Source organism: Streptomyces alfalfae, from assembly GCF_004127445.1.
Lineage (GTDB): Bacteria > Actinomycetota > Actinomycetes > Streptomycetales > Streptomycetaceae > Streptomyces > Streptomyces alfalfae.
On sequence record NZ_QEXM01000055.1, the window covers coordinates 1 to 90382 of the forward strand.

A 90382-nucleotide genomic window follows, 5' to 3' on the forward strand; every position below is an offset into this window, starting at 1 on the left:
CAACGCCGCCGCCCCTTGCCTGATACCCCGTCAGATACCACCATGGCCGCCAACCCCGAAGTCCCGCCGAGCGGAAGGTGGCGTTGGTCATGGGTGGTGTCCCGCAAGGGCGGCTCGCGTACGGGATGCAGTTGCCCGTGCAGTCGCAGAGCAGCCTCTACGCCGAACCCTGGGAGAGAACCGCAGGCCCGGAAGACCTCGCCGAGATCGCCCGCACAGCGGACCGCACCGGCTTCGCCTACCTCGCGGCATGCGACCACGTGGCCATCCCGCGCCGCCTCGCCGAAGCCATGAGCACCGTCTGGTACGACCCCGTCTCCACCCTCGCCTACCTCGCCGGCATCACACGCCGCGTCCACCTCATGGCCCACGTGGCCGTCGTCGGCCTCCGCCACCCCCTGGCCACCGCCAAGCAGTACGCCACCCTCGACCACCTCAGCCGCGGCCGCCTCATCCTCGGCGTCGGCGCGGGACACGTACGGGAGGAGTTCGAGGCCCTGGGGGTCGACTTCGAGCAGCGGGGCCCGATCCTCGACGAGAGTCTCGACGCCCTGCGGGCGGCACTCGGCCAGGACGAGTACCCCACCCACCACGGCGAGCGCTTCCACTTCGAGGGGCTCGGCCAGCTCCCCCGCCCCGCCCAGCCCCGTGTCCCCCTGTGGATCGGCGGCTCCTCGCCCGCGGCCCTCCGCAGGGCCGCGACCCGCGGCGACGGCTGGCTGCCCCAGGGCGACCCGAGGGAGAAGCTGCCCGCGCAGATCGAAAGGCTGAGGAGCCTGCGCGCACAGGCGGAGATCGACGAGCCGATCACGATCGGCGCGATCACCGAGCCGCTGTACGTCGGCGAAGCCGCCTGGCCCGTGGGCCGCCGCACCCTCACCGGGAAACCGGACGCCCTCGCCGAGTCCCTGCGCGCCTACCGCGCCATGGGCGTCGACCAGATCCAGGTGCGCTTCCGCAGCCGCACCCGCGCCGAACTCACGGACCAGATGGCGGCGTTCGCCACGGACGTGGCCCCACACCTCGGCGACTGACGCCGACACCCCACCCCCCGACCGGCACCCCCCGACCGGCACCCCCCCGACGCGCACCACCCGACGCGCACCACCCGACGCGCACCACCCGACGCGCATCACCGACACGCACCACCCGACACAAGGGAGCACGGCATGGGCAAGCTGGACGGCCGCGTGGTCATCGTCACCGGTGGCGCGCGCGGCCAGGGCGAGCAGGAGGCGCGGCTCTTCGCCGCCGAAGGGGCGAGGGTCGTCGTCGCGGACGTGCTGGACGACCAGGGCGAGGCCCTGGTCGAGGAGATCCAGGAGGAGCGGGGGAAGGAGGCGGCTGCCTACGTCCACCTGGACGTCGGCCGGGAGTCCGATTGGCAGACGGCCGTCACCACCACCAAGGAGACCTACGGAAAGATCGACGGCCTCGTCAACAACGCGGGCATCCTCCGCTTCAACGAACTGCTCAGCACCCCCCTGGCGGAGTTCAAGGAGATCATCCAGGTCAACCAGATCGGCTGCTTCCTCGGCATCCGCACCGTCGCCCCCGAGATGGCCGCCGCCGGCGGCGGCACCATCGTGAACACCGCCTCGTACACGGCCCTGACCGGCATGGCGTACGTGGGCGCTTACGCCGCCACCAAGCACGCGATCCTCGGCCTCACGCGGGTCGCCGCGCTCGAACTGGCCGGGCGGAACATCCGCGTCAACGCCGTGTGCCCGGGGGCCGTCGACACCCCCATGACGAACCCGGCCCAGCTCGACCCCACCGCCGACCCCGAGGAGGCCGGGGCGGCGGTCGCGGCGCTGTACAAGAAGCTGGTGCCGCTCGGGCGGGTCGGCGCGCCCGAGGAGGTCGCGGCGCTCGCGCTGTTCCTGACCGGCGACGACTCCGCGTACATCACGGGCCAGCCCTTCGTCGTCGACGGCGGCTGGCTCGCGGGGGTCAGCGTCATCTGACCCCGCCCCCGGACCGGGCGCGCGGCGGCCGTCCGGGCGACAGCCCTTGACGGTCCACGCCCCCGGTGGAACAGTCGACGCAGCACGATCTGACGGGCCGTCAGAAACCTGTCAGGGCAGACCTCTTGAGGACGGTGAACCTCCTTGGAATTCGGTCTCTTCGTACAGGGATACGTGCCCGCCGCGCGGGCCCAGGTCGACCCCGAAGCCGAGCACAAGGCGCTGATCGAGGAGACCGAGTACGTCATCCAGGCGGACAAGTCCGGCTTCAAGTACGCCTGGGCCTCCGAGCACCACTTCCTGGAGGAGTACTCGCATCTCTCCGCCAACGACGTCTTCCTCGGCTACCTCGCCCACGCCACCGACCGCATCCACCTCGGGTCCGGCATCTTCAACCCGCTCGCGCCCGTCAACCACCCGGTCAAGGTCGCCGAGAAGGTCGCGATGCTGGACCACCTCTCCGAGGGGCGTTTCGAGTTCGGCTCGGGGCGCGGCGCCGGTTCGCACGAGATCCTCGGCTTCATGCCGGGCGTCACCGACATGAACCACACCAAGGAGCTCTGGGAGGAGACGATCGCGGAGTTCCCCAAGATGTGGCTCCAGGACGAGTACGCCGGTTTCCAGGGCAAGCACTGGTCCCTGCCGCCGCGCAAGATCCTGCCCAAACCGTACGGCAGGTCGCACCCGGCGATGTGGTACGCCGCCGGGTCGCCCTCCTCGTACGCGATGGCGGGCAAGAAGGGGCTCGGCGTGCTCGGGTTCAGCGTGCAGAAGGTGTCCGACATGGAGTGGGTCGTCGAGTCGTACAAAACGGCCGTGAAGGAGGCCGAGCCGGTCGGCGCCTTCGTCAACGACAACGTCATGGTGACGTCCACGGCGATCTGCGCCGAGACGCACGCCAAGGCCGTGGAGATCGCGGTCGGAGGCGGACTCAACTACCTCCAGTCGCTGCTGTTCCGCTACCACGACACGTTCCCGCGGCCCGAGGGCATTCCCGAGTGGCCCGAACTGCTCCCGGCCTACAGCGAGGAGATCATCGAGCTGCTCATCGCCGAGGAGCTGATGATCTGCGGCGATCCGGACGAGGTGCTGACGCAGTGCAAGCGGTGGGAGCAGGCGGGGGCCGACCAGCTCAGCTTCGGGCTGCCGATCGGGATCTCGCCCGAGGACACGAAGAACACGATCCGGCTGATCGGGGAGCACGTGATCCCGAAGATCGACACGGATCCCGTCCACCGGACCACGAGGTTCCGCCGGGCGGGTGCGTGAGCGGCCGGGGGTGAACCGTTGATACTCCCCGGCTTCCTCTCCCGGACGGAAGCCGGGGTCTTTGCCAGACGGGAACTGGCCCCCGTGCCGCGGGCCGGGTCCCTTGCTCCGGGGCTTCGTCCCTGCCCCTGGGGGCTGATTCCCCTGGCCGGGGGCTCCGTCCCTGGTCATCGCCCTGCGGGCTCGTCCTCAAACGCCGGACCGGCTTGAGTGTCGGCCTGCGGGCTCGTCCTCACACGCCGGACGGGCTCCGCACCGCTTCGGCCCCCCGGGGCCACCGGGGTTGCCGGGCCCCGGCGTTATCCGTGAGACGCAACGCCGCATCGTTCGTTCTCTGGAAGGGATCGTCCCGTCATGCTCGACCACCTCATCAAGGGCGCGACCGTCGTCGACGGGACCGGCGCCCCCGCCTACGTCGCCGATGTCGGGTTGCGGGACGGGCGGATCGCCGTCATCGCCGAGCCGGGGACCGTCGCCGGGGAGGCGCGGTCCGGGGAGGACGCCCGGGGGCTCGTGCTCGCGCCCGGGTTCGTCGATCCGCACACGCATTACGACGCCCAGCTCTTCTGGGACCCGTACGCCACGCCGTCGCTCAACCACGGCGTGACGACCGTCGCCGGCGGCAACTGCGGGTTCACGCTGGCGCCGCTGCACCCGGGGCGGCCCGAGGACGCCGACTACACGCGGCGGATGATGTCGAAGGTCGAGGGCATGTCGTTGGTCGCCCTCGAAGAGGGGGCGCCCTGGACGTGGAACTCCTTCGGGGAGTACCTGGACGCCCTGGAGGGGCGCGTCGCCGTCAACGCGGGGTTCATGGTCGGGCACTGCGCCCTGCGGCGCTACGTGATGGGCCCCGACGTCGTCGGCGGGCAGCCCGGCCCCGCGCAGCTCGACGCCATGGTGCGGCTGCTGCACGAGGCGATGGACGCGGGGGCCTGGGGGCTGTCCACCACCCAGTCCTCGACGCACTCCGACGGCGACGGGCGGCCCGTGGCCTCCCGGCACGCCGGGCCCGAGGAGCTGCTCGCGCTCTCCCGTGCCGTCGCCGAGCACGAGGGGACGCAGCTCGAAGCGATCGTCTCCGGGTGCCTCGACCAGTTCAGCGACGAGGAGATCGAGCTGTTCGTCGGGATGAGCGTGGCCGCCGGGCGCCCCCTGAACTGGAACGTGCTGACCATCGACGCCGCCGTCCCCGAGCGCGTGCCGCGCCAGTTGTCGGCCAGTGCGCGGGCCAGGGACGCCGGGGGCCGCGTCGTCGCCCTGACGATGCCGATCCTCACCCCGATGAACATGTCGCTCGGCACGTTCTGCGCCCTCAACCTCATCCCCGGCTGGGGCGACGTCCTCGGCCTCCCCGTGCCGGAGCGGATCGCGCGGCTGCGCGACCCGGCGGTCCGCGCGGAGATGCTGCGGCGCGCGGACAGCAAGGAGGCGGGTGTCTTCCGGCGGCTCGCCCGCTTCGACCGGTACGTCATCGGCGACACGTACAGCGAGCGGAACCAGGGACTCACCGGGCGCATCGTCGGGGACATCGCGGCCGAGCGCGGGCAGGAGCCCTTCGCGTGCCTCGTCGAGATCTGCGCCGCCGACGATCTGCGCACCGTGCTCTGGCCGATGCCCACCGACAACGACCCGGACTCCTGGGCCCTGCGCGCCGAGACCTGGCGCCACGAGGACGTGCTGCTCGGCGGCTCGGACGCGGGGGCGCACCTGGACCGCATGTGCGGGGCCCCGTACACGACCCGGTTCATCGGGGACTGCCTGCGCGGCCGGAAGCTGCTCGGTCTCGAGGAGGCGGTCAAGATGCTCACCGATGATCCCGCCCGGCTGTTCGGGCTGCGGGAGCGCGGCCGGATCGTCGAGGGGTTCCACGCCGACCTGGTCCTCTTCGACCCGGAACGGATCGACGCGGGCAAGGCCACGCTCGTCCACGACCTGCCCGGCGACAGCCCCCGGCTGGACTCCAGGGCCATCGGCGTCGACGCGGTCTGGGTCAACGGCGTCGAGGTGATCCGCGAGGACGCCGTCACCGGAGCCGTACCCGGCAGGATTCTGCGCTCCGGCCGCGACACCAGGACGGTGAGCACCAAGTGAGCGTCCGCCCCGGCCCGCAGCGGCTGTTCATCGGCGGTGCGTGGGTGGAGCCCGACCACGGCCACCACGAGGTGGTCGACCCGGCGAGCGAAGAGGTCGTCGGACTCGCGCCCGAGGCGAGCCGGGAGCAGGTGTACGCGGCGGCCGCCGCCGCCCGCGAGGCCTTCGCGAGCTGGTCCCGCACCACTCCCGAGGAGCGGTCCGCCCTCCTGGCCCGCGCCGCCTCGGTCATGCGGCGCGACAGCGAGGCGCACGCCCGGCTGGCCCAGGCCGAGACCGGCGCGACGACCGCGACCGCGCGCGGCATGCAGGTCGCGGTGGCCGTGGCCCGCTTCGAGCGGTACGCGAAGGGCGCGCTCGAACCGCTGGAGCAGGCCCTGCCGCCGCAGATCAACCCGGCGGGCCCCATGGGGAAGGCGGCCGTCCTCGGCGCGCTCGCCGTGCGGCAGCCGGTCGGCGTCGTCACCTGCGTCACGTCGTACAACAACCCCTGGGCGAACGCCGCGGGCAAGGTCGCGCCCGCGCTCGCCATGGGCAACACGGTGGTGGTCAAGCCCGCCCCGCAGGACCCGCTCTCCGTCTACCGGATGGCGGCCGCGCTGGAGGAGGCGGGCATCCCGCCCGGCGTCGTCAACGTCGTCTCCGGCACGGACGTCGCCGTCGGCGAGGCGGCCGTCGGCTCCCCGGACGTCGACATGGTGAGCTTCACCGGGTCGACGGCGGTCGGGCAGCGCATCGGCGAGGTCTGCGGCCGCACGCTGAAGCGCCAGCTCATGGAGTTGGGGGGCAAGGGCGCGGCGATCGTCTTCGACGACGCGGACCTCGACGCGGCGGTGGCCGGCATCGGCACCACCTTCTCCTTCTACAGCGGCCAGATCTGCACCGCCCCGACCCGCGTCATCGCCCAGCGGCCCGTCTACGAGCGGCTGCTGGCCGAGCTGACCGCGTACATCGGGCATCTGCGGGTGGGTGACCCGCGGGAGCACGGCACCGTCGTGGGGCCGCTCATCTCGGCGGCGCACCGCGAGCGGGTCGAGTCGTACGTCGAGTCGGGCCGCAAGGAGGGCGCGCGCGTGGTCACGGGCGGCGAGCGCCCGACGGTGTCCGGTTCCGGCCGTGGCTTCTACGTCGCCCCGACGCTCATCGCGGACTGCGCCAGCGACATGCGGGTGGTCCGCGAGGAGATCTTCGGCCCGGTGGTCGCCGTCGTCCCGTTCGACGGCGACGACCCGAAGGACCCGAGGTCGGCCGAGGAGGCGGCCCTGGCCCTGGCCGACGACAGCGACTACGGCCTGATCGACTACGTCTACTCCGGCGACGTGGCCCGCGCTTTCCGCGTCGCCCGCCGCCTGCGGGCGGGCGGCGTCGGCGTCAACACGGTGGGCCGCAACATGGAGGCGCCGTTCGGCGGCTTCAAGCGGAGCGGCGTGGGCCGCGACGTGGGCTCGTACGCCCTGCACGCGTACAGCGAGACCCAGGCGATCGTCTGGCCGGGGTGAGTGGGCGGGCCGTCGCGGAAAAGTCCTTCCGCGACCGGCCCCCCGGCCTACTCGGCCCGGCCCAGGAACACCGGGTTCGTGAAGGCCGCCAGGGGGCCCGGGAGGCCCGGGGCCGTCGGCGGGTGGCGGACCTCGGCCCGGGCGTAGGCCGCGTACGACGCGGTCGTGCGCCACAGCAGCGTGCCCTCGCCGGAGGCGGGCAGGGCGGGGCCGGTGTGGACGACGCCCTGGTCGCTGACGAAGCGGGGGACGCACCCGGGGGCGCCGCGCACGTCGAGGCGGACGGTCACCGGGGTGTCGCGGTCCACGGACAGGCGCTCGCCGATGCCCGCGTGCTTGCCCTTGCCGCCCGCCGCGGTCAGCGTCAGCGCGACGTCCTTGGACTCGGCCACGTAGGAGTGGCCGCGGCGCAGGCCGTCCAGAATCGCCTCGCGGGTCAGGTCGTCGGCGAGGACCACCGTCTGCGGGCCGCCGACCGGGTCCGGCTCGCGGTGGGCGTCGCTGTTGCCCATCGCCGGGATCCAGGGCCGCCCACCGCGTACGGAGGCGACGAGCCGGCTGTCCCAGTCGGCGAGGGCCACTTCGTCGTCCGGGGTGTACGGGCCGTTCCAGGCCTCGATGACGTCCGCCTCGCCGAAGCCGAACTTCCAGTTGCAGCCGACGCAGGTGGCGTGCGGATGGGCGGGGACGACGAGGCCGCCCGTCTCGCGGATCTTGCGCGCGTACTTGCCGAAGCGGTTGTCGCGGGCACGGTAGCGCCAGTCGACGAACGTGCCGGGGTCGGTGCCGAGGGCGACCACGTGGCCGTTGCGGGTGGTGACCTCCTCGCCGACCATGATCAGCAGGTCGTCGCCCGCGTGCTCGGCCCAGTGGGCGTGCGCGGAGTGGGTGTTGTGCTCGGAGCTGTTGATGAAGTCGAGCCCGGCGGCGCGCGCCGCCGCGGCGACCTCGGCGAGGGTGCGTCTGCCGTCGGAGTGGACGGAGTGCAGATGGCAGTCGCCGCGGTACCAGGCGCGGCCCCGGCCCTTGGCCCGCTCGGGCGGGTACACCGGCCTCGGGGTCGTGCCGGGCGCCCCGTAGGTGAGCGTGATCGTCACCTCGTAGGGGAGGCCGTCGGGGGCGACGGTGTACGGGCCGAGGGCGATGTTCCAGGTGCCGGCGCGGACGCGGCCCGGGATGTAGCCGGGGGTGGCGTCGTCGGCGCGGAGGAAGAACTCCGTGCGGGCCCCGCCGGACCAGCCGCGGAAGCCGCGCCCGCCGAGTTCCGTGCCGCGCTCGTCGAAGACGCCGATGTCGAGCGCGTTGCCCAGGGTGCCCGCGGGCACGGCCGGCTTCTCGTACGTGTAGGCGACGCGGAGCTCGCTGACGCCGTGCGGCACCTCGACGGGCAGGTAGACGAAGTCGGGCGCGCCCGGCGGCAGCGTCCCGCGGACGGTCCTCGTCTCCTTGCCGCCGGCCGGTGCGCGCCGCCCGGCGCCGCTGGCGAAGTTCACGCTGCCCAACGTAAGCGCGGCGGCGGCTCCTGTCACGAACAGTCCTCGCCGGTTCATCGGCCGGTGTACGGCGTCCTGGCACATGCTGCGGCTCCCCGGAGTGTCGGTGGTGACGTGGGTGGTGCGTGCAACCCTGGTATTGAGCCGTGAACGGTGGCGCAAGGGAAGGTGATTGACGGACATGGGCGGCGTGTCGGATCTCCGGCGGGCCCGTGTCCACCGGCTGAAGGGTGCCGCAGGGGCCGCCTGGTGGCGCCGCCGGGCTCGCCCGAGTCGTCGGCTGAAAGGCAATCAGGGCGCGGCCATGGACCAACCGGCCCGGCGGGGATAGGAAGGGCCGAGGACGTGCCCCACCCCCGACGCCTCCGGAGGCGCCCGTGCGCATCTCGGCCACGCTGTACCTGACGGACGGCACGATCGGACCGGCCCGGCTCGGCCGTGAGCTGGAGGAGCGCGGCTTCGACGGCCTCTACGTGCCCGAGCACACGCACATCCCCGTGCCCCGCGAGACCGTCTATCCGGGCGGTGAGCTGCCGCCCGAGTGCGCCCGCATGCTCAGCCCCTTCGTCGCCCTCGCCCAGGCCGCCGCCGTCACGGAACGGCTCACGCTCGGCACCAACATCGCCCTGGTCGCCCAGCACGACCCGATCGACCTGGCCAAGCAGGTCGCGACCCTCGACCACCTCTCGGGCGGCCGCGTCACGTTCGGCGTCGGCTACGGCTGGAACCGCGAGGAGGCCGAGGACCACGGGGTGCCCTGGCCGAGGCGCCGGGCCGTGGTGCGGGACCGGCTGGCGCTGATGCGGGCGCTCTGGTCGGACCGGCCCACCGCGTACGAGGGGGAGTTCGGCTCGGTGCGGTCCAGCGAGGTGCACCCGAAGCCGTCCCTGCCGCCCCGCAAGCGGCTCGGCAAGGCCCCGCTGTACGGGCCGCGCACGCTGATCGGCGGCGCCGCGGGGCCGGGGCTCTTCGCGCACGTCGCGGAGTACGCGGACGGCTGGATGCCGATCGGCGGCAGCGGGCTGCGCGAGGCGCTGCCGGTGCTGCGCACGGCGTGGGCGGAGGCGGGGCGCGAGGCGGACGACCTGTACGTGGCGCTGACCGGCGTGACCCCGGAGCCGGGAAAGCTCGCCCACTACGCGGAGCTGGGCGTCGACGAGGTGATCGTGCAGCTCCCGGCGGCCGGGGAGGACGAGGTCCGCCGGGCCCTGGACGGCATGGGGCGGTACGTGACCCCGGGGAAGGACGTGACCTCACGGAAGCGGACGTGACCCCGCGGAACTGGCGCGGAACTGGCGAACGGCGTCAGAAGTGCCTCTACGGGACGCGTGTGCTCGCTCGTATGCTCGGGGACATGACCAACAGCGCGCAGCCACCCGAGGCCGGACGACCCACCGCGAACGCCATGCGCCGCGCGCTCAGGCGTGCCAGGGACGGGGTGGCGCTCGACGTGACCGAGGCGGCCGTGCTGCTCCAGGCGCGCGGCGAGGACCTGGACGACCTCACGGCCTCCGCGGCGCGGGTGCGGGACGCGGGTCTGGAGGCGGCGGGGCGGCCCGGCGTCATCACGTACTCCAAGAGCGTGTTCATCCCCCTCACCCGGCTCTGCCGCGACAAGTGCCACTACTGCACCTTCGCCACCGTGCCCGGCAAGCTGCGCCGGGACGGCCACGGCATGTTCATGTCCCCGGACGAGGTCCTCGACATCGCCCGGCGCGGCGCCGCACTCGGCTGCAAGGAAGCCCTGATCACCCTCGGCGACAAGCCGGAGGACCGCTGGCCGGAGGCCCGCGAGTGGCTGGAGGCCGAGGGGTACGACGACACCATCGCGTACGTCCGTGCGATCTCCATCCGCATCCTGGAGGAGACCGGGCTGCTGCCCCACCTCAACCCGGGCGTCATGACGTGGACGGACTTCCAGCGGCTCAAGCCCGTCGCGCCCAGCATGGGGATGATGCTGGAGACGACCGCCGAGCGGCTGTGGAGCGAGCCGGGGCAGCCGCACCACGGCTCGCCCGACAAGGAGCCCGCCGTGCGGCTGCGGGTCCTGGAGGACGCGGGGCGCTCGTCGGTGCCGTTCACCAGCGGGCTGCTCATCGGGATCGGCGAGACGTACGAGGAGCGGGCCGACTCGCTGTTCGCGCTGCGGCGGGTGGCGCGGGCGTACCACGGCGTCCAGGAGCTGATCATCCAGAATTTCCGCGCCAAGCCGGACACCGCCATGCGCGGCATGCCCGACGCGGAGATCGACGACCTGGTCGCCACGATCGCCGTCGCCCGGCACATCATGGGGCCCTCGGGGAACATCCAGGCGCCGCCGAACCTCATCGCGGGCGAGTACGAGCGGCTGATCGGGGCGGGCATCGACGACTGGGGCGGCGTCTCACCCGTCACCATCGACCACGTCAATCCCGAGAAGCCGTGGCCGCGGGTGGAGGAGCTCGCCGAGCGGTCGGCGGCGGCCGGGTTCCGGCTCGCCGAACGGCTCTGCGTCTACCCGGAGTTCGTGCGGCGCGGCGAGCCGTGGCTCGACCCGCGGCTCCTGCCGCACCTGCGCGCGCTCGCCGACCCGGAGACCGGCCTCGCACGGCCCGGCGCGGTGGTCGAGGGCCACCCCTGGCAGGAGCCCGACGAGGGGTACGTGGCCTCGTCCGGCCGCACCGACCTGCACCGCACCATCGACACGGACGGCCGCACCAGTGACCGCCGCGACGACTTCGACGAGGTGTACGGCGACTGGGAGGCGCTGCGTGAGCGCGCCGCGCCCGGCATGGCGCCCTCCCGCATCGACGGCGACGTGCGCGCGGCCCTGAAGCGGGCCGCCGACGACCCGACGAAGCTCACCGACGACGAGGCGTTGGCGCTGCTGCACGCCGACGGGCCCGCGCTCGACGCGCTCTGCGGTGTCGCCGACGACATCCGCAGGACGGTCAGCGGCGACGACGTCACGTACATCGTGACCAGGAACATCAACTTCACCAACGTCTGCTACACCGGCTGCCGTTTCTGCGCCTTCGCCCAGCGCAGGACCGACGCCGACGCCTACACCCTCTCCCTCGGCCAGGTCGCCGACCGCGCCGAGCAGGCGTGGGACGTGGGGGCCGTCGAGGTGTGCATGCAGGGCGGCATCCACCCCGATCTGCCGGGCACCGCCTACTTCGACATCGCGCGGGCGGTGAAGGAGCGCGTGCCGGGCATGCACGTGCACGCGTTCTCGCCGATGGAGGTCGTCAACGGCGCGGCCAGGACCGGTCTGTCGATACGGGAGTGGCTCACCGCCGCCAAGGAGGCGGGGCTCGACTCCATCCCGGGGACGGCCGCCGAGATCCTCGACGACGAGGTCCGCTGGGTCCTCACCAAGGGCAAGCTGCCGACGGCCACCTGGATCGAGGTGATCGAGACGGCGCACGAGCTGGGCATCCGGTCCTCGTCCACGATGATGTACGGGCACGTGGACCAGCCCCGGCACTGGCTCGGCCACTTCCGGACGCTGGCGGCCGTGCAGCGCAACGCGCTGGCCAAGGGCGTCGGCGGCTTCACGGAGTTCGTGACGCTGCCCTTCATCCACACGAACGCGCCGGTCTACCTGGCGGGCATCGCCCGGCCGGGGCCGACCACCCGCGACAACCGGGCGGTGACGGCCATGGCGCGCGTGCTGCTGCACCCGCACATCCCCAACATCCAGACGAGCTGGGTGAAGCTGGGGCAGGAGGGCGCCGCCGAGATGCTCCGGTCCGGCGCGAACGACCTGGGCGGGACCCTGATGGAGGAGACCATTTCCCGCATGGCAGGCTCCAGTTACGGCTCCTACCGGTCCATCGAGGACCTCGTCGCCATCGCGGAGGCGGCGGGCCGGCCCGCGAAGCCGCGCACGACGCTGTACGGGGAGGTGCCCGAGGAGCGGCAGCGCGCCGCGGCGGCCTCGGACGGGCACCTGCCGGAGCTGCTGCCGCTGGCGGACTGAGAGGCTCCGGCAACGCGACGGCGGCCGGGGGCGGCTCGAAAGCCGCCCCCGGCCGCCGGGCCGCAGTGGGTCAGAGGGAACCGGTCCTCACGAGGCCGCCGGGCCTCAGTGGCCCAGGAAGACGCCGAACTGCACGCCGCCCTTCTCCCGGGCGCCGATCGCCGCCGGGCCGAACGAGTCGATGCCGGTGGTGGTCAGGCCGCTCGCGGAGCCGCGCAGGTGCCAGACAGCGCCGGAGTCGGCGTAGGCGCCGTCCTCGCCGGGCGCGCCCACCGTGAGGTCGGCCTTGCCGTCCTTGTTCGTGTCCGAGAGCAGGACGGTCGCGCCGAACTTGTCGCCCTTCTCGGAGGCGCCGGGGACGCCGGCCTTGGACTGGTCGAAGGCCTGGGCGCCGGTGCCGGTCAGGCCGGTGCGGGAGCCCTTGAGGATGACGACGCTGCCGGCGTCGGCGGTGGTGCCGATGTCCTCGTTGGGAACGCCCACGGCCACGTCGGCGTAGCCGTCGCCGTTCACGTCGCCCGCGGTGATGGCGGTGCCGAACTCGTCGCCCTCCTCACCGGCCCCGGGCACGCCCGCGGTGTCCTGGGTGATCTTCGTGGTGCGGTCCGAGAGGCCGGACGCCGAGCCGTAGCGGACGCGGACCGTGCCCTTCTGGTACGGCATGTCCTCGAAGTTGCCGCCGATGTCGCGGGTCACGAAGTCGCCGTAGCCGTCGCCGTCGATGTCCGCGACCGCTCCGCCGAGGGAGGGCGCGAGCTTCTGCGGGGTGGTGGCCACCCCGTTCTCGCCGCCCTTCCAGAGCTTGCTGTCGTACGCCGCCTCCTCGAAGCCGTGGCTGGTGACGATGTCGTCGGCGCCGTCACCGGTCACGTCGCCCGCGACGAAGTCGCCGGGGCCGAAGGTCTGGCTGGTGACGACCTGCTGGCTGCTCGCGGCCTTGCCGTCCCGCGTGAACGGCCCGTACGCGATGGTCATGCCCTCGTCGTCGTTCTCCATCGGGTCCTCGGGCTCGGGGTACTCGGCCGTGACCAGGTCCCCCTTGCCGTCGCCGTTGAAGTCACCGGCGGTGATGCCGCCGCCCGACGTGGCCAGCGTGGTGCTGCCCGAGCCGGTGAGGCCCTGGGCGGAGCCCCACAGGACGACGGCCTTCTTGCCGCCGTTGACCGCGAGGTCGGTGTAGCCGTCACCGTCGAGGTCGGCCGCGGCCGTCCGGTTGCCGAAGTGCCCGCCGTCCGACGAGGAGCCGGGCACGCCGGCCGTGGCACGGCTGATGGTGACGGCGTTCGCCTTGTCGGGGCCGGCGGCGGAGCCGTACACGATGGAGACGCTGCCGGGGACGTCGCTGTCATACGCGCCCGGGGCCGAGATGGCGAGGTCGGCGTATCCGTCCTTGTTGAAGTCGACCACCGGGGTCTTGGCGGCCCGTGGGGCGGCGGACGCGCTTCCCGCCGTGGCGGCGATGGCGAGCGGTGCGGTGAGCGAGGCGACCGCGACTGCGGTGATGAGACGACGACGCACGTGCTTGTCCTCCTGTGGGGAAAGTGTGTGGCACAGCTAGAGACGTGCGTCGCGCGAATTCGGTTGTACATTCCAGGGACTTTTATGGTGCAGGCCCCCTTAACTGCCGGTTCACCACAGAGGGGTTGGCCGCCCCGCGGAGGCCGTCCACCGCCTCGTCGAAGGGGTGGCGGGGGCCGTTCGTAGCAGCTGCGAAGCTTCCGTGAACGTCTTCCAAAAGCCGCCTCAAGGGCGACTCTTCGCATACCACTTGACGTCTCAACCGATCGTTCGCAGTCGATTACAGTGCTGCGCAGTCGCACCCGGTCGAGGCACGGAGGGAGGTCCCGGTGGGCACTGCAGCAGCCACCGGTGTCTGGGGCCGCGCCGAGCAGCAGGACTTCCGCAGCCGGGTGCGCGGCACGCTCCTCGGTGCCGCCGTCGGCGACGCGTTCGGGGCGCCCCTCGACGGGCTCTCCCTGGACGGCATACGCGCGGAGCACGGCGCCGACGGCCTGGTCGAGCCGGTGCCCGCTTACGGCAGGCGCGGCGCGGTCACCGCCGCCACCCAGCTCACCCTGTTCACGGTCGACGGGCTGATACGCGCCCAGGTGCGGCGCGACACCGGCGCCTGGCATCCGCCGACCGACCTGCACCGCGCCTACCGCCGCTGGGCCGCCACCCAGAGCGACTGGGGCCCCGACGAGCGGCGCGACGAGGACGGCTGGCTGGCCCGCGAGGAGTGGCTGTACGCGCGGCGCGGCCCGTCCCGCGCCTGCCTCCTCGGGCTCGGCAACGACGTCATGGGCACCCTGGAGACCCCCAAGAACCCGGCTGAGCGGGGCCCCGAGGCCGCCGTCAGGTCCACGCCCTTCGGGCTGCTCGTCGGCTGGGAGCCGCAGCTCGTGCTCCAGCTCGCCGTGGAGTGCGCCGCCCAGACCCACGGCCACCCCTCCGCGACCCTGGCGGCGGGCGCCCACACCGTCATCCTGCACGGCCTCGCGCGCGGGGAGTCCCTGGACGGGGCGATCCAGCGGGCCCTCGCCCTGCTGGCCTCCCGGCCGGGCCGGCAGCCCGTCACGGACGCCCTGCGGCACGCCCTGGGCGCCGTACGCCAGGGGATGCCCACGGCGGCCCGGGTAGAGGAGCTGCTCGGCGACGGGGCCGCCGAGGGGGCGCTCGCCGTCGCGGCGTACTGCGCCCTGGTCGGCGAGGACATCCGCCACGGGGTGCGGCTCGCCGTCAACCACGGCGGGCCCTCGTCGGCGACGGGCGCGCTCACCGGGGCCCTGCTCGGCGCGCTGCACGGGGAGACGGCGCTGCCGCCCGGCTGGCTCACGGAGCTGGAGGGCCGGGCGACGATCCTGGAGCTGGCGGACGACTTCGCGATGGAGATGACCCAGGGCCCCGCCCTGCACGGCCCCGCGGTCTCCTCCCCGGGCTGGCTCGCCCGCTACCCCCGCGCCTGAGTCAGTCCTTCACGGGCGCGCGCGCCGCGTCGTCCCGCGGTTCGGCGGGCGCGGGGACGGCCGCCGCCGCTCCCCGCGAGCCGTCGTCGTCGGTGTTGATGCGCTCGATGAGCGCGTCCCGCTCCGGGGTGTCCTCCGGCTTCACGTACCCGATGGCGACGTAGAGGACCAGCGAGACCGCCAGCGGGATGGACACCTGGAACTGGAGGGCGACGCCGCCGTCGATGGCGTCGTTGATCGGGTAGTTCACCAGATAGAAGGCGAACAGCCCGGCCGCCCAGCTGGTCAGGGCCGCGGTCGGCCCGGACTTGCGGAAGGTGCGCAGCAGGCCCAGCATCATCGGGATCGCGATGGGGCCCATGAGGCCGGCGACCCACTTGATGACGACCGTGATGATGTCCTTGAAGGTCGGCGAGTTCACCTGCGTCGCGACGGCCATCGAGAGGCCGAGGAAGACCACGGTGGTCAGCCGGGCGGCGATCAGGCCCTTGCGCTCGCTCCACACCCGGGCCCGCGCGGAGAGCGCGGGCGCCACGTCGCGGGTGAAGACGGCGGCGATGGCGTTGGCGTCGGAGGAGCACATCGCCATGGTGTGCGAGAAGAAGCCGACGATGACCAGGCCGAGCAGACCGTGCGGCAGGAGCTGCTCCGTCATCAGCGCGTACGCGTCGGAGCCGTCGGGCTTCTTGGCGTCGACGAGCAGCGGCGACATCCACATGGGGAAGAAGAGGACGACGGGCCAGACCAGCCAGAGGATCGCGGACAGCTTCGCGGAGCGCGCGGCCTCCTTGGCGTTGGCGGTCGCCATGTAGCGCTGCGCCTGGTTGAGCATGCCGCCGTTGTACTCGAAGAGCTTGATGAACAGGAAGGCGAGCAGGAAGACCGTGCCGTAGGGGCCGACCAGCGGCTTGCCGTGTCCGGCCAGCTCCGGTTCGTCCCAGACGCCGAAGAAGCCGCCGAACTCGCCGAGTTCGGCGACGACCGCCACGAACATGGCGATTCCGGCCAGGAGCTGGATGATGAACTGGCCGAGTTCGGTCAGCGCGTCGGCCCACAGGCCGCCGATCGTGCAGTAGATCGCGGTGATGACGCCGGTGATCAGGATGCCCTGGTTGAGGGAGACGCCCGTGAACACCGAGAGCAGGGTGGCGATGGCGGCCCACTTGGCGCCGACATCCACGATCTTGAGCAGCATCCCCGACCAGGCGAGGGCCTGCTGGGTCTTCAGGTTGTAGCGGGTCTTGAGGTATTCGAGCGGCGACGCCACGTGCAGCCGTGAGCGCAGCCGGTTGATGCGGGGTGCGAAGAGGCGGGCGCCGATGGCGATGCCGAGCGCGATGGGGAACGACCAGGTGACGAAGGACGTCACGCCGTAGGTGTACGCGATGCCGGCGTAGCCGGTGAACATCACCGCGCTGTAGCCGGACATGTGGTGCGAGATGCCCGACAGCCACCAGGGCATCTTTCCGCCGGCCGTGAAGAAGTCGCTGACGTTGTCGACCCGCTTGTGGGACCACACGCCGATCGCGACCATCACGCCGAAGTAGCCGATGAGCACGGCCCAGTCGAGACTGTTCATATGGCCCTCCAGGGGTCCGCCTGGTGAACTGCGCATATAGGGATCGCACTTCGCCAGTACCGGCCGACGGGAACGCGAACGCCCCGGAAGTGCCCGCTCATCGTGGGTTCGGCCGCGGCTCCCCGACAACCGCGCGGCAGGTCAAGAGCGAGTAAAATCGTTCGGTTAGCTGACTTCTGTTCATGTACGTGACCTGGATCGGCGTCGGCGGTGGAGTGCCCGGAGCATGAGAAAGCGCCCCCGAGGGGGCGCGGTGGGCGAGGGGTGTCAGCGCATCAGTTCACCCGCGTTGACCAGCAGGGACTGCCCCGTGATGGCCCGCGCCCGGTCCGAGGCGAGGAAGGTCACGGCATCGGCGACGTCCCCGTCCGTGGCCGGCTCCGGCAGCGCCATCCGCGAGGCGAGGCGGTCGAGCACCTCCTCCTCCGGCACGCCCTCGGTCACCGCGGTGAACCGCACGTACGCCTCCACCGGCGGCCCCCACATCCACCCCGGCAGCACGGTGTTGACCCGGATGCGCTGCGGCCCCAGTTCCCGTGCCAGGGAGTACATGGCCGAGGTCAGCGCCCCCTTGGACGCCGCGTACGCGGCCTGCCGCACCTGCGAGGGCGCCGCGACGGCGGACTGCGTGCCGATGAAGACCACGGAACCGCCCCGCCGCTGCTTGAGCGCGGGCAGGCACGCCCGCGTCATCCGCAGCGTGCCGAGCAGGTTCACGTCGAGCACACCGTGCCAGGCGTCGAAGTCGGCGTCCTCGACCCCGCCGAAGTGGCTGTCCCAGGCGGCGACGTGCACCACCGCGTCGATCCCCCCGAACCGATCGACCGCCAGCCCCGCCAGGGCCTCGCACTGCCGCTCGTCGGTGATGTCGGTGGCCAGATGCGCGGTGCGCGCCCCCTGGGGGTCGATCTCCGCGGCCGTCCGGGCGAGGCGCGCCGCCGTGCGCGCGCCGAGCACGGTGTTGCCCCCGTCGCGGATGACGGCCGCGGCGACCCGGTGGCCGAGCCCCGCGCCGACGCCCGAGACGACGACGGTCTTTCCCCGGAGGAGCGACGACGGCATGGGTGCCTCCCGGCCCTGGCGGTTTTTCTGACGGGGCGTCAGAGTATGGGCGTGCGCCAGAGGAAGGAAGAGGGAGACAGGGGAGAGGCATGGCCGAGGAGACCCGCAGTGACGACTACGCCCGGCTCGCCGCCGTCGGGCCCTACGGAGTGCGCCCGGGGCACGCCCTGATCACCCTCGTCGAGCCGCACCCGGGGCACGAGTACGCGTACAACCGCTGGTACGAGGACGACCACTACTACGCGGGCGCGATGGCCATGCCCTGGATGTACGCCGGGCGCCGCTGGGTGGCCACGCGCGATCTCCAGCTCCTGCGGCGCCCCGAGAAGTCCGCGGTCGCCGAGCCGGTCACCGCCGGGTGCTACCTCTCCACGTACTGGGTGACGGAAGGGCGCTACGACGAGCACATGAAGTGGACCGTCGGCATCAACAAGCGGCTCAACCGCGACGGCCGCGTCCACCGGCACCGCCGCCACGTCTTCACCGCCTTCCAGGACCACGAGGCGACCGTCTACCGCGACGGCGCGGCGGGCCCGCGCGACGTCCACGCCCTCGACCACCCCTACCGCGGCCTCGTCCTCGAAGTGGTCGACGCCGAGGATGCCGCGGGCCGGGCGGAGCTGCTCGAATGGCTGCGCTCGCGGAACCTGCCGCGCGCCCTGGCCGGCTCGCCCGCCGCGATGGTCACGGTCTTCCGGCCGACACCGCTGCCGGGGGACCGCATGACGTACGTGCAGCAGGTGGAGGGCGTGGACACCCGCCTGACGCTGCTGTGGTTCCTCCAGGACGATCCGCGGGAGTGCTGGGAGGCATGTTTCACGGGGCGGGAGGAGGCCGTGGCCGGGTCGGGGCTGGGGCGCGTCGAACTCCTCGCGCCGTTCGTCCCGACCGTGCCGGGCACCGATCTCTACGTGGACCGGCTGCGCTGACCCGGGGGCCGGGCGGCGCGGGCGGCCGGGCGGTCCAAGGACCGAGCCCCCTCGGCCGGGACGGCGGACCAGTCGAGAGGGCTCATACGATGTTGCCTGTGCGGTGACGCGTACCGCGGATGCCGCCGTGAGCGGGGCCCCGGCGGACGCCGCCGCGTCACGCGAGTTCGGCGGCTCCTCGGCTCACCTCGCTGACGAACGCGTTCCAGGACGCCGCGGGGAAGGCGAGGACCGGCCCCTCGACGACCTTGGAGTCCCGCACGGAGATGCCGGTCTCCACAGGGGACCTGACCTCGACACACGCACCGTTTCCGGTGGAGTGGGAGGACTTTGTCCACGTGCTCGAAGAGCCTCGCTGAATTGCCATGTCTGCTCCGGTTGCCCAGTTGGTGAGTTGCTGTCCACCGCGTGACCGCGGTCGGCGCCGACGTGCCTGCTCGGTGCGGGCTCGATGGCGTGAATGACGCTACTCGCCAACATCGGCGGGTGAAGGGGGCGTTCACTCGACCGGATGGCATATTCCAGGTGGGTCTTCCGCCCCGCCCGGGCGAGGGTGTACCGTGCGGCGATTTCTGGCGGGGCGGCCGTCGGGGGCCTGATTCAGAGGGCGTACTCCTTGGCGATGTCGGCGATGCGCCGGCGCGACTGCTCGACGTTCAGCGCCTGGGCGCGCAGATGCTCGTACATGACGCTGTACTGCTGCACGTCGTTCGCCTTCTCCAGGTACAGGTCGCTCGTGACGCCCTCGATGTAGACCACGCTGGAGTCCGCCGCGTCGGGGAACTCCAGGATCGCGTACTGGCCGTTGAGGCCGGGGTGGGCGCCCATGTCGAAGGGGATCACCTGCACCGTCACGTGCGGCAGCTGGGACTGCTCCACGAGGTGTTCGAGCTGGTCGCGCATGAGGTGGCGGGAGCCGACGACGCGGCGCAGCGCGGACTCGTCGAGGACGGTCCACAGCCGCAGCGGGTTCTCCGGCGCCAAGATGCGCTCCTGGCGGCGCATGCGCACCTGGACGCGCTTCTCGATGTCGGTCGGCGTCGTCTCCGGGAGCGCGCCGGTGATCAGCGCCTCGGCGTACGCGCGGGTCTGGAGCAGGCCCGGCACGACCTGCGGGTCGTACACGCGCAAGGACGCGGCGTCGGTCTCCAGCCCGATGTAGACGCTGTACGGGATGTCACCGAAGGAGTGCCACCAGCCCTGCTGCCGGGAGTCCTTGGCCATCTGCATGAGGGAGTCGACGATGCGGTGGTCGTCGACCTCGTAGACCCCGCACAGGTCGCGCACGTCGCGCTGGCTGATCGAGCGGCGGCCGTTCTCCAGGCGGCTGATCTTCGACTGCGAGACGAGCAGCCGCTCGGCGACCTCCTCGGCCGTCATGCCCTTGAGCTCACGGAGCCTGCGGAGCTCCTGGCCGAGTCGGCGGCGCCTGACGGTGGGATTGACATTGGACGCCACGGGACGTGCACCTCCGGCTTGGCTGCCTCGAATTTACGTATGTACTGCTCAGCAGAGTGCCACCAACGTGTGCGGCACCGCTGGGAAACAGTGGATGTACGGGATCGAGGTCGCTGCCGAGGGGGGCGGTCCTGCCCCGCGGCGCCAACGGGTGTGTGGCCGCGCGGAGGTGGCGCCGACGCCGTCGCCCGGACGGTCCGGCGCCACGCCCCGCGCGGCTCAGCGGCTCCCGAACCGGGCCCGGGGGACTGCGGTGCGGCGCTGATGCGGGTGGTGCGAGCGGTGCTTGGTGCTGAACGGTGCGTGATGCGCGTCGTGCGGCGCGGCGGTCGCCCGGCCGTGCCGAGCGGTCACGCCGTGCTCAGTGGGCCACGGCGCGCGCCATGGACCCGCGGCGCGGCTGCATCGGGATCCGGTCGGGATCCGCCGCCGCCCTGGCCGGCTGCCGCCCGCCGGGGCCCGCTGGGCCCGCCGGTGCGGCGCTGCGGCGCGGCTGAGCCGCCACGCCGTTCTGGACGTCCATCACGGCGTGCGCCACGAGGCCGCCCATGGGGTCGTGCCTGATGAGGTCCCGGAGGCGGGAGCGCGATGAACGCCCCTCGTTCCCGGGGTAGAGGTGCTTGCCGAGACCGACCGCGTGGGCCAGCGCGGCGAGCGCCGCGGTCCGCGGGTCCGGCGGTACACCGGTGCGGATCGCTGAGTCCAGCCGGGCCCTGATGTCCCGGCTGATCGCCGTCTCCGTCGCTTGGTAGCGCGTCGTCGGCAGCACTCCGCACATCTGGCCCGCCACGGCATGCACCATGCCGCACCGCTCCAGATGCGAGAGGTAGATCTGGCGCAGCCCCAGTCGGGGCCCGCCGATCCAGTGGACGGCCCGGACCGGGCTGCCGCGCCTGCGCAGCAGCTCCAGTGCGGAGTCCAGAGTCGGATCTCCGGTCGGCCGTGGCATCACCACGGCGATACGATCCCCGTCAGGGGCTATCCGTCCGGCCAGTGCCAGCTCTACTAGCTGCGCTCCGGCCAGACCCAGGTCGAGCGACTGCGGCTGCGCTGTGGTACCCGTGGCCGGGTCCAAAGCGAGCAGCAGAAGCTCCTCCGGAATTGTTCTGCGGCTCCTGCCCATCCATGCCTCCCCGCGTGGATGAATGACAGGGTGACCCCTCTCACATTGGTCTGTCGAGAGCACGTGGGTGGGATGTACGGGAACCAGTAGGTATGTCGTTCTCGTCTACCACGGGGGTTAAGCCCTCACACAGGACACTGGTACACGGTTCGGACAGTGGGGTCCGGCCGGATTTGGCGCACGGCCAGTACAGGTTCAGCATTCAGCATCGGCATACGGCATGGCGTACGAGGAGGCATCGGTGGCGGGCGAGACCCCCGACAGGTCGAAGCAGCGGAAGTCGTCGGGGAAACCCACTGCGGCGTCTGTGCCGGCAGCGGATGAACGGGACCCGCGGCTCGCGGTGAGCCGGCAGGTCCCCGCGGCGCGGGAGGACCGGGAGACGGCGGTCTTCTCCACGAAGGCCGTCGCCGGCCGGGAGGAGCGGGCCGAGGACGCCCCGGAGCCCGCCGAGCCGTCGAAGGACCCGGAGACCTCCGAGACCGCGGAGTCCCCGGAGGCCGCCTCGGCGGAGCCTGCGGAGGCCTCGGGCTCCCCGGAGGCCGCCGCCGGCGGCGAGGGCGGCGGTGACGCGCGGCTGCGGGACGCCGTGGCGGCGTGGGTGGCCGGCGACGACGACGCGGCCGAAGCGCCCGCGAAGGACGGGGCCGAGGACGCGGCCAAGGGTGGGGCCGAGCCTGCCCCCGGCGCGAAGCCGGACGCGGACGAGAAGGCCACGGCTTCGGCGAAGCCGGACGCGAGGCCCGAGGCGGACGCGAAGCCCGGCGCTGAGCCCGAGGCGGACGCGAAGCCCGCCGCGGACCCGAAGCCGGATGCCGGCGCGGAGTCCGGGGCCCCGGACGAGGCCGCCGACGCGAAGACCCCGGCGCAGCCCGACGCCAAGGCCTCCGAGGACGCCAAGGCCCCCGCCAAGGATGCCGAGGCCCCCGCCAAGGACGCCACTGACGCCGAAGAGGACGCCCCCAAGGCCTCCGGCGTCGATCAGGCGACCGCCGTCTTCAAGGCCCCCGTCCCGCCGAGGTCCGTCGACCAGCCGACGACCATGCTCAAGATCGGCGACCACAAGGACCCCGAGGCCCCCGAGGCGCCCGAGGGCCCGAAGGCCGCCGCGAAGGCTTCCGAGGACTCCAAGGACTCCAAGGACTCCAAGGGCCCCGAGTCCTCCCGGGCCGACAGCGCCTCCCAGAGCGACAAGAACGATTCTGCAAAGGGTGGTGCAAAGGCCGAGCGGGACGCCGAGCGCACCAGCAAGTTCGTCGCGCTGAAGCCGCTCGACGAGCCCGCCGCGCGGCCGGCGAAGCCCGCGGCCCCCGCGACGACCCCCGGGTGGGCCAAGAACCCCGAGGCGGACGCCCCGAAGGCCGGTCGGAAGCCCGCGGCCGGGCCCGAGGTGCCCGCGCCGGGCCCCGCGCCGGTGGAGCGCACGACCCAGCAGCCGCTGCCGCCGCGCCCGCCCATCGACCTGCTCGCCGAGCTGACCAACACCCCGCCGCCCCCGGAGACCCCCGTCCGCACCGCCGTGCGCCGGGTCAAGATCTGGACGCCGCTGGTCCTGCTCCTGGTGATCGTCTTTGCGGTCGTACAGGCCGTGCGCCCGCTGCCGACGCCGACCCTCGCGCTCACCGCCGAGGAGTCCGTCTCCTTCGACGGCGGCAAGCCGTCCATGCCGTGGCCGAGCCAGGGCCAGGCGGCGATGGACGTCAACGGCATCGGCACGTTCGGCACCTCGGGTGACCAGAAGCCCGTGCCGATCGCGAGCATCGCCAAGGTCATGACGGTCTACCTGATCCTGCGCGACCACCCGCTGGAGAAGGGCGAGGACGGCCCGAAGATCCCCGTGGACGCGGCGGCGGAGAAGCACTACGAGACGGGCAAGGCGGACAACGAGTCCGTCGTCCGGGTCTCCGAGGGGCAGCGCATCACCCAGTACGAGGCGCTGCAGGCCGTCATGCTGCCGTCGGCGAACAACATCGCCAAGCTGCTGGCCCGCTGGGACACCAAGAGCGGCTCCGAGGACGCGTTCGTCGCGAAGATGAACGAGACCGCCAAGGAGCTGGGGATGAAGAACACCCACTACACGGACCCCAGCGGCCTGGACAAGACGACCGTCTCCACCGCCGAGGACCTCGTGAAGCTCGGCCGCGCGGCGATGAAGGACCCGGTCTTCAACGAGATCTCCCGCCAGCCCAGCTACATGGACCTCAACGACGAGAAGCAGAAGAACTTCTTCGGGCTCGTCCCGACCGTCGCCATCGGCATCAAGACCGGCACCACCACGGCCGCGGGCGGCAACATCCTCTTCGCCGCGGAGAAGAAGGTCGACGGTGAGACCCAGACGATCATCGGTGCCGCCCTCGGCCAGTACGGCAAGAACGGCGTCGCCAACATCGACGAGGTCACCGGCGTCGTGCGGAAGCTCATCGAGGCCGGGCAGGACGCGCTGACCTCCAAGACCATCGTCAAGAAGGGGGACGTGGTCGGCCAGGTCGACGACGGGCTCGGCGGCACGACACCGGTCGTCGCCACCGAGGACGTCGCCGCCGCGGGCTGGGCGGGCCTCACGGTGAAGCTGCACCTGACGGAGAAGAAGGGCGACCCGGTGCCGCACTCGGCGAAGGCCGGCACGAAGGTCGGCGTGCTGAGCGTCGGCGACGGCAAGGGAGACGCCGTGAAGGTGCCCGTCGCCCTCCAGAAGGACCTCGCGGAACCGGGCTTCGGCGCCAAGCTGCAGCGCGTCGGCTGACCCCGGCGAGAGCCCGCGGAACCCACGCGGGGGGAGGCCCCACCCCGGGCCTCCCCCCGCGTCTGCGTGCTAGCGTCACAAGCTCGGGGGGCAGTACGCCGGGGCCGAGCACGGGGGGACCGGGACCACCCCCCATCGGATCGCACCCGGCAACTCCGGAGACCACGGACGACACGGGGAGAGCCAGCAGTGGCCACAGCGGAGCCGACGCGCGCCGACGACGACGCACAGCCGGACAGCGGCAAGGGCGAGGGCCCCGGCGCCGCCGGGCGAATACCGTCCGCGAAGCCCTCCCGTGCGGCCTCCTGGACCGTCGCCCTGACGGAGCGCGCCCAGCGGCGCCCGGTGATCACCGTGACGCTGCTCGCCGCCGTCCTGCACCTCATCTGGTTCTTCATCTTCGCCAACGGCGGCGGCGACCTCGCGGCGCAGGACGCCTGGGCCGAGTTCGTCGGGCGGCACCCCGACTCCGCATACAACCTCGCCTGGTACGGCGGGATGCACCCGGTGTCGTACAGCGTCATCTCGCCGTATCTGATGTCGGTGCTCGGCGTGCGGACGACGATGATGATCGCCGGGACGCTCTCCGCCGCGCTGCTCACCATGATCCTGATCCGCAGCCGTGCGGTGAAGCAGCCGCTGGCGCCGGCCCTCGCGGGCGTCTTCGCGCTGTTCTGCAACGCCGTCTCGGGCCGTGTCACCTTCGGCCTCGGCCAGATGTTCGCGCTGACGGCGGTGGCCGCGGTCTTCTGCTGGCCCCACCGCTGGCGCTACAAGCGGTGGGCGAAGGCGCTGGTCGCCGCGCCGTTCGCCGCGCTCGCCACGATGGGCAGCCCGGTCGCGGGGCTCTTCGTGGGCCTGGTCGCCGTCGCGCTCTTCCTCAGCAAGCGCTACCCGGGCGCCTACGCGCTCGGCGTCGCGCCCGCGATCGTCGTGGGCCTCTCCGCGTGGCTCTTCCCGTTCTCCGGCACCCAGCCGATGTCGTTCGGTTCGGCGTCGCTGCCGCTGCTGTTCTCCGTGCTCGTCTACTACGCCGTGCCGAAGGACTGGAAGACCGTACGGATCACGACGGCCGTGTACGCGGCCTTCGTGCTCGGCGTCTGGGTGATCAGCTCGCAGATCGGCTCCAACATCACCCGCCTCGCGATGTCGTTCGCGGGCGTCGTCCTCCTGGCCGCGCTGCCGTACACCGTGCCGAAGTCCCGCAAGTGGTACGTCGTCGTCGTGGCGTTCCTGGGCTTCACCGGATGGATCGGCTTCAAGTCCGTCGACGACATCGTGCACACGCACGCCACCGCCTCCTGGACGCGCGAGGTCTCGCCGCTGGTGAACGAGCTGAAGGAGCGGGGCGCCGCCAAGGGCCGCGTCGAGGTCGTCCCGGCCCGCAACCACCGCGAGGCGTCCGCGCTCCCCGCGTACGTGCAGCTCGCGCGCGGCTGGAACCGGCAGGCCGACATGAAGCGCAACCCGATCTTCTACGACGACACCCTCAACTCCGCGAACTACCACGAGTGGCTCCAGCGCTGGTCCGTGCATTACGTGGCGGTCCCCAAGGGCGAGCCCGACGGCGACGGCGGCAAGCGCGAGACGCAGCTCATCACGGACGGCCTGCCGTATCTGAAGCAGGTGTGGGTCGACACCAACTGGCGGCTGTACGAGGTGAAGGACCCGAGGCCGCTCGCCGAGCCGAACGCCGTGGTGGAGCGCGCCGAGCAGGGGGAGATGACCCTGCGCGTGAAGAAGCCGGGCCGCGTCCTGATCCGCATCCCGTACTCGCCGTGGCTGAGCGTCGTCGACGCCGAGGGCAAGGGCGTCGAGCGGCCCAGGGAGACCGAGCAGTCGAAGCGGGACCGGCAGCGCGACGCGTCGCTCCCCAAGAAGTACACCAACGTCAACGGCTGCCTGTTCGAAGCCGAGGAGGACCACCACGGCGACCAGTGGGTCGAGCTGCTGGCCCCGAGGGCGGGCACGTACCGGCTCGGCTCGCCGTACCAGATCCCGCGCGGCACGCCCTGCCCGGAGGAGATGCGCCGCTGACGCCTCAGCCGCCCGGCGGCGCGCAGACCCCGGACGAGGGCGGCCGGCCGGGGCCCGTGTCCTCGGCGGCGTCCTCCCGGACCGTGTCGAGCTGGCCGAGGAGTTCGTCGAGGCGCCGCGGCGCAGGGTCCCTGAAGTACTGCAGGACGGCCCGGTGGAAGGCGTCGCGCAGGCCGGGCGGCATCACGTCCGAGGCGTCGAAGCAGAGCGTGCGCGCCCTGCCCGTGAGGATGCCGGCGATGCGGCGGCCCGTCGGGTCGGTGGGCTGCGGGTCGGTCGCGGCGGGGAAGAACGGGCGCAGTTCCCGTTTCGCCTCCGCGCGCCACAGCGTGCGCGCCCTCGCGCCCGAGAGGCGTTCGACGAGGGTGCGGGCCGCCGGGTCGTCGCCGAACACGGCCGCCATGTCGCCCGCCACCTCGTACGCCCCGTCGTGGGCGGCACGGCCGCGCAGGAACCCCGCCGACGGCCGTACGTCCACGGGGTCGCCGGCGTAGACGTACCGGATGAACGCGCTCTGGTGCTCGTGCGTGCAGCGGGGCGTCAGGGAGTACAGGAGGCCGCGCGGGCCGCCGCCCTTCGCCGGGTCGGGCGTCCCCACGTACGGCGTGGTCAGCGACTGGTCGAGGGAGGCCCGTGAGCGGTCGCCGAGGAGCGCCGCCCAGGTCGTCCAGGCCGCGCGGACCCGGCGGTCGCGCCAGCTCAGCCGCCCGGTGGCCCACTCGGTGTAGACGTCCGGGCCCGCCTGGTGCAGCAGGATGTCCTCGACCCAGTCGGTGCCGGGCCAGCCGGACGTGGCCTGCGAGGCGAGGCCGACGCACCACCGCGGGGACGCGGCCGGCCGGCCGCGGACGCTCCACACCAGGCTCTTGAGGTCGACCTTCAGCGGCACCCAGTAGGTGCGGCGGGCGCCGTCGACGTCCAGGGCCGGGGCCCAGGGCGGGTAGGCGCGGGCGGTGGCCGCGGGGGTGAGGGGCTGGAGGCGCCCGGCGCGGGCGTACTCGGTGAGTTCGCCGACGCTGTTGAGGATCGCCACGTCCGGCGGGGCGTCGGCCTCCAGCTGGGCGACGAGCGTCTCGCGCAGGGAGCGCGTGCCCTGGTAGGTGTACGTCCGTCCGGCGCCGTCGTCGAGCCGGCGCAGCATCGTCTCGAACGCCTCGCCCTCGTCGCCGGTCCAGGGGCCGAGGACGACGAGCGGCTCGCGGCGGTCGTCCGCGCAGGCCCCGGCGGTGACGGCGAGCAGGCACGCGGCGAGGACGGTGCGCAGGGCCGCGTGGGCGCGGCGCGCGGGGCGGCGGAGCAGGGGTCGGCGGCGCAGGGGTCGGCGGCTCATGGGGCGGCTCCGGGGCGGGCGATGTGGACGTACTCGCGGCGGTAGCCGTGCAGCGTGGCGTAGACCAGGGCGGCGCAGAGCAGGCCGGTGGGCGCCACCCAGGGCGCGGCGCCGTCGAGCGCGGGCAGGCGGCCCCTGGCCAGGTCGCGGCGGGCCCGGGACTCCAGGGTGGCGATCAGGCGGGGGTCGGGGCGGGCGTGGGGGTGCGCGTCGGCGCGGGACTCGACCGCGGGGGACGTGCGGTCGGACAGCTCCCGCGCCGCGCCCACGACGCGCTGCTGCGCGCGCTGGGCGAGGACCGCGTCGGCCGTCAGGAACGGCACGGCGAGCAGCGGCAGCGCCGCCGCCGCGAGCGGCAGGCTGACGCGCAGGTGGAAGCGGTGGTGGAGGAAGACCTGGGTGCGCCAGAGGCCGACGGAGAGCAGGACGAGCGCGGCCCCGGCGACGACGGCGGCGGCGCTCACGCCCGCGCCGAGGCAGGCGCGGTCCGCGACCCTGCCGCGCAGGCTCTTCTCCAGGGCGGAGATGCGGTCCACCACGGTGGTGGCGTCGGAGCCGGTCCTCGGCCCGCAGGGCGGGAAGCCGCCGGGCGCGGCCCTCGACGGGGGCGCGGGGGCGGTGCAGAGCATGCTGCGGGCGTAGCCGAGCCCGGCTTCCCGCAGCACCGGGTCGGCGACGTTGTTCTGGGCGAAGGCGATCCAGGTGCCGTAGTCGGCGACGAGACCGGAGACGACGTCGAGTTCCTGGCGTTCGGCGGTGGTCAGGGCGCCGCTGCGGGCCACCTGGTTGAGGCTCTGGGTGGCCCGGGTGGTGCGGGTCAGATAGCGCCTGCCGATGCCGCTGAGCCGCACCGACTCCCCGGCGCCGAGGCTGCGGGCCGCCTCGCGGTCGGCGATGCGCAGGGACATCTCCGCGTCGGCCAGGTCGCCGAGCGCGGGTGTGTGGCTGCCGCGCAGCGCCGCCGAGTCGGCGCGGATCTCCCCGTACGCCCAGCCGAACGCGAGGGAGGCGACGACGGCGAGCAGTGGCAGGGTGATCAAGCGTTCCCGAAGGTAGACGCGGTTGCGGGGGCGTTCGGCGGGCGCGGCGGGCCAGAGGTGGGAGCGCAGCATGCGCAGCGCGCCCGCCGCGGCGGTGCGCGCCGTGCGCCGGGGGGCGGTCACCGGGGGCCCGCCCGCCGGGTGCCGCGCCGTGCGTCGGGCAGGACCGTCACGCTCGACTGGATGCGGGCGGCCTCGACGTCGAAGCGGGGGATGTGGTCGAGGAGTTCGACCCGGCCGCGTTCGGCGTCGGTGACGCGGACCAGGTGCAGCAGATGGTCCCGCATCGCGGTGTCGCCGACCTGCCCGGCGAGCCGCCAGGCGGTGCCGAGGAGGGCCTGTGCGGCGTCCCGCGCGCCGCGTTTCAGCTCGACGCAGGCCTCTTCGAAGGTGCGGTGCAGCTCCTCCTCGTGGCGGTAGTGGGCGACCTGCGGGTCGAGGCGGCTGTAGAGGTCGGCGTCGTCGGTCCAGCGCACCAGGACGGGCCGCGGCTCGGGCAGTTCGAGGTGCTCGGCGGGGCCTTCGGCGTCGACCTCGACCTCGGTGAGCAGGAGTTCCTTGCCGAGCTGCGCGGGGTTATAGGGGGCGCCGACGCAGAGCAGGTAGGCGCGGGTCTCCTCGCCGCAGGGCCCGAGGCCGTACTCCTCGACGGGGCCGCCCGCGCCCGCTTCGACGCCGGTCAGGTCGGTGCGGTCGGGGGTGAGCGTGGCCCGCGTGGGGTGGACCCGCTCGAAGGAGCACGGGCGCACTCCGGCCCGGTGGTGGAGGCGCAGGCGCAGCCCGGTCACATCGCGCTCGGCGGCGCTGCCGGTGAGGGCGGCCAGCTCGTCGGGGAGCCGCGTCAAGTCCGCCACGGCACGCGTACGGCCGCCCAGCGCGCCCGCGATGAGCAGCAGCTCCTCCGTCTCCCAGGCGTCGCCGATGCCGACGACGTCGCAGTCGAAGGCGCGGGCGCACCGCTCCACGCGCTCGCGCAGCTCCGCCGGGGATTCGTAGCCGGGCTCGTTCTTGCCGTCGGTGAGCAGCAGGGCGTGGCGTACGTAGCCGCCGGGCCCGGTGGCGGGCAGGTCGCGGAAGAGCTGCCTCGCGCGCTCCAGCCAGGTGCCCATCGCGGTGCCGCCGCCGGGCGTGCAGTCGCGCAGGGCGGCTTCGGCGGCGGTCCGCGACTCGGCGTGCGCGACGGCGAACCCGGGCCGCCTTGGGTAGATCATGGCGGCCCTGTCGCCCCCGGCGACCAGGGCGAACAGCGCCCCGTCGGGGATGCGGGCCAGCGCGGACGAGGCGGCGGCGCGGGCCGCGGCGAGGCGGCTCGGCGGGATCACCATCGAGGAGGAGTGGTCGATGAGCAGCACCTCGGCGAGCCGGGGCCCGGTGCTCCTGGACGCGTGCGCCTCGCCGGGCGCGGGCGTCCCGCCGGGCGAGGGAGCCGTGCCCGGCCGGTGGACCGTGACGGTGACGACGGCGTACATCCGCGCCGGTTCGCCGTCGCCGGGGGTGCGGGGCCGGGGCAGCTCGACGACCTGGCTGACCTCCAGGCCGACGCGGGCGCGCGCGGACCCGGGCGCCCGGCTCACCCGCGCCTCTGCGCCGAGGTGCCGGCCCTGACCCAGTCCTTGATCTTCTTGCCCAGCCATGGGGTGTCCCTGTGGTGTCGTAGGGCGAAGGGGCGTACCGCGTAGGCGCGGTCGAGGAGCAGCTCGGCGAGCGGCGCCCCGGCCTCCCGCGGCGGTGCGTCGCGCGCGGCCTGATGGGCCAGGCCGCGGTAGAAGCGGGACAGGTCCTTGCGCAGCGTCCGCTCGTCGGCGGGGAACTCCAGGCGCGGATCGGCCTTCGCGGCGACGGCCCGCAGCCCGGCGCCGGTCAGCGGCGGGCCGCCGCCGGGCGGGGCGAGCAGGCGGTGGGCCGCGCCCCACACCTCCGCCTTCATCCGCACGCGGGCCTGCTCGTCGGTCAGGCCGTGCGCGAAGAAGAGCCCGGCGAGGGCGCGCACGGCCGTGCCGAGCCCGTCGGCGTCCCGCGCGTGGTCGGCGCGGATGCGCACGGCGGCGGTACGGGCGGCCGTGCGGTGCCGGGAGTGCTGGGGAACCGCGTCGAGGGCGGCGATGGCGTCGGCGAGGGCGTCGGGCCCGCCGAGCGCGAGCCGTGCGCGGGCCGCGCCGAACGCCGCGCTGCCGAGCGAGGGGTTGCGCAGCCGTACGGCCTCGTAGAACGTCAGGGCCTCGTGCCGGCGCTCCAGGTGCTCGGCGCAGTGGCCGAGGGCGAGCTTGGGCGCGTACTCGCCGGGGATCGCGGCATAGACCCGGTCGAAGTGGTCGCGGGCCGCGCCGACCCGGGAGCGGGCGAGCTCCAGCAGGCCGCGGTGCCAGTCGAGCCGCCAGTCGTGCGGGGCGCGGGCGGGCCCTATGGCGTCCTCGGCCAGGGCGAGCGCGGTCTCGGCCGCCGAGAGCGCTTCGGCGTCGGGCGGCCCGTCGTCGGCGCGCGGCGTGAGCCGCAGCCGCAGGCGGCAGCGGAGCAGATGGACCTCGGGGGAGTCCGGCCAGTCGCCGGTGTGCTGGAGGAGCGCCTCGGGGTCGTCGTCGGCGAGCCTGCTCAGTTCGCCGTGGTGGTCGTCGTCGGGGTCGGGGCGCGGCACCGGCAGACGCCGGGCGACCTGCGCGGGGGTGGGCGCGGGGTGGCGGGCCGCCGCCCGGGGCGCGGCCCAGCGGGAGAGGGCGGGGGCGGAGCCGAGCCCGCCGTCGAGGGCGTGGGCGGACTGGAGGAAGAGCGGGGACGGCTCGAACGTCTCGGCGCCGGTCCGCAGCGACCGCAGCTCCCGGAAGACGCCCCGCAGCTGGTCCTCCATCTCCCTGGCGGTGGCGAAGCGGTCCGCGCGGTGGGTGCGGGTGGCGCGGCGCAGCACCCGGGCCAGGGAGACCAGGCCGAGGCCGCGGTGCCCGGCGGCGGGGTCGTCCAGCGGGCCGAGCGCGGAGAGCGCGGCCAGGTCGTGGCGGTCGGCGCCGAGACCGCACAGGGTGCGCAGCGTCTCGCCGAGGCTGAACAGGTCGTCGCGCGGGTCGGACTCCCCGTGGTCGCCGACGCTCGGGGCGCGGTAGTCGTCGGTGGTCAGGCCCGGCGCCCCCGCGCGGCGCACACTGCCGACGTCGATGAGCTTGATGGTGGAGCCGTCGTGCATGACGTTCGGCGGCTTCAGGTCGCCGTAGACCTTGCCGCGCCCGGGGGCGTGCAGATACGCGAGCCCGGCGAGGATGCGCATGCCGTACGCGAGCGTGAACTCCCGGAACCGCTCGTGCCCGAACTCCTCGGGGTGGGCGCGGGCGCGGGCCCCCACCTCTCTGAGGGTGAGCCCGTCGACGTACTGGAGGACCAGGAAGTCGCCCACGCCCGCGTGGTGCCCGTAGTTGAACACCCGGATGAAACCGTCGTGGTTGAGCTCCACCAGCTCCTTGCGCTCGCCGCGCAGGAGGCTGTACGAGTCCGCCGCCAGCTCCGCGTGGAGCATCTTGATGGCGACGGCGCGGTCGTCGACCTTGGTGTCGTGGGCGAGGCAGACGTCGCCCATCCCGCCGTAGCCGAGGAGCCGCACCAGGCGGTACTGCCCGGCGAGCAGGGTGCCCGGCGGCAGCGGGAGCCCGCCGGGGTCGGCGTGGGCGCCCGCGCTGTCCGCCCGTTCCAGGAGGGTGATCTCGGGCAGGACCGTGGGGTCGGGGCTCTCCGGCGGCAGCGTGACGAGGGCGGGGCGCTCCGGGAGAGCGGCGGGGCCGGGGTGGACGATCCAGAACTGGGAGGACTCGCCCCGGGCATCGCCTTCGGAGGAGTACGAGGCGGTGTACGGGGAGCGCTGCGAAGGGACCGGGGCCGGAGGCGGGGGCAGGGGCGCGGGCGGCGGCGTCTCGGCGGCCGGCGCGGAGTGCCGCCCCGTCGCCGGGTCCACGCGCTCACCGCTGGCCAGGCAGTACCCGGTGGGCGTGACGGCGCCCGAACAGCCGGGGTGCGGGCAGGCCTTGGCGGGCGTCACGCGGCGCCGCCCGCCGCCACGAGGCGCCGCGCCACCCGCGCGAACGCCTCCACCGCCCGCTCCGCGTCGGCCAGCGGACAGGGCCCCGCCATCAGGAGCCGCTGCGCCTCGCGGTACGGGCCGACCGCGTCGGGGTGCTCGGCGAGACCGCGCCCCGCGAGGAGCGCCAGGTGGTCGCGGAGCAGGGCGCGCAGCCGCAGATGCGCGTCGAGGACCGCCCGCAGCTCACTCTCCGCCGCCTCGGCCCGCAACAGGTGCGTCTCCACGGCCTGTTCCGCGTACGACAGCTTCTCCAGGAGGCGTGGCCCGCCCCGCCCGGTCAGCGGTCGCAGCTCGTCGCTGAGCTGCACCGTCCACAGCGCGGCCCGCGCCGCGTACCCAGTGGCCACCGGCGGGTCGACGACATGCGGCTCCACGCGGTGGAACAGCCGCCGGGCGCGCCGCTCGGCGTCGGCCAGCTCGTCGACGCGGGCGCCGATCCGCTGCAGCCACTGCGCGGCACGCCCCGCGGGCAGCAGCCGCTCCGCCATGGCGTACGGGAAGCCGTGCGCGCTGTCCCGCACCACCAGCAGCAACCGCGCCCCCGCCTCGCCCAGTTCCGCGAGGACGCGCGCCGCCGCGGCGGGTTCCGTGGCCGACCGGTCGGCGTGCAGCACGGCCACGGCGGGCCTGCGGCGCGCTGCGGGATGGTGCCCGGCGTGCCGCAGCTCGTGGCGCAGCACGGCCAGCGCCTCGCGCAGCTCCGGCTGGGCGGGATCGTCGAAGGCCACGCCCTCCAGATCCAGGACGAGGCCGATGCTGCCGACGCGGGGCGTGATCCCGGCGCGGGACAGGAGCGGCGCGCCGGTGGCCTCCGGGCCCTGCGGTCCGGCTCCGTCCGCCGGATCGAGCGGGCTCACCGCGAGCTGCGGGGCCTGCTCGCGGTCGGCCATGTTCAGCACCACGTACAGCGCCCGTCGGGCCCGCTCGTCGTCCTGGGCGATGAAGACGACCTCGGTGTCCCAGGCGCCCGGATCGCCGTTGAGCCAGCGCGTGACGGTGCGCTGGAGACCGTGCGGGCGGGCCTTCCGCGCCGCCTCCGCGGAGACCACGCGGTGCCCCGGCACGGCGTGCGGCCCGGTCACGTACCGCTCGGCGAAGCGGCGGAAGTACTTGGCGACGGTCGCCGCGGGGATCATGTACCCGTGCTCGCCGCTCGCGTCGGCCTGTGCCACGATGCCGAGCAGCCGGTCGCCGCCCTCCTCGCGCACCCCCGAACCGCTGAAGCCGCCCCGCAGGCCGCCCGCCCCGGTCACGTCGATCTGCACCCGCTCGTCGCCCTCGCCGCCGGGCCCCATGCAGGCGCCGGTCAGCCACTGGCCGCCCGACCGGTACTCGGGGAAGCCGTCGATCAGCACGGCGGCGCCCCGGTAGTCGAGCGTGCGGTGCAGCGTGACCGGCGACGGCACGGGAGCGGGCTCGTCCAGGACGAGCACCGCCAGGTCGCCCTGCGCCTTGCCGAAGGGCGGCACCCAGTGCCCGGCCTCGACGGTGGCGGTGCGGCACGGGGTGCGGGTCAGGCCCTGGAGGTGCGGGAACTCGACCTGGACGCGGTCGGGGCGCTGGCCCGTGGCGGGATCGCGGACTACATGGGCGCAGGTGAGCACGCGGTCACTGCCGAACAGCACCCCCGCGCCCAGGACGTCACCGCTGCCCGACGCGGCCCACCGCCGCAGCCGGACCCGCCAACTCCCGTGCCCGGCCCGCCCGTCGAGTCCCGTGCCGGCCGCTTCCCGGCCGTCCCCGTCCCCCATGCTTCCCCAGAATAGGCGCGGGGGACGGGGATGACGCCTGGGCTGCATGGGGAGGTGGTGAGAAGGGCCTGCCTCCCCCCCCGGGGCGAGCGGCCCGCTCAGCCCCGCGACACCGGGAAGGCGACGTCGCAGACGGCGTCGTCGGGGCCGGCGGCCTCCCAGTCGGCGAAGTACACCTCACGGCAGGGCCCGGACAGGGACAGGCCCTGCTCGGCGGCCCACGCCTCCACGGCGTCGAAGGCCGCGATGATCTGCGGATAGGCCACCTGCGCCTTGGTGATCCTGGTGTAGGCGAGCCGGTGCGCGGGCTCGACCCGCACCCGGGCGGCCGTCGCGCGGCCCTGCTCGGCCGCCCACACACGGGCCGCCTCCGCGTCCACGACCGGCACGCAGGACTCTGCGGGCCCGTCGCTCTCCTCGGTCACCTCCGCGTGGTAGACGACGAAGTGCGGGGCGGCCATGCCCCCGCACCGCTCCACGGCGGCCCGCTCCAGACGCTCCGCCGAGCCGCCGATCCAGGCGGGCAGCTCCCCGGCGCTCACGTGCCGCGTCTCACTGAGGACGTACGTCTCCGGCACGTCCACGGTCTTCACCTCGAATGTCGCGTACAACTCGGTGTTCCTTCCCGAAAGTCGTCCACGGAGGTACCGCGCGAGCGTCCGCTGTTCGGCGAACCGCTCCTCGGCCCCGGCCCAGTAGGCGTCGAGACGCCGTGCCGCCCGCTCCCCGTCGAGCCGCACCACCTCGGCGATGCCCGCGAGGGGCATGTCCAGGCGGCGCAGCAGCGCCACCGTGCGGGCGCGCTCGACCTGGTCGACCCGGTAGTAGCGGTAGCCGCTGACCTCGTCGACGTGGGCGGGTGCGAGCAGCCCCAGGCGGTCGTAGAGCCGCAGCGCCTTCGGCGACAGCCGCGCACGCGCGGCGAACGCGCCGATGGGGAGCAGTTCCTGACCCGGTTCCTGGTGCACGCGATCATCCTCCGTCACCGGGCCGGTCGGCCCGGTGTCCCGGACTCTGGGGTCTGCCCCAGGGGCAAGGTCAACGGCTCTCCGGACGCCGCTCCTTCGGGCCGAGCCCCGTGTACGCGCCCCAGATCCGCGGCGGCAGCGCGTTCCCCCGCCCGGACTTCTCGCCGCCGACCCCGGAGAGCGGCAGCAGCCGCGGCTCGTCGGGGCGGAGCCGGAACAGCGTGACCGCCGTCGACAGGTCCTTGGTGAACCCCGTGAACCAGGCGGTCCGCAGCCGGTCCTGGTCGCCCGTGCGCCCGGCGGAGACACCGGGCGCGAAGCCCTCGGCGCCCCCGCGCAGGGCGTCGGCGACCTCCCGCGCGACCTCCGGGTCGAGGGCGCGCCCCGCCGCGGGCCGCGCGAGGCCCGGCAGGGACACGCCGTCCTTGACGACCTCGGTCACGGAGTACGGGGCGTGCCGGGTGCCGCCGCTCGCGAACGTCCCGTACGCGGTGGCCATCCGGATCGCGCTGGGCGTCGACGTGCCCACGGGGAACGCGGAGTCCGGCTCGGCCATGCTCTGCGGCAGCAGCCCGGCCGCGACCGCCGTCCCGCGGACCTCGTCGTACCCGACGTCCTTGCCGAGGCGTACGTAGGTGGCGTTGCCGCCGGGGTACAGCGCCTCGCGGAGGGTGGGGCGGTCCGGGTCGGGCGGGCCCACCGCGGGGCGCAGGGAGCCGTCGGCGGCGTAGCGGCTGCCGGCCAGGCCGCTCTGCCGCTGGAGCGCGGCGGCCAGCACGAACGGCTTGAACGCCGAGCCCACCGGCACGCCGGAGGTGTCGGCGTTGTTGGAGAAGTGCTCCGTGGCGTCGGGACCGCCGTACAGCGCCACCACCGCCCCGTCGGACGGCCGCACGGAGGCGGCGCCGACCTGCACGTGCCGGTCGGCGGCCCGCCGCGCGGGGTCGGTGCCGCGGTCGAGGACCCCCCGCACGGCTCGTTCCAGGCGGCGCACCTTGCCCTTGTCGAAGGTGGTGTGGATCTGGTGCCCGCCGCGTGCCAGATCCTCGTCGGTGAGCCCGGTGCGCTGCTTCAGGTACTTGTTGGCGACGTCGACGAGATAACCGGTCTGCCCGCCGAGGCTGGTGGACCGCGACTGCCGCCGGGGCTCGGGGAACGTGCGGTACCGCGCCCGCTCCCGCTCCGACATCAGCCCCACGTCGACCTGCCGGTCCAGGACCCAGGCCCAGCGCTCCACGGCACGCCGGTGGTTGCTCTTGCCGCCCGCCGGGTCGTACAGCTCGGCGCCCTTCAGCAGCGCGGCGAGCAGCGCGCCCTGGCTGGGGTCCAGGTCCTTGGCGGAGATGCCGTAGTAGGCGTGGGCGGCGGCCTCGATGCCGTTGGCGCCCCGCCCGAACCAGCTGCTGTTCAGATACCCCTTGAGGATCTCCTCCTTGCTCTTGACGCGGTCCACCTTCAGGGCGATGACGAACTCCTTGACCTTCCGCGTGACCGTCTGGTCCTGGGAGAGGTAGGTGTTCTTCACGTACTGCTGGGTGATGGTGGAGCCGCCCTGCGTCTCCTCGCCGCTCGCCATGCCGACGACCGCGCGGCCGAGGCCCTTCAGGGAGACGCCGGAGTCGTCGTAGAACGTCTCGTTCTCGGCGGCGATCACCGCGTTCACGGCGGCCGGGGCGATCCGGTCCAGCTCCACGCTCTGCCGGTTGACCTCGCCGGTGCTCACCATCTGGGTGCCGTCGGACCAGTAGTAGACGTTGGCCTCTCGCCGGGCGGCGGCGTTCTCGTCGGGGATGTCCACGCTCACGTACACCGCGACGAAGGCCGCGACGACGGTCAGCACGGAGAGGGAGGCCGCGGCGAGCCACTGACGCCACGAGGGCAGCCAGCGCCACAGCCCCGCCCGCCCCGCACGCGGGTAGTCCACGCGCCGCCGCCGGACCGCACGGCTGCCGGGATGCCGCCGGCCGCGGCGACGCGGCCTCTTCCCCTGAGCATGTGTCCCCATGCCGGGGAGGAGGGCGTCGCTCGCGGCCGGGTTGTCAGAAAGCTGTTTTCCCTGCGTAACAGCCGCCGGAGTCCGTACGCGGGGAGGGCGTCAGCCGGCCTTGCTCAGCGCGCCCTGCTCCTTGAACAGCGCGAAGCCGTTGGCCCAGAGCTGGTTGACCCGCGCCCGCTCCGTGGAGTTGGGCCGCGCGTTGGTGCACGACGGGCCGGGGCCGCCGCCGGACATCAGCTCGCTGCACGGCCCCGAGTAGTGGTCGGGGAGGCCGAGGACGTGCCCGGTCTCGTGGGACGTCACGCGCGTGGAGTTGTACTGCTGGTTCTGCCGGTAGTCCAGGAAGATGTAGCCGCGCCCGTGCCCGTCGGTGGAGGCGTACGAGCCGCGCGAGTCGTTGCCCTCGCGGTACTCGAAGTCGTAGCCGCTGCTGACCTCCTGGAGCCGCACGTTGGTGACCGAGGAGTTCCAGATCGACGTGGACTGGGCTATCTGGCTGCGGAAGCTGGGCGCCCTGCTCGTGCGGTACCGGACGGTGACGGCCTGGATGCCGGGCTCCGCCGCCTGCTTCTTCAGCGCGGACTTCATCACGGCCTCGAAGAACTGCCGGTTCTCGGCCGCGTTCTCCGCGCTCGCGCTCTTCGACGGGGTGTACGCCGAGACGGCCGTGCCCGCCGGGGCGGCAGGGGCGGGGGCCGCGAACGCCGTGGGGGCGGTCAGGGTGGCCACGAGCGCGGCGGTGCCGAGGGCGGCGACGGCGCAGGTTCTGGTCTTGTTCATGGGGGTGTCCCTTCCGGGGGCTGGAGGCCTGCGGGTGCGGCCTCCGGTCGGGACGAGTATCGGGAGCGTGGCGGGAGTTGCCCCGATGCCATTAGGCGATAACGCGATGACATCAACTCCCTTGGTGCGGCGGTTCATTGAACGCGACGAATCCGACGGATGTCCCGTACGCAGAGGTTGAGGCCGGTGGCGGCCAGAATGATCCCCGCACACACGACGAGCACGGCCCGGTCGGCGAAGACACCGGCGAGGAGGGCGACGACGAGGTATCCGAGCGGGATGGCGAGCCGCTCGCCGACCTGGTTGAACGAGCTCATGCGCCCCAGCTCGGCGTCCGGCACGTGCTGCTGGAAGGCGGTGACCCAGGTGACGCCCGCGATGTCGAGGCAGACACCCGCGACGGCGGCGCCGAGCAGCAGCCAGGGCAGCGGCAGGCCGAGGGCGAGCCCGGCCAGGGGCAGCGCGAGGCCGCCGCTCGCGGCGACGGCGACGACCAGCAGCCGCTGCGGCCGCCAGCGCAGGCAGACGACGGCCCCGGCGAGGAGCCCGGAGGAGAAGGCACCCTGGACGAACCCCCAGGTGCGGGCGCCCTCGTAGTGCTCCTCGGCGACGACGGGCCCGAGGAGCTGGTACCCGGCGAGGAAGGCGGCGACGAGCACCGTCCCCGCCGCCGTGTACGTCCACAGCCAGGTCCGCGACCAGAAGCCGCTCCAGCCCGCGCGCAGATCGGCGAGCGCGGAGCCGCGGGACGCGGGGGCGCCGAGGCGGAGCCCGAGGAGCAGCAGGGCGGCGACGGCGAAGGTGAGCGCGTCGAAGCCGAGGGCCCAGGCGGGCCCGCTGAGGGCGACGATCAGGCCACCGGCCACGGGCCCGGCCACTTTGACGGCGTTGACGGGCAGCCGCAGCAGGGCGTTGGCCTGCTGGAGCCGGTCCGGCGCGACGAGCTGCGTGACGACGCCCTGCGCGGCGGGCGTGGTGAAGGCCACGGCCACACCCGAGACGAAGCCGCAGGCCGCGATGGAGGCGGTGCCCGCGTGCCCGGAGGCGACGACCAGGGCGAGCGCGCCCTGCGCGAGGGCGGCGAGCAGATTGCCGCCGAACAGCAGCCGGCTGCGCGAGAGCCGGTCGGCGAGGACACCGCCGACGAGCAGGAAGGCCACGGTCGGCACGGTGTTCGTGGCGAGCACGACCCCCAGCGCGCCGGCCCCGCCACCGGCGCCGATCACGGCGTACGCGAGCGCCAGCGGCGCCATGGCCGACCCGGCGGCGGACACGAACTGGGCGAGCGCGAAACGCCGGAAGGCGGGGATGCGGAGGGGTGGGGGTGTGGGGTGGCTCGGGGGTGCGGGAGAGCCTGGGGGTGCGGGGTGGCTGGGGGGCGCGGAGCGGCTCGGGGGTGCGGGAGGTGCGGCGGGGGCGGCGGGGGCGCCTGAATCGGTGTCGGCCCCGACTCCGCGGTCGATGCCGCTGTAGTCGGCATTGCTGCTACCGCTACCGCTACCGCTGCTGCTGTCGCTCATGCGCCCCTGCCCACGCCCTGTCGGCGATCTGCTGATCCGCTGCTTTCGGGCGGGGACTTGGACCCGGCCCGGCGGGCAGCATAGGGGGTGTGGGGTGTGGCCGGACGTACGGGAACGTCGTGTGGCCGTACGGACTGCAGGGACCGTGACCGTGGGCCGGTCGAGACACCGTGGCATCCTGGTGCCTGCCCCCCAGACCCCGGAGGCGATGTGACGGCATCGGACGAGAACGTGGCACGGCGACAGGACGACCCCGGGCCGTCCGTACATGGCGGAGGGGACCGAGGGGCCGACCAGGCCGAGAAGAAGGCCGACCAGGCCGAGAAGGTCGTGGAGCTGGAGCGCAAGGTGAGCCAGCTGGAGCGGGCGGTCGAGTCCCACGCGGCGGTGGACCAGGCGATCGGCATCGTGGTCGCCGTGGGCAAGCTGACCCCGGACCAGGGCTGGACGGTGCTCCGCGAGACGTCCCAGCACACGAACACGAAGCTGAGCCGCATAGCGGACATGATCGTGGCCTGGGGCTGCGCCGGAGACCTGCCGGAGGAGATCCGCAGGGAGCTGGACGCGAGCCTGGCGAGGGCCCAGGCGAAGTCGAACTGCGCGGAGGCCCCGGGCTGACGGCAGGCCTTGCGGAGGGGCGGCCGGGGGCCCGGGGGTGACCGCCGTGGCGTGGCGGAGCGCGGCCCGGCGGTGGGGCTCGGCACGGCGGGCGCGGCACGGCGGTGGGGCGCAGCACGGCGGTGGGGCGCGGTACGGCGGGCGCGGCGCATCGCAGGAAAGTCCCGGCGACACGCGGAGCGGACGGGCGTGTCACCGGAACGTCCGCGAAGCCGGTCCCCGCACCGGCCCTCCCGGCTACGGGGTGGAGGGCGACGGCTCGGCGAGGGTGTGGGCGACGAGCGCGTTGGCGTGCCCGTGCCCGAGCCCGTGCTCAGTCTTGAGCCAGGCGACGAGCTCCATGTGCCGGGTGAGTGGCGACTCCCGTATCAGCGCCTTCCATTCGGCCACGGGGCGCCCGTACTTCTTCTCGATGGAGGGGAAGTAGCTGGCGGGTCCCTGAACCTTGGCGGCCATGTGAGGCGATCCTTCCGGTCGTACGCGAAGTGTGCGTTCACGGATAGGACGCCGGGAGAGGCCGGATCTCACCGACGACGGGGAGGTGATCTGCGCCACACCCCCTGCTCGGCGGCAGCCGGGCGAGACCACCGGGCAAGGGCGGCGACGCGGCTCAGCCCTGATACTCACTGAGGTCGATGGAGGAGACGCTGAGCGCGTGACCGTGCACGGGGTGGCTGACCTCCCGCTCGGGGACCATGCCGAGCTTGCGGACGACGTTGGCGGAGGCGGTGTTGCCGATCCGGTCGATGTTGATGACACGGTCGAGCCCACGGTCCTGGAGGGCGAACTCCAGGGTGGCCTGCGCGGCCTCGGAGGCGTACCCCTGCCCCCAGAACTGCGATCCGAGCCGCCAGCAGATGGCGACGGCGGGCATCAGGTCGGGCAGATCCTCGGGCACGCAGAGCCCGACGGCCCCGGCGAGCTCCCCCGACCCGAGCAACTCCACGGCGAAGATCCCGAACCCTTCGTCGTCCCACTCCTCCTCCCACCGCTCGATGTCCTCGGCGGTGGTTTCCGGATCCCGGACGCCCCCGTCTCCGATCCACCGCATGACGCGGGGATCAGCATGGATGTCAGAGAGGGCGACGAGATCGTCGTCGTCCCACTGACGCAGGAGAAGGCGTGGGGTACGGATTTCGGTCATGGGGGTCATGGTGTCAAGGGGACGGGCGCGCGGCGAATCGGCCGGCGGCTGGCGCGACCCCCGGTGAACGACGGCCGCCGGCCGGGCTGCGGTCTACTCGGCCACGCCCAGGTCACGGCGCATCACGCGGCGAAGCTCGGCCACGGCGGAATCGAACCGGTCCTCCAGCTCGCGGTAGAGGGTGCTCTCGACGGCGGCACCGTCCAAGAGCGCGTCTCTGGTGTCCCGCAGAACGAGAAAGGCGGCTCGGGAAGCCGCGATGATCTCCTGCGGGGCGATGACGGCGAGCTGATGGCGGATCTCATAGGCCCCGGGGGCGAGGAACACCTCGCGCACTCTCCGCGCCCGCTCCTCCGCGGCGACGTCCGACCGCGCACATTCGTTGAGGGCGGTCCGCATACGCGAGAGGGCGGCGGTGTACTCGCCGTACAGCTGCCGCCGCACATCGAGACTCTGCCCGACCCGCTCCCGGCGCCACCGGACCCGATCGGCGACCAGCGTCGCCCCGACCCCGATCGCCGCCCCGAGCAACGTACTGACCGGCGACATCCACTCCATGGCGGAGCACCCTAAACGGCGTCGGCGCCGACACCACCCGGTCCGTGCCCACAAAGCGGAAGGCCCTGAACCCAGACGCCCCGGGTCCGAGCCCGAGCCCGCAGGCCCCGACCCTGCCGCACGGTTCCTCCGCTGTCACGGCACCCAGGGAGAACCACGCCGCCCACACCCAACGCAGCCTTTCCCTCTCGGAGGAACGACAAGGAACGACAAGGAACGACAAGGACCAACGAAGGGCCGACCCAGGAGAGCCCGGCCCCAGGCCCGGCCACTGCTGCCGTCCAGCAGCGCTCCCCGCGGCTGCCCGGACGCACTCGTGTGCCGGTGGGGCGACGCCCCACCACCAGACCCTGACGACGAGCCCACGCCCCAGACCGCCCTCGACCCGCAGCGACGCCACTACTGACACGGCCCTCACCGCCCGGGGCGGTGGGGTCGTCTCCACTAGGGTCGCCGGATGATCCGCACCATCGCATTCGACGTAGGCGAGACCCTCGTCCGAGATGACCGCTACTGGGCGTCGTGGGCCGACTGGCTGCGCGTGCCCCGCCACACCGTTTCAGCGCTCGTCGGTGCCGTCGTCGCCCAGGGGAAGGACAATGCCGAGGCGCTACGCCTCCTCTGGCCGCACATCGATGTCGACGCCGAGTACCAAGCCCGCGAGGCAGCAGGCCGAGGTGAGCGTCTCGACGAGAGCGACCTCTACGCCGACGTTCGTCCCACACTCACCGCCCTGCGCGACGCGGGCCTCAGCGTCATCATCGCGGGCAACCAGACCACGAAGGCAGGCGGGCTCCTGCGGGCGCTCGGCCTGCCCGCGGACCTGATCGCCACGTCCGGGGAGTGGGGAGTCGCCAAGCCGTCTGCCGCCTTCTTCGAGCGGCTCGTCGCCGAGGCCGGCATCCCGGCGGAGGAGATTCTCTACGTGGGCGATCACCCGCAGAACGACACCCTGCCCGCCGCACGCGCGGGGCTGCGGACAGCACATCTGCGTCGCGGCCCATGGGGGCACCTGTGGGCGGACGACCCGGAGGTGAGAGCAACGGCCACCTACCGCCTCGACTCGCTCACGGACCTCGTAGCCATCACGTCCCCCTGACCATCGCAACAAAGGCCCCACCTGCGGATTACCGACGGGGCCATTCGCTCACCAGCGCGTCACCACGCAGGTACGGTTCGAAGTGGAAGCCCCGAACTGGAGCACTCATGCCCGCATTTGACGAGGGCCACGTAGGGCCACGCATCGCCGCCACCCGGAAGGCGAAACGTCTGCGCCAAGCGGATCTGGCTCGTGAGGCGTTCGTGTCGCTGGCGATGGTCAAAGCGGTCGAGCGCGGGGCCCGGACGCCGAGCGATGCCACTCTCGAAGCGATCGCCGCGGCGCTCGGCGTGGACCCGACGCGGCTCCTGTCCTCCTTCACCGGCACGGAACGGCGGGTGCATGCCGCGCTGCCGGACGTGTCAGCGAGCATCGCCGCGTACGACGTCCCTCTCGGCCCGCCGAGCCGCAGCCCTGCCGAGCTGCGGCGCGCGGTCGACGACGCGGTGCACTGGCGGCTCGCCGCACAGTACAGCCTGATCGCCCAGCACGCTCCGGCCCTTCTCCGCGACGCCCTTGCCGCCTTCCATACGGCTACGGACCAACGTGCCGCCGCGCGCCTCCTGGTGGCCGCCGCTCGGTCTGCGGACGCGGTGGCCTACAAGTTCGGGGCCCGCGACCTCTCCGCTCGGCTCATCGAGCTCATGCGGTGGGCGGCCCCGTATGCGGAAGACCCGCTGCTGACCGCGTCCGTGGCATACGTACGCGGCGAGACGTTCTTCATCGCCCGCGCCCATGCGGCCGGCGCTCTCGCGCTGGAGGCCGCAGTCGACGAGGCCCCCGTCGCCTCCGGCGTCAACGCCATTGCCGCCCGCGGCTCCCTGCACATGCGGGCCGCCGTCATCGCAGGTCGGAACGGCAACGCAGACGCCGCCGACACTCACCTGTCCGAGGCCCGGCGCTTGGCGGAACTCCTGCGCGAGGGCACGTATCTGGGCACCGCGTTCGGGCCGGAGTCCGTTCGCGTGCACGAGGTGTCCGTGGCGGTCGGCCTCGGCCACGACCACATCGACCGCGCCTTCACCATCGCGCGAGAGTGGGCACCGTCCACCGCTCTACCGGCCGAGCGTCGCTCCGGGTTCTGGATCGAGCTGGCCCGTGCGCAGCTGTGGGGTAGCCGCTTTGGCGACGCCTTCGAGTCGCTGAAGGCCGCGCGGCTGACTGCCCCGCAGCACACACGCGAGCACCCGTGGGCGCGGGAGACCGCTGCGACGCTCTTGCGGCTGAAGCGCGCCGACGAGGAGTCCCTCCACCACTTCGCCGACTGGCTGGGGGCCGTCTGACGCAACGCCTTCCGGGGATACAGAGTGTGTCCCTGACTCGCTCGACCAGCGCCCATGATCTGTGCGTCAACAGCGACAGGTCAGGGGTCGAGAATGAGCGAGACGACGTGCGAGGGCCCTTTCCTCGTGCCGTTGGGCGAGGTGAGTACCGCCCGGCCGCATGGGCCGGCGTGCTGGGATCGCGGTGCGGTCACGCGCAGCTGCGATGAGAACGGGATCGTCCGTGACGACGCCGGCCAGATGCGGCCCAAGAAGTCCTCTGGCTGCATCGCCGGCCCCACGGGGCCGCGGCTCTCGACGGAGGCGTCGGGATGATCGTTCCAAGAGCACGGCGGGAATCCGCGGCATGGCTCGCGCACGCTCAGGAGGGCTCTGAGCAGGCGTGGCTGGAGTGGGAGACGCGCGGTGTCGCTCTGCTGCCGCTCGGCCGCCGCTTCGACGCGGTACGCATGCCGGAGCCTCTCGTCTACGCGGCGCTGGACACCACCGAGCCGCAGGAGGTCGCCCGGCTCCTCACGCAGGTACTCGCCGGACCGGTGATCTACGACGGCCGGACCATGGGCGGCACCTACTACGCCCTCGTAAGACCCCGCGAGCAGACCGACGAACCACGTGCCTGGAAGCACGAGGTCGCGGCGCCTCTGCTGAGCGACGGCACCTTCCTGGGGGTGCCGCGCCTCGACCGCACGCAACCGCCGGGCACGCACTGGGTCGTACCTCCGGCGTTCGAGGGCGACCTCTGTCCGGAGCGGTGGGTAGCCGCGTTCGTCGCCAAGGGCCGGCGTGCCAGTGAGGAGAGCACCTGATGGTCACGGCTCCGCGCGCCTGCTGACGAGGTCGGCCTGCGGGGACTGCTGGAAGACCAGCCGTGATCCCCGCCGCTCACAGACTCCCGCCCGGACCCAGCGGGCACACGCAACTCTCATCGAGGAGACCTCATGACGATCACCCCCGAGGCGCCCACCCAGGTCCCGGTCCCGGAGTTTCTCGAGCTGGAGATCACGGGGAAGTGCCAACTCACGTGCCCGTCCCTCTGCTACGCGAAGGCCGGACCGACCGAAGGCCACGGCAGCATGACGGCCGACGATTGGAAGCGCCTCATCCGCGAGGCCGCCACGCTCGGCGTGAAGAAGGTCCAGTTCATCGGCGGCGAGCCGACCATGCACCCGCAGTTCGAGGCCCTCGTGCACCGGGCGCTCGGAGTAGGGCTGGCCGTGCAGGTCTACAGCAACTTGTACCGCGTCCGGCTGGAGCACTGGACGCTGTTCGCGCACCCGCGGGTGTCCCTCGCTACGTCGTACCACAGCGACGTCGCCGAGGAGCACGAGCGAGTCACCGGCCGGACGGGCTCCCACGCGGCGACCCGGGCGAACATCGCCGAGGCTGTCCACAGGAAGATCCCGCTTCAGGTGGGCATCGTCGAGGTGTTCGACGGGCAGCGCACCGCCGAGGCCCGCGAGGAGCTGCTCACGCTCGGCGTCCGCACAGTCAACATCGACCGCGTCCGGTCGGTGGGTCGGGCCGAGGTCCACGTCCCCAGCACCAGTGATCTGTGCGGCCGGTGCGCGGACGGCCGGGCCGCCATCATGACCGACGGCACCGTCACCCCCTGCGTGCTGGGGCGATTCCTGAAGACGGGCAACGCCAAGGCCGAGGGGCTCGGGTCCGTGTTTGCCGGGCAGCAGTGGACGGACACCGCGGCCAGCATCCCGCGCCGAGCCATGCCGTCGGCGGGCTGCACCCCCGCCGACTCCTCCGACTGCGACCCGGCCAACACCGAGGCGTGCGATCCTGCCTACTACGCCCCGGACCCGACACCCCACCTCGGAGGGACCGCGTGACCTGGGAAACAGCAGCCGCGGACCTCGCCACGCGTGTGACTCACCGGTCCTCGCCCTGGCGGGAAGCGGTCGCCCGTATCCCCCGCCACGTCTTCGTGCCCACCTGGTGGGTCGCTGACAGCGGCCGCTGGTCCCTGTACGAGCCGGTCAGTGAGGCGCGGTGGTATCCGGCCGCGTACGCCGACCGGTCACTGGTCACCCGTGTCGGGGACCTGCACGCCGACCAGGCCGGGCCCGACGACCACCCGTCGGGCAAGCCGACGTCCTCGGCGACGCTGCCCAGCCTCGTCGTCTCGATGTTCGAGCACGCGCGGATCGACGACGGAGACACCCTCCTCGACGTCGGCACGGGCAGCGGTTACGGCACGGCGCTCGCCGCATACCGCCTCGGCGATGCTGCGGTGACGAGCGTCGACGTCGACCCCTATCTCGTGGAGGCAGCCCGCGATCGGCTCGCCATGGCCGGCCTGCGCCCCAGGGTCGAGACAGCCGACGCGACCGCGCCTTGGCGGGCGGAGGGCCGGTTCGACCGGATCGTGGCCACCGTCTCCGTCCGCACCGTCCCGGCCGGTTGGCTGTCCGCGCTGCGCACCGGCGGCCGACTGGTCACCACGATCGCCGGGACGTCGCTGATCCTCACCGCGGAGAAGCGGGCCGACGGGGCCGCGGTGGGCAGGGTGGAGTGGGACCGTGCCGGTTTCATGCCCGCCCGGCACGGCGCCAACTACCCGGCGGACGCCTCGCGGTTGCTGGTGACCGCGCAGGAGATCGACGGCGAGGACGTCACCACGAGCCCGTATCCGGCCGTCGATGTCGCCAACGCATGGGACCTCGACTCGATGCTCGGCCTGACCGCGCCTGGCATCGAGCACGCGTACCGCGACGAGGGGGATCGGCGGACCGCGATCATGGCGCATCCGGACGGCTCGTGGGCACGTGCGGTGTCCACGGGCGAGGAGGCGACAGTCGTGCATCAGGGCGGCCCGCGTCGCCTGTGGGACATCCTCGACGAGCTGCGGTCGTACTGGCTGCGGCACGGTGAGCTGCCCGCGCGCGGGGCCCGCGTCCTCATCACCCCCGAAGGGGAGACCCGACTCGCCCGAGGGAAGTGGCGCGCCGTTCTCTGACCCGCAGGCTCGGGCCGTGGCCGCGGATGACGCCCTCTCGTAGTGAGGGGCCGCCTAATTTGGTACCCCCTCGTGACGGGCCCGGCACACAGCCGCCCCCCATGCGGACGCCGCGTGGGGGGCGGTCTTCGTCTGGCGGCCGGCGTGACCTGCGCAGACGGGGGTGATCATTTAGGGGCTGTGTAGGGGCCGCGCTTGCGCAGTGAGGCTGTAGCCCGAGTGCACGGGACCGTAGTAGAACTGCACGCGGACGGCATGCGAAAGGCCCCGGTAGCCGCTTGACCTGCGGTTACCGGGGCCTTTGCCCTGCTCAAACACGTGCCCCCGGCAGGATTCGAACCTGCGACACCCGCTTTAGGAGTTCGATCTACGCCCGTCCCCGGGGCCGTCGGCGGCTGGTCCGGCGGTCGTCCGGGGGTGCTGCCGTATGCCTGCGTGCAGCCCCGTTGATGTCAGCCGTGGATGTCAGGAATGGACGTTGACCCGGCAGCTCTCGTGGCGACACCCGTCGTCCCGCCGGTGGAGCCGTCGGAGATCGTCCAGAACTGCGCCGGGGAAGTCGTGCTGTACCCACTTCTTCCGGTAGCCGGCCTCCCCGTGCAGCCGCAACACCGTCTCGGCGGCCTCCAGCACCACATGGCCTACGGCAGCACGGGGCTGACTGGAACTCCAGCAGAGGGTGCCCTCGTCATCGGGGGCGTTCCAGCTCTGGGACATGTCCGGGAATCGGTAGATGCCGATTTCCACATTCGCCCCCTGGGGTTGGAGTCGCCACCTCACCTCGGCGGGTTCGAGGTCGAAGGAGACGCGCGGGGCATCGGCTGCTCCGTAAAGACTCACCATCGCGCGCAACAAGTCGGACAGTGCATCGGTGCAATAGCTGACGATGTCAGCCCTCTCCGACGTGGCGTCGGCAATCCGATACCTTGCCCACCCAGAGCCGGTCAGCTCCCAGCTGAATCGAAGATCACCCGTCATCCCATGCCCTCCCGTGCCGGTCACGAGACCGTACCGCCAGCGGCGAGGACTCAAGGGCGGATGGGGATCTCATAGACGATCTCGCAGTGAGCCGCGGGCACCACGATGTCCGCCGTTTCGACGGGCCTACCATCGTCGCTGTAGTACGTCCGTCGGATGTGTGTGACCAGTGCGGCCTTGTGGATGCCGAGTAGCGACGCCTCCTCGGCGGTCGCCGGCCTGGGCTCCGGCTGCTCCACTGCATGGCTCACCGTGATGCCGATCGCGGCCATCCGATTCACGACGCCTGCACCGGCGTGCGGCCCTCCCTCGGGGAGAACGACGAGAGTGCCGGCGGTGAGGTCGTACGGCTCCCAACTGGTCGAGAGCTGCACGGGCCTGCCGTCGGCCAGGAACTCGTACGCGGTTCGGACGCACAGCTCGCCCTCGGCGATCCCGAGCCGGGCGGCGATCTCTGCCGGGGCCGGGACCTTGGCGTCGGTCCTGCTCTCCCAGTCGCCCTGCCTGCCGACGGCCTTCATGTCCGCCCGGAACGGCGACCCTTCGGGCTGCTCGCGCGCCGACGACCGCACCACACGTACGCGCTGCCGGGGCTCGGCGACGTAGGTGCCCGAACCGGCTCGGCCTTCCAACACGCCTTGCGAGATCAGCAGCTCTTGAGCCCTGCGGACGACGTTCTCGCCTACGCCGCACTCCTGGCCGATCTGCGCGCGGGAGGGAAGCCGGTCCCCCGGTTCCCATACGTGCTCCGCGATCCGCTGCCGTAGCTCGTCGGCGATGCGGAGATAGGGCGGCTTCTCAGGCATATGGAAAATCTAGTCCACTAGCTTTAATCTAGTTAACTAGCTTCACTCAAAGTGATCGCCGAGTGACGGAGGCTCCCCTGTGCCCGCTTCGCGAGTGAGCGCGGAGGCCATCGCCGCCCGGTTATCGGCGGTCGGGCTCACCACACGCGTGGAGGAGCACGACCGGTGCACGTCGGTCGAGGCGGAGGTACCGGAGTCACTCTCCGCCGAGTCATGGCGGGAGGTCCTGGAAGTCCTGGCGGGAGCCGATCATTTCGGTCTCCACGCCACCAGCTTGAACGGCCGCACCCTTTGGGCGGTCGTACGCAAAGCGGCCCCCACGACGGGCGATGTCGGGGGACCGAGTTATCAGCGATAGGAGCTGAGCAGCGTGCTCAACCGTATCCACCGTGCCGTCACGCTCGCCAGAGCGCGGTACTTCCCCAAGGGCAGGCATCGCCGAGCCTTAACGCCGTCCCGAGCGGCTGTGGCGACGCCTCCCGCGCTCGCCGTAGAGCCGCCAGCCGTCCCGGAATGGATGCCGGACACCGCTGACCGCCTTCACCTGCTCCTGGGCGAGGACAACGTGCTCGTCCGTCCGTACGTGCTGGCCTGGGAGCGGCAGCGTGCACGCCAACGCTCGATGGTCGTGGCGCCGCGACTGTCGGCTGAGGCATTCTCGGCTCTGGCAGGTGCTCGCTAATGCCCCCTCGTCAACAGCTCCATGTATCGGAAACCGGGGCTGCTGCCTACCGGTCGACTGAATGCAGGGTTGGCACTCACGCAGCCTGTGCGGAAGCGTCGCCATCTCCTGCGCCGGTCGACCTGCCGGTGATCTACGAGACGTGCGCCTGCACCTGCCACCCCGCGCCGGACCACTCCACGCGACCGGCGGTGAAGCGGTGAGCAACTGGGCCCCCGGGGGTGCGCTGGCATCCAACGTTGAGATCACGGCGGCCACCGTTCTGCGGGGCGACATCATCCAAGTTGGCGGTCGGGCCTGCCGGGTGAGCGACCTCTTCCAGTTGCCCCAGGGCGCGAAGCAACTCCTGTTCGAGTCGGGAGAGCTGCTGACCATAAACGGGCGGACCCGGCTCGTCGCCGTGCGGATGACGAGAAGGCGGTGACACAGTCCATGACGTCTCGCCGCCTCGTCGTCGCTGACGACCTGAGACGCCAGATCACGACCGGTCGAATCGGACCCGGTGAACGGCTCCCGTCTGAGTCCGCCCTGGCCGACCGGTACAAGGTCAGCACGGCCACACTGCGAAGCGCCCTCGCCGTACTCCAGGGAGAAGGCCTCGTCGAGAAGATCCACGGCAAGGGCAACTTCGTCCGCCGCCCGCTGCGCAAGGTCACGTACGTCGGTGGATGGGGCACGCTGGATCCCCGGACTGCCGCAGACGTGGACCTGCGCGTGACGGTCCGAACTACGGTGCTGCCCGCGCGGGGCCATCTGACAGCGCTGCTGAAGGTGGACGACGGAAGCCCACTGACCGAATCCCTCCGACTCAGCTACGAGGGAGAGTCCCCACACAGCCTGGCCCGCGTCTACGTACCGCGAGACCTGACACCGACCAAGGCGCTCAGTAACCGGTCCTCAAGGACGTGGGCGGAAGCCAGCTTCTCTGTGCCGGACCCGCCGCCGGCCGAAGTCCACGAGACGGTGTCCGCCCGACTCCCAACGCCGGGTGAGGCGTCGACTCTGCGGATCAACACAGCCTTGGCCGTCCTCGCGATCACCCGCGTTGCGGCAGACAACACCGGGCGAGTCATCGAGGCGGCACTACTGGTGTTCCCTGGGGATCGTGTCGACGCCGTCTTCAGCACCCACCACGTGATCGAAGAAAGGCAGGCGCACTGATGCCGCAGAACGAACTACGACTCCTCCCGTGGTCGGGCCCGGACGGTAAGCCCTGCTACCTGAGCACCGATGACAGCGGCGGATACATGTCTCGCCTGGCGGACAACATCGAAGCGGTACAGCTCGGGATGGCAACCGATCTTCTGGAGCGGGCTGCGGGAGTCCTCGGCGACCAGGACGCCGGCCGCGATGACCTGCGGCTCATGCTGACCGAAGTGACCCGAGCCCTACGAGACGTGGTCCGCGTGGCAACCAGCCGCGGTCATCTCCTGGCGGTGAGCGAACTCCAGTCCTAAAGGGCACGGTCAAGGCGGCGTCCCTGGGGTGGCCCTCCTGCCAGCGCTCAGAAGCCCGTCTACTGATCACCGGCTCCGCTGACCAGCGGGACTCAAGAAGCCCACGGCTCTGACTAGCTCAGATGCCGTGGGCTTCTGTCGTTGTTGGTCGGCGTCGGCTGACCTTGGACGGCCCAGGGACGGCCCGGGTGGCCTCGGCCGCCAGGCGCTTAGAAGATGCGGGCAAGCCTTGGTAGAACCACTTGATTGGCCTACGCCTGCACCGTTTTGGACTGCTGAACTCCGCTGCCGCCTGCTGCTGTTGCCGTCAGGATTGCCGTCACCGCAAGGCGAGCGACAGAGCCGGGAGAAATCCGGGGTGGTACGTGCGGTGACCCTGTTCAGGTGGCGTGCGCTCCCTCTGTGCGCTGGTTGCAACCTTGTGTGACCCGCCTGGGCGCAGCACGGTTCAGGTGGAAGCTGCTCGGTGCTGTGCTGCAGGGCTATCGGGGAGGGGCGGTACGTCATGGGTTCAGCCAGTCAATGGGCACGTGAGACCTTTGGGGACATAGCCGGTGAGCTGGCCGACATCATCCCGGCTTGCCTCCTCCGGGCTCACGACCGCGCACGGACCGGGCACGAGGGCGTCCACACTCAAACGCTCGAAGCCTACGGACACGGCCTCTACGCTGTGCAATACGAGGAACTGGCCGCTGGCATCTCCGGGCTCGGGGAACCAGTGCGCCTGCAAGGACGCACGCTGATGCTCGTCCGGGGCCACCTGATTTACCCTCTCCGCTACGCGAAGAAAGACGTACCTGTCACGGCTGCACGTCTCCGTCGGGCCACAGGCTTCCGTGCAGACTTGATCCGGCGCCACGGCCCGCCGGCCATGCAGCAAGCATTCGACTTGGGCCTCGGGGAACTTGAGGCCTCCGAGGTGCACCCAGACTTGGAGCTCCTTCCCGAAGACGTACGGCTCGTCCTTGTCGCCTACGCCTGCTCCATGGAGAAGGGCATCATGCGCATCGAGTGGGGCTCCGCGGAGCTGCGCCGCGAGGACCGGTACCTGATCTGGCACCGTCACGAGCCGCTACCCATCTCAGGTTGACCTGGAGTGGTGAGCGGGCGGACACAAGCCCGGTCGGCTGAGGATGCCAGTTCTCCGGGCTTCGGCATGAAGTTCCCAGTGTCGCAGATCATCTCCGGGTGCCCAGGCCAGAGCGGAGTGGAGGTGGTCAGCCGTGGGTGCCGACTGTCAGCGTTGGTCGGCCTCGGACGGCCCAGGGACGGCCCAGAGGCCCGGAGGCCCGGAGGCCCGGAGTGGAATTATTCGGACCGACCATCGAACGTAGGCCTCCTAGGGCAGGATGACGTGGACCAGCCCTGATAACCCCTGCACTTGAGGATCCGAGCGCATCGAATATATGAACGCCACACTGGAGAAAATTTTCGAACTCTTTACTCAACGCATCAGCTTGAGTCAACATGAGCTTGATGATGCACTGGAGCGTGCCAGGGAAATTTGCCAATTCCTTTCACAGGGCACTGCGGTTCAAGAATGCAAAATAACTGGCTCAATGGCTCGCTCAACAGCGATTCAAGGATTCTCCGATGTAGACATCGTAGCTGCACTGAGCCCGTCCTCATCTGCGCGAACCACTCCTTATTCAATTGCAGCAAGGCTACTGGACACCCTAAGGCCTAGGTATCGGGAAGCGCGCATCTCGGAAAATACGGTTCGCATCAGCTTCACCCAAGGGCCCGACGTTGACGTGATCCCCGCCATTCCCGATACCGTCAACCCCAATGGCGGAGTGATCTACAAGATCCCGTCACCCGATCGATCCCGATGGAACACGTACGCTCCGGAGGAGCGGAATCAGAGAATCAACCGAAAAAGTGCACTACTTGGAAACGAATTCATTCATCTGATCAAAATAATCAAGTGGTGGAGTAAGCAACACGGTCAACCCATCGCATCTTACGAGATCGAAAATATTGCAAGTGCCACCTTCTCCGACCGGATGCCACCGATCACACGCGCGATAGTGGAATTTTTCAAGGATGCGGAACATTCATCCGCGGGACGCCAAGAGGGTGACTGCAACCCAATTTCAGAAGCGCGAGACATTGCAAATAGGGCCCTTCATTGTGAGCAGCAAGGAGACACGCGAGGGGCTCTCGATCATTGGGGGAGTTTGCTAGGTGACCAGTTCTCAAGCGTCGTCCCATGAAATCATCGCACTAGCCAATGCGCAGCTTGAGAAGGCGGCAAGAGGTTACAGGGCGAGTAGATGGCTTCAGGTGGCAACTTTCGGCCTTAGTGTCACATCAGTCTTCATCACGAGTCCGCTAACCTATATTCCTGCCCTCATCGCGCTGGGCGTCCAGGTTTCGTCTTGGGTCACTCGAAACAGGGCGGCGAAATGCCACTCGGCCGGCGAGGAGGGGAGGATCCGTGGGCTCTTGCTTGATGCTCTCGGTACAGTCGAAGAGAGGGTCGACCTCAGTAATTGGTTTGGTCGCGTAACCCCATCCGCAGGAGAAGCGCTCCCCGACCCGGTACCTTCAGACTACTTCGCTAGCGACGCTTCTCTTGGCATGAAACGACTCTGTGACCACCTCCAAGAGAATGCCTTCTGGGGGAAGCAGTTGTATAAGTCGGCTGCAGAGTACTACGGACGCATGCTGTGGGTATTCTCAATAGCCACTGTCGGGGTCATTCTCATCGCCATCCCAATAACCTCTGGCGAGAACAATATTATTCTGGCGCGCCTGATCGTGGTTGCCCTGGCATCTGGAGCTGCCTTCACGCAGCTGACTGAAGTCATGGCTTGGCGATCAGCCGAATCAAAGAGTGAGATTCTTGACCGGCGTCTTGACTCACTCGCAATTTTCACCGATGGAGAACTTTCCTCCTCTCGCATTGGCACAGTTTTGTCAGCCTACGGAGACTACTGCATTGCCACCTCGGGAGCGCCACCGGTACCGACCTGGATCTATACGCGTCAGAGGGATCGCGTGAATTCCCTGTGGGCGAGGAGAGGAACCAACTAGAGGTCGGCAGCGCCTCAATCACCGAGTCAAGCTGACAGCCGATCTATGCGCCGCACGATGCGACCTACAGGCACGAAGGCTGCTGAGGTGTGCCGGGCTGGTAGCCGGCCGTCTGGGGCTGGTGTCGGGCTACCCCGGTTGCGACCGTTGCTGTACGTCGCTGCTGTGCAGCCACAACTGATCACGCGCGGCCGTGACCTGCGGCTGCCTTTCCGATCAACGCCGTGACCTGCTGCTGAGCTGTCGGCACCTGTCGACGTTTGGTCATCGTTGGGCGCCCTTCCACGGCCATAGGACGGCCCGGGAGGGCGCTCGCGTGTTGGGCCCGGTGCATCGAAATCTCTGAAGACCCATCTTCGCCGCCACATCAGATATAGCATCACACCCTGAAGTCACTAAGGGGGATGTTGCGTGATTCTGCGTGAGTTCTTGTACGTGGACACCGACAAGGTGCGAGCCATGCTTGCCCAGCTTGATGGAGGCGTGGCAGAGGAAGAGCGGGAGACAAGTACGCAAGAAAGGAGATCCACGGTCGGACCTCGGAGCTTCGCCCAACATCTGCAAGTGACGGGAAGTGAGAGGTATACCCAAAAGTCACTCGGTGACGCTCTCTTCCCCACGCTGGAGGAGGCCTTGGAGTCAGAGGGCCTACTCAAGGATGTATCGGAAGAGGTTTCGGACCTATCTCAGTGGACCTCGGGGTCCATGAAAGAGATCGCTCCGCCCGGCTCACTCGTTCGTATCACTGCTATGGGATCTCTATTCGATAGTCGATACACGGCAAGTGTATTTTCGGCGTTCGCTTCCGTCGCGCTCGGCCTTCAGGGGATGGGTGTCCTGGTTCCTGATTCAAGTAATGCGCCACCCGGGAAGGGGAAGGGCCGGGGAGGGCAGCAGGGGCCGAAGCCGCCCAGGCCCGGCCAAGTGCCCCCCGATCGGCAGCTAGAAGATGCGATCCCTGACTTCGCTGGAGTCGCAGGCGTGGATGGAAATTCCCTTCGTGCCATCGTCCGCATGGCGAGAGGAATCTTCGCTCCAGGCCTCCACATCAATCTTGCGCCTGTCGATGCCGGGAGCGTGCTAATTGGCTCTCGTTTGCAGGAAGGGCGGCAGTACCTGGACACAGAAGCGGATATTCTCTTCGCGCGGTACGGGACAGAGCCGCAAGAGTGGACGCTTGTGGGTAGCGTCGGAAGTTACGGTCCGGAAGACACGTCTCTGCCTGATTTTAATTTCTTCAGGCCTGATGGAACCGTGGACAGAGCCAATTTCGCCGAAAATATTAATGGCTTTATGAAGACCTTGGGGGGAATGGGGTTCATTGACCTCCCTCAGTATCCGGGGTTTTCGGTTATTCCATTCGCTGTCTATCGAGCGATTCCGCGAACTTCCGCCCTCCTTGCGGTGCGTGACTAGGAGGCCGGCGGAGCGGCTTTGGGCTGGAGCTGCTTTGGGGCGAGTGATCTTGGCCCCGTAAGCTGATGGCGAGTCGGGCAGTCTGTGGACCTGCCCGTTAAAGCACGACGTTGGGGCCAAGATCTTAGAGGCTCGCCCCAAAGTGGCTGCCTAAAGCCGTGGAGCCGACCGCCCCAGCCACAGAGGGGTTCTCCCCACTTCATGCCCGCAGCCGCCGAGCGCGCCGCCGGGCGCGGCCAGCCGGGGCGAAGACAGGAGGCGGGCCGCGCCGTAGAGGCGGCGCGCGCCCGCGCCGTGCGCGGGCCTTGATGAAGTAGGGAAAGTCTTATCCCGCTGGGATGAGGTGCTTGCCGTCGTGGCTTCGTACGTGGGGGCCAGCCCCGTCTAGGGCGTCCAGGAGTCTGATCGCGTAGACCTCGGCCATGCGGTCGCTGACCTCGTCGGGTGTGAGCCAGGAGACGGCTGTGGACTCGCTTGAGGTGCGTTCGGTGCCGCCGGAGGGCTTGCAGCGGAAGACCAGGGCGACGATGCCTCGGGTGGTGTTCTTGTAGACGCCGGTGAGTTCGTCGACCTCGACGTGGATGCCGGTCTCTTCCCAGACTTCGCGGGCTACGCCGGCCTCTGGGGTCTCGTTGAGTTCGAGTACGCCGCCAGGGAGTTCCCAGGTGCCGTTGTCGGCTCGGCGGATGGCCAGGAGGCGGCCGTCTTCGCGCACGACGACTCCGGCTACGGATACGGAGTGGAGGGGCGTCGACGTTGCTTCCTGTGGTTGACTCATGTACAGGAGCATAGGAGGCAGAGAAGGACTATGGGAACTGCGGTAGAGGGGGGCAGGTCCGGGCCTCGGTACGTGCAGATCGCGGACGAGATCGTGCAGCAGATCCGGGCGGGTGTGCTCAAGCCCGGTGACATGGTGCCGAGTGAATCGGAGCTGGTGGACCGCTACGGCGTGTCCGGGGGCACGATCCGCAAGGCCATGGTCGAGGTACGGGCGAGTGGGCTCGTCGAGACCCGGCACGGCAAGGGCTCGATCGTGAAGGACCGGCCGCCGGTGCGGCACCGTTCCTCCGATCGCTTCCGGCGTTCGCTCCGCCAGGGCGGCAAGGCCGCGTACCTCGCGGAGTCCGCCCAGTCCGGAGCCACGGCCAAGGTAAGCGTCCTCTACATCGGGCCCATGGAAGCGCCCGCGGATGCCGCTCAGCGGCTCGGCGTCCCCGCCGGCACCCAGGTGCTTGCCCGGCGGCGTCTCTACTTCCGTAACGGCACCCCGGTCGAGACCGCCTCCTCCTACCTTCCGTGGGACGTCGTCAAGGACATCCCGGAGCTGTTCGCCGAGAATCCCGGCGGCGGTGGCATCTATGCCCGGCTCGAAGACCACGGGCATGAGTTCGCGGAGTTCGTCGAGACGCTGCAAGCGCGGCCGGCCTCCAAGGCGGAAGCCTCCGAGCTGGCGTTGAGTCCGGGTGCGCCGGTGGTTCATCTGATCCGGGAGGCCCGTACGACCGCAGGGGTCGTGGTGGAGGTCTGCGACACGCTCATGGCTGCTGACCAGTTCGTTTTCGAGTACCGGATCCCTGCCGCCGACTGACGCCGGCTCAACTTCCTGCAACCCGTCGTGACTTCGATGTCGCGGCGGGTTGACTCATGTACAGGAGTGATGCACTCTTCTTCATGTCACTCATGTACATGAGTGGCGGAGTTCAGCATCTATAGAGGAGTGTTCTGCTGTGCGTCAGATCCCCGTCGACACCTCCGCCGCGACCGTGATGGTTGCCAAGACCCCGCAGCCCAAGGTGCGTGACCGCCGTACCGGCGAAATCGCCACCGACGCCGAGACCGGCGCGAGGCTGATGACCGTGGACGTGATGTTCGCGGCCAACGACGAAGTCGAGATCCTGTCCGTCACCGTCCCGGAGACCGGCATCTCCGGTGACCTGACCATGGGCACCCCGGCCGCCCTCACGGGGCTGGTCGCCCGGCCGTGGGAGAACGAGTTCAACGGCCAGAAGCGGCACGGCATCGCCTTCCGCGCGGTCGCCGTCACCTCGCTGGCCACCACGGGCACGGGCTCGAAGGCGGCCTGAGCCATGACGTGGCCGACGGTCTTACTGCTGGTGGTCGTCGCCGCTGCGGGTCTCCTGCGGTGGTGGCGTCCCGCCTGGTACTGGATGACTTTCGGGGTCACCTTCGCTGTCGTGCGCGTCCTGGTCCGCTACGTCTCCGTCATGGAGGCATGCGGGCTGACGGTCCCGCCCTCGCGTTGGCGCCTCATGCTGGCCCGGATGACCAACCGCCCGGCGCCGGAGTCCCGCGCGCCGCGCATCCTGCGGCTGCGGCCCACCCACACCGGCCTGGTCCTCCGGCTCAAACTCCGCCCGGGACAAGACGCCTTCGACGTCGCCGCCGCCTCGGACCGGCTGCGCCACTCCTTCGGGATGTACGGCGTCACCTCCCGTGAGCTGCGCTCCGGCGTGGTCGAGATCCGGATGACCGGCTACGACGTGCTCAAGCGGGTGCAGATGCCGGCCAAGACCGACACCCGGCCGATGTGCGTTCCGGTCGCGCTGCGGGAGGACGGCTCGGTGCACTACCGCGACTACCGCGCCGTCCCGCACGGCCTGACCCTCGGCGCCACGGAGTCCGGCAAGTCCGTCTATCAACGCAACCTCGTCGCCGGGCTCGCCCCGCACCACGTCGCGCTGGTCGGCATCGACTGCAAGCAAGGGGTCGAGCTGTTCCCGCTGGCACGCCGGTTCTCCGCGCTCGCCGACAACCCCGACACCGCGCTGGAACTGCTGGAAGCGCTGGTGTCCCACATGCAGGACGTGTACCAGCTCATCCGCGCCGAACAGCGGATCAGCGTCGCCGTGCCGGATGCGGAGATCGCCGCCGACATCTGGGACCTGCCCGAGGACCTGCGGCCGGTGCCGGTCGTAGTCCTGGTCGACGAGGTCGCCGAACTCGCGCTCTTCGCCAGCAAGGAGGAAGAGAAGCGCCGAGACCGGATCATCACCGCCCTCGTCCGCCTCGCCCAGCTCGGCCGCGCGGCCGGCGTCTACCTGGAAATCTGCGGTCAGCGCTTCGGCTCCGAACTCGGCAAGGGCATCACCATGCTCCGCGCCCAGCTCACCGGCCGCACCGCCCACCGCGTCAACGACGAGACGTCCGCGAACATGGCCTTCGGCGACATCGCCCCGGACGCCGTTCTCGCCGCCATCCAGATTCCCGCCGAGACACGCGGAATCGCCATCGCCGGGGACTCCACCGGCGGCTGGCATCGCATCCGCGCCCCGCACACCACGCTGCGCCAGGCCGTGAACGTCTGCAACAAGCACGCCGACCGCACCCCCGAGCTGCCCGCCCTCGCGCCCTTCCGGCCCGCGGTCGCTCCGCTGCACTCGGCCCGCGTGCCGCTGTCCAAGACAGCCCCCGCCACCGCCTGACCCCGCCCCCCTCCCACGGTCGGCGCGACCGTCCTGCGCGCCGGGTCCCTACCCCTGCCATGCCTGATCACAGGAAGGAGCCGTGATGACCCGCCCCGCTCTCCGTATCGACGCCGTACTCGTTCAAGCCGTCATCGCCGGGGCGCTGTCCTTCGCCCACCTCCACGACCTCGCCGCCGCTGCCGGACAGACCGGCTGGAAGGCCTGGGCCTACCCCGTCTCGGTCGACCTGCTCCTGGTCGCCGCCTGGCGACGGCTGCGCGCCGACGGACCGTCCCGGCTGCCCTGGTGCTGGTTCCTCATCGCCCTCGTCGCCTCCCTCGGTGCCAACGTCGCCACTGCCGGGCTCCTCGACCTGGGCGACGTCCCGCCTTGGCTGCGCATCCTCGTCGCGGCCTGGCCCGCCCTGGCCTTCATGGGCGGCACCCTCCTCGCCCACTCGCCCGCGGGCCCCGCCCCGGATCCGCCGGCGCCCTCCGTCCCGGCTCCGGGCTCCGCGCCCGAAACGGCTGCCGCTGAGCCGGGCCCGGCGCCTGAACCCCCCGTCGCCCCGCAGATCGAGGTAGCCCCTGCTCTGCCCACGGCCGTGCCGGTCCCGGCCGCCCTCGTGGACCACGCCCGCAAGGTCGCCGACGACCACCACGCCCGTACCGGCGCCCCGATCGACACCGACACCCTCCGCGCCCGCCTCGGCGTCCCGCCTCACCTCGCCGACGCCATCGCCGCCCAACTCACCTGACCCGACCGCACCCCGACAGGAGACCGGCTGACATGCCTGCCCGCGACTTCTTCCACTCCGTCATGCGGATCGGCCCAGTGCAGATCGGCACCCACCGCGATCGCCGGGGCCAGACCAAACACGCCGCTGTGTGCACCAACGACCGCTGCGGCTGGTCCGCCGACTACTCCAGCCAGTCCGCCGCACAGCTCGCCGCCCGCACCCACCGCTGCCGCGTCAGCTAGGAGGCCACCCGATGGACGTCCCACTCTGGCTCGCGCTCCTCGCCGTCGGCTACCTCGGCGTCAAGCTCATCCGCCCGCCCTGGTGGCTCATCGCCGTACTGCTCCTCGGCGGCTTCCTCATCGCCGACAGCGTGCTGGCCCCCGTCGTCAACGGCTTCGTCAAGTAGCACACCCGAAGGGAGAACACCGATGCTCCGCCCGAAGATCCCGACCAACCCCACGCCCGCCGGCCACCTCACGCCGCCCGTGGTCGTCGCGCCGACCGCCGTCGTACCGAGTGCGCAGGTTCCGCCTCCTGCTCCGGTCGCTCCTGCGCCGTCCCGGCCTACGGTGCAGCTCACCCCCGGCACCGCCCTCGCTCTCGTCGGCGGCGGAACGGCCGTCGTCCTGGTCGTCGGCGCCGTTCTCGTCTCGATGCTCCTGGCCGTCGCCATCACCGGCGCCTCGGTCGCCGTCTGCGCCCTGGTGATCCGCTCCCTCGTCCACGCCGACGCCAAACGACGCTGACCGGCACCCGGGCGGCCTCGATACCGCCAAGCATCCGCCGCCCGGGCGCCGTCCCCAACCGATCTCACAACCGGAAGGAAGCACCCAGCATGGCGCACCGCGCCCCGACCGCGCATGCCCCGCTGCTCGACCCGACCACCCTCGGTGACCTCCTCCGCGTCGCCTCCGCCCCCGACTACACCCGCTGGGAAGACCAGGTCCGCCGCACCGGCGGTTGCTCCGACCCCGTCCACCTCACCGGCTGGACCCTCCACAAGGACAAGACCACCGGCGAGACCCTGCACCACTACACGACCGCCGTTGAGCCCGGTGGACGCCTCCGCCTCGCCTGCGGCAACCGCCGCGCCTCCCGCTGCCCCTCCTGCGCCTGGACCTACGCCGGAGACACCTATCACCTCATCCGCGCGGGCCTGGCCGGAGACGACCGCCGAGATGTCCCCGCCACGGTCCGGGATCACCCGCGCGTGTTCGCCACGCTCACCGCTCCCTCCTTCGGCCCGGTCCACAACCGGCCCGACCACGGCACCTGCCGCTGCGGCACCCAGCACGCCCCGGACGCCTCAGAATTGGGCACGGCCCTGGATCCGGCGACGTACGACTATGCGGGCGCCGTCCTGTTCAACAACCACGCCGGACAGCTCTGGCAGCGCTTCACCACCCGCCTGCGTCGCGAACTCGCCGCCCGCGCCGGCCTCACCCGCCGGGAACTCGCCGACTGCCTCCGCGTCTCCTACGGCAAGGTCGCCGAATTCCAGAAGCGCGGCGCCCTGCACTTCCACGCGGTGATCCGGCTCGACGGACCGGACGGACCCGGAACGCCCCCGCCTGCCTGGGTAACGGTTGGCCTCCTCGCCGACGCCATCCATGCCGCTGCGGAGCACTCCTACACGTCCGTCTCCGTCCCGGCCGCCGGGGACCAGCCGGCCCGGTCCTTCCGGTGGGGCACACAGCTCGACGTCCGGCCGGTAAAGGCGTTCGGCGACGGCTCGGACATCACCGAACAGGCCGTCGCCTCCTACGTCGCCAAGTACTCCACCAAAGCCGCCGAGAACACCGGCACCCTTGACCGCCGTATCGGCGAACTCGCCGAACTCGACCGGCACCAGGTCCCGGACCACACCCGCCGACTCATCACCGCATGCCGCGACCTGGACCGCCTCTACCCGGACCGGCGGCTGTGGGCCTGGGCCCACATGCTCGGCTTCCGCGGTCACTTCTCCTCCAAGTCCCGCCGCTACTCCACCACCCTCGGCGCCCTGCGCCAGACACGCGCCGACTACCGCGCCGCCCAGGAACAAACCGCCCTCGCCCTGGACGACCGCGAGCCGGACACCGTCCTCGTCCTCACCGACTGGCAGTACGCCGGACACGGCCACACCCCCGGCGAATCCGCTCTCGCCGCCACCATCGCCCGGGACCTCCAGCTCAACCGAGAAACCGCACGCGAAGCACTGCAAGACCAACTGGCCCTGGAAGGAGCCGCAGCATGACCGCCGCCACTGCCACCGCCGAGCTGCTGACCGTGCCGGAAGTCATGGTGCGTCTCAAGGTCGGGCGCTCGAAGGTCTATGACCTGATCCGCTCGCGTCGACTCGTCTCGATCAAGATCGATGGGGCGCGTCGTATCCCCGCTACCGCTGTGCGGGACTTCGTCCTCGGCCAGATCGAGGAGGCTGCCTGATGGCTGCTCCGCGCAAGCGCAATCCGAACGGCGCCGGCACCATCACCAAGCGCAAGGACGGCCGGTACCAGTGCGCCGTGTACGTCCTCCAGCCGGACGGAACCCGCGCTCGCAAGTTCGCCTACGGCAAGACCTGGGCCGAGTGCGACGTCAAGCGCCGGGAGCTGCTCACCAAGGTGGACCAGGGCGTGCCCGTGCCCACCAAGTCGGCCAAGCTCTCCGAGTGGCTGCCGTACTGGCTGGACAACGTCATCAAGCCTCGGCGGAAGCTCAGCACGTACGACAAGTACGAGGCACACGTCCGGCTCTACCTCGTGCCGCTGCTCGGCGCCAAGCGGCTCGAATCCCTCGGCGTCGCCGACGTACGCCGCTTCCTCGTCCGCCTGGAGAAGGAGACGACTGCGGCGACCGCCAAGGAATCCCACCGCGTCCTTCGGTCGGCACTGTCCTCCGCCTGTCGCGAGGAGCTGATCACGCGCAACGTGGCCAAGCTGGTCGAGCCGCCTCGCACCGACAACCGCGAATTGAAGCCCTGGACCCTCCACGAGACTCTGGACTTCCTCGCGGCCTCCCGTAAGGACCCGCTGTACGCGGCCTTCGTGCTTGCCATCGCCATGGGGCTGCGCCGGGGAGAGATCATCGGCCTGCGCTGGTCAGACCTCGACCTCGACAACCGTGTTCTCTACGTCCGCCAGCAGACGCAACGGCGTCGGGGTGTCCTGTACGACGACGATCCGAAGAGCCGCCGTCGCCGGGCCGTCCCGCTGCCCGGCCTCTGCATCGCGCCCCTGCGCTGGCACCGGATGCGGCAGGCGGCTGCACGGGTCAAGGCGGGGGAACAGTGGCAGGAGTCCGGGTACGTCTTCACCACCCGTACCGGCCGCCAGGTCGAGCCGCGGAACGTCTACCGCTCCTTCACCCGCGTCGCCGAGTCCGCCGGCCTCCGCGTGATCCGGCTGCACGACGCTCGGCACGGCACCGCCACGCTCCTCACGGCGGCTGGAGTCGCGCCCCGTGTCGTGATGGAGATCCTCGGGCACTCGCAGATCAGCATCACCATGGATGTCTACACGCACGTCGTGCAGGACACGCAGCGCGAGGCCATGAGTCACATGGACCGGCTGCTCAGGAAGCGGCGCCCTGGTCGTGGGTGATCGCCCGCGTTGATGTCATAAGTGGATGTCAAAGGCCCCGGACCATGATCGGTCCGGGGCCTTTTGCCTGGTGCCCCCGGCAGGATTCGAACCTGCGACACCCGCTTTAGGAGAGCGGTGCTCTATCCCCTGAGCTACGAAGGCGGGGCGGCGCGAGTCTGGAGACTGCGTCGTCCGCCGTCAGTGTAGCGGGTGGCCCGGGGGAGGTCCGGGGTGATCCGCAGGGACGGGCGGTGCGGCTATTCGATGATCAGGTCGACCTGGATGTTGCCGCGCGTGGCCTTGGAGTAGGGGCAGAAGGCGTGGGTCTTCTTCAGGAGGGCTTCGCCCGCGGGGCCCTGGAGGTGGTCGGGGAGTTCCGCGCGCATGACCACCGAGAGGCCGAAGCCGCCGTCCGTCTCGTCCTTGCCGATGCTGACCTCCGCCGTCACGGAGACGTCCGTCACGTCGATCTTCTCCTGGCGCGCGACGTTGCTCATCGCGCTGGCGAAGCAGGCCGCGTAGCCGGCGGCGAAGAGCTGCTCCGGGTTCGTGCCCTTGCCGTTGCCGCCCAGGGCCTCGGGGAAGGCGAGCGTCAGGTCGATCTGGCCGTCCGAGCTGACGGTGCGGCCCTCGCGGCCGTTCGCGGTGGCGACTGCGGTGTACAGAGCGTCCATGGGTCTCGTTCTCCTGGTGGTAGGGGTCGAGCGGGGGTCTCGGTCGGTTCGGACCGAGGGCCTTGCCCTTCCGGTGGCATAAGTAGAGCACCCAATTTAGTTGTGTGCAACTTAATTGGGTGACTGGTTGTACGATGGGGGCATGGAGCAAGCACAGGACGGGGCCGGGCCCGAAGCCCTCCGCGGGAGTGGAGCCCTCCGTGAGGGTGGGGCCCTCGGGGAGCGCGAAGCCTTCCGTGGCGTATCCGACGATGACTTTCTGCGGCTCGACGAGCAGGTCTGCTTCTCGTTGCACGCCGCCGCCCGCGCCTTCAACGGGGTCTACCGCACCGCGCTGAAGGACCTCGGGATCACCTACCCCCAGTACCTCGTCATGCTCGTCCTCTGGGAACACGGCGAGCTCCCCGTCAAGAAGATCGGGGAGCGGCTCCGGCTCGACTCCGGGACGTTGTCTCCGCTGCTCAAGCGGCTCGAAGCCGCCGGCCACGTCGAGCGGCGGCGCAGCGTGGAGGATGAGCGGTCCGTCAGTGTCCGGGTCACCGGGGCGGGGCTCGCGCTGCGCGAGAAGGCGCGGGCCGTGCCGCGTGCCATCAGCGCCGCCACCGGGCTCTCGCTGGGTGAGGTGCGGGACCTCCGAGCGCGGCTCGACAGCCTCACCGCCGCCCTCGACGGGAAACCGGCCCTCCTCGACGGGAAGCCGGCCCTCCTCGACGGGAAGCAGGCACCCCTCAACGGGAAGCCCGCCGCCGCGCTCGACGGGGAGCCCGCCGCGCTCGACGGCGAGCCCGCCGCCCTCGACCGTGAATCCGGCGAGGGCGCGGGCGACTGCTTCCGGTAGGCCCGGGAGCCGGGAGGGGGCTCTACGCTCCCTCCCCGAACACCCCCTGCGTCGTCGTCACGACCGCGCACCTGCCCACCGCCCAGCGCAGCGCCATCGCGTGGTCCTCGGGGGAGAAGTCGGCCACCGCGTCGGCCACCACGAAGGCCTGGATGTCCTGCATCCACGCGTCGCACGCCGTCATCAGGACGCCGATGTGGGCGTAGACGCCGGTGATCACCAACTGGTCGCGGCCCTCCTCGCGCAGGCGCTCCAGGAGGTCCGTGCGGACGAAACCGCTGTACTTCCACTTCGTGAGGACCGTCTCCGCCGGCGCCGGGCCGATCTCCGGGGCGATCGCCGCCGCCTCGGCGTCGTCCGGCAGGCCCGGGCCCCAGAAGTCCTGCTGGAGGCCCCGCTCCTCGGGGGTCTGCCCGCCGGGCTGCGCGGTGTGCACCACCGGCACGCCGATGCGGGACGCGGTCTCCTTCAACGTCCGGACATTCGAGAGAAGTTGGGGGATCGGAGCCGCCTTCCCGTCGTACGCCGACAGGAAGTAGTTCTGCAGGTCGTGGACGAGGAGGACCGCGCGGGACGGGTCCACCTTCCAGTCGACACGGTTCGCGGGGAGCTCGTCCGCCGACGGCATGGGGTACGGGGCGATCGCGGGCAGCGCCATGGGTTGGACAGTTCCGTTCAGGGAGAGGGGAGGGGAGAGGCGAGGGGGGCTGAGGTGAGGCGCGGCTACTGAGGGATGCGGTGCGGCCTCGCCGACGTCGCCCGCAGGTCCTTCTTCGAGATCTTGCCGACCCCCGTCTGCGGGAAGCTCGCCACGAACTCGACGCGGTCCGGGACCTTGTACGCGGCCAGGCCCCGTTCCCGTACGAACTTCTTCACGGCGGCCGGCTTCAGCGGGTCGGCGCCCGCGCGCAGGATCACGTACGCGCAGGTGCGTTCGCCCAGGTAGGGGTCGGGTTCGGCGACCACGTTCGCGTCGTGCACCGACGGGTGGGCCAGGATGTGGTTCTCGACCTCCTCGGCGGCGATCTTCTCGCCGCCGCGGTTGATCTGGTCCTTGGCGCGGCCCTCGACGACCAGGTGGCCGGTCACGGTGAGGCGGACGATGTCGCCGGTGCGGTAGAAGCCGTCGGGCGTGAAGGAGCGGGCGTTGTGCTCGGGGGCCCGCCAGTAGCCGCGGATCGTGTACGGGCCGCGGGTCAGCAGGTGGCCGCTCGCGCCGAGCGGCAGGTCCTCGTCCTCGTCGTCGACGATCCGGATCTCGTCGTCGGGGGAGATCGGGCGGCCCTGCGTGGTGACGATCGTCTCGTACGGGTCGTCCAGGCGCGTGTAGTTGACCAGACCCTCCGCCATGCCGAAGACCTGCTGCAACGTGCAGCCGAGGGCCGGCTTCACGCGCCGCGCCGCCTCCTCGCTGAACTTCGCGCCGCCGACCAGGAGGACCTCCAGGCTGCTCAGGTCGTACGGGGTCGAAGGGGCCGCCTCGGTCCAGACCAGGGCCAGCGGCGGGACCAGGCCGGTGATCGTGACGCCCTCCGCCTCGATGAGCGGGAACGCCGCGTCGGGGCTCGGCTGCGGGGCGAGGACGACGCGGGCGCCCGCGTAGAGCGCGCCGAGCGAACCGGGGGAGGAGAGCGGGAAGTTGTGGGCCGCGGGCAGGGCCACCAGGTAGACGGACGTCTCGTCCACCGCGCAGAGCTCGTTGGAGCCGCGCAGGGAGTAGATGTAGTCGTCGTGGGTGCGCGGGATCAGCTTCGGTACGCCCGTCGAGCCTCCGGAGAGCTGGAGGAACGCCAGGTCGGAGGGGGTCGGCGGGTCCGGGATCGGTACCGGGTCGGCCTCCACGTCCGCCAGGGCCTCGAACGGGACCGGCCGCGCCTCCGTGTCCGCCAGGGCCTCAAAGCGGACCGGTCGCGCCTCCGCGTCCGGCAGGGTCTCGGGGAGAACCAGCGAGGCGTTCGCTTCCGCCGGGGCCGGGACGGCGTCCGCCACGAACACGTGGCGCAGCGTCGGCACCTGGGCCCGCACGCTCGCCGCGAGGTCGCGGTAGTCGAAGCCGCCGTGCCGGCCGGGGACGACGTAGGCGACCGCCTGCGTGAACTCGCAGAAGTAGCGGATCTCCGTCTCGCGGTGCGCGGGCAGCGCGAAGACCGGCAGGGCGCCGATCCGGAAGAGCGCGAAGATCGTCGAGAAGAACTCCGCCGTGTTGGGGAGCTGGACGACGACCCGGTCGCCCTTCTCGATGCCGCGCGCCAGCAGGCCCGCCGCCAGGCGGTCGGCGAGCAGGTCCAGCTCCCCGTACGTCCAGCGGCGCCCTCCCGCCGGGTCGACGATCGCGATCCGGTCGGGGTGCTCTGCCGCGCGGTCGCGCAGCATTCCGCCGAACGTCTCGCCGCGCCACCACCCGGCGGCCCGGTAGCGCTCGGCGAACTCCTCGGGGTACGGGGGCGCGTCCGGGATGCTCACAGCTCGGCCCCCACGGCGTCGAGGAACGTACGGAACTTCGCGCCGGTCTCCGCGGTCTCCGCCGCCGGGTCAGAGGCGGCGACGACACCCGCGCCCGCGTAGAGCCGCAGGGAGCGCTCCTCCGCCTCGGCGCAGCGGATCGTCACGACCCACTCGCCGTCGCCGTCGGCGTCACCCCAGCCGACCATGCCGGTGAAGAAGCCGCGGTCGAACGGCTCGGTCTCGCGGATCACCTCACGAGCCGTCGCCGTCGGGGTGCCGCAGACCGCGGGGGTCGGGTGCAGGGCGCAGGCCAGTTCGAGCGCGGAGGCGTCGGGGGAGATGAGGGCGCCGGTGACCGTCGTGGAGAGGTGCCACATCGTGGCCGTGCGGATCAGGGTGGGACGGGCCGGGATCGTCAGATCCGTGCAGAACGGGGCGAGCGCCTGGTGCACGGCGTCGACCACGACGGCGTGCTCGTGCAGGTCCTTGGCGGACTCCAGGAGCGCGGCGGCGCGGCGGACGTCCTCGGCCAGGTCGGAGCTGCGCGGCGTCGAGCCCGCGAGGGGGTTGGCGACGACCTGGTGGCCGCGGCGCGAGACGAGCAGTTCCGGGCTGGCGCCGACGAGGGTGCGGCCGGGAGCCGTCGGGAGCGCGAAGGTGTAGCCCGAGGGGTCGCGGCGGGCCAGGCGCTGGAGCATCAGGGGGATGTCCAGCGGGGCGGGCGCGGTGAGTTCGAGGGTGCGGGCGAGGACGACCTTGCTGAACTCGCCGCGCCACATGCGCTCCACAGCCCCCGCGACGCCCTCGCCGTACTCCTCGGGGGAGGGAACGGGCCGGATCCGCCAGTCCGTCGCCTCCGGCGTCTCGGCCGGCAGCGCGATCAGCGGGTCCGCGGTCAGCGGCGGCGCGGTGCGCAGGGTCTCCGGCACGGCGAGGGCGGCGGGCGCGGACTGGTCGAACGCGACGGCGCCGATGACGTGCGGCCGGTCCGTCCCCGCCGCGCGCGCGGCGGCCAGCGCGGCGGCGACACGCTGCGGCAGCGGCCTGTCGTCGTGCGGTACGTGGGCGTGGACGCCCTCGGCGAGCAGGGTACGGGTCGGCGTCGCGAGGAAACGCCGACCGGGGGTGTAGTCGTCGAGGAGAGCGGTGGCCGCTCCCACGGCGGGATGGGCCGGCTCGGCCGTCGTGACGTGTGTGGCGACCTCGGGTGCCGTCGACACGGGTGCTCCATTTCTCGTGGGGGCGCTGGGTGTTACGGGGGAGAGGGACGGGGCGTTGCGGCGGGCGGGGCCTCAGCGCAACGTGGCGCCGCCGTCCACGTACAGCTCCTGGAGAGTGATGTGCCGGGCGCGGTCGGAGGCGAGGAAGACGACCGCTTCGGCGATGTCCTCGGGGGCGGCGATGCGGCCCAGCGGGATGCCGGTGCGGTACGTGGCGGGGTCGCCCGCGATGACGCTGGACGGCGCCTCCGCCTGGCCGTCGGGCCACAGGGCGCGCTGCATGGCGGTGTCGGTGGAGCCCGGCGCCACCACGTTGCAGCGCACGCCGCTGCGCGCGGTCTCCAGGCCGAGGCACTTGGTGAACATCGTGGCCGCCGCCTTCGACGCGGCGTACGCGGCCATGCCGGTGCGCGGGATGCCGGCGGCGTTGGAGGCGACGGTGACGATGCAGCCGGAGCCGCGTGCCGTCATGTGGGAGGCGGCGGCGCGGGAGGCGTGGAAGACGCCGGTGGTGTTCACGGCGAAGGTGTCGGCCCAGTCGGCGTCGGTGAGTTCGGCGACGGGGGCGGTGCGCAGGATGCCGGCGACGTTCACGAGGATGTCGAGGGCGCCCAGGTCGCGGACGGTCTCGTCGATGACCCGGGACACGGCGGCGGGGTCGGTGACGTCCATGGTGCGGGGGGTGATCGTGCCCGGCGCGGGGGCGGCCCTGCCCGGCTCGTGCGCCGCAATTTTGCCCGGCTCACGCCCCGCAGCCTTGCCCGGCTCACGCCCCGCAGCGCCGGACCCGTCGCGCCCAGGCTTGCCGTCCGCGTCACGTGCGGGCTCACGCCCAGGCTCGCGGTCCGCGTCACGTGCGGGCTCACGCCCCGGCTCGGGGTCCGCGTCACGCCTCGGCCCGCGCCCCATGGCGCCGTCGGCGGCACGCCCAGGCTCGCGGTCCGTGGCGATGACGTGCGCCCCCCGGGCGGCGAGCGCGGCGGCCACCGCGGCGCCGATGCCCTGGCCCGCGCCGGTCACCAGAGCCGTGCGCCCGGCGAACTCGCCCTCGGCGTACGGCCCGTTCGGTATGTGCTCAGGCATGTGTGAGCGACCTCCCAGCTTTTTAGGTAAGGCTAACCTAACGTACGATCACTGCCCGCGGGGCGCCGCGTCGTCAATTCGTCCGGGTGCCCCTCCCGGTCGGCGCCATGGCCCACTGCCGTGCGGTGTGCTACCTTGCGAACAGCACGTGTGTTGCCCCGTCCGGGGTGCCGGTGCCGATTTCCTCTCCTCCCGGTTCACGGGTCCCTCCTGGCTCACCTTCACGGGAATCTCCCGGTCCTTCGAGTCCAGAAACCCGTTCCGTCGGCCCCACCGGGCCGGGTCCGGCGCCGCCGGGCCTGTTCTGCCAGGCCGTTCCGGTCTTCTTCCAGCGCTTTCGCAGCGCTTCCCTCCCCGCCGCACGAGGCGTGAACGAACGCCGCCTCCGGCCGGGCCCCTCATTCGCATGTCCGCGAAAGGAACCCTTCCCATGACAGCCACAGCCACAGCTACAACCACATCCACAGTCACATCCACAGGTGCTGGCGCAGCCACGTCCACAGCCGCAGGCATGGTGGATCGGGAAGCGGCCGACTCAACCGCCCACCACGTCAAGGGCGTTCTGGACATCGCGAGGGACGGGCGCGGCTACGTCCGGGGCCCCGACTGCCTGCCGGGCCCCGCGGACGTGCAGGTTCCCGCGCCCCTCGTACGGCAGTCGGGCCTGCGCACCGGCGACTTCGTCGAAGGGGTCTGCGGTCGCCCCCGGGTGCTGGCCGGGGTCGAACGCCTCAACGGGCGTGATCCCCGGGAGCCCCGGCCGCGCCGCCGCTTCGGGGACCTCACGCCGCTGCACCCCCGCGAGAGGCTCCGCCTGGAGACCGCGGGCGGGCCCGCCGCGACGCGGCTCGTCGATCTCGTCGCGCCCGTCGGCAAGGGGCAGCGCGGCCTGCTCGTCGCGCCGCCCAAGACCGGCAAGACCGTGCTGCTCCAGCAGATCGCCGCGGCGATCGCGGAGAACCACCCCGAGTGCCACCTCATGGTCGTCCTGCTCGACGAACGGCCCGAGGAGGTCACCGACATGCGGCGCTCTGTCCGCGGTGAAGTGCTCGCCTCGACCTTCGACCGGCCCGCCAAGCAGCACATCGCCCTCGCCGAACTCGCCGTGGAGCGCGCCAAGCGCATGGTCGAGGACGGGCGCGACGTCGTCATGCTCTTCGACTCGCTGACCCGGCTGTGCCGCGCGTACAACACCGCGGCGGCGAGCGGCGGGCGCACGCTCAGCGGCGGCGTGGACGCGTCCGCCGTGCAGGGCCCGAAGCGACTCTTCGGCGCCGCGCGCCTCGCCGAGGAGGGCGGCTCCCTGACGATGCTCGCGACCGCTCTGGTGGAGACCGGGTCGCGCGCCGACGACTACTACTTCGAGGAGCTGAAGGGCACGGGGAACATGGAGCTGCGGCTGGACCGCACCCTCGCGGGACAGCGCCTCTTCCCCGCCATCGACGTCATTCCCTCCGGCACCCGCCGCGAGGAACTGCTGCCGCGCGCGGAGTTGACGGCCATGCACGGGCTGCGGCGAGCCCTGCAGGGGCGTGAGGGGCAGAGCGCGCTCGAAGCGCTGCTCGACCGGGTCAAGAAGACGCCGAGCAATGCCGCGTTCCTGCGGCAGGTCCAGCAGACCGTGCCGGGGGCCGGGTCGCCGGGGGCCGGGCCGGTCACTGGCGCGTGACGGTCACCCGGTAGTCGCCCTCGTCCGTCACGTCCCGCACCGTCACCCGCAGCCCGGTCCTGCCGTCCGAGAACGTCTCGCCGGGGCCGTAGGGCGCGTCGGAGAGCTCGGCGTGCACGTTGGGGCGCAGGGTGCAGCCGCCGCTGTCGGCCCTGGAGTCGACGACCTGGACCGGGCCGTGGCCCGTGTCGACGTCCGCGTCCACGCGGTAGATGAGGACGCCTGGCTTGCAGACCTCCTCGTCGTTGCCGCCGGGCGTGCGCACCTCGACCGCGTACCCCGTCCGCTCGCTCAACGGGACGAACGCGAGCTTCATGCCGCCCGCGCGGGAGAGCGGGGTCAAGGTGTGCTCGGAGGTGCCGGGCCGCGCGGCGCAGCCGACCTGTTCGTCGTCGAGCCAGCCCAGCTTCCACTTGTGCCAGGCGAGCAGGTCGTTGTTGGCGCCCCAGTCCTCGCTCATGATGTCCCAGTGGCCGACCGCGCCGCCGCCCTCCTGCGTATAGAGGTCGGGCAGGCCGAAGACGTGGCCGTTCTCGTGGGGCAGGACGCGGTAGCCGGTCTCGTGGTAGGTGCCCGAGCCGTCGTCCTGGCGGCTGTAGACGAAGGACGTGTTGGCGACGGGGACGCCGTCGGCGACCGGCGCCTCGTGGTTGCCCGCGAAGGTCACCGACAGGACCGTGTCGAGGGCCGAGGGGCCGGCGTTCGGGGTGACGAGGACGTTGACGAGGTCGTACTCCCGGAAGTCGACGTCGGGGTCGGCGGCCTCCACGATGTCCTCGACCAGCTCGCGGTAGCCGGGGTCGAAGGGGGCGCCGCGCTCTATCCCGTAGTCGGCGAACGTCCTGGGCATGCGCAGCCAGTGCCGTATCGGCGATCCGGGGCGGTACTCCAGGCGCCCGTAGGAGCTGGTGCGGAACCACTCCTCGGTCTGCGGGAAGAACTCCGCGAGGCGGTCCATCGCCCTGCCCTGGCCGGGCGCGTCGGAGAAGTCGACCATGAGGTTCAGGGCGCGGACGGCGCCGGTGGCGCGGGCGTAGCCGGGCGGAGTGGGCACGCCCTCCGACATCTGGACGCCCAGCGTGCCGCTGATCATGCACGGGCCGTGGGTGTCGCCGCGGGCCAGGGAGGCCGGGCCCGCCGAACTGGGCGCCTCGTCCATCAGGCGGCCGGCGCCCGCCGAGGTGGTGACCGCGAGGGTGAGCGCCGTGACCGCGGCGAGGGCGACTCCGCGGCGGGCGGAGGATATCCGTCGCCAGGTCGGCTGCTGCATGCGTGAGCCTCCACTCCGCGGCAGCCGCCGGTCCCGGCTGCACCCTGTCCGATCACCCTCTGTCGAGGGGCGCGCGGACGCTCGTCGGGTGCGACCGACCGGGGGGTTTTCCGCTCAACAGGTGTGACTCACGTCACGGGAGATGAGGGCAGGGGGCGGAAATAACCGGGGAGCGCTTCCCCGTTTAGACCTGTGTCCGCGCGAAACGGGGAGCCAGTCCCCGTATCGGCCCCGACGGGTACGCGGTGAGCCTCCACGGTTCACAGCGGCCCTGGGGCCCGCGAGGGCCCGAGACGACTTCAGAGGAGGAACTGTGGACACGGCCACCGCCACCGCCGCCGCCCCCCGGCGCCGGCCCGTCCGCCCGCGGGCGGACGCCCTGCGCAACCGGGAGCGGATCGTCGCCGCGGCACGCGAGATGTTCGTGGAGCACGGCTCCGACGTCCCCCTCGACGAGGTCGCGCGCCGCGCGGGCGTGGGCAACGCCACGGTCTACCGCCACTTCGCCGACCGCGACGAACTGGTGCGGCAGGTCGTCCTCTCGGTGACGGGCCGCGTCGCGGTCCTCGCCGAGGAGGGCATCGCCGCCGCGGACGCCGACGCCGACGCCGCCTTCGGGGCGCTGCGCACCTTCGTGCACGCCGCGGCCGACGAGCGGATCGGCGCCCTGTGCCCGATGCTCCAGGCCGGCTTCGACCCCAACCACCCCGACCTGCTCGATGCCCGCGAGCGCCTCGAACGGTCCATCGAAGGCCTGATGGGAAGGGCGCGCGCGGCCGGGCAGCTGCGCGCCGACATCGCCGTCGGCGACCTGATGGTCGCCCTGTCCCAGCTCACCCGGCCCCTGCCGGGCACGGCCTGCCCCAGCATGGACCGCTTCGTCCACCGCCATCTGCAGCTGTTCATGGACGGCCTGATGGCGCCCGCCCGCTCCGAACTCCCCGGAGAGGCGGCGACCCTGCGGGATCTCAGGGAGCACTGACCCCGCCCCCTCCTTCGCACGCCCCTTACGTCCTTACATCCTTACTCACGTCGCACGCATCGCCTGCTTCGCGCGCATCGCTCACGGCACGCGCACCCCTTACGTCACGTCACACGCATCCTTTTTTCGCCCATATGCACCGCTACGTACCGCTAGGTGGCCACACCCATGTCTGAAACAGATCCGAGACGCTGGAAAGCGCTCGTCTTCATCGCCCTCGCGCAGCTGATGGTCGTCCTCGACGCCACCATCGTGAACATCGCGCTTCCCTCCGCCCAGGAGGACCTCGGCATATCCGACGGCAACCGCCAGTGGGTCATCACGGCCTACGCGCTCGCCTTCGGCGGTCTGCTGCTCTTCGGCGGCCGCATCGCCGACCTGTGGGGCCGCAAGCGCACCTTCGTGACCGGCCTGATCGGCTTCGCCGCGGCCTCCGCGCTCGGCGGCGCCGCGACCGGCGAGGCCATGATGCTGGGCGCCCGCGCCCTCCAGGGCGTGTTCGGCGCGCTGCTCGCGCCCGCCGCCCTCTCGCTGCTCGCGGTGATGTTCACCGACGCCAAGGAGCGCGCCAAGGCCTTCGGCATCTACGGCGCGATCGCCGGTGGCGGCGGCGCCGTCGGCCTGATCCTCGGCGGTTTCCTCACCGAGTACCTGAACTGGCGCTGGACCTTCTTCGTGAACATCCCGTTCGCGGTGATCGCCGCCCTGGGCGCGTACTTCGTCATCCGTGAGCCGGCCGGCACCCGCAACCGCTCGCCGCTCGACATCCCCGGCGTGGTCCTGTCCACCCTCGGCCTGGTCGCGCTGGTCTACGGCTTCACGCGGGCCGAGTCCGAGGGCTGGTCCGACGCCGTGACGGTGACGATGTTCGTCGCCTCCGTCGTGCTGCTCGCCGCGTTCGTCCTCACCGAGGCCAAGGTCAAGTCGCCGCTGCTCCCGCTGCGCGTCCTGATGGAGCGCAACCGCGGCGGCGTCTACCTCTCGCTCGGACTCGCCGTCATCGCGATGTTCGGCCTGTTCCTCTTCCTCACGTACTACCTGCAGATCGTGAAGGGCTACACGCCGGTCAAGACCGGCTTCGCGTTCCTGCCGATGATCGTCGGCATGATCACGGGCTCCACGCAGATCGGCGCCCGTCTGATGACCCGCGTCCCGCCGCGGCTGCTGATGGCCCCGGGCTTCCTGCTCGCCGCGGTCGGCATGCTGCTCCTGACGCAGCTGGAGATCGGCACGTCCTACGCCGGTCTGATCATGCCCGCGCAGCTGATGCTGGGCCTCGGCATGGGCACGGCGTTCATGCCGGCCATGTCGCTCGCCACGCACGGCGTCGAGGCCCGTGACGCCGGTGTCGCCTCCGCGATGGTCAACACCTCGCAGCAGGTCGGCGGCGCCATCGGCACGGCCCTGCTGAACACCATCGCGGCCTCGGCGACCACCGCGTACCTCACGGACCACGCGTCCCTGGGCGCCACGAACCCGAAGCTGCTCCAGGCGCAGGCCATGGTCGAGGGCTACACCAGCGCCATCTGGTGGGCGGTCGGCATCCTCGCGGTCTCCGCGCTGATCGCGGCGACCTTCGTCAACACCGGCCACCAGGGCGGTTCCTCGTCCTCCGCCGGCTCGGACCCGGCGGACGGCGCCGAGGACGAGGTGAAGATCCCGGTGATGGCCCACTGATCCGGGCGGCACACCGGGGCGGCCACCCCGCCGCTCCGGGCCCCTAGCGGAGCCAGGGGAGGTCCGCACCGGCCTCCTTGGGCTGAAGTCCCTCGGCGACGATCGTCATGATCTCGCCGAGGGACTTCTGCTGTTCCGGGGTGAGCCGGTCGAAGAGCGCCTGGCGTACGGCGCTGACGTGGCCGGGGGCGGTCCCGCGCAGCACCTCGTACCCGTCGTCGGTGAGGATCGCGAGCTGGCCGCGCTTGTCGGAGGGGCAGTCCTCGCGGCGCACCCAGCCGCTCTTCTCCAGGCGGGCGACGGCGTGCGACAGACGCGACCGGGTGATCTTCATGTTCTTGGCCAGTTCGGTCATCCGCAGCCGCCTCCTGGGGGCGTCGGACAACTGGACCAATAGGCCGTAGTACATGTGCGGCATGCCCGCGTCGCGCTGGAGCTGCCGGTCGAGGTAGTCGTCGAGGAGGGTGGTCGCCTGGAGGTAGGCCCGCCAAACGCGCTGCTCGTCGCCGTCCAGCCAGCGGGGCTCACCGGCCGGGGAAGGGGTGGGTGGCATATCCATGTACTCCATCGTACGAGGCCCTTCCTTGAACTTTGAACAAACCATGCGTACCGTCGACCATAGAGCTTGAGTCTTCAAGTACCCAGTGCTCCGCACGGCGTATTCCGCCTACGCGACCGCCCGATCGCCGCCGATCCGCCCCGGAGGTGCGCCATGACCCGTATGCCCGCCCTGTACCTCAGTCACGGCGCTCCGCCGCTCGCCGACGACCCCGTCTGGCCCGGCGAACTGGCGGCCTGGTCCGCCGGGCTGCCGCGCCCCCGTGCGATCCTCATGGTCTCCGCGCACTGGGAGGAGGCGCCGCTCGCTCTCGGCGCCACCCGGACACTGCCGCTCGTCCACGACTTCTGGGGCTTCCCCGAGCACTACTACGAGGTGACCTACGACGCGCCGGGCGCGCCGGAACTCGCCGCGTCCGTACGGGCGCTCCTGCGGGCGCCGGGCCTGCCCGTGCAGGACGTGCCGGACCGCGGGCTCGACCACGGGGCGTACGTGCCGCTGGTCGAGATGTACCCCGACGCCGACATACCCGTCCTCCAGGTCTCCCTGCCGACCCTCGAACCGCGCCGCCTCATGGACATCGGCCGCAGGCTCGCACCGCTGCGGGACGAGGGCGTCCTGATCGTCGGCAGCGGCTTCTTCACGCACAACCTGGCGGCCCTGCGGCAGTCCGGCGTCCCGTCCTGGTCGGCGGAGTTCGACGCCTGGGGGCACGAGGCGCTGGAGCGCACCGACGTGGACGCGCTCCTCGACTTCACGGCGAAGTCCCCGGCGGGCCATCTGGCCCACCCCCGCACGGAACACTTCGCCCCGCTCTTCGTCACCCTGGGCGCGGCGGACGCGACGGGCGACCTGGCGGCCCAGCGCAGCGTGATCGACGGCTTCTGGCTGGGCCTGGCGAAGAGGTCGGTGCAGTTCGGCTGAGCCTGGGGGAGGGGCGTCGCGTCACGGCGGGCCTCCGGGGTCCGCGGCTCTCAGGCGGGCTCGCTCAGCTCCATGGAGCGCAGCGCCGCCGCCAGGGCCCACTCGTCGCCGACGTCGAGCGCCGTGTCCGTCAGCTTGATCACGTGCTCGTCCCCGTGCGCCAGGGCCCGCTCGAAGACCTCCTCGGCGGTGAACGTGCCCCGCGGCCGGCAGGCCACCGGGGCGTCCGGCGCGTACATGGCGGTGACGGCCGCCGAAGCCGTCCACGCGGCCCGCAGACTCGGCGCCCACAGGTCACGCGGCAGGACGGGCAGCACCCGCAGCACCGCGTTGGGCGCCGTCGCCGCGTGCACCAGCATGGTCGCCTCGCCGTGCCCGTGCGTGACGTACCGGTGGGTGGCGGCGCGCACCAGCTCCGCGAGACGGCGCCGGGCCTCGTCGGGGCCGTCCACGGAGTCCGCCCACACCGGCAGCCCCCGCACGCGCGCGAGCCGCGCGGGGAAACCGCCGTCCCGCCGCTCGGAGATGGGCGGCACCGCGTCGAGGGCGTCCTCCGCGCGGTCGGCGCCGGGCAGCGGGAGCACTCCCGTCACGGGATGATGCCGCGCGGCCCAGTAGCCGAGGCCGTGCGCGAGCTCGGCGACGCGCGGCCCGGTTTCGGGGCCCGCCCGAAGGGTGCGCACGGCGTGCCCGACCCGGATCACCGGGTGCGTCGCACCCCCGTACATGCCGGGCAGGAGCCGCGGCCACCACTCGGCGAGGACGTCGCGCCACGGGCGGGCTTCCACCTCGCGGCGGAAGTACGCGATCCAGTCCGCCGCCCGGCGCGGGTCGCCCAGGGCCGCCCGCAGGCCGCCCTCCGTGATCGGCTCCACGGGGGCGGGGAAATCCTCCAGTCTCGGGGCGTAGAGATCGAGCCACCGGTGGACGGCCGCGCCCTGCCCCCGCGCGGCGAGCGCCTCGACGGCCATGGGCGCGTGGTTGGTGAGCCGCCCCAGCCGCTCGGGCCCGGACGCGTGCAGCCGCTGGAGGGCTTCGTCGAGGGTGCCTGTGGTGTCGTCCATGGAGGGGACGGTAGGCCGCGGACCCGTGCGCCGGTAACGGCCCGCGGTCCCGGGCGGGGCGGGGCCGGAGACCTAGTCCGCGAGGCCGAGGGGCAGCTCGTACCAGGCCACGTCCCAGTAGCGCCCGAACTTCCTGCCCACCTCGCGGTAGGTCCCCACGTGCCGGAAGCCGAAGCGCTCGTGGAGGCGGACGGAGGCCGCGTTCGGCTGGGCGATGCCCGCGTACGCGCGGTGCACGTCCTCCTGCCGCAGCGCCTCGAAGAGCGTGCGGTAGAGCAGCGTGCCGATGCCGCGCCCCGCGGCGTCCGGTGCGCAGTAGACGCTGACTTCCACGGAGGTCGCATAAGCCGGCTTGACGCGGAAAGGGCTACTGGTGACGTACCCGAGGACGCGGCCCCCGCCGGAGCCCGCATGCCGCTCCTGGGCAACCAAGAGGCGGTGCGGGCCGTCTTCGGGGTGGGAGAGCAGCCAAGGGCGGCGCTCTTCCGGCGAGAAGGCGACCGTGTCGAATGTGATCGCCGTCTCACGTACGTAGTGGTTGTAGAGGTCCGTGAGGGCTTCGAGGTCCGCCTCGGCCCCCGCCCTGACCTGCACCTCTGTACGCCCTGTCAACACGCTGCCTCCCGGAGTGGCGGCACAGGGTACTGCACCGCCGACCAAAAAGATGCGCGCCTTGGGAATTCTGTCCGGATTCCAGGCGTTGTTTCCTTCGGATGGTGGGCACTCGAGGGTGTGCCATCCACCACAGAGGCCCCAGTGGGGCCGACCAGGACCACCACACGCAAGGGAGCACGCATGGCAACCCGTGCCGTCGCCCGTCGCACGTCCGCCGCCTCCGGCGGGACCGACGCGGCACGCAGTGTTCGCGCCGTAGGCGGGGAGATCGCCGACCGCGACCTGGTCGGCATGTACCTCGACGAGATCGCGCGTACACCGCTGCTGGACGCCGCCAAGGAAGTGGAGCTGTCCCAGGTCATCGAAGCGGGCGTCTATGCCCGCAAGATCCTGGACGGAGAGGTCGAGGACAGCGGCGTCACCGCGGACCGCGAGGAGCTCGAAGCCCTCGTCGCCGACGGTGAGCGCGCCAAGGACGTCTTCATCCGCTCGAACCTCCGCCTCGTCGTCGCCGTCGCCCGCCGCTATCCGCGCAGCGGCCTGCCGCTCCTGGACCTGATCCAGGAGGGGAACGCGGGCCTGGTGCGAGCGGTCGAGAAGTTCGACTACGCCAAGGGCTTCAAGTTCTCCACGTACGCCACGTGGTGGATCCGCCAGGCCATCACCCGCTCGATAGCCGACCAGTCCCGCACCATCCGCCTCCCCGTCCACCTGGTGGAGGAGCTGGGCCGCATCCGCCGCGTGCAGCGCGAGTTCAACCGCGAGCACGGCCGGGAGCCGGAGCCCGCGGAGATCGCCGCCGAGCTCTCCTCGACGCCCGAGCGCGTCGTCGACGTCCTGGACTGGGCGCGCGACCCCGTCTCGCTGAACATGGGAGTGGACGACGAAGGCGACACCCAGTTCGGCGACCTCCTTGAGGACACCTCCGCCGTCTCGCCCGAGCAGTCCGTCCTTTCGCTGCTGCGCAGCGAGGAGCTGGACGATCTGATCGGCCGCCTCGACCAGCGCACCGCCTCCATCATCAAGATGCGGTACGGCATCGACGACGGACGCGAGCGGACGCTCACCGAGGTCGGCAAGGAGCACGGCCTCACGCGCGAGCGGATCCGGCAGATAGAGAAGCACGCCCTGCTGGAGCTGAAGAGGCTGGCGCGCGACACGGGGTTCGACGCGGTGGCCTAGCCGGCCGGGCCCGGACGGTTCCCCGCGGCGCGCATCGCGTGCAGCGCTACCGGTGCGCATCGCTTCCGGACCGACCGGCTGCCGACCGACCGACTGGCTGCCGACCTACCGGCTGCCGATCGACTGGCCGCCCGCCGGCCGGCCGTCACTCCGCGGCGCCCGCCGCCGCGGTCAGGCGGGAGCCCATGTCGCGCAGGCACGTGAGCAGGTCCGGGGGGCCGTGCGCCGTGAAGTCGCAGTCCGCCACCGCCAGGCGGACCGCCACCCACTCGACGGAGTCCGTCGCCGTGCCGCGCAGCCGGCAGCGGTGCTCACCCAGCGGCTCCACCGCGCCGAGCGACGACGGCATCCTGGCCGCCACGAACTCCGCGGGCGCCTCGAACGTCACGTCGATGTCGTACGACGCGATCCCCCGGTAGACCGACTGCCGCAGGAACTCCGCGGCGCCCCCCTTCGGCAGCTCCCGCGGCGTGAACCGCGCCCCGGTGGCGAACGGCTCTGCCACGCGGTCCACCCGGAAGGTCCGCCAGTCCTCGCGGTCCAGGTCGTACGCCACGAGGTACCACCGCCGCCCCGTCGACACCAGGCGGTACGGCTCGGTCAGGCGGCGCGACCGCGTGCCGTCGCCCGCGCGGTAGGAGAACCGCAGCCGCTCCTGGCCCGCCGCGGCCGACGCCATCACCGTCAGCGTCTCCGGAGCGATGGTCGCCCCGTCCCCGCTGACCAGCGGCATCGTCGCGATCTGCAACGCCGTCACCCGGTGCCGCAGCCGGGCGGGCAGGACCTGTTCCAGCTTGGTGAGCGCCCTGACCGACGCCTCCTCCACGCCCTCCACGGCGTGCCCCGCCCCGGCCCGCAGGCCGACCGCGATGGCCACCGCCTCCTCGTCGTCCAGGACGAGCGGCGGCATGGCCTTGCCCGCGACGAGGCGGTAGCCGCCGAGGGCGCCCTGCGTGGCCTGCACCGGATAGCCCAGCTCCCGCAGCCGGTCCACGTCGCGCCGCACGGTCCGACGGCTCACCCCGAGCCGGTCGGCCAGCTCGCCGCCCGGCCACTCGCGGGGCGTCTGGAGGAGCGAGAGCAGTTGCAGCAGCCGGACGGGCGTCTGGGCCCCGGTCGCCCCGGTCACGGCCGCGCCCCCCGTATCCCCGGCAGCGCGCCCCGCGCGCCGGCCGTCCCCGGCTCCGGGGCCGTGCCCACCCTTGCCCCCGGCTCTGTCCTCGGGTCCTGTTCCGCGGCCGTCTCCGGCTCCTTCTTCGTGTCCACGGACACAGGATGCCGGGGATCTAGGAACTCTTATGACCTATATGGCTCCTAGCCTCCCGGCATGAGTTCTCCCGGCATCAGTTCTTCCAGCAGCACCCTTCCCGAAACGCCGCCCGCGACGGACCGGCGGCGGTGGTTCGCCCTGGCCATCGTGATGACCGCCGCCTTCATGGACCTGGTCGACGTCACGATCGTCAACATCGCGATCCCGTCGATCCAGCGGGACGCCGGCGCCTCGTTCAGCCAGATCCAGTGGATCACCGCGGGCTACAGCCTCGCGTTCGCCGCCGGGCTCATCACAGGCGGGCGGCTCGGTGACATCCACGGACGCAAGCGGCTCTTCCTGATCGGCATCACCGGCTTCACCGTCGCCTCGGCGCTCTGCGGCTTCGCGGTCAACCCGGAGATGCTCGTCGCCTCGCGCATCCTCCAGGGCGCCATGGCCGCGCTGATGGTGCCGCAGGTGCTCTCCATCGTCCACGCGACCTTCCCCGCCCACGAGCGCGGCAAGGTCTTCGGGCTCTTCGGCATGGTCGTCGGCCTCGGCGCGGTCTCCGGGCCGCTGCTCGGCGCGCTGCTCACCGAGTGGAACATCCTCGGCCTCGAATGGCGGCCGATCTTCCTGATCAATCTGCCCGTCGGCGTCGCGGGGCTGATCCTGGGCCGGAAGTACATCACCGAGTCCAAGGCGCCGAGGACCCTCAAGCTGGACCTCGTCGGCGTCGTCATGGTCACCCTCGCCCTGCTGATGCTGCTCTACCCGCTCACCCGCGGCCGCGAGCTGGGCTGGCCGCTCTGGGGCCACGTCACCATGGCGGGCTCGCTCGTCGTCTTCGGCGCGCTCATCGCGTACGAGAGGTGGAAGACGGCGCGGGACGGCTCGCCGCTGGTGGAGCTGTCGCTGTTCAAGGTGAAGAGCTTCGCGGCGGGCATCGCGGTGCAGACCGTGTTCGGCGTCGCGCTCGGTGTCTTCTTCCTGGTCTGGACGCTCTACCTCCAGATCGGCCTCGGCTGGAGCGAGCTGCGGGCCGGTCTGACCGGGGTGCCGTTCTCCATCGCCGTCTCGGTGGCGGCCGGGGTCTCCGTGCAGAAGCTCGTGCCGCGGTTCGGCCGCAAGGTGCTCCAGGCCGGCGCGCTGACGATGGCCGCGGGCCTGCTCCTCTACATCTGGGAGGCCGACCGGTACGGCCAGGGCATCGCGGCCTGGCAGATGGCGCTGCCGCTGACCGTGATGGGCGTCGGCATGGGCCTGATCGTGGCCCCGCTGACGGACGCCATCCTCTCCGAGGTGCCGCAGGAGCACGCGGGCTCGGCCTCCGGCCTGCTCAGCACCGTGCAGCAGATGGGCACCGCGCTCGGCCTCGGCCTGGTGTCGGTGGTCTTCTTCGGGGTGATCGACGAGAGCGTCGTGCCCGAGCGGCTGCCCATGGAGTTCGTGGACGGGTTCCAGAACGCGCTGGGCTGGGTGGCGGCGGTCCTCGCGGTCGTCTTCCTCCTGATGTTCGCCCTCCCGGCGAAGCCCGAGCAGCACGTGGAGGGCGACGCCGACCCGGCCGGCCCGGAGGCGTCGGGAGGCCTGGAGGAGTCGGGCGGCCTGGTGGAGCCGCGTGGGCCGGTGGAGCCGCGTGAGCCGGTGGAGAAGGAGCCTGCGGCGGCCGGGCGCTGACGGGGGCGACGGCCGGGCACTGACGGGGGCCGCGACAGCCGGTTCTCGATGGCCGATGCCTGACGGGCGGTTCTGGACGGGCGGCCCGCGGCGGCCGGTACCCGGCGAGGGCGCACGTCACCCTGTGAAGGGGCCGTGCGGAGAGGGCAGGGGCGTCGCGCCCGCCCCTCCGTACTGCCCTTCGGTATGGCCTGATGTCCGTTCGTGCCCGTTCCCTGCCCGAAGGTGTTTACTTTGGCGCAATGCCGCCGTAGTCTGCCGGTGAAACCACAGACTCGGGCATGCGGCGGAGGCAAACGGACATGTACGCACCGGAGCGGCGGCAGGAGATCCTGCGGCTCGCGCGGGACGGCGGGCGGGTCGACGTGCTGTCGCTCGCCGAGGAGTTTGAGGTCACCGCGGAGACCATCCGCCGCGACCTGAAGGCCCTCGACCGCGCGGGCCTCGTGCGCCGCGTGCACGGCGGCGCCATCCCCGCGGGCCGCCTCGACTTCGAGCCGGACCTCGCCGAGCGCGAGGGCACCGCCGCCGACCAGAAGGACCGCATCGCCCGCGCCGCCCTCGCGGAACTCCCCGCCGAGGGCAGCGTCATCCTGGACGCCGGATCGACCGTCGCCCGGCTCGCGGCGGCGCTCCCCCTGGAGTCGACGCTCACCGTCGTCACCCATGGCCTGCCCACCGCCGCCCGCCTCGCCGACCACCCCGGCATCCAGCTCCACCTCATCGGCGGCCGCGTCCGGCAGCGCACGCGCGCCGCCGTCGACGCCTGGGCCCTGCGCGCCTACGGCGAGATCCGCGCCGACGTCGTCTTCCTCGCCGCCAACGGCTTCTCCGCCGAGGCCGGCCTCACCACGCCCGACCTCGCCGAGGCCGCCGTGAAGCGCGCGACCGTCGCCGCCGCCCGCCGGGTCGTCCTGCTCGCCGACTCCGCCAAACACGGCCAGCAGCACTTCGCCCGCTTCGGCGACCTCACCGACGTGGACCTGCTGATCACCGACACCGGTCTCGACCCCGCCGACGCCGCCGCCATCGAACGCGACGGCACGGAGGTCGTACGCGTATGAGGACGCGCACAGCCACCCCCGGCGGCCCGGCGGCCGTCGCCGCCGCCCGCACGATCACGAAGGCCCCGGTACGCGCATGATCCTCACCGTCACCCCCAACCCCTCCCTCGACCGCACCTACGAGGTCCCCGCACTCGACCGCGGCGAGGTCGTGCGCGCCACCGGCGACCGGATGGACCCCGGCGGCAAGGGCGTCAACGTCTCGCGTGCCGTCGCCGCGGCGGGCGTGCGGACCGTCGCCGTGCTCCCGCTCGGCGGCGCCCCGGGCGCGCTGGTCGCGCAGCTCCTCGACGAGCAGGGCATCGAGGCGGCCCCGGTGCCGGTGGCGGGACAGACCCGCTCCAACATCGCGGTCGCGGAGCCCGACGGCACACTGACGAAGATCAACGCCCCGGGCCCCGAACTCTCGCGCGAGGAGCGGGAGGCGTTGCTCGCCACCGTCGGCGCGCGTTCCGCGGGGGCCGACTGGATCGCCTGCTGCGGCAGCCTGCCGCGCGGCCTCGCCCCCTCCTGGTACGCCGACCTGGTGGCCCGCGCCCACGCCGCGGGCCACCGCATCGCCCTGGACACCTCGGGCCCCGCCCTGCTCGCCGCCCTCGCCGAACGCCCCGACGTGGTCAAACCCAACGCCGAGGAGCTCTCCGAAGCCGTCGGCCGCCCCCTCACCACCGTCGGCGACGCGGTCAAGGCGGCGGAAGAGCTGCGGGGGATGGGCGCGCGCGCCGTGCTCGCCAGCCTCGGCGCGGACGGCCAGCTCCTGGTCGAGGACTCCGGCACGTACTTCGCGAGCGCCCGCGTCGACACCGTACGCAGCAACGTCGGCGCCGGCGACTCCTCCCTGGCCGGCTTCCTCATCGCCGGCGGCACGGGGGAGCGTGCGCTCGCCTCGGCCGTGGCGCACGGAGCGGCGGCGGTCCAGCTGCCGGGCAGTGTCATGCCCTCGCCCGCCGACCTCGCGCCGGAGGCGGTCACCGTGACGGCCGACGTCCCGCTGGACCGCGTACTGACGGAACCCGCCCCGTGAACCCTCCTGCCCCCGTCCCCTCAGCCCCCGTCCCCCTCCCCTCTGTGGCCCTCGCCCCCCACCGGGCGACACGCGCGCGAAGGAGCCCGCGATGACCGACATGATCACCGCGGATCTGGTCGATCTCGAACTCGACCTGTCCGCCGAAACCAAGGAAGCCGCCGCGCGTTCCCTCGCCGAGCGCATGGCGGCCCTCGGGCGCGTGACCGATCTGGAGGGGTTCCTCGCCGACGTGGCGGCCCGTGAGGCGCAGATGCCGACCGGCCTCGACGGCGGCATCGGCATCCCGCACTGCCGCAGCGCGCACGTCACCGAGCCCACGCTGGCCTTCGGCCGCTCGGCACGCGGCATCGACTTCGGCGCGCCGGACGGCCCCGCCGACCTGATCTTCCTGATCGCCGCCCCCGCCGGAGCGGACGACGCCCACCTGACGATCCTCTCCTCCCTGGCCAGGCAGCTGATGGACACGGAGTTCACGGACGCGCTGCGAGGCGCGGAGGACGCGGAGGCGGCCGCGGCCCTGATCCGGGGGGACGCGGCGCCGGGCCGGGCAGACGCCGCAGCGGACCCGCAGCCGGAGGGCGCCGTACCTCCGGCGGAGGGCGCCGTACCTCCGGCGGCAGTGAGTGAAACCGCGGCGGAGGGGAGTGAACCCGCGGCGGAGCCGTTCCGGATCGTGGCAGTCACCTCCTGCCCCACGGGCATCGCCCACACCTACATGGCAGCGGAGGCCCTGGAGGCCGCGGCCCGCGAGGCGGGTGTGGAACTGACGGTGGAGACGCAGGGTTCGGCGGGGTTCACCCGCCTGGACCCCGCGGTGATCGCCGCCGCCGACGGCGTGATCTTCGCCCATGACGTCCCGGTGAGGGACAAGCCACGCTTCGCCGGGAAGCCCACCGTCGACGTGGCCGTGAAGGCCGGCGTCAACCGCCCGGCGGAGCTCATCGCGGAGGTCCGCGAGAAGGCGGCCCGCGGCGAGACCACCTCCGACGCGCCGACGGCCCCGGTGGACGAGGCCGGTGACAGCGAGGACGGTTACGGCACCAAGCTCCGCAAGTGGCTGATGTCCGGCGTCAGTTACATGGTGCCCTTCGTCGCCGCGGGCGGCCTCCTCATCGCCCTCGGCTTCGCCATCGGCGGCTGGAAGATCGACAAGGCGCCGTCCGTCGCCGAACACTTCATCTGGACCGACCACACGAGCTGGGCCGCGCTGCTGTTCCAGATCGGCGGCCTCGCCTTCGCCTTCCTGGTGCCGGTCCTCGCCGGCTACATCGCGTACGGGATGGCCGACAGGCCCGGCCTCGTGCCCGGCTTCGTCGGCGGCTCGGTCGCCGTCACGATCAACGCGGGCTTCCTCGGCGGCCTGGCCGCCGGTCTCATCGCGGGCGCCGTCGTCATGGGCATCCAGCGGATCCGCATCCCCGCCGTGCTGCGCGGCATCATGCCGGTCGTGGTGATCCCGCTGATCTCCTCGGCGGTGGTCGGCTTCCTGATGTTCCTCGTCGTCGGCAAGCCCATCGCGTCGCTGCAGAGCGCGCTGACCGACTGGCTGGAAGGCCTCTCGGGGGCCAACGCGGTCATCCTCGGCGTCATCATCGGCCTGATGATGTGCTTCGACCTCGGCGGCCCGCTGAACAAGGTCGCTTACGCCTTCGCCGTCGGCGGCCTCGCCCACCCCACCGACGGCAGCCTGAAGGTCATGGCCGCCGCGATGGCCGCGGGCATGGTCCCGCCGCTCGCCATGGCGCTCGCCACGACCGTGCGCGGCAAGCTCTTCACCAAGGCCGAACGGGAGAACGGCAAGGCCGCCTGGTTCCTCGGCGCCTCCTTCATCACCGAGGGCGCGATCCCCTTCGCGGCGGCCGACCCGCTGCGGGTGATCCCCGCGTCGATGGCGGGCGGCGCGGTCACCGGCGCCCTGTCCATGGCCTTCGGCTGCACCCTGCGCGCTCCGCACGGCGGTGTCTTCGTGGTCCCGCTGATCGGCCGGCCGCTGCTGTACCTCGTGGCGATCGCCGCCGGTGTCTGCGTCACGACGGCCGTGGTCGTGCTGCTCAAGGGCGCGCGGAAGACGACGCCCGCGGCAGCCGACGGCGCGACGGCCGACGACGCGACGGACACGGCGAAGGACGACGCCGGACAGGTTCCGGCAGGCGCCGCGCTCTGACGGGACCCGGCGCACGGGGTGGAGCCCCGATGAGGGAGGTCAGCCGGTGGGAGCGTTCAGCCGGTGAGGGAGTTCAACCCGGGTGGGGGAGTTCAACCCGGGTGGGGGAGTTGTGCGACATGCGTCACTTCAAGAGCTACGTCCCATAATCCCCCTGTCGTAAGACCTGGCCCCTGTTGTCTACTGGGCGGCATGTTCCAGGATGTCTCGAACGTACAGCGCATCGGCGTCGCCCTGTTCGCCGCGGCGACCGCGGTCTGGACCGCCGGCCTGGTGCGGGTGATGCGCAGGGACCGCCTCCGTGCGGAGGTGCGACGCCGGGCGGACCGCCTCCGCGCCCTGCCGGCCCAGCAGGGCCCGCCGCACGCGGAGGCGGTCCAGCTCACCGCCGACGAGCGCGCCGCCTTCGCCGGCCTCATCCGGCAGTTCGGCGGCAGGCGTATGTAGGGGTTCGCAGACGTACGCAGGGGTACGTGCGGGCGTCCGGGCGGTGGGTCGGGACTCAAGGGCCCAGCAGCAGGGCCGAGGGGCGAGGGCCGAGGGGTGTGCGGGTCAGCCCCTGGCCGCTTCCTTGGCCCTGCGCTCCATCGCGGCGCGGGCCGCCTCCTCGGTGGCGTACACCTCGCAACGGTGGCGTCCGTCGGGGGTCACGGTGTGCTCGACCTCCCACAGGCTGATCTCGCCGCCGTCCACGAGCAGGAAGGCGTGCTCGTAGAGCGAGAAGCTCAGACGCGCCTCACCGGACAGCCGGGGGCGTCCGAAGGCCTGCGTTATCTGGTGGGCGATCGCCGAACGCAGCAGACGCGCGACGTCCTCGCCGGGACGGCCGCCCTCGGGGTTCTCCGCGCGGCGCAGCAACCGGCGGGCGTGGTCCGCGGAGTCGTCGTCGGTCACGTACGTGTGGCGGGGGCCGGGGTCGGGCGGGAGCTGCAGCACCACCGGCCTGCCGCAGACGGGTGGGTCGGGCGGCAGCGGCAGCCGCGAGGTGGCGACGCCCGCGTCCTCCTCGTCGGCGTAGACCTCGTGCGTCGGCTCACTGCCCGGCGCGGTGTTGTGGACGAGCTCCCAGAGGGTGAGCACCGACGCGTCGGCCAGCAGCCAGGTGTGTCTGTACGTCTCGCGGTGCAGCCCCGAACTGTGGTGCGCGGAGTGCAGGGAGCTGTTGTGCGCGAGGGCGGAGCCGAGGCGGTGGAGCACCTCGTCCGGTAAGTCGAAGGAGTTCAGGGCACGGCCGAGAAGCCGCTCGAGGTGTTCCTCCGGAGAGTGTGTCTCGGGCGACTCGGGTGGCTCGTACACCGTTTCGTACGGAACGCTCAAGGTCTCTCCCGGCGTTGCTGCATGTCACCTGGTGGGTGCATACCGTAGCCCCTGGGTCGGACATCATGCCCGGGAACGGGAAAACGCGCGAGCCACGTGGGGAGTTCCCACGTGGCTCGCGGTCGGTCGAAGGGGCCGTCAGGCGGCGCTGCCCGCCGTCCACTCGCTCCAGTCCATGTTCCAGCCGTTGAGGCCGTTGTCCGGGGCGATGGTCTTGTCGGGCGAACCCTTGACCGTCACGATGTCGCCGATCAGGGAGTTGTTGTAGAACCAGGCGCCCTGGGTGTTCGGGTCGCCCGCGCCGCGCGCGTCCTGGAGGCCGACGCAGCCGTGGCTGGTGTTGGAGCTGCCGAAGATCGAGGGCGAGCCCCAGTAGTTGCCGTGGATGAAGGTGCCGGAGGTCGACAGGCGCATGGCGTGCGGCACGTCCTTGATGTCGTACTCCCCGCCGAAGCCGACCGTCTCACCGTTCATACGGGTCTGGGTGAACTTCTCGGAGATCACCATCTTGCCGTTGTACGTGGGGTTGGCCGCGCTGCCCGCGGAGATCGGGATGGTCTTGATGACCTTGCCGTCCCGCTCGACGGTCATCTTCTTGGCGTTGACGTCGACCGTGGAGACCTGCGCGCGGCCCACGGTGAAGGTGACCGTCTTGTGCTGCACGCCGGTGATGCCGTCCGCGCCCTTCACGCCGTCCAGGTCGATCTTCATCGTGACCTTGGAACCGGCCTTCCAGTACTCCTCGGGCCGGAAGTCCAGACGCTGGTTGCCGAACCAGTGGCCGACCACCTTCTGGCCACTGCTCGACGTGACCTTGATGTGCGACTGGACGTCCTTCTTCTCCGTGATCGCCTTGTCGAAGTTGAAGGAGACCGGCATGCCGACGCCGACCGTGGTGCCACCGTCGGGCGTGTAGCTGCCGATGAAGCTGTTCGCCGTGGAGACCGTGGTGAACGTCGCGTTCTCGGTCGCCGCGTTGCCCTTGGCGTCCTTCGCGTTCGCGGTCACCTTGTACTTCGTGCCGCGCTCCAGCTGCCCCTTGGGCTTCCAGGCGCTTCCGCCGTCCGTGATGGTGCCCTCGACCGCCGCGCCGGACGTCACCGACGTCATCTTCACGCTGGTGAGCTTGCCGTTCTTCACCTTGACGCCGGTGGCGTTGATGGAGGCGTCGGTGGCGCCGTCCTTGGAGGAGATGGTGATGTCAGCACCCTTGGCGGCGGAACTCCCGCTGCCCTTATCGTCCTTCGCGTCCGCGTCCCCGCCGCAGGCCGTGAGGGTCAGCGCGCCCACGGCGGCGAGCGCGGTGGCGGCCAGCAGGGCACGGCGCCGGGGGTTGACTATGACCGACCTTGTCACGGGCTGCTCCAAGTACGTGTTCTGATCCAGTACGTGTAAAGAGCAGAGGAAGCCCTTCTCGGTTCCGGTGTGATGGTGTGAGTACGGGCACATCCCGGAGGCACGGGCCCCTCCGATGCGTCGCACGCCGGGGCCACGCCGAACACCCCCGGGGCCACGCCGAGCACACTCCGGGGCCGCGCCGAACACACGCCGGGGCCTCGCGGGGCACGCCTTGGGGTCGCACCGAGCACGCACCGGGGCCTGCGTCGGGCACACTCCGGAGCCTCGCGGGGCACGCCCCTGGCTCGTGCCGAGCACGCGCCGGGCCCGCGCCGGGCCCGCGCGAGGGGTGCTCGCGGTGCCTTGCTCCACTGTGCGTGCTTTCGGTAGGCGTCTCGGCCGCAGGGGAGTTGCTCCGCGTGGCCGCTACGCCGGGCGTGCCGCACGGGAGTTGCTGCGCCGTGCTCGCCGCACAGGGGCCGCTACTTCGCGTAGAGCTCCCTGTATGAGGGGAACGTTCCGCCGGGCGTCCGCACCGACTCCGCTGCCAGCATCGCCCGCACGATCGCTGCCGTGACCAGATCGGCACCGGCGGCGAGGATCTCGTTCAGGGCGAGCGGACTGCCGTCGGCCAAGGGGCGCTCACCCGTGGCGAGGGCGAAGACCGTGTCGCCGTCGTTGAGGAGGTGGACGGGCCGCACGGCGCGCGCCATGCCGTCGTGCGACGTGCCCGCCAACTTCTGCGCCTGCGCCTTGGTGAGCGCGGCGTCGGTGGCGACCACGGCGAGCGTGGTGTTCAACGGCTGCGCACCGTTCTCCGCCGCGACCTCGGCGAGGCGCCGCAGGGCCGCCTCGTGCGCCTCCGGGGCGGGCAGGGGGCCCCCCCCCCCCCCCCCCCCCCCCCCCCCCCCCCCCCCCCCCCCCCCCCCCCCCCC

Annotated in this window: 80 protein-coding genes, 1 tRNA gene and 1 pseudogene; 46 read left to right on the top strand and 36 right to left on the bottom strand. The window is 71.9% G+C overall.

Annotated elements, in window-relative coordinates; all coding sequences use genetic code 11:
• The first annotated feature begins 89 nt into the window (after positions 1-89).
• The 5 genes from DCW30_RS34175 to DCW30_RS34195 all read left to right on the top strand — a co-directional run bounded on the left by DCW30_RS34175 (position 90) and on the right by DCW30_RS34195 (position 6829).
• Complete coding sequence (locus DCW30_RS34175) at positions 90-1034, top strand: LLM class F420-dependent oxidoreductase (protein ID WP_076685624.1); 945 nt, start codon at positions 90-92, stop codon at positions 1032-1034.
• 135 nt (positions 1035-1169) lie between these two features.
• The gene (locus DCW30_RS34180) at positions 1170-1967 is read left to right on the top strand and encodes an SDR family NAD(P)-dependent oxidoreductase (RefSeq protein ID WP_076685625.1); all 798 of its coding nucleotides are present in this window, start codon (positions 1170-1172) and stop codon (positions 1965-1967) included.
• Positions 1968-2111: 144 nt separating this feature from the next.
• Positions 2112-3236, top strand: coding sequence for an LLM class flavin-dependent oxidoreductase (locus DCW30_RS34185; protein ID WP_062780813.1), 1125 nt, complete (start codon positions 2112-2114; stop codon positions 3234-3236).
• A 354-nt stretch (positions 3237-3590) separates the two neighbouring features.
• Positions 3591-5330: an N-acyl-D-amino-acid deacylase family protein gene (locus DCW30_RS34190; RefSeq protein ID WP_076685626.1), complete on the top strand. Its 1740-nt coding sequence runs from the start codon at positions 3591-3593 to the stop codon at positions 5328-5330.
• Positions 5327-6829 carry an aldehyde dehydrogenase family protein gene (locus DCW30_RS34195; protein WP_076685627.1) on the top strand — a complete coding sequence of 501 codons (1503 nt, stop codon included), beginning with the start codon at positions 5327-5329 and terminating at the stop codon, positions 6827-6829. Before DCW30_RS34190 ends, DCW30_RS34195 begins: the two co-directional genes overlap by 4 nt.
• 47 nt (positions 6830-6876) lie before the next feature.
• Here the strand turns inward: DCW30_RS34195 and DCW30_RS34200 are convergent, their stop codons facing one another.
• Positions 6877-8406, bottom strand: coding sequence for a CehA/McbA family metallohydrolase (locus tag DCW30_RS34200; protein WP_076685628.1), 1530 nt, complete (start codon positions 8404-8406; stop codon positions 6877-6879).
• 293 nt (positions 8407-8699) lie between these two features.
• On the opposite strand from DCW30_RS34200, the gene DCW30_RS34205 reads away from it, so the two are divergent.
• Both DCW30_RS34205 and DCW30_RS34210 read left to right on the top strand, forming a co-directional pair.
• The gene (locus DCW30_RS34205) at positions 8700-9593 is read left to right on the top strand and encodes an LLM class F420-dependent oxidoreductase (protein ID WP_076685629.1); all 894 of its coding nucleotides are present in this window, start codon (positions 8700-8702) and stop codon (positions 9591-9593) included.
• Between the two features lie 83 nt (positions 9594-9676).
• Entirely contained in the window at positions 9677-12286 is a 2610-nt protein-coding gene (locus DCW30_RS34210) for a bifunctional FO biosynthesis protein CofGH (protein ID WP_076689186.1), read from the top strand.
• A gap of 105 nt (positions 12287-12391) precedes the next feature.
• Here the strand turns inward: DCW30_RS34210 and DCW30_RS34215 are convergent, their stop codons facing one another.
• A complete protein-coding gene (locus DCW30_RS34215) occupies positions 12392-13804 on the bottom strand; it encodes an FG-GAP-like repeat-containing protein (RefSeq protein ID WP_076685630.1) in 1413 nt (470 codons plus the stop codon).
• A 329-nt stretch (positions 13805-14133) separates the two neighbouring features.
• Between DCW30_RS34215 and DCW30_RS34220 the strand changes: the two genes are divergently transcribed.
• Entirely contained in the window at positions 14134-15252 is a 1119-nt protein-coding gene (locus DCW30_RS34220; RefSeq protein ID WP_076685631.1) for an ADP-ribosylglycohydrolase family protein, read from the top strand.
• Position 15253: 1 nt separating this feature from the next.
• Here the strand turns inward: DCW30_RS34220 and DCW30_RS34225 are convergent, their stop codons facing one another.
• Positions 15254-16831 carry a sodium:solute symporter family protein gene (locus tag DCW30_RS34225; RefSeq protein ID WP_076685632.1) on the bottom strand — a complete coding sequence of 526 codons (1578 nt, stop codon included), beginning with the start codon at positions 16829-16831 and terminating at the stop codon, positions 15254-15256.
• A gap of 267 nt (positions 16832-17098) precedes the next feature.
• Positions 17099-17893, bottom strand: coding sequence for an SDR family oxidoreductase (locus DCW30_RS34230; protein WP_076685633.1), 795 nt, complete (start codon positions 17891-17893; stop codon positions 17099-17101).
• Positions 17894-17982: 89 nt separating this feature from the next.
• Between DCW30_RS34230 and DCW30_RS37760 the strand changes: the two genes are divergently transcribed.
• On the top strand, positions 17983-18822 hold the full coding sequence (locus tag DCW30_RS37760; protein ID WP_076685634.1) for a hypothetical protein: 840 nt from the start codon (positions 17983-17985) through the stop codon (positions 18820-18822).
• A gap of 157 nt (positions 18823-18979) precedes the next feature.
• On the opposite strand, the gene DCW30_RS34240 is transcribed toward DCW30_RS37760, so the two are convergent.
• The 3 genes from DCW30_RS34240 to DCW30_RS34250 form a co-directional block, all read right to left on the bottom strand.
• Positions 18980-19189 carry a DUF397 domain-containing protein gene (locus tag DCW30_RS34240; RefSeq protein ID WP_062780803.1) on the bottom strand — a complete coding sequence of 70 codons (210 nt, stop codon included), beginning with the start codon at positions 19187-19189 and terminating at the stop codon, positions 18980-18982.
• 233 nt (positions 19190-19422) lie between these two features.
• Positions 19423-20280, bottom strand: coding sequence for a helix-turn-helix domain-containing protein (locus tag DCW30_RS34245; RefSeq protein ID WP_076685635.1), 858 nt, complete (start codon positions 20278-20280; stop codon positions 19423-19425).
• Between the two features lie 361 nt (positions 20281-20641).
• A complete protein-coding gene (locus tag DCW30_RS34250) occupies positions 20642-21403 on the bottom strand; it encodes a GOLPH3/VPS74 family protein (RefSeq protein ID WP_062780801.1) in 762 nt (253 codons plus the stop codon).
• Positions 21404-21710: 307 nt separating this feature from the next.
• Between DCW30_RS34250 and DCW30_RS34255 the strand changes: the two genes are divergently transcribed.
• Both DCW30_RS34255 and DCW30_RS34260 read left to right on the top strand, forming a co-directional pair.
• Positions 21711-24146, top strand: a complete 2436-nt coding sequence (locus DCW30_RS34255) for a D-alanyl-D-alanine carboxypeptidase (protein WP_338400586.1) — start codon at positions 21711-21713, stop codon at positions 24144-24146.
• 189 nt (positions 24147-24335) lie between these two features.
• Positions 24336-26183: an MFS transporter gene (locus DCW30_RS34260; RefSeq protein WP_076685636.1), complete on the top strand. Its 1848-nt coding sequence runs from the start codon at positions 24336-24338 to the stop codon at positions 26181-26183.
• A gap of 4 nt (positions 26184-26187) precedes the next feature.
• Here DCW30_RS34260 and DCW30_RS34265 read toward each other — a convergent pair whose 3' ends face one another.
• The 9 genes from DCW30_RS34265 to DCW30_RS34305 all read right to left on the bottom strand — a co-directional run bounded on the left by DCW30_RS34265 (position 26188) and on the right by DCW30_RS34305 (position 39415).
• The gene (locus DCW30_RS34265; protein ID WP_107419632.1) at positions 26188-27513 is read right to left on the bottom strand and encodes an extracellular solute-binding protein; all 1326 of its coding nucleotides are present in this window, start codon (positions 27511-27513) and stop codon (positions 26188-26190) included.
• Positions 27510-28676, bottom strand: coding sequence for a hypothetical protein (locus DCW30_RS34270; RefSeq protein ID WP_232626729.1), 1167 nt, complete (start codon positions 28674-28676; stop codon positions 27510-27512). The genes DCW30_RS34265 and DCW30_RS34270 overlap by 4 nt, the downstream gene beginning before the upstream one ends.
• Positions 28673-30127 carry a VWA domain-containing protein gene (locus tag DCW30_RS34275; RefSeq protein WP_076685637.1) on the bottom strand — a complete coding sequence of 485 codons (1455 nt, stop codon included), beginning with the start codon at positions 30125-30127 and terminating at the stop codon, positions 28673-28675. Before DCW30_RS34275 ends, DCW30_RS34270 begins: the two co-directional genes overlap by 4 nt.
• Positions 30124-32568 (bottom strand): serine/threonine protein kinase, encoded by a 2445-nt coding sequence (locus DCW30_RS34280; RefSeq protein ID WP_076685638.1) that lies wholly within the window; start codon positions 32566-32568, stop codon positions 30124-30126. Before DCW30_RS34280 ends, DCW30_RS34275 begins: the two co-directional genes overlap by 4 nt.
• A complete protein-coding gene (locus tag DCW30_RS34285) occupies positions 32565-34361 on the bottom strand; it encodes a trypsin-like serine peptidase (protein WP_076685639.1) in 1797 nt (598 codons plus the stop codon). Before DCW30_RS34285 ends, DCW30_RS34280 begins: the two co-directional genes overlap by 4 nt.
• Before the next feature lie 98 nt (positions 34362-34459).
• Positions 34460-35329, bottom strand: a complete 870-nt coding sequence (locus tag DCW30_RS34290; RefSeq protein WP_232626726.1) for a MerR family transcriptional regulator — start codon at positions 35327-35329, stop codon at positions 34460-34462.
• 70 nt (positions 35330-35399) lie between these two features.
• On the bottom strand, positions 35400-37253 hold the full coding sequence (locus DCW30_RS34295) for a transglycosylase domain-containing protein (protein ID WP_076685641.1): 1854 nt from the start codon (positions 37251-37253) through the stop codon (positions 35400-35402).
• Positions 37254-37424: 171 nt separating this feature from the next.
• Complete coding sequence (gene snpA / locus DCW30_RS34300; RefSeq protein WP_076685642.1) at positions 37425-38105, bottom strand: snapalysin; 681 nt, start codon at positions 38103-38105, stop codon at positions 37425-37427.
• 134 nt (positions 38106-38239) lie between these two features.
• Positions 38240-39415, bottom strand: a complete 1176-nt coding sequence (locus DCW30_RS34305; protein ID WP_076689194.1) for an MFS transporter — start codon at positions 39413-39415, stop codon at positions 38240-38242.
• Positions 39416-39835: 420 nt separating this feature from the next.
• Between DCW30_RS34305 and DCW30_RS34310 the strand changes: the two genes are divergently transcribed.
• Positions 39836-40243 carry an ANTAR domain-containing protein gene (locus tag DCW30_RS34310; protein ID WP_309030758.1) on the top strand — a complete coding sequence of 136 codons (408 nt, stop codon included), beginning with the start codon at positions 39836-39838 and terminating at the stop codon, positions 40241-40243.
• 237 nt (positions 40244-40480) lie between these two features.
• Here DCW30_RS34310 and DCW30_RS34315 read toward each other — a convergent pair whose 3' ends face one another.
• From DCW30_RS34315 to DCW30_RS34325, 3 genes are all read right to left on the bottom strand, one after another.
• Entirely contained in the window at positions 40481-40699 is a 219-nt protein-coding gene (locus DCW30_RS34315; RefSeq protein WP_076685643.1) for a DUF4287 domain-containing protein, read from the bottom strand.
• Between the two features lie 154 nt (positions 40700-40853).
• Complete coding sequence (locus DCW30_RS34320) at positions 40854-41387, bottom strand: GNAT family N-acetyltransferase (protein ID WP_076685644.1); 534 nt, start codon at positions 41385-41387, stop codon at positions 40854-40856.
• A 93-nt stretch (positions 41388-41480) separates the two neighbouring features.
• A complete protein-coding gene (locus DCW30_RS34325; RefSeq protein WP_237283421.1) occupies positions 41481-41936 on the bottom strand; it encodes a hypothetical protein in 456 nt (151 codons plus the stop codon).
• Positions 41937-42402: 466 nt separating this feature from the next.
• Here DCW30_RS34325 and DCW30_RS34330 point away from each other — a divergent pair, with 466 nt between their 5' ends.
• From DCW30_RS34330 to DCW30_RS34350, 5 genes are all read left to right on the top strand, one after another.
• Complete coding sequence (locus tag DCW30_RS34330) at positions 42403-43044, top strand: HAD family hydrolase (RefSeq protein ID WP_076685646.1); 642 nt, start codon at positions 42403-42405, stop codon at positions 43042-43044.
• Positions 43045-43151: 107 nt separating this feature from the next.
• Complete coding sequence (locus tag DCW30_RS34335; RefSeq protein ID WP_076685647.1) at positions 43152-44327, top strand: helix-turn-helix domain-containing protein; 1176 nt, start codon at positions 43152-43154, stop codon at positions 44325-44327.
• Between the two features lie 311 nt (positions 44328-44638).
• Positions 44639-45133: a hypothetical protein gene (locus tag DCW30_RS34340; protein ID WP_076685649.1), complete on the top strand. Its 495-nt coding sequence runs from the start codon at positions 44639-44641 to the stop codon at positions 45131-45133.
• Positions 45134-45265: 132 nt separating this feature from the next.
• Positions 45266-46168 (top strand): radical SAM protein, encoded by a 903-nt coding sequence (locus tag DCW30_RS34345; protein WP_076685650.1) that lies wholly within the window; start codon positions 45266-45268, stop codon positions 46166-46168.
• Positions 46165-47295, top strand: a complete 1131-nt coding sequence (locus DCW30_RS34350) for a methyltransferase domain-containing protein (RefSeq protein ID WP_076685651.1) — start codon at positions 46165-46167, stop codon at positions 47293-47295. The genes DCW30_RS34345 and DCW30_RS34350 overlap by 4 nt, the downstream gene beginning before the upstream one ends.
• Positions 47296-47760: 465 nt before the next feature.
• Here DCW30_RS34350 and DCW30_RS34355 read toward each other — a convergent pair whose 3' ends face one another.
• Positions 47761-48273, bottom strand: coding sequence for a hypothetical protein (locus tag DCW30_RS34355; RefSeq protein ID WP_076685652.1), 513 nt, complete (start codon positions 48271-48273; stop codon positions 47761-47763).
• A gap of 50 nt (positions 48274-48323) precedes the next feature.
• Entirely contained in the window at positions 48324-49079 is a 756-nt protein-coding gene (locus tag DCW30_RS34360) for a GntR family transcriptional regulator (protein ID WP_076685653.1), read from the bottom strand.
• Positions 49080-49158: 79 nt separating this feature from the next.
• On the opposite strand from DCW30_RS34360, the gene DCW30_RS37765 reads away from it, so the two are divergent.
• The 8 genes from DCW30_RS37765 (at position 49159) to DCW30_RS38325 (ending at position 55673) form a co-directional block, all read left to right on the top strand.
• Entirely contained in the window at positions 49159-49437 is a 279-nt protein-coding gene (locus DCW30_RS37765; RefSeq protein WP_076685654.1) for a hypothetical protein, read from the top strand.
• 523 nt (positions 49438-49960) lie between these two features.
• A complete protein-coding gene (locus DCW30_RS34380; RefSeq protein WP_053637609.1) occupies positions 49961-50185 on the top strand; it encodes a hypothetical protein in 225 nt (74 codons plus the stop codon).
• Between the two features lie 8 nt (positions 50186-50193).
• Entirely contained in the window at positions 50194-50922 is a 729-nt protein-coding gene (locus tag DCW30_RS34385; protein ID WP_076689195.1) for a GntR family transcriptional regulator, read from the top strand.
• Positions 50919-51218, top strand: a complete 300-nt coding sequence (locus DCW30_RS34390) for a hypothetical protein (RefSeq protein WP_076685657.1) — start codon at positions 50919-50921, stop codon at positions 51216-51218. The genes DCW30_RS34385 and DCW30_RS34390 overlap by 4 nt, the downstream gene beginning before the upstream one ends.
• Positions 51219-51723: 505 nt before the next feature.
• Positions 51724-52308, top strand: coding sequence for a hypothetical protein (locus tag DCW30_RS34395; RefSeq protein WP_076689197.1), 585 nt, complete (start codon positions 51724-51726; stop codon positions 52306-52308).
• 316 nt (positions 52309-52624) lie between these two features.
• The gene (locus tag DCW30_RS34400; RefSeq protein WP_123985616.1) at positions 52625-53434 is read left to right on the top strand and encodes an SMODS domain-containing nucleotidyltransferase; all 810 of its coding nucleotides are present in this window, start codon (positions 52625-52627) and stop codon (positions 53432-53434) included.
• The gene (locus DCW30_RS34405) at positions 53406-54257 is read left to right on the top strand and encodes a hypothetical protein (RefSeq protein ID WP_123985617.1); all 852 of its coding nucleotides are present in this window, start codon (positions 53406-53408) and stop codon (positions 54255-54257) included. Before DCW30_RS34400 ends, DCW30_RS34405 begins: the two co-directional genes overlap by 29 nt.
• A gap of 411 nt (positions 54258-54668) precedes the next feature.
• Complete coding sequence (locus DCW30_RS38325; protein WP_418347175.1) at positions 54669-55673, top strand: DUF6414 family protein; 1005 nt, start codon at positions 54669-54671, stop codon at positions 55671-55673.
• Positions 55674-55998: 325 nt separating this feature from the next.
• On the opposite strand, the gene DCW30_RS34415 is transcribed toward DCW30_RS38325, so the two are convergent.
• Positions 55999-56463, bottom strand: a complete 465-nt coding sequence (locus DCW30_RS34415; RefSeq protein ID WP_031186072.1) for an NUDIX hydrolase — start codon at positions 56461-56463, stop codon at positions 55999-56001.
• An 18-nt stretch (positions 56464-56481) separates the two neighbouring features.
• Here DCW30_RS34415 and DCW30_RS34420 point away from each other — a divergent pair, with 18 nt between their 5' ends.
• The 10 genes from DCW30_RS34420 (at position 56482) to DCW30_RS34465 (ending at position 63421) form a co-directional block, all read left to right on the top strand.
• Complete coding sequence (locus tag DCW30_RS34420; RefSeq protein ID WP_007388785.1) at positions 56482-57261, top strand: GntR family transcriptional regulator; 780 nt, start codon at positions 56482-56484, stop codon at positions 57259-57261.
• Between the two features lie 139 nt (positions 57262-57400).
• Entirely contained in the window at positions 57401-57757 is a 357-nt protein-coding gene (locus tag DCW30_RS34425; protein WP_076685658.1) for an SCO3933 family regulatory protein, read from the top strand.
• A gap of 3 nt (positions 57758-57760) precedes the next feature.
• Entirely contained in the window at positions 57761-59116 is a 1356-nt protein-coding gene (locus tag DCW30_RS34430) for an FtsK/SpoIIIE domain-containing protein (RefSeq protein WP_076685659.1), read from the top strand.
• Between the two features lie 85 nt (positions 59117-59201).
• Complete coding sequence (locus DCW30_RS34435) at positions 59202-59855, top strand: DUF2637 domain-containing protein (protein ID WP_076685660.1); 654 nt, start codon at positions 59202-59204, stop codon at positions 59853-59855.
• A gap of 32 nt (positions 59856-59887) precedes the next feature.
• Positions 59888-60079, top strand: a complete 192-nt coding sequence (locus tag DCW30_RS34440; protein ID WP_007388789.1) for a mobile element transfer protein — start codon at positions 59888-59890, stop codon at positions 60077-60079.
• 11 nt (positions 60080-60090) lie between these two features.
• The gene (locus tag DCW30_RS34445) at positions 60091-60246 is read left to right on the top strand and encodes a hypothetical protein (RefSeq protein ID WP_003950175.1); all 156 of its coding nucleotides are present in this window, start codon (positions 60091-60093) and stop codon (positions 60244-60246) included.
• 22 nt (positions 60247-60268) lie between these two features.
• Entirely contained in the window at positions 60269-60586 is a 318-nt protein-coding gene (locus tag DCW30_RS34450) for a SpdD-like protein (RefSeq protein ID WP_076685661.1), read from the top strand.
• 89 nt (positions 60587-60675) lie between these two features.
• A complete protein-coding gene (repSA, locus tag DCW30_RS34455; RefSeq protein WP_076685662.1) occupies positions 60676-62076 on the top strand; it encodes a replication initiator protein RepSA in 1401 nt (466 codons plus the stop codon).
• Entirely contained in the window at positions 62073-62267 is a 195-nt protein-coding gene (locus DCW30_RS34460; protein WP_076685663.1) for a helix-turn-helix domain-containing protein, read from the top strand. Before repSA ends, DCW30_RS34460 begins: the two co-directional genes overlap by 4 nt.
• Entirely contained in the window at positions 62267-63421 is a 1155-nt protein-coding gene (locus DCW30_RS34465; protein WP_076685664.1) for a tyrosine-type recombinase/integrase, read from the top strand. Before DCW30_RS34460 ends, DCW30_RS34465 begins: the two co-directional genes overlap by 1 nt.
• Positions 63422-63489: 68 nt before the next feature.
• Here the strand turns inward: DCW30_RS34465 and DCW30_RS34470 are convergent.
• A tRNA-Arg gene (locus tag DCW30_RS34470) sits at positions 63490-63565 on the bottom strand.
• A gap of 95 nt (positions 63566-63660) precedes the next feature.
• A complete protein-coding gene (locus tag DCW30_RS34475; RefSeq protein WP_076685665.1) occupies positions 63661-64077 on the bottom strand; it encodes an organic hydroperoxide resistance protein in 417 nt (138 codons plus the stop codon).
• Between the two features lie 259 nt (positions 64078-64336).
• Between DCW30_RS34475 and DCW30_RS37770 the strand changes: the two are divergent.
• Positions 64337-64747 (top strand): annotated as a pseudogene (locus DCW30_RS37770) (MarR family winged helix-turn-helix transcriptional regulator); the annotation flags it as partial.
• Positions 64748-64937: 190 nt separating this feature from the next.
• Here the strand turns inward: DCW30_RS37770 and DCW30_RS34485 are convergent.
• From DCW30_RS34485 to DCW30_RS34500, 4 genes are all read right to left on the bottom strand, one after another.
• Entirely contained in the window at positions 64938-65573 is a 636-nt protein-coding gene (locus DCW30_RS34485; protein WP_076685666.1) for an isochorismatase family protein, read from the bottom strand.
• Positions 65574-65638: 65 nt separating this feature from the next.
• On the bottom strand, positions 65639-67378 hold the full coding sequence (locus tag DCW30_RS34490; protein WP_076685667.1) for a (2,3-dihydroxybenzoyl)adenylate synthase: 1740 nt from the start codon (positions 67376-67378) through the stop codon (positions 65639-65641).
• On the bottom strand, positions 67375-68580 hold the full coding sequence (gene dhbC, locus DCW30_RS34495; RefSeq protein WP_076685668.1) for an isochorismate synthase DhbC: 1206 nt from the start codon (positions 68578-68580) through the stop codon (positions 67375-67377). The genes DCW30_RS34490 and dhbC overlap by 4 nt, the downstream gene beginning before the upstream one ends.
• A gap of 72 nt (positions 68581-68652) precedes the next feature.
• Positions 68653-69663, bottom strand: coding sequence for an SDR family NAD(P)-dependent oxidoreductase (locus DCW30_RS34500; RefSeq protein ID WP_079250093.1), 1011 nt, complete (start codon positions 69661-69663; stop codon positions 68653-68655).
• 511 nt (positions 69664-70174) lie between these two features.
• On the opposite strand from DCW30_RS34500, the gene rho reads away from it, so the two are divergent.
• A complete protein-coding gene (gene rho, locus DCW30_RS34510; RefSeq protein ID WP_076685669.1) occupies positions 70175-71332 on the top strand; it encodes a transcription termination factor Rho in 1158 nt (385 codons plus the stop codon).
• On the opposite strand, the gene DCW30_RS34515 is transcribed toward rho, so the two are convergent.
• Positions 71319-72602 (bottom strand): M6 family metalloprotease domain-containing protein, encoded by a 1284-nt coding sequence (locus tag DCW30_RS34515; protein ID WP_076685670.1) that lies wholly within the window; start codon positions 72600-72602, stop codon positions 71319-71321. The two genes, rho and DCW30_RS34515, sit on opposite strands and share 14 nt — an antisense overlap.
• A 313-nt stretch (positions 72603-72915) precedes the next feature.
• On the opposite strand from DCW30_RS34515, the gene DCW30_RS34520 reads away from it, so the two are divergent.
• Positions 72916-73584, top strand: coding sequence for a TetR/AcrR family transcriptional regulator (locus tag DCW30_RS34520; RefSeq protein WP_076685671.1), 669 nt, complete (start codon positions 72916-72918; stop codon positions 73582-73584).
• Between the two features lie 168 nt (positions 73585-73752).
• The gene (locus tag DCW30_RS34525; protein WP_076685672.1) at positions 73753-75261 is read left to right on the top strand and encodes an MFS transporter; all 1509 of its coding nucleotides are present in this window, start codon (positions 73753-73755) and stop codon (positions 75259-75261) included.
• A 43-nt stretch (positions 75262-75304) separates the two neighbouring features.
• Here DCW30_RS34525 and DCW30_RS34530 read toward each other — a convergent pair whose 3' ends face one another.
• Complete coding sequence (locus DCW30_RS34530; protein WP_062780766.1) at positions 75305-75829, bottom strand: MarR family winged helix-turn-helix transcriptional regulator; 525 nt, start codon at positions 75827-75829, stop codon at positions 75305-75307.
• 144 nt (positions 75830-75973) lie between these two features.
• Between DCW30_RS34530 and DCW30_RS34535 the strand changes: the two genes are divergently transcribed.
• Complete coding sequence (locus DCW30_RS34535) at positions 75974-76744, top strand: dioxygenase family protein (RefSeq protein WP_076685673.1); 771 nt, start codon at positions 75974-75976, stop codon at positions 76742-76744.
• A gap of 50 nt (positions 76745-76794) precedes the next feature.
• Here DCW30_RS34535 and DCW30_RS34540 read toward each other — a convergent pair whose 3' ends face one another.
• Positions 76795-77808 carry a questin oxidase family protein gene (locus DCW30_RS34540; protein ID WP_076685674.1) on the bottom strand — a complete coding sequence of 338 codons (1014 nt, stop codon included), beginning with the start codon at positions 77806-77808 and terminating at the stop codon, positions 76795-76797.
• Between the two features lie 72 nt (positions 77809-77880).
• Entirely contained in the window at positions 77881-78423 is a 543-nt protein-coding gene (locus tag DCW30_RS34545) for a GNAT family N-acetyltransferase (RefSeq protein WP_076685675.1), read from the bottom strand.
• A gap of 180 nt (positions 78424-78603) precedes the next feature.
• Here DCW30_RS34545 and DCW30_RS34550 point away from each other — a divergent pair, with 180 nt between their 5' ends.
• Positions 78604-79605: a sigma-70 family RNA polymerase sigma factor gene (locus DCW30_RS34550; protein ID WP_076685676.1), complete on the top strand. Its 1002-nt coding sequence runs from the start codon at positions 78604-78606 to the stop codon at positions 79603-79605.
• A gap of 145 nt (positions 79606-79750) precedes the next feature.
• On the opposite strand, the gene DCW30_RS34555 is transcribed toward DCW30_RS34550, so the two are convergent.
• Positions 79751-80734: a helix-turn-helix transcriptional regulator gene (locus DCW30_RS34555; protein WP_076685677.1), complete on the bottom strand. Its 984-nt coding sequence runs from the start codon at positions 80732-80734 to the stop codon at positions 79751-79753.
• 198 nt (positions 80735-80932) lie between these two features.
• Here DCW30_RS34555 and DCW30_RS34560 point away from each other — a divergent pair, with 198 nt between their 5' ends.
• From DCW30_RS34560 to DCW30_RS34580, 5 genes are all read left to right on the top strand, one after another.
• A complete protein-coding gene (locus tag DCW30_RS34560) occupies positions 80933-82537 on the top strand; it encodes an MFS transporter (RefSeq protein WP_076685678.1) in 1605 nt (534 codons plus the stop codon).
• Positions 82538-82839: 302 nt separating this feature from the next.
• Complete coding sequence (locus DCW30_RS34565) at positions 82840-83601, top strand: DeoR/GlpR family DNA-binding transcription regulator (RefSeq protein ID WP_076685679.1); 762 nt, start codon at positions 82840-82842, stop codon at positions 83599-83601.
• A gap of 76 nt (positions 83602-83677) precedes the next feature.
• The gene (gene pfkB / locus DCW30_RS34570; protein WP_076685680.1) at positions 83678-84625 is read left to right on the top strand and encodes a 1-phosphofructokinase; all 948 of its coding nucleotides are present in this window, start codon (positions 83678-83680) and stop codon (positions 84623-84625) included.
• Between the two features lie 91 nt (positions 84626-84716).
• Positions 84717-86792 (top strand): PTS fructose transporter subunit IIABC, encoded by a 2076-nt coding sequence (locus DCW30_RS34575; RefSeq protein WP_076685681.1) that lies wholly within the window; start codon positions 84717-84719, stop codon positions 86790-86792.
• Between the two features lie 192 nt (positions 86793-86984).
• Positions 86985-87239 carry a hypothetical protein gene (locus DCW30_RS34580; RefSeq protein WP_076685682.1) on the top strand — a complete coding sequence of 85 codons (255 nt, stop codon included), beginning with the start codon at positions 86985-86987 and terminating at the stop codon, positions 87237-87239.
• A 105-nt stretch (positions 87240-87344) separates the two neighbouring features.
• On the opposite strand, the gene DCW30_RS34585 is transcribed toward DCW30_RS34580, so the two are convergent.
• The 3 genes from DCW30_RS34585 to DCW30_RS34595 form a co-directional block, all read right to left on the bottom strand.
• A complete protein-coding gene (locus tag DCW30_RS34585; protein WP_076685683.1) occupies positions 87345-88109 on the bottom strand; it encodes a DUF6227 family protein in 765 nt (254 codons plus the stop codon).
• 138 nt (positions 88110-88247) lie between these two features.
• Entirely contained in the window at positions 88248-89477 is a 1230-nt protein-coding gene (locus DCW30_RS34590; protein ID WP_373569085.1) for a L,D-transpeptidase, read from the bottom strand.
• 452 nt (positions 89478-89929) lie between these two features.
• A partial coding sequence (locus DCW30_RS34595; RefSeq protein ID WP_206740256.1) for a P1 family peptidase occupies positions 89930-90382 on the bottom strand: 453 nt, incomplete at its 5' end.

Bases quoted from the DNA above. Each gene is read 5' to 3' on its own strand.
- DCW30_RS34175 (WP_076685624.1), top strand. From the start codon at position 90: ATGGGTGGTGTCCCGCAAGGGCGGCTCGCGTACGGGATGCAGTTGCCC.
- DCW30_RS34180 (WP_076685625.1), top strand. From the start codon at position 1,170: ATGGGCAAGCTGGACGGCCGCGTGGTCATCGTCACCGGTGGCGCGCGC.
- DCW30_RS34190 (WP_076685626.1), top strand. From the start codon at position 3,591: ATGCTCGACCACCTCATCAAGGGCGCGACCGTCGTCGACGGGACCGGC.
- DCW30_RS34200 (WP_076685628.1), bottom strand. From the start codon at position 8,406: ATGTGCCAGGACGCCGTACACCGGCCGATGAACCGGCGAGGACTGTTC.
- DCW30_RS34210 (WP_076689186.1), top strand. From the start codon at position 9,677: ATGACCAACAGCGCGCAGCCACCCGAGGCCGGACGACCCACCGCGAAC.
- DCW30_RS34225 (WP_076685632.1), bottom strand. From the start codon at position 16,831: ATGAACAGTCTCGACTGGGCCGTGCTCATCGGCTACTTCGGCGTGATG.
- DCW30_RS34230 (WP_076685633.1), bottom strand. From the start codon at position 17,893: ATGCCGTCGTCGCTCCTCCGGGGAAAGACCGTCGTCGTCTCGGGCGTC.
- DCW30_RS37760 (WP_076685634.1), top strand. From the start codon at position 17,983: ATGGCCGAGGAGACCCGCAGTGACGACTACGCCCGGCTCGCCGCCGTC.
- DCW30_RS34240 (WP_062780803.1), bottom strand. From the start codon at position 19,189: ATGGCAATTCAGCGAGGCTCTTCGAGCACGTGGACAAAGTCCTCCCAC.
- DCW30_RS34250 (WP_062780801.1), bottom strand. From the start codon at position 21,403: ATGGGCAGGAGCCGCAGAACAATTCCGGAGGAGCTTCTGCTGCTCGCT.
- DCW30_RS34265 (WP_107419632.1), bottom strand. From the start codon at position 27,513: ATGAGCCGCCGACCCCTGCGCCGCCGACCCCTGCTCCGCCGCCCCGCG.
- DCW30_RS34285 (WP_076685639.1), bottom strand. From the start codon at position 34,361: ATGGGGGACGGGGACGGCCGGGAAGCGGCCGGCACGGGACTCGACGGG.
- snpA (WP_076685642.1), bottom strand. From the start codon at position 38,105: ATGAACAAGACCAGAACCTGCGCCGTCGCCGCCCTCGGCACCGCCGCG.
- DCW30_RS34315 (WP_076685643.1), bottom strand. From the start codon at position 40,699: ATGGCCGCCAAGGTTCAGGGACCCGCCAGCTACTTCCCCTCCATCGAG.
- DCW30_RS34320 (WP_076685644.1), bottom strand. From the start codon at position 41,387: ATGACCGAAATCCGTACCCCACGCCTTCTCCTGCGTCAGTGGGACGAC.
- DCW30_RS34325 (WP_237283421.1), bottom strand. From the start codon at position 41,936: ATGTCGCCGGTCAGTACGTTGCTCGGGGCGGCGATCGGGGTCGGGGCG.
- DCW30_RS34330 (WP_076685646.1), top strand. From the start codon at position 42,403: ATGATCCGCACCATCGCATTCGACGTAGGCGAGACCCTCGTCCGAGAT.
- DCW30_RS34335 (WP_076685647.1), top strand. From the start codon at position 43,152: ATGCCCGCATTTGACGAGGGCCACGTAGGGCCACGCATCGCCGCCACC.
- DCW30_RS34340 (WP_076685649.1), top strand. From the start codon at position 44,639: ATGATCGTTCCAAGAGCACGGCGGGAATCCGCGGCATGGCTCGCGCAC.
- DCW30_RS34345 (WP_076685650.1), top strand. From the start codon at position 45,266: ATGACGATCACCCCCGAGGCGCCCACCCAGGTCCCGGTCCCGGAGTTT.
- DCW30_RS34355 (WP_076685652.1), bottom strand. From the start codon at position 48,273: ATGACGGGTGATCTTCGATTCAGCTGGGAGCTGACCGGCTCTGGGTGG.
- DCW30_RS34360 (WP_076685653.1), bottom strand. From the start codon at position 49,079: ATGCCTGAGAAGCCGCCCTATCTCCGCATCGCCGACGAGCTACGGCAG.
- DCW30_RS34385 (WP_076689195.1), top strand. From the start codon at position 50,194: ATGACGTCTCGCCGCCTCGTCGTCGCTGACGACCTGAGACGCCAGATC.
- DCW30_RS34395 (WP_076689197.1), top strand. From the start codon at position 51,724: ATGGGTTCAGCCAGTCAATGGGCACGTGAGACCTTTGGGGACATAGCC.
- DCW30_RS34400 (WP_123985616.1), top strand. From the start codon at position 52,625: ATGAACGCCACACTGGAGAAAATTTTCGAACTCTTTACTCAACGCATC.
- DCW30_RS34415 (WP_031186072.1), bottom strand. From the start codon at position 56,463: ATGCTCCTGTACATGAGTCAACCACAGGAAGCAACGTCGACGCCCCTC.
- DCW30_RS34420 (WP_007388785.1), top strand. From the start codon at position 56,482: ATGGGAACTGCGGTAGAGGGGGGCAGGTCCGGGCCTCGGTACGTGCAG.
- DCW30_RS34430 (WP_076685659.1), top strand. From the start codon at position 57,761: ATGACGTGGCCGACGGTCTTACTGCTGGTGGTCGTCGCCGCTGCGGGT.
- DCW30_RS34435 (WP_076685660.1), top strand. From the start codon at position 59,202: ATGACCCGCCCCGCTCTCCGTATCGACGCCGTACTCGTTCAAGCCGTC.
- DCW30_RS34440 (WP_007388789.1), top strand. From the start codon at position 59,888: ATGCCTGCCCGCGACTTCTTCCACTCCGTCATGCGGATCGGCCCAGTG.
- DCW30_RS34445 (WP_003950175.1), top strand. From the start codon at position 60,091: ATGGACGTCCCACTCTGGCTCGCGCTCCTCGCCGTCGGCTACCTCGGC.
- DCW30_RS34450 (WP_076685661.1), top strand. From the start codon at position 60,269: ATGCTCCGCCCGAAGATCCCGACCAACCCCACGCCCGCCGGCCACCTC.
- repSA (WP_076685662.1), top strand. From the start codon at position 60,676: ATGGCGCACCGCGCCCCGACCGCGCATGCCCCGCTGCTCGACCCGACC.
- DCW30_RS34460 (WP_076685663.1), top strand. From the start codon at position 62,073: ATGACCGCCGCCACTGCCACCGCCGAGCTGCTGACCGTGCCGGAAGTC.
- DCW30_RS34465 (WP_076685664.1), top strand. From the start codon at position 62,267: ATGGCTGCTCCGCGCAAGCGCAATCCGAACGGCGCCGGCACCATCACC.
- DCW30_RS34475 (WP_076685665.1), bottom strand. From the start codon at position 64,077: ATGGACGCTCTGTACACCGCAGTCGCCACCGCGAACGGCCGCGAGGGC.
- DCW30_RS34485 (WP_076685666.1), bottom strand. From the start codon at position 65,573: ATGGCGCTGCCCGCGATCGCCCCGTACCCCATGCCGTCGGCGGACGAG.
- DCW30_RS34500 (WP_079250093.1), bottom strand. From the start codon at position 69,663: ATGCCTGAGCACATACCGAACGGGCCGTACGCCGAGGGCGAGTTCGCC.
- rho (WP_076685669.1), top strand. From the start codon at position 70,175: ATGGTGGATCGGGAAGCGGCCGACTCAACCGCCCACCACGTCAAGGGC.
- DCW30_RS34515 (WP_076685670.1), bottom strand. From the start codon at position 72,602: ATGCAGCAGCCGACCTGGCGACGGATATCCTCCGCCCGCCGCGGAGTC.
- DCW30_RS34525 (WP_076685672.1), top strand. From the start codon at position 73,753: ATGTCTGAAACAGATCCGAGACGCTGGAAAGCGCTCGTCTTCATCGCC.
- DCW30_RS34530 (WP_062780766.1), bottom strand. From the start codon at position 75,829: ATGGAGTACATGGATATGCCACCCACCCCTTCCCCGGCCGGTGAGCCC.
- DCW30_RS34535 (WP_076685673.1), top strand. From the start codon at position 75,974: ATGACCCGTATGCCCGCCCTGTACCTCAGTCACGGCGCTCCGCCGCTC.
- DCW30_RS34540 (WP_076685674.1), bottom strand. From the start codon at position 77,808: ATGGACGACACCACAGGCACCCTCGACGAAGCCCTCCAGCGGCTGCAC.
- DCW30_RS34550 (WP_076685676.1), top strand. From the start codon at position 78,604: ATGGCAACCCGTGCCGTCGCCCGTCGCACGTCCGCCGCCTCCGGCGGG.
- DCW30_RS34560 (WP_076685678.1), top strand. From the start codon at position 80,933: ATGAGTTCTCCCGGCATCAGTTCTTCCAGCAGCACCCTTCCCGAAACG.
- DCW30_RS34565 (WP_076685679.1), top strand. From the start codon at position 82,840: ATGTACGCACCGGAGCGGCGGCAGGAGATCCTGCGGCTCGCGCGGGAC.
- pfkB (WP_076685680.1), top strand. From the start codon at position 83,678: ATGATCCTCACCGTCACCCCCAACCCCTCCCTCGACCGCACCTACGAG.
- DCW30_RS34575 (WP_076685681.1), top strand. From the start codon at position 84,717: ATGACCGACATGATCACCGCGGATCTGGTCGATCTCGAACTCGACCTG.
- DCW30_RS34580 (WP_076685682.1), top strand. From the start codon at position 86,985: ATGTTCCAGGATGTCTCGAACGTACAGCGCATCGGCGTCGCCCTGTTC.